Below are 115,074 nucleotides of genomic sequence, written 5' to 3'. Positions count from 1 at the left end.
CAGGGCATCCTGGACATGTTCAAGGAGCTGCGCGCTGAGGCCGACCTGCCGGAGGAGAAGAGCGCGTTGGACGGCGCCGAGGCGGGCTTGCGGGACTACATCGCCATCTTTGAACAGGAGATGCTGCCGGCGCTGGAAAAAAGCGACGTGCTGACGACGGCCATGCGGGAACTGGACGGGAAGGTGGACGCCGCGCGTGAGCGGATGACCCAGAGCCTGGAGAAGATGGCCGCCCTGAACCTGAAGCAGTCGGACGAGGCGGACAGGGCGTTCGACGCTATTTCCAACCGGGGGCACGCCACGGGCCTCGCCTTCGCCGGTATCGCCACCGTCCTGACCTTGGCCCTGTCTTGGGTCATGGGCCGGTCCATCACCCGGCCTGTCGACCTGTTGCGGGGGGTGATGGAAACCATGGCCGGCGGGGCGCGGCGGGTGGAGGTGCCGGGCACGACCCGTGGGGATGAGATCGGTGCCATGGCCCGCGCGGTCGAGGTGTTCAAGGAGAGCCTGATCCAGGGCGATGCCCTGGTGGCCGAGCAGGAAACGCTGAAGGCGCAGGCGGAGGCCCACCGTAAGGCGGCCATGGCCAGTGCCGCCGACACCTTCGAGGCGACGGTGCGGGGCGTGGTGGACAAGGTGGCGGTCGCCGCCAACGGCATTCAGGCCACGGCGCGCGAGTTGGGCGTGGCGGCGAAGGAAAGCCTGCAACAGACCACCACCGTATCGGCCGCCGCCAGCCAGTCCGCCGGCAATGTGCGCAGCGTGGCGACGGCCAGCGAGGAACTGTCGTCCTCCATCGGCGAGATCAGCCGCCAGGTGGAGAATTCCGCCGTCATCGCCCGCGAGGCCGTGACCCAGGTGGACGCGACCCGGGGCACGGTCGATGGCTTGTCGGAGGTGGCCAAGCGTATCGGCGCTGTCGTGCAACTGATCAGCGATATCGCCGGCCAGACCAACCTGTTGGCACTGAACGCCACCATCGAGGCGGCACGGGCGGGGGAGGCGGGCAAGGGCTTCGCCGTCGTGGCGTCGGAGGTGAAGGCCCTGGCCAGCCAGACATCCAAGGCCACGGATGAGATCGCGGCCCATGTCGCCGCCATCCAGGGGGCCAGCGGCGAGGCGGTCGCGGCCATCGGCGACATCGGCGGCACCATCCGCCGCATTGACGAGATCGCCTCCATCATCGCCGCCGCCGTGCAGGAGCAAGGCGCTGCCACCCAGGCCATCGTCACCAATGTGGGCGAGACGGCGCGGGCGACGGAGGAGATCACCGAGAACATCTTTGGCGTCAATGAACGGGCGCAGAAGACCGCCAACGCGTCGGCGCAGGTGGAGGACTCCTCCGCCGAGCTGTCAGCCGAGGCCGAGGTGCTGCGTGCCCAGGTGGATGCTTTTTTGGCTCGGTTGCGAGCGGCGTAAAGGGGGGGCAGCCGCCGGGACGGGCGAACCTGCCCGCCCTTGAGGCGGGATGTGAGCGGTAACATCAAGCGAGCCGTGCCTGGCTTGCCCAGCCCCGATGATAGCGTTATCATCCTACTAATTCGCGGCCCGGATAATTCGCCCGACAGGATAGGCGACGGGCGGCGGGTTTCCTGTCCGGCTTTAGGGAGGCCCGGGTGGGATAGGCGCCCGTGTCCAAGAAGACCCAATGATAAGAACAAGGGAATCCATGAAGCACCGTCTGGCCCTTCTGGCGTCCGTGGCGCCGGCCATTCTTTTCGCCGTCCTGGCGCCGATGTTCGCGGCTCCGATATCCGCGTCCGCGCAGCAGGCCGCACCCCAACCGACGTCCCCGCAAAAGGCATCCTCCACCGTGACAGACAGCGCCCGCGGCGTCGCCCACCCCGAGCTGTGGCCGGCCGCCAAGAGCAAAGGGCTGGTGGATGCCAAGACAGAAGCCTTCGTGACCAGCCTGATGGCGAAGATGAGCCTGGAGGACAAGGTCGGCCAGATGATCCAGGCGGACATCTCCACCGTCACGCCGGCGGACCTCAAGGATTATCCGCTGGGCTCCATCCTGGCGGGTGGTGATAGCGCGCCCGCCGGTGGCGACGACCGGGCCGGGCCGGAGCGCTGGGCGGAGACGGCGCGCGCCTTCCGCGTGGCGTCGTTGGCCGAGCGGCCGGGACATTTGGCCATCCCCATCCTGTTTGGGATCGATGCCGTCCACGGCAACAACAACGTGGTGGGCGCCACGCTGTTTCCGCACAATTCCGGTCTGGGCGCCGCCCATGAGCCTGCCCTGATGCGGCGCATTGGCGTGGCCACGGCGCAGGAGACGGCGGCGGCGGGCATTGACTGGGCCTTCGGGCCCACCCTGGCCGTGCCGCAGGACTACCGCTGGGGACGCACTTACGAGGGCTATTCCGAGGATCCGGAGATCGTGCGCCAGTATGCGGGCGATATGGTCCTGGGCCTGCAAGGGCAGGCGGGGGCCGGACAAGCGCTGCAGCATGGCCATGTCGCTGCCTCTGCCAAACATTTCCTGGGCGATGGCGGCACCACCAACGGCATCGATCAAGGCGATACGGCGGTCAGCGAGGCCGACCTGATCCGCATTCACGCGGCGGGTTATCCGGCGGCGATCAATGCCGGGGTCATGACGGTCATGGCCAGCTTCTCCAGCTGGCAGGGCGTCAAGATGCACGGCAACAAATCGCTGCTGACCGATGTGCTGAAGGGGCGCATGGGCTTTGACGGCTTCGTCGTTGGCGATTGGAACGGCCATGGGCAGGTGCCAGGCTGCACGGCGGACTCCTGCCCGGCCGCCATCCAGGCCGGTATCGACATGATCATGGCCCCCAACGATTGGAAGGCCCTGTTCACCAACACCGTGGCCCAGGTGAAGGCGGGGACCATCCCTATGGCGCGCATCGACGATGCCGTGCGTCGCATTCTGCGGGTGAAGGCCAAGCTGGGCCTGTTCGATGCCACCCGCCCGTTCGAGCTGAAGGACGGTGTGATCGGCAATACGGAGCACCGCGCCCTGGCGCGGGAGGCGGTGCGCAAGTCGCTGGTGCTGCTGAAGAACAACGGCAATGTGCTGCCGCTCAAGGCGAAGTCCCGCGTGCTGGTGGCGGGCGACGCCGCCAATGACATCGGCCGTCAGGCCGGCGGCTGGACCCTGTCCTGGCAGGGGACCGGCAATAAGAACGGCGACTTCCCCGGCGCCACCTCCCTCTATGAGGGCATCCGCCAGGCGGTGGCCGCCGGTGGCGGCACGGTGGACCTCAGCACCGACGGCAGTTTCACCACCAAGCCGGACGTGGCCGTGGTGGTGTTCGGCGAATTGCCCTATGCCGAGTTCCAGGGCGACATTCCCAGCCTGGAATTCCAGCCAGGCGACAAACAGGATCTGGCGCTGCTGAAAAAGCTGAAGGCCCAGGGCATCCCCGTCGTCGCCGTCTTCCTGTCCGGCCGGCCGCTGTGGGTCAATCCCGAGATCAACGCGTCGGACGCCTTCGTCGCCGCGTGGTTCCCCGGGTCGGAGGGCGGCGGCGTGGCCGACGTCCTGGTGGGCGATGCCCAGGGCCGGCCGCGGTACGACTTCACGGGCAAGCTCTCCTATTCCTGGCCCAAGACGGCGGCCCAGGCGACGCTGAACCATCTGCGCCAGCCCTACGACCCGTTGTTCCCCTTCGGCTACGGCCTGCGCTACGCCGATGCCAAGGCCACCCTTGTGCCGTCGTTGCCGGAGGTGCCCGGCGTGGATGCGGCGGCGGCCAACATCGACACCTATTTCGTGAAGGGCCGAAATCCCGCGCCCTGGGGCTTCGTCCTGCGCCAGGGCGCCTCCATTGTGCCCGTGCTGGGGGATGGCACGGCGACGGAGGTCGCGGGGGCGCTTGCGGTGAAGCCGGTGGACGCGGGCGGCATCCAGGGCGCCGGGCGGCAGGTGAGCTGGACCGGCAAGGGCGAGGCCGCCATCGCCGTGACCGGCAGCACGTTGGATCTGATGCGTCAGGCCAATGGCGCCCTGTCGCTGCAGGTGGATTACCGTGTTGATGAGGCGCCGGCGGGCACCGTGTGGCTGGCCTCCGGCACCGGTCCGGGCACCCCGGGAGCCCTGGATCTGACATCGGTCCTGAAGTCGGCGCCGGTGGGGCAGTGGCAGACCCTGAAGGTCAAGCTGTCCTGCTTCAAGCAGGCGGGGGCTGACCTGTCCAAGGTCACCACGCCCTTCGCGCTCAGCACCGGCGGCACCTTGCGCCTGTCGCTGGCCACTGTGCGGCTGTCCGCCGACCCGGCGGGTGCCATCTGTCCCGGCCATTGATTCTAGAATAAATTAAGATGATTTATGAAATCGAGCCCAGCCTTAGGGCTCATGTGGGAGGAACCTTGCAATGAAGAAACTGACCCTGGCAGCCGCCGTGATGCTGACGGGTTTGGCCGCCGCCCTTCCGGCCCTGGCCGAGGACAACAAGCCCCCGAGTGCCGAGCAGGTGGCCAAGTGGCATCAGGAGGAAGAGGATAGGCTGCACAACGACTTCGCCTACCTGAACCGTTATGCCGCGGATAATGAGAAGCTGAAGCCAGGTTCGGTCCAGGTAGTGTTCATGGGCGACAGCATCACACAGCTGTGGGTGGACAAGACGCCTGGCTTCTTCACGCCTGGCCGCGTGGGGCGGGGTATCAGCGGCCAGACCACGGCGCAGATGCTGCTGCGTTTCCGTCAGGACGTCATCGACCTGCACCCCAAGGTCGTGCACATCATGGCCGGCACGAACGACTTGGCCCAGAACTGGGGGCCGGTATCGCCGCAACAGCTGAAGAACAACATCATGAGCATGGTGGAGCTGGCGCAGAAGCACGGCATCACCGTGATCCTGGCCGGTATTCCCCCGGCGCTGGACTTCAAGTGGCGCCATGGACTGGACCCGGCGCCCAAGATCGCCGCGCACAATGCCTGGCTGAAGGAGTATGCAGCGCAGGTGGGCGCCCTGTTCGTCGACTACAAGGACGTGGTGGGCGACGGCAAGGGCGACTTCAAGCCCGGCCTGGCCTCCGACGGCGTGCACCCGACCGAGGCCGGCTACGTCGCCATGGCCCCGCTGGCCGACAAGGTGGTGAAGGAAGCGCTGGCCAAGGCCCAGTAGCCTGCAGAACTTTGCTGGAAAGATGGACGCCCGGGACTGGCTGGTCCCGGGCGTTTTGGTGTGCTTACGCCGCATCCGCCAGCGCCACCTTGGGGGCGTGGCGCAGGGGCAGGGACAGGGTGCGGAAGGTGGCGGCGCGCCAGACCCATTCCAGGGGGCCGTAGCGGTAGTGGCGCAGCCACCAATGGGCGAGGGCACATTGCAGGATGACGAAGGCGATGCCGCTGGCCACACTGTAGAACGGGCCCATGACGCGGTAGAGCCCCAGGCCGTAGCCGTAGAACAGCGGCACGAAGACCAGGGCTTGGGTGACGTAGCAGGTTAGGCTCATGCGCCCGAAGGAGGCGAGCGCCCGCACCGGCGCCAGGGCCTGGATGCGGGGATACAGCAGGACGAAGCCGCTGGCCCAAATGGCCATCTGCGCCAAGCCGCAATAGGCGTTGGCCAGGTTCGTCACCTCATAGGCCGTCATGGTGGGCAGGCTGGCGCCCTCGGCCAGGCGCTTCAGGGGATAGAGCACGGCGAAGGCCAGCGCGCCGCTGGCCAGGATGCCCTGCAGCAGGCGGCGATGCTCCGCGGCCCGCTCCAGGACGTGGTTACGCCCCACCACCAGGCCCACCAGGAACAGGCCCATCATCTGCAGGTAGCGGCCGGTTTCGATGGTCCAGAAGGTGCGGGCCAGCACGCCCTGCCACAGGTTGGCCTTCACCACGTCCCAGAAGCCGCCGTTGGCGTAGATGGGCATCAGCCCCTCATACACCGTCCAGTGGAAGGGGATGGCCGGTGTGGGGGCGGTGCCGCTCAGCAGGCCCGCCATCTGCCACAGGGTGGGCGGCTGGATCAGCAGCACGGCCGCCAGGGCCAATAGGGCCCGGTCGCCCAGGCGGTGCAGCAGCACCAGCGGCGCGCCCATGACCGCCAGGATGGTCAAGATGTCGCCGCAGTAGATCAGGCCGTGCAGGTAGCCGATGGCGAACAACACGGCCAGCCGCCACAGGAAGCGAGCCGACGCGCTGCCCTCCCGCCGCGACCAGCGACCCAGGATTAGGGAGAAACTGATGCCGAACATCAGCGCGAAGATGCCGTAGGCCTTGCCGGCGAACAGGAAGAAGGCCGCGTCGTGGGCCGCCGTGTCGAACGGCTTCAACCAGGCCGGCGGTACCGCCGCGTCGCTCAGGAAGTCGAAATGCTCGATGGTGTGCAGTAGGAACAGACCCACCAGGGCCGTTCCCCGTAAGGCGTCAATGACGGTGATGCGGTCATTCAACCCGGCCACGGCCGATCCCCGTGCGCTCCCCGATGCACTCATATCAGGCCATCCTGTTGTTCTTTTATCCCCTGGCCGGGCATCCTCCCGGGAAATGCCAGCGTTGTCATGCTGCCACCGGCCGGCCGGCGCGGCAATGCCGGTTGATGAAGTCGCGGATCTGCCCGTATTCAATGTTGGTCGGTCGGTTGCCCCATCCACCGCCGTTTGCCCGAACCCGTCAGCAGGGTGGCCGCCACCCCGTAGGCGTTGTGCGCCGGGCATATTGGGCAGGCCAGGAAGAGGGGGCCGCGACCCACACGGCAGCGGGAGGCAGATCCGTTGGTAGGATCACGAGGACGGGATGGACGTCAGCGTGATAGGCCAGCCATGCCAGCCGACAGGGCTGATTGACCGGCTTGCGCGGTGCCGAAAGATGGACGCGGCCGCAGCCCGTGCCGGTAAATCTGCTGGATCAGGTCGCGGTGGCGGGGAAGGGCGGCCAGGGCTTGCGCCGTACCCGCGCGGATGGCCGCGAAATGCCGGCGGGCCTCATCCTTATGGCGGAAGGCGCCCGCCTGGGCGGCGAGGTCGGTGCCATATTCCATGCCATACAACACGAAGCGCCAACTGGCCTCGCTGAAGGTGTCGAGGTTGAGGTCGAAGTCCAGCCCTTCCGGTGGGCGATGGCGCCAGCGGTCGAGCAGGTCACGCAGCGTGTCCGGCGTTGTGGCGGCGTCGGCGTTGTCGCGCCAAAAGGCGGTGTCGGTGCGCCGGGTCAGGCAATAGTGCAGCTTCAGGAAGTCCGCCGCCCGTTCATAGCGCTGCCGCATGATGCGGTTGAACTGCCGCGCTGCCGTGACCATGTCGCCCGCCCAGGGGAACAGGCTGCTCAGCAGCACGGCAGCCACTTCGATCATGACGATGCCGGTTGATTCCAGGGGTTCGAAAAAGCCGCCGGATAGGCCGATGGCCACGCAATTCCCCACCCAGGGCTGCGGGCGGAAGCCCGCCTCGAAACGGAAGGTGCGGGCCGCCTTGTCGGCCGCGGCCGGTCCGATATAGTCGCGCAGCACCTGTTCGGCCCGCGTGTCGTCGGTATGGTCGGAGGAATAGACGTGGCCGGTCCCGCGCCGGCTCTCCAGCCCGATGTCCCAGGTCCAGCCTGCTTCTTGCGCTGTGGAGATGGTGTAGCTGGGGATGGGGGCGTCCGGCCGGTCGTAGGGGACCTGCAAGGCCACCGCGCGATCGCAGAACAGCCATTGCCGGCAGGACTGATAGGGGGATTTCAGCGCCTGCCCGATCAGTTGGGCGCTGAACCCGGTGCAGTCGATGTAAAGGTCGGCGGTGAGGCGACCGTTCCGGTGCGTCAGCACGCCGGCGATGGTGCCATCCTCCGCCAGGGGAACGGCGTCCACGGTATCGACGACATGACGCACGCCCAGGTCGATGGCCACGGTGCGCAACAGCCGCGCGAACTTCACGGCGTCGAAATGATAGGCGTAGTTCAGGGCCCCGGCGTAGTCCGCCTCGCCAGGGCGTTTGGGGGCTAGGCTGGCATCGGCCACGCCCTTCTGCACCGTCACCGCCGTGTCGATCCCGATGCCGTCATCGGCACAACCCAGAAGCCAGTACGGCAGCAGGTCCATCCCCTCGGGGGTGATGGCGGATTCGAAGGGGTGGAAATAGTGGCTGCGGCCGGGGGTGTCGGGGGGGCGGACCCAATGGTCGAAGCGGATGCCTTGCTTGAAGGTCGCCTCGCTCTCGCGCATGAACACCGACTCATCGATGCCGATGCGGCGCAGCGTCCGCTGGATACTGGGGAAGGTGCCTTCGCCCACGCCCAGGATGCCGATATCGGGGGATTCCACCAGGCTGATGCGGGCACCGCCGGGCTGGGAAATGGCCAGCGTGCGGGCAAGGTAGGCGGCCGCCAGCCAGCCGGCGGTGCCGCCGCCGACGATCAGCACGTCGCGGACGGGCGGTGACCCGGCGTCCTTCGAACCCATGCTCTGCGTCGTCATTCCGCCCTCCCCATGATGGCCGAAACCCCCGGCCCATGACAGGCCGGGGGTTCGGTTACCAACGAACGATCATCCGCAGGCGGAGGATCAGTAGTTGAAGCGCAGCACGGCGCTGTAGCGGCGGTCTGCCACGAACCAGCTGCGACCGTATTGCTGGTCACCATAACCCATCAGCGTCTTGGTCACGCTGTTGGTCAGGTTCTGCGCTTCGAGCGTCAGGGTGATGTGATCATCGAAGCTGTACGCGATCGAGGCGTCCAGCGTGCCGTAGTCATCCGCGAAGATGGGCAGGTTGTAGGTGACCGTCTGGCCGGCGGCGTTGGTGTAGGTGCCGTTGGTGCCATTGGCGGTCGGGGTCAGCAGGTACTTGCTGCGCCAGGTGTAGGCGAGGCGGGCCGAGATCGGGCCTTTCTCGTACATGCCGGTGATGTTGTAGTTGTAGCGCGACAGCAGATCCACCGGCAGGCCGGTGATGCGGTTGCCCAGCATGTCGTAGGACAGGTCGCCGGGGCTCTTGCTGTAGATGTAGGTGAAGTTGGTGTCGATGCCCAGGCCGTCGAACGGGGCCGGCAGGAAGTCGAAGAACTTCTGCAGACCGATTTCGGCGCCCTTCACATAGGCGGGTTGGGCGTTGAAGTAGCCGCTGACCGCCGCCGTCATGGTCTGGGTCGCGCCGCCCGGCAGGGCGAAGGGCACATTCACCGACGTCACGCCGTAGGAGATGTAGTCCTTGATCTGCTTGTAGAAGCCGGCGACGTGAACCTGGCCGCCGTCGGGCATGTACCACTCGGCGGAAACGTCCAGGTTGTTGGCCAGCTGCGGCTTCAGGTTCGGGTTACCCGAGGTCGCGGTGGCACCGGTGATGACGTGATTGGTGTCGGTGGTCAGGCTCAACGAACCCGAGGCGTTCAGGTTGTTGAAGCTGGGGTTGGTCATGTTCTGGTAGGCGGCGAAGCGCAGGTGCACTTCGTCGTTCGGCATGAACTGCACGTTGAACGAGGGCAGGGCCATCAGGCTGTTATGGCCGCCATTGTTGGCGGTATAGCCGCCGGGCAGGTCCGCGGTCGCCCCGTTGTACAGGATCTGGCCGGTGGGCTGCTGGATATAACCCTGGCTGCTGTTCTCGTTGTTGACGATGCGAACGCCGAAATTGCCGTTCATCTTCCAGCCGCTGCCGAAGAGATTGTCTTCGCCGAAGCGGGCCATGGCGTAGGCGGATTCGGTACGGGTCTTGGTATGCGACAGGTTGGCGATGGTGTAGGTCACCGGGGCCGTGTTGTCACCCGCCAGGCCGTACAGCTGGTGGATCTTGGTCAGGCTTTCGGGATAGCTCTCCAGCAGCGACCAGGCCGGGAACACCGTGGTACCGGGCAGGGTGGTGGCCCCCCGGAAGAAGTTGCTGAAGCCCGAGACGTTGATGTCGCTGGCCGCCGCCGTGTTCAGGTACTTCCAGGAGGAGGAGGGGTTCCAGGTCGGGGTCAGGCCGGTCCAGTTGTAGCCGGTGACATCGTCTTTTTCCGTCCGGTCGGCGAAGCGGGCGCCCACCTTGAACGAACGCAGGAAGCCGCTGTCGGAGACGTGATAATCGGCGTCGCCCGACCACGCCAGCTCACGGCCGATGTGGTTTTCCAGGTGGTCCATCGTCGCGTACCAGATGTAGCGCGACGGATCGGCCAGCTGCGACGGGTTACTGACGCTGATGACCGGCAGGTCGCCCGTCAGGTTGATGCCGTAACTGGGCACCGAGGTCTGCGAGAACAGGTCGATGCGCTGCTGCTGCGACTGGGAAATCGCGTACTGGAAGTCGGAAGTGATGGTCCAGTTCTTCGTCGGCGTCCACTTCATGCCCTGCGACAGGTCGGTGGTGACGTTGTGCTGGTTGGTCAGGCCGGGGTTGGCCAACGCCGTGCTGCCGCCCGACTCACCGGGAAGCTGCAGCGGGTCGGAGGCGGTGGAACTCAACTGGTTGGAGCTGAGCAGGCCGCCGTTGGAACCGAAGACGCTGTTGCTGCCGGCGGTGACGTTGACGGAGTTGCTGCCCTGGTTGTAGACGCCGGCTTCCTTCGACTTGCTCCAGTAATCGGAGCGGAAGCCCGTCTGGTAGAAGGTCAGGTCGTTGTTGGGCGACCACTCCAGGGATTCGTAAGCGCCCAGCCGCTTGCGGTCGAACGTGCCCGAGCGCCAATCGAAGCCGCCGGGAACGTAGACGTTCTTGCCGTTGTAGGTCTGGGGGAAATAGGGCTCGACCTGGATGGTGTCGTGGCGGGTGCTGATGTCGCTGTAGGCGACGCTCGCCATGGCGCCGATCTCGCCGATGCTGGTCATCCAGCGGTTGGCGTACAGCAGCGAGCCGCCCGGCTTGGTCTGCTTGATGAAGTCGCCATAGTCCGCCGACACGGAGCCACTGAAGGTCTGGTGATCATAGTCGAACGGCATCTTGGTGCGCAGGTTTACCGACCCGCCGATACCACCCTCGATGACATCGGGCGAGCCGCTCTTCAGCACGTCGACGCCAGCCAGCAGTTCCGGCGGCACGTCCTCGAACAGCAGCGCGCGGCCGCCATTGGCGCTGAAGGCTTCGCGGCCGTTCAGGGTGCTGCTGACCTGGGACAGGCCGCGCACGGTCACGCCGGAGCCTTCGACCGAGTAGTGGTCGGGGTCGCCGACGGCGGCGAAATGGGTGATGGAAACGCCAGGGACGCGCTGCAGCACCTCGGTGACGCTGTTGTCCGGCAGCTTGCCGGCGTCATCGGCCGAAATGCTGTCCAGGATCATGTCGGCGGCGGCCTTGCGCTTGGCGGCGTCGGACACGGCGAAACGCTGCCCGCTCACGACGATTTCCTGCAGCTCGTCATCCGCCGCAGCCGCGGTCTGGGCTTGGGCGAAGGAAGCGGCAGACAAAGCGCCGAGAACCAGCACGGACGCACCGGCCAGCACAAAGGAACGATAGGAATTCTGGGGCCAACTCATGGCGTTTCCCTTCCCTGGGTATCTTATTTATCGCGGGTCGAAGGGCCCGCGCGCTTCACCCCGGCCGCCGCGTTTGGTGCGTCACGCCGTAGTCATATAAATGCATATGGAGATTCATGCGGGCCTGCAATGGGAGAATGGTAGCGCTCACATGAAAAATGGTACCGGTCCCTTTCTTGTCGCGGTGGATTTTAAAAAAACCAAATAAAAACAAAGGGTTCAATTTTAAGTTGGTGTTGCGCTTGAGGCACAGGTTGCCCATTCCGGCCCCTTTTGAGCCGCTGTCGCTTTATTGCGCGGGGCTGTGAAGCTGCGGCGTATTTGACCGTCCGGGCAGGAAAATGAAGTATGCTATTTCATTGAATCTTCGTGAATATTTCAGCCCGTCGCCCTCTGATTGCTTCAAATTTCCGGGCGAGGGGCGGGGCTTGGTGGCTTCGCTGTTGATGGAGCTGCGGGCCATCGCCAGAAGGCTGAAATGCCGGAAGTGCGCACTCAGAGGTAGCAAAAGCCATTGCTCAATAATTGTGCATTTTTGCGAGGATCATAATTGGCTGATAAATAGGGGAATTGCTGATGCTGTGGCGGCACCCGCCATCGTCTCCGCGGGGGCGGATCTAACGGATCAGGGGGGCGCCCCATCACTTGATCAATGCGATGACGTCGCGGAAGCGGGGGTGGGAGGCACTTTCCAGCCATTCGAACAGGGCCATCTCGGTGGTGATGATGTCAGCCCCGTGTCGTTCCAGGCGGCGCAAGCCAGCCGCCTTGTTTCCGGCTGTGCGGGAACCCACGGCATCCTCCGCCACATGAACCTGCCGCCCCGTGGCCATCAGCCCCAATGCCGTCTGCAGCACGCAGACATGGGCCTCGCATCCCGCCAGGATGACGGCGTGATCGGCGGGCAGATGCTCCGCCAGGACGCTGGTGGCGTCGAAAGCCATCTTCGTCGCCACCGATGCGGACTCCGGCGCGAGATCCGGGACCGTCGGTCCCAGGCCCTTGGGGTTCTGCTCCGTGAACACAACCGGCACGCCCATCATGCCGGCGGCGCTCACCAGGCGGCGGGTGTTGGACAGCACGACATCGGCATCCAGGATGGCCGGGATCAGGCGGGCCTGCAAATCGATCACCGCCAGCGTACTGCGGGTTGGAATGAGACGGGGCACGGGCGACGCTTCTCGCTCAGATGACAGGCGGCTCCACTATGGCGGCGGCCGCAGTCCTCAGGCAAGGAGACGGTCGGTTGATAACGGTAACAGCGATAGTGGATTGATTTGATACTGTTGACGCGTATGATCCGCGCGTATCGTCTTGATCATATAAATATGCTCGTTGTAACGCTTCTGGCCATGTGCCACAGGATCGTTCCGACCGGGACGGCAAGCGCGCCGATCTTCAATAATCAGCTATGGGCTTGGGAGGGCCTGCCAATGACAAGCGTTCCGGATAACCGCGTTCTGAAAATGGCCCTGCGCTCCATGGCCCTCGCCGTTCCGCTGCTGGCGGGTTTCACCCCCATGACCCATGCGGCCGAGGGGCGGACCGAGATGCCGCGCCTGGTGCGGGAGGAGGGGCGGTACGCCCTGATGGTCGATGGCGCGCCTTACCTGGTGCTGGGCGCCCAGGCCAACAATTCCAGCAATTGGCCATCGGTGCTGCCGCAGGTTTGGCCGGCCGTGGAACAGGTGCAGGCCAACACCCTGTTCATGCCCATCGCCTGGCAGCAGATCGAGCCCAAGGAAGGCCAATTCGACTTCAGCTTCCTCGACACCCTGCTCGCCCAGGCGCGGGAGCATAAGAAGCATTTGGTGCTGCTGTGGTTCGGCACCTGGAAGAACAACAGTCCGTCCTACGCCCCGGATTGGGTGAAGCTGGACAACGACCGCTTCCCCCGCGTGGTCAGTGCCAAGGGCGTCATGCGGGGTTCGTTGTCGCCGCTCGCCCCCGCCACGCTGGAGGCCGACAAAAAGGCATTCGTCACCTTCATGCGCCATCTGAAGCAGGTGGACGGCCAGCAGCACACGGTGCTGATGGTGCAGGTGGAGAATGAGACCGGCACCTACGGCGCCGTCCGCGACTTCCGGCCGGAGGCGCAGAAGGTGTTCGAAGGCAAGGTTCCGGCCGATCTGGTCAAGGCGCTGAACAAGGGTCCCGGCACCTGGAAGGACGTCTTCGGCAAGGACGCGGATGAGTTCTTCCACGCCTACTTCACCGCCCGCTTCGTCGACCAGGTGGCCGCCGCCGGCAAGGCCGAATATCCCATCCCCCTTTATGTGAACGCGGCCTTGCGCGACCCGTTCAAGGACCAGGACCCGTACACCTATTCCAGTGGCGGCCCCACCTGGAACGTGCTGGATATCTGGAAGGCGGCGGCGCCCAGCATCGATCTGATCGGGCCCGACATCTATGACCGCGGCTATGATTTCTACGTCAAGACCCTGGAACAGTATAAGCGGCCGGACAACGCCCTGCTGGTCGCCGAAACCGGCAACGACGCCGTCTATGCCCGCTATGTCTTCGCCACGCTGGGGCACCAGGGCATCGGCTTCGCGCCCTTCGGCATCGACTATACCCGCTACGTGAACTACCCGCTGGGGGCGGCAAAGATCGACGCGGAGTCGCTGGAGCCCTTCGCCATGAACTTCAAGCTGCTGGGCGCGATCAACCGCCAGTTGGCGGCCCTCAGCCTCAAGGGCAAGGTTTGGGGGGCGTCCGAGCCGACGGCCGACCACAGCAACACCCTGGACCTTGGCCCCTACAAGGCCACGGTCAGCTATGGCTTGCCGCAGTTCGGTGACGCCAAGCCCACGGGCAATGAAAAGCCCTGTGGCGGCGTGGTCATCGCCGAGTTGGCGCCCAATGAATATCTGGTGGCCGGCTATCATGCCCGCGTCGACTTCTCCCAGGCCGTCAAGGCCGGCAAGAACGGCTACATGATGGCCAGCGTGGAGGAGGGGCACTTCGACGATAGCGGCAAGTGGGTGTTCGAGCGTCTTTGGAATGGCGACCAGACCGACTACGGCCTGAACTTCACGTCGACACCCCAGATATTGAAGGTGCGGTTCGCCACGTATTGACGGGCTGTCCCGGTCAAGACGGTCTCAAGGACAGGCCCCTGCCGCCGCCCAGACTTTGGCGCCGCGGCAGGGCGTCTTGCCGACTCGCCGCTTCGCGCTCGGGTCGATTTGCCGGCCTCCGCCCTTGTATTGGCGCCGCTTTAATCGGCGTTTACCATGTAAAGCTGCATCAAGTCGCCGTAGGCGCCATTGGCGATGCCCGTTTTACACAAAACGGTCAGCAGGCGATTGCGCAAGTCCCAATGGTACTGCTATCACCGATCCAAACCGGCAGTGTATGCGCGGGCCCGATAAGGCGGAGCAGGAAGCGTATGGAAAAGCGGCGTGGGCGGAGTTCGCAGGGAGTCACCATTCGTGAGGTGGCGGCGCGCGCCGGCGTTTCCCCGATGACGGTGTCCCGTGTCATCAATAATGAGAACAATGTCACGCCGGCCACCTCCGCCGCCGTGATGGCCGCCATCCAGGAATTGAAATACACGCCCAATCCAGCGGCGCGGCGCCTCGCGGGGTCCGAAACCTTCCGGATAGGCCTGCTCTACAGTAATCCCAGTGTCGCCTTCCTGAGCGAATTCCTGCTGGGCGCGCTGGATGAAAGCAGCAAGACTGGCCACCAATTGGTGGTCGAGAAATGCGGCGCCACCGCCGCCACCGAAAAGGCGGCGCTGCAGAAGCTGTTGCAGAGCGGGGTGGACGGCATCGTCCTGCCGCCGCCCTTGTGCGAGGCCAAGAGCATCCTGGCGGACATCGCCAAGTCCGGCGTCGCCGCCGTGGCCGTGGCCGCGGGGCAGCCGGGGCCGGATGTCGCCACCGTACGCATCGACAACTACAAGGCCGCCCACCGCATGACCCAGCACCTGCTGTCGCTGGGTCACCGCGCCATCGGCTTCATCAAGGGCCACCCCAACCAGACCGTCAGCGACCAGCGCCTGCACGGCTTCCTGGATGCCTTGAGCGAGGCGGGTCTGGACCCCAGGGCCGCCCCGATTGAGCAGGGCTATTTCAACTACCGCTCCGGCTTGGCGGCGGCGGACAAGCTGCTGGCCCTCGAGCCACGGCCGACGGCCATCTTCGCCGCCAACGACGATATGGCCGCCGCCGTGCTGGCCACGGCCCACCGCCTGGGGCTGAACGTCCCTGTCGACCTGTCCATCGCCGGTTTCGACGACACGCTGATCGCCGGCACCATCTGGCCGGCCCTGACCACCGTGCGCCAGCCCATCGCCGCCATGGGCCGCGCGGCGGTCAGCATGCTGCTGGACGAGATGAAGCGCCGCCGCGGCGGTGGAGGCGGGACGCCGGCGCAGCAGCTGTTGCGCCATACGCTGGTGGAACGGGAGTCGACCGCCGCGCCGTCCAAGCCGTGAGCCCTTGCGGCCGGTGCCCGGGACAGGTGGTTTCCGGCGGAGTCGGGGGCGAAACCTTCGTGCGTATGCCTTCGAAATCCGGACTGGTATGGTAACGTCGCCTTGACAGCGCTTCTCGCTGGCCTCTAATGTTAGCGTTAACAAGGGCCGCCTGGCGATAATGCACCTTGGGAGGAGTTCAAGAGATGGGGTACCCGGTCGACACGCCGGTGCAGACTGCGCACGACAGCATTTTTCCCGAGGACAGCGCCAACGCGGTTCTGCTGGGCCGTATCGATGCGGGCGAGGGCCCGACGCCGGTCCTGATCCGCAACGGTGAGATTTTCGACCTGTCGGGCGTGGCCCCGACCGTGTCCGACTTGATGAACCGGCTGGAACCGGGGCAGATCCCCGAAGGCAAGAGCATCGGCCGCGTCGCCGATTGGGACCTGAAGCCCACTTGGGCCGGCGGGCAGGCCGTTGCCCCCGGGCGTGCCAAGCTGCTGACCCCGATCGACCTGCAGTGCATCAAGGCCGCAGGCGTCACGTTCGCCGTGTCCGCGCTGGAACGCGTGATCGAGGAGCGGGCGCGTGGTGATGCGGGCAAGGCCCTGGAAATCCGCCAGGCCCTGTCTTCCCGCGTCGGCACCGACCTGCGCCTGGTGAAGCCCGGTTCCGAGAACGCCGCCCGCCTGAAGGAGGCGCTGATCGCCGACGGGCTGTGGTCGCAGTACCTGGAGGTCGCCATCGGCCCGGACGCCGAGGTGTTCACCAAGGGCCCGACGCTGTCGGCCATGGGCTGGGGTGTGGAGATCGGCGTGCGCGCCGACAGCCATTGGAACAACCCGGAGCCGGAAGTGGTGATCCTGTGCGACGGCCAGGGCCGCGCGCGTGGCGCCACGCTGGGCAATGACGTGAACCTGCGCGACTTCGAAGGCCGCAGCGCCCTGCTGTTGTCCAAGGCCAAGGACAACAACGCGTCCTGCGCCATCGGTCCCTTCGTCCGCCTGTTCGATGAGACGTTCACCATGGACCACGTGCGCGAGGCCGTGGTGCACCTGAACGTCACCGGCGAGGATGGCTTCGTGCTGGACGGCAAGAGCACCATGTCCGAGATCAGCCGCGACCCCCTGGACCTGGTCGGCCAGACCCTGAACAAGAACCATCAATATCCCGACGGTTTCGCCCTGTTCCTGGGCACGCTGTTCGCCCCGGTTGAGGATCGCGACGCTCCGGGTCGTGGCTTCACCCACAAGACGGGTGACATCGTCACCGTGTCCAGCCCGCGTCTCGGCAGCCTGGTCAACAAGGTGGTGCCGTGCCATGAGGCGGCGCCCTGGACCTTCGGCCTGACCGAGTTGATGCGCAATCTGGCTCGCCGTGGCCTGCTGAACGGGTGATGCCGCGCGCGTCACCCATCCAAACCAATTCTTTTAGGCCTGAAATACATCATGACGCACGCCATCTATCCTAGCCTGCGGGGCAAGCGGGTCGTTGTCACCGGCGGCGGCTCCGGCATCGGCGCCGCCATCACCGAGGCGTTCGTCCGCCAGGGGGCCCAGGTTTCCTTCCTGGACATCGCGGAAGCTGACAGCCGCGCGCTGGAACAGACCCTGGCCGAAAGCGCTGACCATGCGCCCAAGTTCTACAAGTGTGATCTGACCAACCTGGATCAGTTGAAGGCGACGCTGGCGGAAGTGCAGAACGCCGGCGCGGTGGACGTGCTGGTGAACAATGCCGCCAACGACGACCGCCACACCATCGAGCAGATCACGCCGGAATACTGGGACAACCGCATGGCGGTGAACCTGCGGCACATGTTCTTCGCGTCCCAGGCCGTCGTGCCGGGCATGAAGGCGCAGCGCAGCGGCGCCATCATCAACTTCGGTTCCATCTCCTGGCATGTGGCCCTGCCGGAACTGCTGATGTACCAGACCGCCAAGGCCGGCATCGAGGGGCTGACCCGCTCGCTGGCCCGCGACCTGGGCGAGCACAACATCCGCGTCACCTGCGTGGTGCCGGGCGGCGTGCGCACGGAGCGCCAGATGCGCCTGTGGCACAATCCGGAGGAAGAGGCCCGCATCCTGTCGCAGCAGTGCCTGAAGGAGCGTGTGGACCCGCCGCACGTCGCCGCCATGGTGCTGTTCCTGGCCTCTGACGATGGCCGCATGTGCACCAGCCACGAATACTTCGTCGACGCCGGCTGGCGCTGAGGAGGTTGCCCCGTGACCGTGGAACCCCGCTGCATCTGGGCTTTGGGCGCCACCTTGGGGGAGGGGCCGGTATGGTCCCCCCGTGATCAGGCCCTGTGGTTCGTCGATATCAAAAAGCGGCATATCCACCGTTTCCGCGCCGCTGACGGCAGTACCCGCAGCTTCGACGCGCCGGATCAGCCGGGCTTCGCCCTGCCGCGCGCCGGGGGCGGCCTGATCGTGGGCCTGCCGGGGAAGCTAACCCGTTTCGATACCGAAACAGGTGTGTTCGAGCCCCTGGTGGCGGTGGAGTGGGATCGGGCGGGCAACCGCCTGAACGACGGTTTCGTCGATGCCCAGGGCCGGCTGTGGTTCGGTTCCATGGATGACGCGGAAGAAGCGGCGACCGGCGCCCTCTATTCCTGGACCGGGGCACTGAAGCGCCATGTCGATGGCATCGTCATCACCAACGGGCCCTGCACCAGCCCGGACGGGACCACCTTCTACCATACCGACACCCTGGCCAAGACCATCACCGCCTATGACCTGTCCGCCGGCGGTGCGCTGGCCAACGGTCGCCTGCTGATCACCATCGAGGACGGCGCCGGCTGGCCCGACGGAACGGTGGTGGACGCTGACGGTTGCCTTTGGGTCGGTCTGTTCGGTGGCTGGGCCGCCCGGCGCTATTCCCCGGCGGGGGAGTTGTTGCAGGTGGTGCGCTTCCCCTGCGCCAACATCACCAAGCTTGCCTTTGGCGGGGATGACCGCCTGGATGTTTACGCCACCACCGCCGCCAAGGGCCTGAGCGACCAGGATCGCGCCGCGCAACCACTGGCTGGCGGCTTGTTCCACTTCAGGGCCACCGTGCCGGGCCTGCCCCCGGCGGAGATCGCGTATGGTTGACCGTTCCTCCCAAGACCGACCGGCTGTTCGTTTCCGTTCCCGTGACTGGTTCGACGCGCCGGACCGGATCGACATGACCGCGCTCTATCTTGAGCGCTTCATGAACTACGGCATCACCCCGCAGGAACTGCGCTCGGGCAAGCCCATCATCGGCATCGCCCAGACGGGCAGCGACATCTCCCCCTGCAATCGTATTCACCTGGATTTAGCCAAGCGCGTCCGCGACGGTATCCGCGACGCGGGCGGCATTCCCATGGAATTTCCCGTCCATCCCATCTTCGAGAATTGCCGCCGGCCCACGGCGGCCATGGACCGGAATCTCGCGTACATGGGCCTGGTGGAAATCCTGTATGGCTATCCCATCGACGCCGTGGTGCTGACCACCGGCTGCGACAAGACCACGCCGGCCGGCATCATGGCCGCCAGCACGGTCGACATCCCGGCCATCGTCCTGTCCGGCGGTCCCATGCTGGACGGCTGGCATGAGGGCGACCTGGTGGGTTCCGGCACCGTCATCTGGCGCAGCCGCCGCAAGTTGGCCGCCGGTTTGATCGATGAGGAGGAGTTTCTGGACGCGGCCGCGTCGTCGGCGCCGTCCGCCGGCCACTGCAACACCATGGGCACGGCCAGCACCATGAACGCCGTGGCCGAGGGCCTGGGCCTGTCGCTCACCGGGTGCTCCGCCATTCCGGCCCCGTACCGCGAGCGCGGGCAGATGGCGTACGAGACGGGCCGCCGCATCGTCGACATGGCCTATGAGGACCTGCGCCCCTCCAAGATCCTGTCGCGTGAGAGCTTCCTGAACGCCATCAAGCTGGTCGGCGCGCTGGGTGGCTCCAGCAACGCGCAGCCGCACATCAACGCCATGGCCCGCCATGCCGGTGTGGAGCTGACGGCCGACGATTGGCGCATCCATGGTTATGACGTGCCGCTGCTGGTCAACATGCAGCCAGCCGGCAAGTACCTGGGTGAACGCTTCCACCGCGCCGGTGGCGTGCCCGCCGTGATGTGGGAGCTGCAGCAGGCGGGCAAGCTGTTCGACAAGGCCATGTCGGTCACCGGCCGCCCCATCGGCGAGAACCTGGAAGGCCGGGAAAGCCACGACCGGGAGATGATCACGCCCTACAGCCAGCCGCTGAAGGAACGCGCCGGCTTCCTGGTGCTGAAGGGCAACCTGTTCGACTTCGCCATCATGAAGACCAGCGTGATCTCGGAGGAGTTCCGCCAGCGTTACCTGAGCGAGCCGGGCCGGGAAGGCGTGTATGAGGGCCGGGCCATCGTCTTCGACGGGCCGGACGATTATCACGAGCGCATCAACGACCCGGCGCTCAACATCGACGAACGCTGCATCCTGGTGGTGCGCGGCGCCGGCCCGCTGGGCTTCCCCGGCTCGGCCGAGGTGGTGAACATGCAGCCGCCGGATGCGCTGTTGAAGGCGGGCATCACCAGCCTGCCCACCATCGGCGACGGCCGCCAGTCCGGCACCTCGGACAGCCCGTCCATCCTGAACGCCTCGCCGGAGAGTGCCGTGGGCGGTGGGCTGGCGTGGCTGCGCACCGGCGACACCATCCGCATCGACCTGAACCAGGGCACCTGCGACATGCTGGTGGACGATGCCGAGATCCAGAAGCGCAAGGCCGATGGCATTCCGGCCACCCCGCCCAGCTATACGCCGTGGCAGGAGATGTACCGCCAGACGGTGGGCCAGTTGGACAGCGGCGGCTGCATGGAGCCGGCGTTGAAGTATCGGGGTGTCGTGGCCCATCCGCCGCGGCACAACCATTGATGTGAAGCTTCCTGGCGCCCGCTGCCGAGAAGTCGGGCGCCGGAGGTGATCTGAGGTGCAGGGGCGTCCCCGTTCCAGGTGGAGTGGGGGCGCCTCGCTTTAAGACAAACGGCGGGCCGGCGTGGCCCGTCTGGGGAGGAATGAATGGGCAACAAGCAAGGCGCACTGTCGCTGACGACGGGCCTGACACTGATCGCCACCCTGGGCGGTCTGTTGTTCGGGTATGACACCGCCGTCATCTCCGGCGCGATGGCCAGCATCGACATCAATTTCATCAAGCCGTTGAACCTCACGGAAACGGCGCATGACAGCCTGAAGGGCCTGACCATTTCCAGCGCCCTGGCCGGTTGCGTCGTCGGCGGCCTGATCGCCGGCAAGATGGCCGACCGTTTCGGCCGCAAGCCGACGCTGATCGTCGCCGCCCTGATGTTCCTCATCTGCTCCCTGGGGTCGGCCTGGCCGGAATTCGGCCTGGGCACGATCGGCCAGATGGGGCCGGACGCGCTGACGCCCTTCAACATCTACCGCATCATCGGCGGCGTCGGCGTGGGCATCGCCTCGCTGGTTTCCCCGCTGTACATCGCGGAGATCGCGCCGGCCGAATCCCGCGGCCGTCTCATCTCCTTCAACCAGATCGCCATCGTGGGCGGTATGGTGGGCGTGTACTTCGTGAACTGGGCCATCGCCGGCCTGGGTGACGAAGCCTGGCTGCACAGCACCGGCTGGCGCTGGATGTTCGCCTCCGAAGGCATCCCATCGCTGCTGTTCGCCCTGCTGCTGCTGCTGGCGCCCGATACACCGCGCTATCTGGTCATGCAGCGCCGTGACAACGAGGCCTTGGCCGTGCTGAAGCGCCTGGGTGGCGCCACCGATCCCAAGGTCACCTTGGTTGAGATCGAGGAAAGTCTGGTCGTGACCAACGAACGCCTGTTCGCGTTCGGTGGCCTGGTGGTGTTCGTCGGTATCCTGCTGTCGGTCTTCCAGCAGTTTGTGGGCATCAACGCCGTGCTCTACTATGCCCCTCAAATGTTTCAGAACATGGGCATGGATACCAACGCCTCCCTTTGGCAGACGGTCATCGTCGGCATCGCCAACGTCGCCTTTACCCTGGTCGCCACCGTCTCGGTGGATCGCCTGGGGCGGAAGCCGTTGCTGATCGCGGGCGGCTTGGTCATGACCGTTTCCATGCTGGCGCTGGGCACGATCTTCGCCACTGGTCAGGCGGGTCTCGCGGCGCTGGTCGCGATGCTGGTCTATATCGCCGGCTTCGCCTTCTCGTGGGGTCCGGTGGTCTGGATCCTGCTGGCTGAGATGTTCCCGAACGCCATCAAGGGCAAGGCTTTGGGCATCGCGGTCGCGGCGCAGTGGATCGCCAACCTGGTGGTCACCTGGTCCTTCAACGTCATGGACGGCAATTCGGTGCTGAACGCCCATTTCCACCACGGCTTCGCCTACTGGATTTATGGCGTGTTCAGCCTGCTGTCCGCCCTGTTCGTGTGGCGCTTCGTACCGGAAACCAAGGGCCGCAGCCTGGAGGCCATTCAGGAGCTGTGGACCCACAAGCCGCTGCATGACGTCGCACAACAGGTGAAGGCTGCCCGGTCATGATCCGATCCTTCGGGACGACCAGGGATGGTGCGCCGGTCCGGGCGGTAACGCTCGGGCCGGCGGACGGCCTGCAGGCGGAGGTGCTGACCTTCGGCGGTATCCTGCGACGCTTGTCCGTTCCCGGCCCCAAGGGCCGGCGCGATCTGGTGCTGGGTCTGCCGGACGTGGCGGCCTATGAGAATGACCCGGCCTACCTGGGCTGCCTGGTGGGGCGTTACGGCAATCGCATCGCCAACGCCCGTTACACCTACCAGGGCCGGACCGTGGAATTGGCGCCCAACGAGGGCGCCAACCAGCTTCATGGCGGTCCCAGGGCCTTCAGCCGTAGGGTCTGGCGCCTGCAGGACTATCAGGTCGGGGCGGAGTCCCGCCTGGTGCTGGGGCTGACGTCGCCGGACGGCGACAACGGCTTCCCCGGCACCCTGGAGGTGACGGCGGAAATCATCGTCGCCGGTGGCGACCTGACCCTGCGCTTCACCGCCATCGGTGACGCCGACACGCCGGTCAGCCTGACGTGGCATCCCTATTTCAACTTGGCGGGCGATGCGCAGGTGGCGGCGGACCGCCAGATGCTGCGCCTGCGCTCGCAACATTTCCTGCCCGTCGGGCCCGGCCTCATCCCCACGGGTGCGTTGGAGCCGGTAGCGGGCACGGCCTTCGATTTCCGCCGGCCGCGCCTGTTGACGCCCCGTCATAACCACCCGCAGATCTTCCAGGCCGGTGGTTACGACCATTGCTTCGTCCTGGATGGGGAGCCGGCGCCGGACGAGGCGGCGGACTGGGCGGCGACGCTGTCCTCCCCCGACAGCGGCGTCAGCATGCGCCTTCACACCGACCAGCCATCGGTGCAGTTCTATGGCGGCCAGGGATTGGCGTCGCAATATCCGGGCCTGGGCACCGGCGTCTGCCTGGAGCCCCAGGCCTTCCCGGACGCGCCCAACCAGCCGGGTTTTCCCGACGCCATCCTGAAGGCGGGCGACCGCTACAGCCGGGTGATGCGCTTCAGCCTCAGCTGGTAGCGACATGTTGACAAGGGGCGTCCGTCACGGGAGTCATCGACCGTGATGGACACCCTTTTTCTTTGCGCGGGCGCCGCCACGGTGTTCGCCGCCACCAACATCGATGATCTGTTCGTGCTGGTCGCGCTGTTCGCCGGTGAGCGATGGCGCCATCGCGACATCGTGGTCGGCCAGTTCCTGGGCATCGCCATTCTGGTGGCGGCCGGACTGATGGGCGCCCTGGCCGCGTTGGTGGTGCGGCCGGCATGGTTGGGCCTGTTGGGCTTGGTGCCCTTGGCCTTGGGCATTCGCCTGTTGTGGCCCGCGCTGCCCGACGACGACGATGGGGCCGCCCCCGCCACGGGTGGGGCCTGGACCGTCGCCGCCGTCACCGTGGCCGGCGGCGGGGACAATATCGGCGTTTACGTGCCGCTGTTTTCCACCCAAAGCGCCGGCGAGATCGTGGTGACCGTTGCGGTGTTCGCGGTTCTGACAGGGGGCTGGCTCGCCTTCGCCCGATGGCTGGCCACCCATCCCGCCGCCGGGCCCCCCATCCGGCGCTGGGGCCGGTTGCTGTTGCCCTGGGTGCTGATCGGCGTGGGGGCCTGGGTCATCGCCGACGCGGGGACGGTTCCGCTGGTCCGATCCTGGCTCGGACTATAGGGGACCCAGTCGGCCCAGGTTGGCGGCCGCCTTGTCATAGTTGGGGTTGAGACGCAGGGCGGTGCGCCAGGCGTCCGCCGCCTCAGTTCGCCGGCCCAGCGCCAGCAACACGGCGCCCAGGCTGTTCCATGCCTCGAAGAAGGCGGGCTCCGCCGCCAGTGCCTGGCGCAGCAGCGGTTCCGCCTCCGCCGGCCGGCCATCCTGGTGCAGCAGCAGGGCCAGCAGGTGCTGCGCGTCCCCTTTGGCTTGACCGTCCGGGGGGAGGGCCGCCAGCACCTGACGATAGACCGTCTCCGCCTCCATCAGGCGGCCCGCCTGGTGCAGCGCCAGGGCGTCGTTCAGGCTCGGGGGCATGGCCGGCGCCGTGGGCCGTGCCAGGGCGCCCAGGGCGTGGGCCATGCGCTGGATGACATCGGCCATGGTTTCCCCCTCCCTGGCGGCGGGGAAGATGCGCATCGCGGGGTACCAGGGGCGTATGGGGGTGCCAAGGCCGCTCCAGTCCTGGCTGGGGGTGGAGATGCGCCAGGTGGGCACGCCCAGGCCGGCGGCGATCTCGCCAACGGAGGTCGGGGCGGTCAGCACCAGATCCAGGGTGGAGATCAACGCGGCCGTTTCGTCCAGGTCGTTGCGCTGGTCGAGGTCTGGCCAGTCGGTGATGTCCAGGCCGTGGGCGCGGGCGTTCGGCAGCTCCGCCGCCACGATGTCGCGGTTGTATTGCAGGCTGACAAGATGGATGCCCGGCACCGACGCCAGGGGCAGCCAGTCGGCCAGGGTGGTGTAGCTGATGGCCCGCTCCGCCGTCAGCAGGCCGCTGGTCCAGCACAGGCCCACCTTCAGGCCAGGGCCGAGTGCCGCGACCCGCCTGGCCCAAAAGGCCGTGCGCCCGGCATCCGGCTTCAGGAAAGGGCGCGTCCCCTTGAAGCTGGCCAGCGTCGGGCGGCAATAGCGGGGCAGGCTGCCGGTGGGCAACTGCACCGTGGCCGTGGCCGCGCGCGGATCGGCGGAGGTGTCGCGAGAGCCGCTGAGCACCACCTCGGGCGGGCGGGGGATCACTGTCACGGGCGGGAAAGACCGGGCGAACAGCGGCACCAGGCGGTGGTCGCATTCCAGCAGCACATCGGTACCGGCGGCCCGTACCGAGTCCGTCAGGCCGCCCGCGAGGTCGGGGACCAGGCTGGCGAACAGGATTTCATCCCCCAGCCCCTGCTCACCCCACAGCAGCAGCCGGCGGCCCATCAGGCTCTCCCCCTGCCAGACCGGCACCGGAAAGGCCCGGCGGACGGAGGGGAAGTGGCTCACCTTCCACCGGCTTTCATACAGGGACCAGGCTTCGGCGCTGGGCCCCCTGAGGAGAAGCAGACGGGCCAGGTTGAAGCGCGCGTCATGGGCCAACTGCTCACTTGTGCCGGGCTGGTCCAGCAGGCGCCGTAGCTCCTCCACCGCTGTCGCCTGCCGTTCCAGGGCCTTGTGGACAAGGGCCAGGTTCATGCGGGCGCCGCCGTTGGCGGGATCCAGCGTGACAGCGCGGGTCAGCGCTTGCCGGGCCGCGTGCATGGCCTGCTGGTCGAACAGCATCTTGCCCAGGTTGGCATAGGCGCCGGCGAAGCCGGGGTCCAGGGCAATGGCGCGGCGCCAGTGCGCCTCCGCCACCTCCATTTGGCCGCTGTCGCGGGCCACCAGGGCCAGCCCGTTCTCCGCATCGGCCCGCAGCGGTGCGGGCACTGCCGGCAGGGCGGCAAGGCGCGCGTAGGCGGCGCCCGCATCGGCCATGCGGCCGGCCTGGCGCCGCCGCTCCGCCACGTTGGCCCAAGCCGGGGCGTGGCTCGGCAGGAGCGCGACGGCCCTTTCCGCCGCGGCCAGCGCTTCGTCCGGCGCGCCCAGGGCAGCGGCGGCGAGGCTCAAGCCCAGCCAGCCGGTGCCGTCATGTGGCGCGTGGGCCAGCGCGGCGCGGTAGAGGTCCGCCGCTTCCGCCATGCGACCGGCGGTCACGGCGGCATGGGCCCGGGCCAGGATGTTCATACCCGGCCATCCCGTTTCCGCAGCAGGTCGCGCAGGGCCTCCAGGAACCGCTCCGCCGCCAGGTCGGCGGGCCAAGGTTCCCACGGTGTGCCGGCATAGATCGCCCCCAAGGGATCGTCATCCAAAGGCAGGTAGGGAATTTTCAGCGTCCGGCGGATTTCCTCCCGCGACCAACCAACCACGTGCAGGGCCTCGCTGGCGGCGGCGACGCGGTCTGCCCGCTTGTGGTTCTTCTTCGTGGTCTGGTTCCAGGCGGGGATCTGGTACCGCAAGGTGATGGCCCCTTCCAGCCGTGCGGCCAGGGCCTTGTATTCCGGGCCCAGGAAGGGCTTCAGCGGTGAAATGGCGTCGAAGCCCAACAGGCCCTCATCGGCGTCATGCAGCAGCTCACGCAGTTCCGCGGCCGGGCTCAAGGGCTTTTCGGCCTGGGCGCGGGACAGGGCCAGAACGGTGAGGGAGTGCTGTGCCACCGACAAGGGCAGGGGCCAGCGGGAGTGCCCGCCCCAGCGATAGGTGCGGGCCAGGCCCATGGCCAGGTCCTCGTCATCCCAGTCCAGGGGCGTGGGCGCCAGCAGGTTCAGATGCCGCCGTGAGGGCAATCTGACCCAGGCCCGTGCCTCACCCGTCATGCCCATCGCCTCCGTCCGTCGCCATCCTGCAACAGATAGCGCGTCCGGCGGGGTGCCGGCTAGGGGGCCTGTCCGTCAGGTGCGGATCAGGCCCCGTACCGCGGCGGGGGAGCCGTCACCGGGGAAGACGGCCTTGTTCAGCGCGCCGCCGTCCAGGCCCAGGTGCTCCCGCAGAATACCCTTCATCAGGGCGCGCAAATCCTGGGTCGGCGCCAGGTCGCGCCCCTGGTACAGGCGATCATCGGCCAGGCCCGGCCAATCGGCCAGTACCCGGCCCCCCTGCACGGCGCCACCGGCCAGGAAGGCGGCCGTCGCCGTGCCGTGGTCGGTGCCGCCGGTGCCGTTCGGCCGGGCGGTGCGCCCAAACTCCGTCACCACCGCCACCACGGTCTGGCGCCAGGCCGGGCCCAGGCCGGCGCGCAGGGCGACCAGCACTTTGGACAGGTTGCCCAGCGCGCCCGCCAGGCGGCCGGCCGTTGTTCCCTGCTGCGTGTGGGTGTCCCAGCCTTGCAGGTCCAGCGCCGCGATGCGCGGGCCGTTGGCGTCGGCCAGCAGCCGTCCCGTGGTTTCGCCCAGCTGTGCCGGATCCAGGCGCACGCCCTTGGCCTTGGGGGCACCATCCGCCATGGCGCCGTCCATGGACATGTCGGCATCGGCATTCAGCGCGTGGTCGGCCATGCTGGCGGACTCCAGGCCGGCCTTGAGCGCGTTCGCCAGCAGCGGGTCGCTGGCATAGAGGGCGGCCACGCGGTCCAGGAAGTCACCGTCGGCCTCCTTAAGGGGCGATGGCGCCCAGGAGGCGACGGGTGCTGCGCCGCGCAGCACCAGGGGCACGCCTTGGCCCACCGCCAAGCCCAGGCGCCGCCCGGCGGTACTTCCGTCCAAGGGGCTCCCACCCAACAGGCCGATAGCGCGGTTCAGCCAGCCGGTTTCCGTGCCATGCGGCGTCACCGTGCCGTTTTCCAGCAGGTCCTGGGCGTCGAAATGGCTGCGATCGCGATAGGGAGTGGCCACGGCATGGGCCACCAGCAGTTGCCCCTCCGCGTACCAGGGGTGGATGTCGGCCAGGGCGGGGTTCAGGCCGAAGAAGCCGTTGAGGTCCAGCACGCCGCCTTGGGCGTTGGGATCGGCCAGAGCCAGGCGGCCGCGCAGGGACCCATAGTCGCGGTCGGCGTAGGGCGCCACGGCGGCCAGGCCATCCATCCCGCCCCGCAGGACGATCAGGACAAAGCGCTGGTCACCCACGGTACGGGCGAAGCTGACGCGGGGAAGGGCGCCCATGGCGGCGGCCGTGCCCAGGCTGGCCAGCAGGTGGCGACGGTTCATATCAAGGAAGGCGGTCATGATGGGGCACTCCTTCAGCGCCGCTGGAATTCGGGCGCGGAGATCAGCAGGGCAAGGCCGTCGGCGGCGCTGGGTGCGCGGCTCACGGCCTGGCGGGTCGCCTCGCTGGCGAGGGGGCCCAACGCCTGCTCCGCGATTTGGCGGGGGTCGATGCCGTCGCCCAGCTTCTCCCCCACCGTCAGGGCCCAGTCGACCCGTTGCACCACGGCCTCGGGCCCGGCCCAATCCGCCGCCTGGTCCGGCCAGCCGGCGGGGGAGGGGGCCGCGAAGGGCGACTGCCCCAGCAGGCCCAAGGAGCGAAAGACAGGGTCGACATGGCCCACCGGCTGCCCGCCGCCACCCGCCGTTTCCGGTTCATGGACAGCGCCGTGTAGGGCGCGGGCGGTGGAGATCACCAGTTCCGTGGGGGTCTTCACCTTGCGCAGCTCCGGCGCCCAGGCGGCATCCTGGCGCAGCAGTGTGCGGGTGACCTCCCCCAGGTCGCCGTCGCTGTCGCGGTAGCTTTTCTCCAGCGCGGCGACGACGGTGCCGGGGGGATCATCGGCGACGAAGTGGCGGGCCAGCTTGGTGGCGATGTGCCGTGCCGTGGCCGGATGTCGTGCCAGGCGTTGCAGCGCCAGCAGGCCCTCGCCCATGCCATCCTCGCCATAGCGCTGCCCCAGCAGCACCTTGTCCCCCGGTTCGTGCAGGTTGGCGCGGAACAGGAAGGTGCCGGTGTCCCGGTCCCGCTCCGCCGCGACGCTCCAGCCGGTCAGGATACGGGCCAGTTCGCGCACGTCCGTCTGGCTGTAGCCGCCATCCACCCCCAGGGTGTGCAGTTCCAGCAATTCGCGGCCCAGGTTCTCGTTCAGGCCGCGCTGGCGCCGGATGGCGGCGGGGCTGTCGGGTCCGGCGGACACCGCATTGTCCAGGTAGTTCAGCATGACCGGATGGCGGGTCACGGCCAGCAGCAGGTCGGCGAAGCGCCCGGTGACGTGCGGCCGGATGGCCTCTGTCTCATATGGCACGACGGCTGCGGCGACGATGGGCCGGCTGACGGACACGGTGAAATGGTTGGACCAGAAGTGTACCAGCCGTTCCCGAAGGGGCGTATCGGTGGCGATGGCCGCCCGGGTGCGGCGCGCGGCGTCGTCGCGGTAGGCGTCCCGCAATGCTTCCCGTAGTGGTTTGCGGGTGTTTTCGTCCTTTTCTTTGCGGGCGGCGTAGGTCGCGGCCAGGCGGGTGGCGCTGCTGTCCAGGCTACGCAGTTCCGGGGGCGTCTCGGTCTGCGCCAGTTGCGCTTCCAGCCAGCCGCGGGGGTCGGATTGCGCCGCCGCGATGTCGCCGGGGCGAGCGCCCAAACCGAATCGGTTGGTGGCAATGGCCGCTTGCAGGGTCGCCGCTTCCAGGGTCATGGGGGATGTCCTCGTACAGGCCGGTTCCACGCCGGCACCCAAGCGTTTCCGCGCCTTCGGGGCCTTCCGGCGACATCAGGCGAGGGGGAAACGTCCGCATCGGCCCTGGTACGGAGCATGGCGCGGGGACCCTGCGGACCCGGTAAAAGTGCGAGGCGGGCGACGCCTTTGCTCTTTTATCGGGCGGCGCGCGATGTCAGCATGCGAAGCAGTGACGTGGGGGCTTGTATGGCTTTGGGGAAAGGCCGGCGCTGGGCGTGGGGGCTGGGGGGCTTTCTCGCTGTGACCGGGATGATGGCTTATCCAGAGGTGGCGCGGCCGGACACGTGGGTGTCCGTTGCCAGCGATGGCCGCACCGCGCCCTATGTTCCCCTCGTGCGCGCCAGCCATCCCTGGCGCATCTGCGCCCTGCTGCCAGGGACTCAGGACAAGTTCTGGTGGGGTGTTTCCTGGGGTTTGGTTCGCGAGGCGGAGCGCCAGGGCGTCGTCATTGGTGTTTACCAGGCGGGCGGCTATGACCGGCTGGATGTGCAGAAGGCGCAAGTCGACGCCTGTCGTGAGTTGAAACCTGACGCCTATATCATCGCTGCGATATCCAGCAATGGCCTGGATGCCCAGGCTGCCGCCATCGCCGATAGCGGACGGCCGTTGATCGACCTGATCAACGGCATGGCCTCGCCCTACGTCACCGCCCATATCGTGTCGAATTTTCGGGAAGACGCCCGTGTCGGCGCCGATTACATCGTGGCCCATCGCGCGGAATGGGAAAGGTCGGCCGGGCGTCCCTTGAAGGTCGGGTGGCTACCGGGCCCCAAGGGGGCGGAATGGTCGGAGGCTATGGAAACCGCGGCCTTGGCGATCCTGGGTCGCGCGGGGGTGGAGGTGATCCACGGCGGCTACGGCGCGACCGCGTTGCCGACGCAGATGGATCTGGTGAGGGACCTGTTCGACCGGGTGTCGGATATCGACGTGGTTTTCGGGAACGCCGTGGCCATCCAGGCGGCCGCCAGCTATCTGCGGTCACGCCACGACGCCTCCACCCACCTGGTGGCGACCTACGCCACCGATGCCGTCGCGGACCTGATCAAGAGCGGCATCGTGGACTTGGCCGCCGCCGATTCCCCCATCGTGCAGGCGCGCATCGCCGTTGATCTGGCGGTGCGCGCGGTGGAAGGTCGGCCGCATGGCGTCTGGAATGTCATGACGGTGGAGCGATTGGATATGGCGGGCATGCCTGGTTATGACCTGTCACGCATCGCGGTGCCGCAGGGCGAAAGATTCCAGCTGCGCCCCCTGGCGCCGCCGGCAGCCGTTTCGCCCTCCGCCTCTCCCCCCGTGCTCAGCACCCCCATACCCGGTGCGCCGATTCCGGAAGCGCCGGGTGGGGCGTCCCCGCATTTGGGCGCGCCTTGAACGCGCCCTGAGGAGGGCTCAAATGAAAAAGGCGGGCACAAGGCCCGCCTTATCCAGATCGATACTGTCAGCAACGCAGGAATTACTCAGCGGCGGCGCTGCTGCGGCGACGCTTGCCGCTGGGCTTGCCCTCGGTGCGGGAGCGCTGGCCCAGCCCGATGGCCTTGGCCAGGCCCGACCGCTGCTCGGCATAGTTCGGCGCGACCATGGGATAGTCGGACGGCAGGCCCCATTTCACCCGGTATTCTTCCGGCGACAGGCCGTAGGCGGTGCGCAGGTGGCGCTTCAGCATCTTCAGCTTGCGCCCGTCTTCCAGGCACACGATGTAGTCCGGCGTCACCGACTTGCGGATTGGAACGGCCGGGGTCAACGGCTCCGCCGGGGTGGCGACCACTTCCTCAGGCGTGACCAGACGACGCAGCGTGTCGTGCACCTGCTTGATCAGATCAGGCAGGGCGGCGGGCGCCAGCGTGTTACCGGCAACATAGCTCGTGACGATCTTTCCGGTCAGGGCGATGATCTGCAGGTCGTCATTGGAATCGGATATCGGTTGTGTCATGTCCAGCCCTGGCGTTGTTTGTCACTTGTTGCAGGTTTTGTTGGACGGACTATAACCGAATTTATCTTGTTTGTATTGAAAAGAAGTGTCTCCCCCCTTGGAATTGTCAAAATCGCGGAAAACTTGGGGGGACAGAGTAATGGGGAATCGAGTTACGTACCCTCTCTAGGCGAAAACCGCCGAGAATCGGAAGCTGTAACCCGTTACATGGGTAGGACGAAGAGTCGCCTTTGAGGCGACTCCCAATCCGTTTTGAACGTTTCGTCGTCGGCCGGTGGTGGCAAGCAGGCGAGAAGTTTTATGAGTCGCTCTCGCGGGCCGCGACTCAGAGGTCCGGCGCATGGTCCCGGCTACCGCCCGCCTGCCCCGCCATATCCTGGATGAATTGCCATGCCACGCGCCCGGACCGGTTGCCGCGTGTGACCGCCCATTCCACGGCGCGGGCATGCAACTCCTCCACCGGCACGGTCAGGCCCAGGGCCGCCGCGTAACCGTCCACCATGGCGAAGTAGGTGTCCTGATCGCAGTTGTGGAAGCCCAGCCATAGGCCGAAGCGGTCCGACAGGCTCACCTTCTCTTCCACCGCCTCGGACGGGTTGATGGCGGTCGACCGCTCGTTATCGATCATGTCGCGGGGCATGAGGTGGCGACGGTTGGAGGTGGCGTAGAACACGACGTTGGCCGGCCGGCCTTCCACCCCGCCCTCCAGCACCGCCTTCAGCGACTTGTAATGGGCGTCGTCATTGGTGAAGGACAGGTCGTCGCAGAACAGGACGAAGCGGCGACCGCTGTCGCGCACGGCGGCGAGCAGGCGGGGCAGCGAGGGGATGTCCTCGCGGTGGATTTCCACCAGCGCCAGGGGCCCATGCCCAAGGGGCTGGCCGGCGGCCTCGTTCACGGCGGCATGCACCGACTTCACCAGCGAGCTCTTGCCCATACCGCGGGCGCCCCACAGCAGGGCGTTGTTGGCCGGCAGGCCCTGGGCGAAGCGGCGGGTGTTCTCCAGCAGGATGTCGCGCTGGTTCTGCACCCCTTGCAACAGGCTGATGTCCACCTTGGATACATCCGGCACTGGGGACAGACGGTCGCCATCGGCCTGCCAGACGAAGGCGTCGGCCGCATGAAAGTCGATCGGAGCGGGCGGCGGCGGGGCCAGCCGGTCCAGCGCGTCCGCGATGCGGGTCAGCAGCGGCAGCAGGGTGGACTCGAGGGTCACGGGGCTTGCTTCCTTCTTGATTGCAATGGCGCCGGGAGGGGGCGCCCTTAGGGCCGCGCGCGGTATGCCGGTGGCCCGCCTGTTCAACCTGCGAACGGTACGGGCACCACCGCCGGGCGGCAACCCGCGCCGGCCGGGGGTCTGAGATTGGGTTGCAACATGGCCGGCGGTCGGTATAGTCGCGGCCAAACGCGGGCATGTCCGCCCCGTTGGCCCCTGATGGCCGCCGTTGGCCATTGTATTGTTATAGTCCCGCACGCTGGAGCAACCGTCCCATGTTCGTGTCCACTGCCCAGGCTCAGACCACCGGCGGCGCCGGCCCCGTCGATTCAAACCAGTTGATGGGTATCCTGCCCTTCGTGGCGGTGTTCATCGTCATGTACTTCTTCCTGATGCGCCCGCAGCAAAAGAAGATGAAGGAACACAAGAACATGCTGGAGGCCCTGCGCCGTGGCGACAAGGTCGTCACCGGCGGCGGCATCATCGGCACGGTGGTCAAGGTCGGCGACAATGACGAGGTCACCATTGATGCCGGTGAGGGCGTGAAGTTCCGCGTCCTGCGCAGCACCATCACCACCGTCCTGGCCAAGACCGAGCCCGCCAAGGCCGATACCGACTCCAAGTGAGCTGCGGCGGGCGGCGGGTTTGAAACCGCTGCCGCCACACGCCAGTTAAAAGGCCTGCGCCCGTATCTTCCAAGGTGCCGAGCGCGGGCCTTTTTCATTCTCGGGAGGGCTGGAAGCCCATGGATATCACCCCCCTCATACCTGCCGACCGCCAGGTCATCGACGCCTATGGCCCCGGCCGCTTCCGCGTCAGCAACGTGGTCTATGAGACGCCCATCATCGTCTTCCCCAACCGCACCATCTCCTGGACGGTCGATGGGTTCGCCGGCCTGTTGCCAGAGGATTTCGCGGTTTTGATCGCGGAAGAGCCGGCGCTGGAGATCGTGCTGCTGGGCACCGGACCCACCATGCAGCTGTTCCCCTCCACCCTGCGCCGCGCGGTCAAGGAGCGCGGCCTGGGCGGTATCGACGCCATGGACACGGGGGCCGCCTGCCGTACCTATAATGTGCTGCTGGCCGAGGGGCGGCGCGTGGCCGCCGCTTTGCTGCCGGCCTGATATTTAGGGCAAAGAAAACCCCGGCCTCCGCGAGAAGGCCGGGGTTTGCATGTCGGGCTTCCGCCCCTGGGCGGTTTAGCCCAGGTTCTGGGCCGCGAATTCCCAGTTGGCCAGCGTGTCGACGAAGGTCTTCAGGAAGTCGGGGCGACGGTTGCGGTAGTCGATGTAGTAGGCGTGTTCCCACACGTCGGCGGTGATCAGCGGCTTCAGGCCGTGAGCCAGCGGCGTGTCGGCGTTGGCCGACTTCGTGATCTTCAGCTTGCCTTCGGTGGTGTCTTCCACCAGCCAGGCCCAGCCGCTGCCGAACTGGCCGATACCGGCGTCGACGAAGGCCTTCTTGAAAGCTTCGACGCTGCCGAAGTCGGCGATGATGCGCTTCTCCAGCTCACCCGGGATGGCCGAGGCCTTCGGGGTCAGGCTGTTCCAGAAGAAGGTGTGGTTCCAATGCTGGCCGGCATTGTTGAAGATGGCCTGGGATTCGGCCTTGCCTGCGGTCGCCTTGACGATGTCCTCCAGGCTCTGGCCCTCGAACGCGGTACCGGCGATCAGCTCGTTCAGCTTGGTCACGTAGGCGTTGTGGTGCTTACCGTGGTGGTAATCCAGCGTCTCGGACGACATGTAGGGCTGCAGGGCGTCCTTGGCGTAGGGCAGAGGGGCAAGTTCGAAAGCCATGGTTTTCCTCGTCTTCTACGGGGGTTATTCGGGAGTGGCCGGCACGGCCGTGATGCGGGGCCGCCCGTCCACCGGGACCGTTATTCTTCAACGAAATCATGCCCTGGCCTGGTGGCCCCGGCATGTGGGCATGGTCACAGGACAGCCGCCCGCGTCCTGGTTTCCCTACCCGGAGCAAGGGGGTAACATGAACATTCCCATCCCGTGAAGCGAATAGAACCGGTTCGGGGCCGGAAAGGTTAACCCTTTTGCCGGGGCGGCTGTTCCAGGTCCGTCTCGCCGTTGACGTCGGCGTCGGGGTCGGGCGGCGGGCCCGAGGGTGGGGTGGGGGCCATGCCGGCCATGCTGCGGGCCAGAACCAGCCGGGCGCGAAGGGCGACCCAGGCGCGGGCCAGGGGGCCCAGGCTGATACCCTGGGCCAGCGGATCGCGGCGGCGCAGGCGCCCGGCCATCAAACGGGCGGCGTGCAGCAGCACGGCCGTTTCCATGCGCAGGCCCGGGTCCCGCAGGGCGCCGGGAAGGGCGCGGGCGTGGTCCAGCTGGCGGTCGATGCGGTCCAGCATACGGTCCAGCACCATGCGGATCGCTGGCGTCGCCCGATGTTCCACAAGATGTTCCGGGCTGGCGCCAACGGCATCGAACCAGTCCAGTGGGAAGTAGCAGCGGCCCAGCCGCACCCAGTCGTCCCGGCACTCCTGCACCACGCGCAGCAGGCGGATGGCGGTGCATAGGGCGTCGGTCGCGGCCAGCGCGTCGGCGCTTTCGCCATACAGCTCCAGCAGGTGGTGGCCCACCGGGTTGGCTGCCAGGCGGCAGGCCGCCAGCACGTCGCCCCAGGTACGGGTGCGATACCCCTCGGCGTCGCGGCGGAAGGCTTGCAGCAACTGGCGGGCGTGTAGGGAGGAACCGCCGGTGATCGCCAGGCTGGCCTTCAGTTCCAGGGCCGGCCCCAGCCAGGAGGGCACGTTGCCGCCGCTGACCAACGCGCGCTCCAACGCGTCCAGCTGGGCGATCTTGGCCTCCGGCTCCAGGTTGGCGTCGCCGGTGATGTCGTGCGCCAGCTTCAGGAAAGAGGCGAAGGCCGCCGCGTGGCGCCGCATGGCCTTGGGCACCCGCCGCAGGGCCGACGCGTAACCGCCCTGGACGGGCGGACGGCGCTGGGCCGGGCGTGCGCGTCCGATGAGGGGCGGCTGGATACGGAAATCGGCCATGGTCGGTCCTCCGTCTCGGTAGCGATTGGCCCGGTGGCAGATGGAAGCACAGAGTGCCAGAGCTTGAACGCCGGATGAAGGGAAAGCAGCACGATACCCACCGGCAATTCCGGGCAGGGCGTCCCTGCCGGCGACACGACGCGCTGGTCAGGCACCCGCCCGCCGGTCCATAAAGGCGCGCCTTTTCACCCGCCGGATGCCTCGCGCCATGGCCCCCTCTGCCCAGCCTACCCTGTCCTATTGCCTGGAAACCGTCCGCCGGCAGGACCCGGACCGCTTCCTGACCCTGTTGTTCGCCCCAGCCGACCGGCGGGAGGATTTGGCGGCGCTCTACGCCTTCAACCATGAGGTGGCGAAGACGCGCGAGGTGGTGACGGAGCCCATGCTGGGGCAAATCCGCCTGCAATGGTGGCGTGACAGCATCGCCGGTGTCTATGAGGGCGAACCCCGCCGGCATGAGGTGGTGCAGCCTTTGGCCCAGGCGGTACGTCGCCACGGCTTGGACCGCGCCCAGTTCGACCTGCTGGTGGACGCGCGCGAAGCCGACATGGATGACGAGGCGCCGGCCGATCTGTCGTGCCTGGTCAGCTATGCCGAGGTGACGTCCGCTCCGCTGGTGCGCTTGGCCCTTCAGGTTCTGGGCGTGGCCCCGCAAGGGGCCGCCGCAACCGTGGCCGCGCATGTCGGTCGGGGCTGGGCCCTGGCCGGCATCCTGCGCGCCGTGCCCTTTCTGGCCCGCGCCCACCGCTCCCGTATGCCGGCGGATTTGATGCGCGCGCACGGCGCCGACGAGGCGGCGCTGTTCGAGCTGAAGCCGCAGCCGGGCCTGACCGCCGTGGCGAAGGAGATCGCGGACGCGGCCCGGCACGAACTGGCCGCCGCGCGGGGCCTGCGTGGCCAGCTGCCGCGCGCCGCCGTGCCCGCCCTGCTGCCGGCCCGCCTGGCCAGCCTCTCTCTGGAGCGCCTAGCGAGGGCCGGCCACGACCCCCTGGCGCCGGAGCTGCTGCGCCCCGATGGCCTGCGCGCCGCCCGCCTGGCCTGGGCCGCGTTCAGTGGCCGGTGGTAGGGATCAAAGCAGCCAGCGCCTGAGGCGACCAATAACTGCCTACCCCAGCCACGCGGCCAGATCGGCCAGAGCGCGCCGGGTATAAGCCAGCTTCCGCTCCTTGCCACGCAGCTCCCGGCCGCGGGCATCGCGCTCGGTGGGCGGGGGGAACAGGCCGAAGTTCACGTTCATGGGCTGGAAGGTCTCAGCCTCCGCCCCGCCGGTGATGTGGCCCAGCAGGGCGCCCAGGGCGGTGGTGACGGGCGGGGGAACCGCGGAGCGGCCCAGACGCTCGGCGGCGGCAAGGCGGCCGGCCATCAGCCCGACCGAGGCGCTTTCCACATAGCCTTCGCAGCCGGTGATCTGCCCGGCGAAGCGCAGACGGGGTGCCGCCTTCAGCCTCAGGGTCGGGTCCAGCAGGCGGGGGCTGTTAAGGAAGGTGTTGCGGTGCAGGCCGCCCAGGCGCGCGAACTCCGCGTTCTCCAGCCCCGGTATCATGCGGAACACCCGCGTCTGGTCGGCATACTTCATCTTGGTCTGGAAGCCGACCAGATTGTAAAGCGTGCCCAGGGCGTTGTCCTGGCGCAGCTGGACGACGGCATAGGGCCGGCGCTCGTCATGCGGGTTGGTCAGGCCCACCGGCTTCATGGGACCATAGCGCAGGGTGTCCAGGCCCCGCTCAGCCATGACCTCGATGGGCAGGCAGCCCTCGAAATACGGCGTGTCCTTCTCCCATTCCTTGAACTCGGTCTTGGGCGCGTCGATCAGGGCCTGGATGAAGGCCTCGTACTGCGCCTTGTCCATGGCGCAGTTGATATAATCCTTGCCCGTGCCGCCGGGTCCCACCTTGTCATAGCGCGACTGGAACCAGGCGCGGCTCAGATCGATGCTGTCGAAATGGACGATGGGGGCGATGGCGTCGAAGAACGACAGCTGCGCCTCGCCCGTCAGTTCGAGGACGGCGGCGGCCAGCGCGGGCGAGGTGAGGGGGCCGGTGGCGACGATGACGCTGTCCCACTCCTCCGGCGGAAGGCCCGCGACCTCGTCCCGCACCACGGTCACCAGCGGGTGGGCGGTCAGCCTGGCCGTCACCGCCTGGGCGAAGGCGTCGCGGTCCACGGCCAGCGCGCCGCCGGCCGGCACCTTATGCTCATCCGCGCATGCCAGGATGAGGGAACCGCAGCGCCGCATCTCTTCGTGCAGCAGCCCCACGGCGTTGTACTCATGATCATCGGAACGGAAGGAGTTGGAGCAGACCAGCTCGGCGAAATGCTCGGTCTGGTGTGCCTCCGTCCCCCGCACGGGCCGCATCTCATGCACCACCACCGGCACCCCCGCCTGGACCAGCTGCCAGGCGGCCTCGCTGCCGGCCATGCCGCCGCCGATGACATGCACAGGGCCGTTGGCGTTCGTGGATATGGGGGTGTCGCTCATGACCAAACCTTGTTTTCAACAAAACCGAAACCGCGTGGGGCCAAAGACGCCAGCCGGCGCCATCCGTCAAGCCCCTGGGGAAACCTCTTGCAATTTCCTGACACATGTCAGATTTTACTGACACATGATCGATGGGGCTTGCGCTTGTCCATTTCCGGAGACGACCTGCTGACGATGCTGTCGGCGCTGGCCAACCCGCACCGGCTGCGGATCATGGCCACGCTCAAAGCGGAGGGGCGCAGCTATGTCAGCCAACTGGCGCGACAGGTCGGCATCAGTCGCCCCCTGCTGCACCTGCACCTGCAGAAGCTGGAAGAGGCCGGGCTGGTCACCAGCCAGATGGAACTGTCGCCGGACGGCAAGGCGCTGAACTTCTTCGCGGTGGCGGATTTCGCGGTGGAACTCACGCCTGACCTGCTGGTCCAGGCGGCGGCGACGCTCAGCGCCAGGTCCGAGTAGTGTTTTGAATCAGAGGGGTTAGAGAATGTCGCCCAGCATCTATCTGCTCACCTTGCTGCTGTTCTTCGGCACCTTCGTGCTGATCTTCGGTTTCAAGTACTTCTCGGCCGCCGTGGCGGCCCGCGCCAAGCTGGAGACAGAGGCCGGCTACCGCGCCCTGGCCGAGCGGGCGATCGCGGCGCAAACCGAAACGCAGGCCGCCTTGGCGGCGCTGAAGGGCGACATGGCCAAGCTGGCCACCAGCCTGGCGGCGGTGGAGCGCATCCTGAAGCAAGTGGAATAGGGCCGCTCGTCGGACGTATCAAAACGGGGTGGGGAAATGACGATATCGGTGTTTCGGCTTTATCTGTTACGGGCGGGCTATCTGTTGATCGCGGTGGGCATGGGGGGCTTGACCTGGCCCGAGATCCTGGACCCGTCGGTGGACTGGAGCTTCAACCAGGGCGTGGTCCGTTGCATGTTGGGGGCGTTGACGGTGCTGTGCCTGCTGGGCGTGCGCTATCCGCTGCAGATGCTGCCCCTGCTGATGTTCGAACTGACATGGAAGATGATCTGGCTGGCGCGGGTGGCGCTGCCGGCCTGGATGTCCGGTCCCATCGACGATGGCATGGCGGCAAACATCTTTGCGGTGGGCCTTGGTGCCATTTACTGGGTCATCATTCCCTGGCGTTATGTCGTTGATCGCTATGTGACTCAATCCGGTGACCGCTGGGCCTGGCGCTGATGCGACGGTATGACCGGTTCCGCGGCGGCATCTTACATCCAGCACTCCTTATCCCTATGTATGGGGCAGGCATTGCGGCGGGCGGCGCCGCCATGCCATAGTGCCGCGCCTTAACGGGCGTCGGTATCGACCTCACACCTTATTCAGGACACGGGACCCACCCATGGGCTCTTTCAGCATTTGGCATTGGCTGATCGTTCTTTTCATCGCTCTGCTGCTGTTCGGCAACCGTCTGCCCCGCATGATGGGCGACTTCGGCAAGGGCATTAAGAACTTCAAGGCCGGCCTGAACGAACAGGAAGAAGGCGGCGCCTCTGCGCCCCGCTCGATCGATGGCCACACGGACGCCTCGACGACCGCCGCGCCCAAGGATACCGTTTCCAAGGGCTGAGCCGGCGGCGGCCGGGCCTGGACCCGGTCGCGCGTAAGCGGATGCGTCGTGCCGAACGACCGGGGTGCGTCAGCGCCCTGGGACGTGTTCGGCCGATCTGGGGAATTGTCGGGAATAAGGCTCGCCGTCCATGTTCGACATCGCATGGTCCGAACTCGCGCTCATCGGGGTGGTGGCGCTGGTCGTCATCGGGCCCAAGGACCTGCCGGTCGCGCTTTACACGGCGGGCAAATGGATGCGCAAGGCGCGCCTGCTGGCCCGTGACTTCCAGTCCCACCTGGATGACATGGTGCGTCAGGCGGAGCTGGAGGATCTGCGCAAGCAGGCCCAGAAGGTGGCGCAGTTCGACCTGACGGCCGAGGTCACCAAGATGGTGGACCCCACCGACAGCGTGCGCCAGGCGTTGGAGATCAACCCCACGGCGTCGCTGACGGCGACCGAAGTCTCGCCCGCGCCGACCACGGCGCCGGAGTCTGGCACGGTCGAGGACCATCCTGAGGTCAAGCCTGCCGAATCCGGACTGCCGGCCCCTGAATTGCCGGCCATTGGCTCCCCCGCCATGCCCCTGATCCTGCCGGAAACGACGCCCGAGGCGGCGGCCGAGCCCGTGCCGGTGACGCCGCTCCCGGTGACGCATGCCGATCCCGCTGGCGCTGAGGCGCCGGTCCCGACCAAACCCTGATAGGGCCAGCGCCCCATGGCCGACCCCACCCAAGACGAAATCGACGCCTCGCGCATGCCGCTGCTGGATCATTTGATCGAGCTGCGCAACCGCCTGATCATCTCCATATCGGCGCTGCTGGTCGCGTTCCTGGTCTGCTACCAGTTCGCCGCCCGCATCTACGGCTGGCTGCTGGTCCCCATGGTCAAGGCGTGGGGTGAACATGCGCCAGAGCATAAGCTGATCTTCACCGCGCCCACCGAGGCCTTCTTCACCTACGTGAAGGTGTCCTTGTGGGCGGCGGCGCTGATCGCCTTCCCCATCATTGCCCAGCAGATCTGGAAGTTCGTGGCACCCGGCCTGTACAAGCATGAGCGCAAGGCTTTCCTGCCCTTCCTATTGGCGACGCCGGTGCTGTTTCTGCTCGGCACCTGCATGGTTTATTTCTTCGTGATGCCCACGGCGCTCAGCTTCTTCCTCAGCTTTGAGCAGAGGGGCGGGGCAGGGGTTGTTCCCATCGTGGCCGAGACGCGGGTGGAACAATACCTGTCGTTCGCCATGTCACTGATCTTCGCCTTCGGAATCGCCTTCCAGATGCCGGTGCTGCTCAGCCTGCTGGTGCGCGTCGGTATTCTCACCGCCGACCAGCTGGCGTCCAAGCGCCGCTATGCCATCGTGCTGATCTTCGTGCTGGCCGCTATTTTGACGCCGCCCGACCCCATCAGCCAGACCACGCTGGCGGCCCCCATGATCGTGCTTTACGAGGTGTCCGTATTCGCCGCCCGGCGCATCGAACGCAGCCGGGCGCGGGAGCTGGCGAAGGCGGAGGCGGCGGAGAAGGCCGCGAACGGCGAGGGCACGCCCGGCTGATGCCGGGCGTGACGCCGGGGTGGGGCTAAAATGGCGGGGCGGGCTGGACCCCGGTAGGGCTTCCCGCTTATAAGTCGGTGACCAACGTCTAACCGTCTTCCAAGAAGCCTGCCATGCATGACCTCCGCGTTCTCCGCGACAATCCCGAAGCCTTTGACGGCGGCCTGGCCCGCCGCGGGTTGCCGCCCCAGTCCGCCGTCGTGCTGGACCTGGACGCCCGCCGCCGCGCGGCCCAGACGGCGCTTCAGGACATGCAGGCCCGCCGTAACGAGGCGTCGAAGCTGATCGGCGCCTATAAGAAGGACGGCAAGGACGCCCAGCCGCTGATGGACGAGGTTGCCGGCCTGAAGGACCGCATGGCGGAGGCCGAGGCGATCGAAAAGGCGCTGTCGGAGGAGCTGGACCGCCTGCTGTCGACCATCCCCAACCTGCCGGCCGCTGACGTGCCGCAGGGCAAGGACGAGCACGACAATGTGGAGCGCCACCGCGTCGGCACGCCGCCGGTGATCGAAAACGCCAAGGAGCATTTCGACCTGGGCGAGGCGCTGGGCTTCATGGACTTTGGGGGCGCCGCCAAGCTGTCGGGCGCCCGTTTCACCGTCCTGAAAGGTCCGCTGGCCCGGCTGGAGCGCGCGCTGGGCGACTTTATGCTGGACACCCATACGCGCGAGTTCGGCTATACCGAGGTGTCGCCGCCGCTGATGGTGCGGGACGAGGCCGCCTTCGGCACCGGGCAGCTGCCCAAGTTCGCCGAGGATCTGTTCCAGACCAACACCGGGCATTGGCTGATTCCCACGGCCGAGGTGCCGCTGACCAACCTGGTGGCCGACAGCATCCTGGATGCCGAGGAGCTGCCGCTGCGCATGACAGCGCGCACGCCCTGCTTCCGCGCCGAGGCGGGTGCCGCCGGTCGCGACACGCGCGGCATGATACGCCAGCACCAGTTCTACAAGGTGGAAATGGTCAGCGTGACCACGCCCGACCAGTCGGCCGCGGAGCATGAGCGCATGACCGAGGCGGCGGAGACGGTGCTGAAGCGCCTGGGCCTGCCGTTCCGCACGGTCACCCTGTGCACCGGCGACATGGGCTTCAGCGCCTCCAAGACCTACGACATTGAGGTGTGGCTGCCGGGCCAAAACATGTACCGGGAAATCAGCAGCTGCTCCAACTGCGGGGACTTCCAGGCCCGTCGCATGAAGGCCCGTTGGCGCCACAAGGGCGACAAGAACACCCAGTTCGTCCACACCTTGAACGGCTCGGGCGTGGCCGTGGGCCGCGCCCTGCTGGCGGTGATGGAGAACTACCAGGAGGCCGATGGGTCCATCCGCGTGCCGGATGTCCTGGTGCCCTACATGAACGGGCTGGAGCGTATCGTCCGTGGCTGAGGGCGCGCCGATGCGGGCCCCGGGGGCGGAAGGCCGCCCCTTGCGCATCCTCATCAGCAACGATGATGGTATCCACGCCCCCGGTCTGGCGGCGCTGGAACGCATCGCGCGACAGCTGACCGACGATGTCTGGGTGGTGGCGCCGGATGCGGAGCAGTCCGCCGCCAGCCATTCGCTGACCATCCACCGTCCCCTGCGGATGAAGCGCCTGGCCGACCGGCGCTACACCGTGGACGGCACGCCCACCGACTGCGTCCTGCTGGCCGTGAACCACCTTATGGCGGATCATCGGCCGGATGTGGTGCTGTCCGGCGTCAACCATGGGCAGAACCTGGGCGAGGACGTGACCTATTCCGGCACCGTCGCCGCCGCCATGGAGGCGACCTTGCTGGGCGTTCGCGCCTTCGCCTTCAGCCTGCGCCTGCGCGATGGCCGGGACCCGGACTGGGCGACGGCTGAGCGGTGGGGGCCGGAGGTGGTGCGCAAGGGGTTGGCGGTCGCCTGGCCCCGCCATGTGCTGCTGAACGTGAACTTCCCGGCCGTGGAGCCAGATACGGTGGCCGGCATCCATGTCGTCCGCCATGCCAACCGCAAGGCCGGGGACGATTTGTTCGAGCGCACGGACCCGCGCGGCCGGCCCTATTTCTGGATCGGCGCCGCCCGGGGACTGGACCAGGTGCCGGAAGACACGGACGTCCATGTGGTCGAGGCGCTGGGCGGCATTTCCGTCACGCCGATCCATCTCGACCTGACGCACTACGAGACCTTGAAGCGGCTGGAGGGGGTATTCGGGTGAGCAGCGCCGCGCGCAAGATCCGTCTGTTGATGCTGTTGCGCCGCAATGGCGTGAACAGCACAGATGTTTTGCGCGCCATGGAGCTGATCCCGCGGGAGGTGTTCGTGCCCCCGACCTTCCACGACCAGGCCTATGAGGACACGGCGTTGCCCATCGGTCACGGCCAGACCATCAGCCAGCCCATGGTGGTCGGCCTGATGACCCAGGCCCTGCACCTGAACGATCGCCTGAAGGTGCTGGAGATCGGCACCGGATCCGGCTACCAGGCGGCGGTGCTGGCAAAGATGGCCCGCCGGGTTTACACCATCGAACGTCACCGCCCCCTGTTGGCGGAGGCGGAGTCGCGGTTCCAGGCCCTGCGCCTGCATAATATCACCGCGCGCCATGCCGACGGCATGCGCGGGTGGCCCCAGGCGGCACCCTTCGAGCGCATCCTGGTCACGGCGGGCGGCGGCATGGACCCGCCGCCGGACCTGATGGACCAGCTTGCGGTGGGGGGCATCATGGTCATACCCTTGGGGCCCGACCGGCGCAGCCTGCATGTCGTGCGCCTGCGTAAGACGGAGGCCGGGGTGGAGCGGGAGCAGCTGTGGCCGGTTCGGTTCGTTCCGCTGTTGCCGGAGGTTCCGGCCGAACCGGGTGCCGCGGTGTCGACCGGGGGGATGCCAGGGACTATGCCGCCGGCCCTAATTCCGCCCGACTTTTCCGACGTAATCCATCAGCGGGCGTGATGCCTTACCTCGAACGAAAAAGTGCGATGGCCTTGACGATTTTCCGCCCGACGACAGTCGCCGCCTTCGCGGCCGAGGCCGTTGATGCTCCGGTTTCCGCCGCCGCGCCGGGCCTGTCCCGGCTGATGATGCGGGGCGCCCTCGTGGGTGCCCTGGCGCTCGGCTTGTCCGCCTGCGCTACCCGGTCTGAGCCGCCGGCGCCCGTGGTCACGCCGCCGCCCACACCATCCAACGTCATCTTCGTCTCCAAGGGCGAGACGATCTATGACGTCGCCAAGCGCTATAACGTGCCCCTGCGCGACCTGATCGATGAGAACCACCTTCAACCGCCCTATACCGTGACGCCGGGGCAGCGGCTGGTGGTGCCCACGCCGCATACCTACGTGATCAAGCCGGGCGACACCCTTTATGGCATCGCCCGCACCTTCAACGTGGACAGCAACGAGTTGGCGCGGCTCAACAATCTGGGGCCTCCCTACCTGCTGCGCGTGGGGCAGACGCTGAACCTGCCGCATTCCGGGGCCACGCCAGGCTGGACGCCACCGGGGAATGCACCGGTGGTGGCCGAAGCGCCGCCGCCGGTGGCGGCCCCCCGGCCGGGTGTGACGACGGCGGGCCGCGCGCCGGTGACGGTGGCGCCCCCGTCGGCAACGGCGCCTCCCCCGGTCACCGCCGCCCCCCGGCGGACGGTGGAAAGCCAGGTCTTGTCCTCCCCACAGGCTTCGGCGCCGTCATCGGCACCGCTTCCCACCGGCAGCACGGGGGCGGCTATTCCGCCTGGCGCGACAGCGGCGCCGGCCGCCCGCTGGGCGCCTGTCACCCCGGGCGCTTCGTCCGAGCCCACGGACACGCCGTCGGCCGCCGCTCCACCAGCCACCCCCCCGGCGCCGACCCGTGCCCCGGGGGCTGCGGCCCCGCCGGCCGTGGTTGCGGCGGTGCCGGCGGTACCGTCCGCCCCCGAGGCGCCAGCGCCCACGCCCAAGTCGGGTGCGCGGTTCCTGTGGCCGGTGACGGGTCAGGTCATCTCCACCCATGGGCCCAAGCCGGGCGGCCAGTACAACGATGGCATCAATATCGCGGCCCCCACCGGTACGCCGGTGGTGGCGGCCGATGCCGGTGTCGTCAAATACGCCGGCAACCAGTTGCGCGGCTTCGGCAACCTGGTCCTGATCCAGCACGCCGATGGCCTGGTCACCGCCTACGCCCAGCTGGACCAGATCATGGTGGAGGCGGGGGCCAAGGTGGCGCGGGGGCAGCGCATCGGCACCGTGGGGGCGACCGGAAACGTGACCAGCCCGCAGTTGCACTTCGAGGTGCGGGCGCCCGGCAATAAGGTGTTGGATCCCATGGAGGTTTTGGACTCGGGGAAGGGGGGGCGCTGACCCGGTCATCCCTGCCTAGCGGGGCCCGGCATAAAAAGGGGGCGGCAGATTTTGCCGCCCCTGCCATTTTCAGCAGTTTGCAAAAATACGAATGATTCCAGCGGTATAGTCCGCTGCTCCGGTTGGCCCGGGCTTTGCGTAGTGGGAGGCGGATCGGCCATGGGGGTCGGTCCCCTGCGCGGAAGTCCCCGCCACCGAGGCCCGGTCCCATGAGTTTGTTCAGCGCGCTGAATACGGCCGCCAACAGCCTGAATGTCATTCAGGCCGGCATCCAGGTCGTTTCAGAGAACATGAACAACGCCACGAACGCGGATCGTACGAAACACACCGTTTCGCAAACGACCGATCCGTTGAGCGGAGTCAGCATCTCGCAGTATTCGCGTTCGGTGGACGCGGCCCTGCAGGCGCAGTTGCACGGGACCACGTCCGAGAACGGGATGCAGCAGGTGCTGTCCCAATATATGGGGCAGATCGGGAACCTGCTGGGCAGCACCCTCTCGAACTCCGCCAGTGATACGGCAACGCCCAAGCTGACCCAGGCGTTCCAGGATTTCACCTCCTCCCTGCAGGCCCTGTCGGCCGCGCCCGAAAGCGCCGTGGCGCAGAACCAGGTGGTGCAGAAGGCCCAGGCCCTGGTCCAGACCATCCACACCCTCTCGGCGGGTGTCGACCAGATGGCGACCCAGGCCAAGAGCGACATCACCCAGACCGTGACGTCGATCAACACCGATCTCACCCAGATCGACCAGTTCAACGCCACCATCACCGCTCTGAAATCCAGCAACCAGCCGACGGCCGATTTCGAGGACCAGCGCGACGCGACGCTGCGCGACCTGGCCTCCAAGATCAATATCCGCACCACCCTGCGCGATGACGGCTCCATCGCCGTGTTCACGCCCACGGGCGCCACCCTGGTGGATGGCACCACCACGCAGCTGAGCTATGACAAGGGTGTGATCTCCGGCGCCGGCGGTGCCGACATCACCGCCGCCGTCAGCAGCGGCAAGCTGGGCGGCCTTCTGGATCTGGTCGCGGACAACTCCCCGGCACCGGCCAGCGGTGACCCGACGACCGAGGTGTTCCGTAAGCTGAAGTCGCAGCTGAATGCCATCGCGGGTGCTTTGACCGGCTCCACCCAGGCAGGGCAGCCGACCAGCATCACCGACGCCTATAACAACGCGGGCCCCACCAACGACGGTGAGCTGGATACCGGTCTGTTCACCGGCAGCGATGCCGGCACCCTGGCGGTGAACAAGTCCCTGCTGAACGGTACCAAGACCATCAAGCAATCGGCGGTCAACGCCATGGTCAGCGCCATGACGGCGACAGGCCGCACCCTGACGGCCGACGGCTTGACCCTGACCAACGTCAGTTATGGCGGCATGGCTGACCAGGTGGGCAGCAACTGGTCCACCATCCAATCCAATGTCAACACCCAAGCCACCACCACCTCATCCTTCATGAACACCCTGCAGACGCGCTACGCCAGCTCGACCGGGGTCAACATGGATGAGGAGGTCGCGAACCTTCAGGTCCTTCAGCGCAACTACTCGGCAACCGCCCGGGTGATCTCGGTCATCGGGCAGATGTTCGACGCTCTTTCGCAGGCTGTGACATGACCATCTCCCGTGTGAGCTCTTACGGCAATTACCTGTCGCTGCTGAACGGCATCAACGGGTCTTCGACGACCCTGGCCGACCTGCAGCAACAGTTCAATTCCGGCATCAAGTCGCAGGACCTCTCCGCCTATGGCTCGCAGGCCAACCGGCTGCTCGACCTGAAGACCCAATATGCCCAGCACACCGGCTACGCCAACGCCATCACGACGGCCACCACCCAGGTGAACGCCACGGAAACGGCGCTGTCGTCGATGCAGACCATCGTCTCCAACTTGCTGAGCTCGGCCAATATACCGGCGGGGGCGGGGTCGCCTTCGGTATCCGCGGTCACCTCATCCAGCAACGGCAACTTGGGCCTGTCGGTCGATAGCAGCAAATCGGTGTTCGCCGCTGCCGCCACCTACACGGTCACCGCCGTGCCGTCGAACGGCGGCAAGGCCGGCAGCTATGACGTCACCGTCAACGACGGTATGGGCGGCATATCCACCAAGACCATCAACCTGACCGCCGTGCCGCCTGATGATGGCCAGCAGACCTTCCAGATGACAGGTGGCCCCGGTGATGGCGCGTCCATCAGTCTGAACATCAACCAGTTGAAGGGGCCCGGCAGCGCCACCTTCAGTGTCGCCTACCCGGATCTGGCGGCGCCCAAGGCGTTGTTGCAGGGGGCGCTGACGCAGCTGTCCAGCTTGCTGAACACCAAGGCCGGCGACCGCTACATTTTCGCCGGTAGCCGCTATGACACCGCCCCGGTGGGCAATCTGTCGGCCACCAAGCAGGTGAGCCAGGTCACCCTGACCGGCAATACGCTGGGTACGGCGGGCGACATCTATACGATGTCCGTGGCAGGCAAGCAGTTGACCTACACGACGACCGGGTCGGAAACGAGCATGTCCGACATCCTCAATGCCTTCGCGTCACAGATCAACGACCCGAATCAGCTGGCCATCGCCAACGGGCAGACGCCGCCACTGCCGCTGACGGCCTCTGTCATCGGTAATCAACTGACCCTGATTGGCAATTCGGCAGGCTATTCGTTCGACGTCTCCTCGAACGTCTACCCCGTGGCCGGCTATCAGAATACGGTCACGCCGGCCGGTGATCCGACGCTGCTGGGCTATCCCGGCTACACCAGCCACACAGACCAGGACAACGTCTATTCCCAATACACGTCGCAATTGGCGGTCGCCGCGGACCCAACCGCCGTGCCGCCGACGACCGCCGTGCCGCAGATCGACAACGTCACCCTGAATGGTCCCAGCGTCGACGTTGGGGACGTGTTCACCATCAACATGGGGAACCGCAACACCATCAATGTCACCAGCGACGATGCCAACGCGGCGAACAACATCAGCTACGACAAGGTCGAGGGTCCAACGGCCTACACCTACGTGATGACCACCGCCGATCTCGCGGCCATGAAGAGCACGGGCCTGCCCACGGCCAATCCGCCGGTGGCCGCCGGCGATGCGATGGGATACGTGGCGGCCAAGCTGGCGGCTCAAATCAATGCGGATCCCCACCGCTCGGCCGACGCCACCGTTACCCTAAACCCACCGGGTTCCGCTCAGGTCACCTTGACCGGCATGGGGTCGCAGCGCTTCGCCACCACATCGACGGTGCAGAACAATACTAACCAGAACCAGATGACGGCCGTGACGTTGGCGCCCTACCAGGCCCCGGGTTCTTTCAGCACCACGGTGACCACGCCGCCCAACCTGGCCCCCTACGACAGCCAGTATCAGTCCGCTATCCAGAACGCGTCGGCTTTCGCCAGCAGCTCGCTGAACGTGGATGACAGCACCAGCGTTACGTACGGCATCAGCTCCAATGATCCTGCCATTCAGAGCCTGGTCATCAGCATCAAGCAGATGCTGTCCGCCGTGAACAATCCGGGGAACTACACGGCGCTGATGAGCAGCGCGCGCTCCAGCATCGTGTCGGCTCAGAGTCAGATCCGGCAACTGGACGCCAGCACCGTGAATGCGCAAAGCCTTCTGGGCACAGCCGCGACCAATCACAAGAACGCCTTGGCCGACATCGAAAACCAGATCGGCAGCATCCAGAACGTCGACCCCACGACTGTGGCAGCACAATTGCAAGCGGCATTGAACCAGCAGCAGGGTGCCTACACCGTCGCCGGCAAAATCGCTTCCCTTTCCCTTGTCAACTTCCTGAGCTGAGGAGATCCACCATGAACGCCTACACGCCTGCCCAAGCCTTCGCCGCCGCCCCGGTGAATGACGAGGCCCAGCGCGCCCGCCTGTTCGACCAATTCAACGCCTATTGGGTGAACGCCGCCAGCGAGGGCGTGCCCTATGACACCATCGGCACCATGTCCGTGATGGCCTCCATCTACGGCATCCTGGCCAAGTACGGTAAGACCACCACCGCGGAATACCTGGAAATCCTGGCTGAAAGCGTTCGCTCCGGCGAGTTCTCGGTGACGCAGGGCGCCTGATCCCGCATCTCCGACGCGACAGGTCCAAAAGGGACCGCGGGTTCAAAAGGAACCCACAGGAACGGACCAGGAAAAGGCCGGGCCGGTCTCCCCAAAAGGGGGAGGACCAGTCCGGCCTTCCTTGTTTGTGGGCCCTTGTTCACGGCCCCCCCCCACGCTTGTGGCCCTCCGATCGGCCGATGCCCGTGACCCGGAAGAAACGGCCGGGTGGCGCCGGCGGTAGGAAAAAATGCCCCGGTGCCCTGGCTTCGCGGCACTTGCTGCCGGGCGGCAATCAAGCGCCGATAGCCGTAGGGCGGATGGGGCGGTGCCGAAAAAATCCTTCCTGATTAGGGGTTTATTTGGGGCGGTGCTCGATGTCGCGTCTCTGCTGAGCGATGTTGGGTGCTTTGGCGACATTCTTCGCAATCTGGCATCCATCTTGCTTTCCTGGAGTGTCAGATACGCAACCGCTCTTTCCTGGGAGCCAGCACCATGAGCATTTTCGGCTCGATGTCCGTCGGTATTTCCGGTTTGCAGGCGCAGTCCACCGCGCTCAGCAACATTTCCGACAACATCGCTAACGCCCAGACGACGGGCTTCAAGCGCATCGACACATCGTTCGAATCCCTGGTCATCTCGGCCAGCAGCACGCAATACCAGGCGGGCGGCGTCCAGGCCCGGCCCGACTACGTCAACAGCGTGTCGGGTACGGTGTCGTCATCGGACACGCCGACCAATCTCGCCATCCGCGGCAACGGCTTCTTCAGCGTCAGCAAGCTGACGACCGTCAACGGGCAGACCGTCGCGTCGGGTGAGCGCTACTACACCCGTGACGGCAGTTTCGCGCTGGACAGCACGCGCACCCTGGTCAACAACTCCGGTTACGCCCTGAACGGCTTCGCCTACGACAGCACCACGGGCCTGTTCGCCACCTCCGCCAGCCCGGTGCAGGTGACGTCGGACATCGATAGCCCGGTGCCGACCAAGGAAATTGACGTCAAGGCCAACCTGCCGACCAACCCCAGTGGTTCCATCACCCCGACCCAGGTGCAGGTCTATGACAGCGCGGGTACCGCGCATAACGTGAACCTGACATGGCGCCAGGGCGCCACCGCGGGTACTTGGCAGCTGGGCGTCACCGCCGACGGCGCGCAGGGCACGGCGTCGTCCATGCCCGTGCAGGGCCTTCTGTCCACGGGCTTCCCCGCTGCCAGCAGCGAATCCAGCCTGACGCCAAACACCCTCGACCGCGCCGGCGTGAAGGATGTCACCTTCTCGACCGCGGCCACATCGCCAGCGTTTGGCTTCAACATCGGCGACGTGTACTCGGTCATCATCAACGGTACGACTTACAACCAGACCATCACAAAGACCAACGCCGCCCAGTTCAACTCGATGAAGGATATTGCGCAGGCGCTGGCCGACCAGATCAACGGCTCGGACACCTCCAGTGGTGCCACCGCCTCGGTGAGCTCCACCGGCGCGCTGCGCTTGACCGCCCGTACCCCGGGGACTGACTTCACCGCGGTGGGCACCGTCTCCAACGGCGCCATCACCAGCCATACCGTTGGTACCGCGACGACCATCGCGGCGGGCAATGTCAGCACGGGCGTCAAAGGTTCGGTATCCCAGACGGTGGTGGGCGACTCAATCAACATCGATGACAAGTACACGGCCACCGTCAGCGGCACCGACAACGCCGGCAACCCCATCGGCCCTGTGACCGTCTCCGTCACCGTGACTCCGCAGAACATCAATTCGTTGGTCAACCTCAGCGGTGTCATGTCCAAGTTGGCGAGCCTGGTCAATACCGATACCAGCACCACCCCCAGCCTCAAGGGCAACATTGCGGCCTCGGCCACCAACGGCACGCTGACCTTGACCAGCACGAATCCGGGGCCGGTGTCGGTGTCAATGACCGCCGTCGACTCTCCCGATTTGCTCAATTCCGCCAACACGTCGATCTACACCGGCAACGTGACGGGCAAGAAAGAGACGGAAAAGCTGACCATCACCGGCCAGCCGGGCGACGTCGGGACCAAATACTCCTTCGACATCTCGCCGCCCCTGGCGCAGACGGCCACAGTGACGGCTTCGACGACGTCGGGCACGGTGCCTGACCCCACCTTGCCGACCGATTACACATTCGACTTCACCAACGGCAATTCTTCCGTCACGGCCACGACGGCCACCAGCGTCGGGCAAGTCTATACCCTTACTTTAGGGGCCACGACCTACAATCTGCAGATCAAGGCGGACAACATTGCCCAGTATCCGGATCTGCAGTCGGCGGTGGCGGGACTGGCGTCCCAGGTTAATAACGACACCTCATCGCCCTTCGTTCTCAACACGGGCGCGTCTACTGCGACTTCCTTGGTGCTGTCGACCAGGGACCTGGGCGCCACCTTGGCGACCAAGCAGGTGACGCCGCCGGGCAAGGCCATCCATGTCTCGTATACCACCGACGGCACGGAGGCCAGCCTGAGCGACATCAGCGGCAAGATCGCGGCACTGATCAACACCCAGGCGTCGCAGCAGGGGCTGGGCGTACAGGCGCTGTCGTCCGGTGGCACGATTACCCTTACCGGCAACACCAACAGCGACAGCTTCTTCACGACCTTGCCGCCGGTCATCGCCGGCCAGACGCCTGGTCACATCAATTTGACCTTTGGCGGCGTGCTGTCGGATGGCACAACGGCCGCGGCCGGTACGTTGAGCCACATGGACTCCACATCGGTTGGCACCGGTAATGCCACCGTCACCGCCGATCAAAGCAACGGTGCCGCGGCCACCGTCGGCTTTGACATCGACTTCGGCTTTGGTCTGCAACACTTCACGCTGAACCTGGGGAACTTCGGCCAGCCTTCCGGCCTGACCCAGTTTGACGGCACCAGCATCAATGTCACCTCCAAGGTGCAGGACGGCAGCCCGGCCGGTACCTTCAAGGATGTGCAGATCAACGCCGACGGCACCGTGCTGGCCAACTACGACAACGGCCGCCAGCGCACCATCGCCAAGGTTCCGATCGTGCTGTTCAACAACCCGGACGCCCTGTCGCGTTCCACCGGCAACGTCTTCACCGAGACGGTGGACAGCGGCAAGGCCCGCTTCAACGACACGGGCGTCAACGGTGCCGGCGACATCGCCTCCAGCAGCCTGGAAGGCTCCAACGTCGATATCGCGTCGGAGTTCACCCAGCTGATCGTGGCGCAGCGCTCCTACACCGCCAACACCAAGGTCATCACCACCGCCGACGACCTGCTGCAGGACACCATCAACCTGAAGCGCTAAGGCCTGATGGCCCAGGTGCGGCCCATCGCCGCCGTCCTGGGCCTGGTGGTCTTCTGCGTCAAGCACTTGGCATTGCGCCGTCCGCCCCTGGCCTGGGGGCGGACGGCTTTGTCTTGCGCGCTCGCGCCTGTAGTGTTGAAATGGTTGCATTATTAAAACCAATGCGACCGCATCGGCATGTCCGCCCTTGGTGGCATTTCTGCGTCGCCCGTCTGGGCGCGCGCCTTGACCGGCCCGGCGCCCGCCGCCCCTGCGGCGGGGCAGGGTACGCCTGTATCCAACACCAGCTCGTCCGGTCACATAGCCAGCCCCTACAGCGTCAGGGGCCAAGCATCAGCGGGGGCAGGGGGTGGCGGCGCGGCCGGTGCCAGCACCAGGCTGACGGATGCACAACAGCAGCAGGTGGACAAGCTGAAGGCTGTCGACCGATCCGTACGGGCGCATGAGGCGGCCCACAAGGCGGCTGGCGGCCCCTATGCCGGGTCGGAAACCTTCACCTTCACCACCGGGCCCGATGGCCAGCATTATGCCACCGCGGGCGAGGTGGCCATCGACATCGGTTCGGTTCAGGGCGATCCCCAGGCCACCATCGCCAAGCTGGAAACGGTACGCCGCGCCGCCCTGGCGCCGGCCGACCCGTCCGGGCAAGACCGCGCCGTGGCCGCCCAGGCGGAGGCGGGAATTGTCGCCGCGCAAGGAGAGGCGGCCAAGCAGAAGACACAGCCAAAGGACGGGCAGGGCGACGCCCCGTCCGGAGGTGGCCTGACCGCGGAGGGCGATGCGGCATCGACGGGTATACAGGGGGGCGGGGCCGGGGGCGTTACCAGCCGTCAGGGGGCTGCCGCTTATCGCAAGACCCAAGGGGCGGTCGATGCTGGGATCGTGCAGGCCGCACAGGCCGCAGCGGCACAGCCCCTGGCCCTGTTCGCTTAGGAGAGCGGCATTCGCCCCCCCCCCCGCGGTGGTGGCGACCAGCGACGATACTCGCTGGTCGGGCCCACTCTACTCAGCCTTATAACGCAGGACGCAAATCTTGGTCGCCATGTCGGCCATCACAACACCGCCCTGCTCTTTGGCCAGCGCGGTAGCCTCGTCGCACTTGTGCTGATCGATCAAGCTATCAACCCGCTGCGCGACGTTGGTCAGGCGAGCTTTGGTCGCAGCGGTCATTCCCGTCGGTTCGGGTCCGCGGGGAATAATAGGGCCATGATACAGGTTGAGGTCCGGTTTGGCCGGTACCTGACGCGCCTCATTGCTGACCGTGGGCCAGGAGCCACCGCCGGAAGCCGCAAAGGCGGGTGCTGCCAAGGCGATCATCGCTGTCATCAACACGCAGGTCAGGGTCTTCATCCGTAGCCTCCCAGGTTGCTGTGTGGATCAGTCATGGCTTTATTGCAACCCATAGGATGTCCCCTTGACAACTCTTCTGTCAAAAACTTCTGTTGAGACATCGCACGCCCAGGTGCCGCAGGGAGGAATCAAAAAGGCCGGCCACAACGGTGGCCGGCCTCGTACCCGTCATTATATGACACCTGCCCGCCTAAGCGAACAGGTTGATCATCGTACCCATCAGCTTCTGCGTGCCCGTCTGGCCAATGGTCCAGTTCTTCATGGTGGTGAGCTGGTCGCTCAAAGCCGATGAGATGCCGGCGGCGCTGGCGGAAATGCTGGCGTTGTTCGAGGGCGCGGTGATCGTCGTGGTGTAGTCCTTTGAATAATCGCCTGCGGCGACCTGGACACCGTAATTCACCTTCTGCGTCAGCTTGACACCATCGGCCCTGGACACCTTCAGCACATAGGTGCCGGCGTCCAGCGTCTTCTGTCCATTGACCATGGCCGTGTAGGCGTCGTAGGCACTGCCGGATTTGCTGCTGCTGTCGGCCAGAACCACACCAGTCTTGGTCATCACCTGTAGCCGGGTCTGGCCCATGTCCAGCTGGCCCAGGTTGATGATGCCCTTACGGGACATCTTGAAGCTGAGGTAGTCGGCGGGATCCCCGGCGCTGAGGCTGCCGAAGGCGTTGACGCGCGTCTGGCCGTTGGTGACGGTGCCGATGTCGGTGGCGGAGGCCACATTGTTGTACTGCGACTTCGCCGTCGACTTGGTGAAGTTCTGTGGGGTGCCGATGGCGCTGGAGCTTTGCGCCGACGCCTTGTTCGAGAGCGCGTCGTTCTGCGCCGCCAGCTGCGCCTGGATCTGTGCCAGCTGGGCGAACACCGAGGCGTTCGCCGCCGCGCCGGCGGAGGTGGTGCTGCTGACAGCGGATGTGGCGACGTTGCTCACGGGAGTGATCCCTATGGTCAGGCCCCTGCCAATACGCGGGGGCAATAAGCCTAACTACCTTGCACAAGTCTGCGGAATGAAAACATAAAATGCAAGATATTTCCGGTCCGACTTGGGCGGCGCGACATTTTTCGCGCCCGCTTTGGCGCCGTCCTCCGTTTAGATCGATATGTTGAACTTGCCCGCACCACCAGACGTCATGCCCGCAGGCGCCATGCCTGGACGCTGTGCCCCCGGATTGGCCGGTGGCGTCATTGTGGGCGCGCGCGGCGGCGCCGCGGGCGAGGCGGCCATCCCGGCGGGCAGGCCCGCGGCGGCGGCGTCCGGGCGTTGCGAGAGCCCGGCGGCGATGTTGCGGTTGATGTCGATCAACTGCTGCAGCTTGGTGACGTCCAGATCGCCCAACCGTTCGAAGGTCTGGCGGTCAACGATCAGGGACAACACCAGGATCTTTTCGCGCAGGTCCTTGGGCAGGGGACAATCCTCCTCCGCCATGGACGATTGGAAGATGGTCCACAAGCGCTGGTTCAGCGACAACGCTTGGCGCAAGGGCTCGGGGTTTTCGGGCGTCTGCGCCGCCAGCATCAACCGGCGCGCGGCTTCCGTCAGGCCCCAGGCTTCGATATCGCGGGGATTGTCCGACGCGGGACGGTTGGTATATCCGGCCGAAGGCTTCATCAGATCACGTGATCCCTGGCTAACGCGTTTCCGGGCGGCGGGTCCGTTGTCCCTTCCAGTGGACATGCCATGAGGGGCAGCCCAAGCCTGGACGGGTGCGGTGCCGATGCCGCCCTTTTACCTGTACCGGCCTGCTACGTCACATGACATAACCCCGCCGGGCCACACCTTCCCTCATCCCCGAGGCCCCATCCTCGGGGTGTTGGCATCACCGCCATCCCCATTCTGCCTAACCCAACAGGGGCAGGAAACGCCTGGGGGCGGTCAATAATGCCGACCTGGGAAGTATCCCATACTCATTTAGGGCCATCAACCCGGCAGCAACTGCCGGTTCAGGCTCACGCTTAGGGGCTGCGCCGTCGCATATATGCAAGCGGCGGACCACCGAACCCGGGCTAAGGCGCGCAATGACGCCCAGGGCCCGGAGCCGGTACCCAGTATCTAGGGCAAAAAGGTAAAGATATTTTGAAGGCGTCCCCGAAATGCGCCGTGGGGGCGATCGGGGACGGCGGCTTCAGGGGCTGCCGTAGGCCTCGGCGATCGGCACCCGCGCCGCACGCCAAGCGGGGAACACGCCGCCGACCAATCCGACAATCAGCGCCATGATGATCCCTTGCAGGGCCACCGCCGGCGTCAGGTGGAAGGTGAAGACCACCTGCGAAAACGTGCTGCCCGCCAGGGTGGAACCGGTGAGGCCGTCAACAGCGACCCAGGTGATCAGAGTTCCGACGATGCCGCCCACCAGCGCCAGCACCAGGCTTTCCAGCAGGGTGCCGATGAAGGAGGAGGTTCCGCTGAACCCGATGCAGCGCAGGGTCGCTATTTCCTGCGCCCGCGCCGCGACGGAGCTGTACATGGTGTTCAGCGCGCCCGCCAGGGCGCCGAAGGCCATGGCGATGGCCAGCGGCCATCCCAGTTTCTGGATCAGGTCGGAGGTGCGGCTGGCCTGCTGCGCGTAGTATTCGGCCTCCGTCGTCACGTCCAGCTTCAACTGGGGATCATTGGTGGCGTAGTCCGACAGGGCCTTCAGGGCGTCGGGACCTGTCAGGCGGGCGCGGATGGACTGAAAGACGTTCTGGCGGTGGAACAGATCCTGTACCTCGGGCGTGTCAGCCCACAATTCCGATTCAAAGACGCTGCCCCCCAATTCGAAGGCACCCACCACCAGCCAATCGCTGTTGCCCAGCTTGACGGTGTCCCCGACGTTCAGGCCCGCGAAATCCTTCTGCAGGGCCCGGCCCACCATCAACTCGTTGGTGCCGGGATTGAACGCGCGGCCTTCCACGATCTTCAGGCCGGGTCGCACGGCGATGCCGACGGGGCCCAGGCCGCGCAGGGTGAGGTTGGAGCGGGGGGCTTTCTTCAGGTTGCCGTCGGCTGGCACGGCTGTCTTCTTGACGCCATCGACGATGACGTAGAGTTCGGGCGACACCAGGGGCTTGCCGTCCGCGTCCTTCATGACGCCCGGCGCTTCCTCGATCAGGCGCGCCTGGTCGCGGGTGACGCCGCTGTTCAATTCCGCCTGGGAACCGGCCCGCATCAGGATGGCCATGTCCTTGGTTCCCGTGCCGCGCAGGGTCTGCTGGAAGCCGGCGGCCATGGCCAGGAAGGCCAACAGCACGGTCACCACCAGCCCCACCGCCACCACCGTGGAGAGCGAGGCCCAGAAGCGTTGCGGAATGCTTTTTATGCAGATGGTGGTGACCACCGCGATCTCGTTGAACACACGCATGACGTTGTTTCCTGCGAAGAGAAGCAGCGGGGCGAAGAGAACCAGCGGAGCGAAGTGAGCAGGCGGGACTGACGGATCACAGGCGGCCGAGGGCCGTGACGATGTTCAGGCGTAGAGCGTTCCAAGCCGGCAGGAAGCCCGTCACCACCCCGAGAAGCAGCATGAAGGCCACCCCAAGGCCCGCCACGGGCAGGGTCAGCGCCAATCCTGGAATGGCGCCCGACGCGCCCTTGGACAGCACCATCACCAGCAGTCCGGCCACAGCCAACCCGGGCAGGCCGCCCAGCAGCGCCAGCAGCACCGACTCCCCCAGCACCTGGCGCCAGATGCGCCAGGAGGGAAAGCCGAGGGTCTTCAGCACGGCGATCTCCTTCGTGCGCTCGCGCACGGCCATCACCATGGTGTTGCCGACGATCATCAGGATGGTGGCGAAGGCCGCCCCCACCACCAGGGTGATGATCAGGGCGATGTTGCCCAACTGGGCCAGGAAGGCCTTGCCGAACGCCTTTTCCGACTGGGTGTTGGTTTCCGCCGTGGAATTGGCGAACAGGTCGTCGATGGTGGCGGCCACCGTGTCGTTCACCGCAGCGCTGTCCGTCTCCAGGGTGATCCAGCCCACCGTATCCTTGCCGAACGTCTTGCTTTCATTAAAGTTTTCGTACTGGAAGATGATGAAGCTGGTGTTGAAGGATTCCTTCGCCGCATAGGCGATGCCGGCAACGGTCAGCTCCCAGGTATGGCTGCCGTTGGCCTTGTTGGTGAAGATGTTGGAATTGATGGGAATCCGGTCGCCGACCTTCCAGCCGTACTTCGTGGCGATGGCCTCGCCTACCACCATGCTGGTGCGGTCGTGGATGAAGGCGTCCCTCTGGGCGGGATCGATGCGCAGGTCGTCGCGATAGATCCGCAGATAGCTTTCGGGGTCGACGGCGAAGGTGCCGATCTGGTTGCGGGCGTCCTGGTAATAGCCGCCGAACCAGTTGGCGAAGGTGACGTTTTTCACGCCCTTGATGGCCGCGATCTTGCCGACGTAGGCATAGGGGAGGGGCTGGATGAAGGTGATCTTGTTCACCACCACCAGCCGGTTGTCGGCCGACGAGTCCACCCCATGCTCGAAGGCGTAGTTGATGCTGCCCAGCACGCCATAGATGACGAAGGCCACGAAGATGGCCAGAATCATGAGGAAGGTGCGCAGCTTGCGGCGGAACAGGTTGCGCCAGAGCAGGTAGAAGTCGCTCATGCCACCAGCTCCCGCTCGGTGAAGCGGCCCTTGTCCAGGTGCAGGGTGCGCCGGGCGTACTTGGCCGCCTCCGGGTCATGGGTGACCATGACGATGGTCTTGCCCATCTCCTGGTTCAGCAGCCGCAGCATGGAAAGGATCTCATCCGCTGTGGTGCGGTCCAGGTCGCCGGTGGGCTCGTCGCACAACAGCAGCTTGGGGTCGGAGATCAGGGCGCGGGCGATGGCCACGCGCTGCTGCTGGCCGCCCGACATTTCGCGGGGATAGTGGTTGGCGCGTTCGGCCAGGCCCACCAGGCTCAAGGCCGCCTCCACCCGCCGCTTGCGCTCCGCCCGCCCGAACGACGTGAGCAGCAAGGGTAGTTCCACGTTCCGCGCCGCCGTCAGGGTGGGCATCAGGTTGTAGAACTGGAAGATGAAGCCGACATTGTGGGCGCGCCAGCGGGCCAGCTGCCCTTCAGTCAGGGTATCCACCCGCCCACCGTCGAAGGTGATGCTGCCCCCTGTCGGCTGGTCGATGCCGCCCAGCAGGTTCAGCAGGGTGGTCTTGCCCGACCCGCTGGGCCCCATCACCGCCACGAAATCGCCGGCCGGGATGGTCAGGCCCAGATGATCGAAAATGGTGATGGTGTCCCGGCCTTTCACGAACCGCTTGGACACATCCTGCAGGTGGATCAAGGTCTGGCCCGTCATGGACTTCGGCTCCCAAGTGAGGGTCGTGCGGGGAAGGGGTGAGCGCGGGCGGGGTCAACCGCCCTTGCCCTCGTTCAGGAAGGTCACCTTGGCGGCCATGTTGGGCAGGATGCGCGGATCCTTGGCGGCGATGGCCACGCGCACCTTGATGGTGGCCTTTTCCCGGCTGGCGGTGGGGATGATGGCCAGGACGGAGGCGGGCACCTTCCAGTCGGGGTAGGCGTCCAATGTCGCCTCCACCTTCTGGCCGGGACGGACGCGGGCGATATTCGCCTCGTTCACCTCCACCTCGAACTCCAGGCTGTCCATGTCCACCAGCGTGCAGACACCGGTGCGGGTGAAGCCGCCCGAGGACATGGGCGAGATGATCTCGCCCGGCTGGGCGTTCTTTTCCGTCACCACGCCCGTGAAGGGCGCGCGGACTTGGTAACGGTCCACCATCTCCGCGTCATAGGCGACGGTGGCCCGGGCGGCGTTCACATCGGCCTTGGACTTCACCAGCTGGGCGCGCAGCGAGGCGGCGCGGGCATCGGCCTTGATCAGGTCCGCCTCGCTGGAGAATTGACGGCCGGTCAGGGCGCGCGTGCGCTCCAGCGTCTTTTCCGCGTCCACCAAATCGGCCTGGTTGGCGACCACCGCGGCCTCCGCCGACGCCAGGCGGGCCTTGGCCAGATCCAGGTCGCTGCGGGCCAGCACATCGTCCAGCGTGGCCAGCACCTGGCCCTTCTGCACAAACATGCCCTCCTGCACCAGCACCTCGCGCACCCGGCCGGTGACATCGGCCGACACCGTCGCCACCCGGCGGGCCACGACATAGCCGGAGCCAATGAGGTTGCCGCTGCGCACCTCTGACACCGGGGGCGCGGGGGTGGGCTGGGTAGAGCTGCCCGATGCCGCTGGGGCCGGCTTCACGGAGCTGGCCCCAGGGGCCGCATCGGAGGCATTTGAGCGGGTGAGCAGGCCAGCGGCCCAGGCGATACCCAACGCGATGACGACCACGCTGACGCCCGCCGTCACTCCCAGGGCCAAGCCCCGGCCGCCGCCGCCATCCCGCGCCGCCCCCGGCGTCCGGTCGATGGTGATGGACCGCAACAATTCCGCCTTGTCCCGCTGCACCTTAGCCCCCCGACTGGCACATTCCCCGGTGGCATCATACCGCGTGGCGCGGAATGTCGCACCACAAATGGTTGATCTATAAGACGGGTTGGCGACCAGTGCCAGTTGCGCGCCGCCGGCTGGGGCCAGATAGGCGAAAGGGCCGGCGGATCGCTCCGGCCGGCCCTTCTTACAGAAGCAAGCGGTGGTCGTCAGATGGCGGCGTCAGATGGCGGCGCCGTCCACAAGGTCGGCATCTTCATCGAAGCGGGACAGCAGTGTGAAGATGTGGTTGGCCGCCTGCTCGGCGGTCATGGCCTGGGTGTCGATGCGCACGTCGGGTGACTCCGGTGGCTCATAGGGGCTGTCGATGCCAGTGAAGTTCGGGATCTTGCCGGCGCGGGCCTTGGCATAGAGGCCCTTGACGTCGCGTCCCTCCGCGACCGTCAGGGGCGTGTCCACGAACACCTCCAGGAATTCTCCCGGGCCCAGCAGTTCCCGCGCCATGCGCCGTTCCGCCCGGTAGGGGGAGATGAAGGACACCAGCACGATCAGCCCGGCATCGACCATCAGCTTCGACACCTCCGCCACACGGCGGATGTTCTCCACCCGGTCGGCGTCGGTGAAGCTCAGGTCGCGGTTCAGGCCATGGCGGACGTTGTCGCCGTCCAGCAGCATGGTGTGCCGGCCATGGGCATGCAGCTTCTTTTCCACCAGGTTGGCGATGGTGGACTTGCCGGCGCCGGACAGGCCGGTGAACCACAGCACGCGCGGACGCTGGCCCTTCATCTGGGACCGGGCGCGCTTGTCCACGTCCAGGACCTGCCAGGGCACGGTGCGCACGATGGCGGAGCGGATGAGGCCCGCCGCCACCGTCTCGTTGGTCAGGCGGTCGATGAGGATGAAGCCGCCGGTGTCGCGGTTGCGGCGATAGACGTCGAAGGCCACCGGCTGGTCCAGGCTGAGTGTCGCCAGACCGACCTCGTTCAGGGCCAGGGTCTTAGTCGCCAGCTGCTCCAGGGTGTTGACGTTGATCTTGTGCTTCAGCGTCGCCACGCTGGCCGGAACCGACTTGGTGCCCACCTTCAGGATGTAGGGGCGGCCGGGCAGCAGCGGCGCCTCCGCCATCCACACCAGCGTCGCCTCCATCTGGTCGGCCACCTCGGCCGGCTCATCCAGGGCGGAGATGATGTCGCCCCGGCTGATGTCGATCTCATCCGTCAGGGACAGCGTGACCGACTGGCCGGCGACGGCCACGCTTAGGTCGCCATCGTGGGTGACGATACGGGCCACGCGGCTTTCCTGGCCGGAGGGCAGGACGCGGATGCGGTCGCCCGGTCGCACGGTGCCGGCGGCTATGGTGCCGGCATAGCCGCGGAAGTCCAGGTTGGGACGGTTCACCCATTGGACCGGCAGGCGGAAGGACGCGGCCGCGCGCAGATCCGCGACCTCCACCGTTTCCAGGTGCCCGATCAGGGTGGGCCCCTGGTACCAGGGCATGGCGTCGGTGAGCGTGGTGACGTTGTCGCCCTTCAGCGCGGACAGGGGGATGGCCTGGATGTCGGTCAGGTCCAACTGCCGGGCGAAGGCGCGGTATTCCGCGACCACCCGGTCGAAGACGGCCTGGTCGTAGGCCATCAGATCCATCTTGTTGACCGCCAGGACGATCTTGCGAATGCCCAGCAGCGACACCAGGAAGCTGTGGCGCCGCGTCTGGGGCAGCACGCCCTTGCGCGCGTCGATCAGGATGATGGCCAGGTCGGCGGTGGACGCGCCGGTGACCATGTTGCGCGTGTACTGTTCATGGCCGGGGGTGTCGGCCACGATGAACTTGCGCCGATCGGTATTGAAGAAGCGATAGGCGACGTCGATGGTGATGCCTTGCTCGCGTTCCGCTGATAGGCCGTCGACCAGCAGGGCGAAGTCCAGATCGCCACCCTGGGTGCCCACCTTGCGGCTGTCCGCCTCCAGGGCCGCCAACTGATCCTCGAACAGCATCTTGCTGTCGTACAGCAGCCGGCCGATCAGGGTGCTCTTGCCGTCGTCCACGCTGCCGCAGGTGATGAAACGGAGCAGGCCCTTGGACTGCTGGGCGGCGAGATAGCGCTCGATCTCGGTCGCGCCCGCTTCCAGCGCGTCGGGCAGAGGGGTATCGGGGGCCATCAGAAGTACCCTTCCTGCTTCTTCTGTTCCATCGAGGCACCGCCGTCACGATCGATGACCCGGCCCTGGCGCTCCGACGTGCGGGCCAGCAGCATTTCGCGGATGATGCCCGGCAGCGTGTCAGCGTCGCTGTCGATGGCGCCGGTCAGCGGATAGCACCCCAACGTGCGGAAGCGCACGCGTCGCATCTCCGGCACTTCCCCCGGCTTCAGGGGCAGACGGTCGTCATCCACCATGATCAGGGCGCCGTCACGCTCCACCACCGGGCGTTCGGCGGCAAAGTAGAGCGGCACGATGGGGATGTTTTCCAGGTAGATGTATTCCCAAATGTCCAGCTCCGTCCAATTGGACAGGGGGAAGACACGGATGCTCTCGCCTTTGTTCTTGCGGGCGTTATACAGCTGCCACAGCTCGGGGCGCTGGTTCTTGGGATCCCAGCGGTGCTGCTCGGTGCGGAAGCTGAAGATGCGCTCCTTGGCGCGGCTCTTCTCCTCGTCGCGGCGGGCGCCGCCGAAGGCCGCGTCGAAACCGTAACGGTCCAGCGCCTGCTTAAGCGCCTCCGTCTTCATCACCTGGGTGTGGATGGCGGAGCCATGGGTGAAGGGGCCGATGCCCCGCGCCAAACCTTCCGGATTGGTGTGAACCAGCAGATCCAGGCCCAGGTCGGCCGCCCGCTGGTTCCGGAAGGCGATCATCTCGCGGAACTTCCAGGTGGTATCGACGTGCAGCAGCGGGAACGGTGGCTTGGCTGGATAGAATGCTTTCATCGCCAGGTGCAGCATCACCGCGCTGTCCTTGCCGATGGAATAAAGCATTACCGGATTCTGCGTCTCGGCCACCACCTCCCGCAGGATGTGGATGCTTTCCGCCTCAAGCCGCTGCAAATGCGTCAACCGCGGGGGGGCGAGGGTGCCTGCAAGCGCGGCGGGAAGGGGGGAGGGGGGCTGTATGATGCTGTCCAACACTGCCGCGTCTTTCACGTCAATCACTCTGTCATCACGCCAAGGCTGCCGTCCTATACGGCTCACTATCCCAGAAGCCTGCGATTGCACGCCTAACGATCACGCTGGTGGTCGTCGCATACTCAATACCCGTTTGCGAGAGGTATAAAGGAAACTTTCACACATGGCATTGCGAATATGGAATTCCTGCGCCCCTGAAAAATACTTGGGAGGAAGGTGAATAAATAACAAATTAACAGTGTATTTTTCGTTAACGCCAGAAGGAAGACAGCCAGGCCTGGTGTCAATCGACAGGCGCGAGAAAATGTTCGCCCAGCGCCCGCCAGGATGAGGGCCCCAAGGTCGCGATCAGCGCCGCCAAGGCCCGCGCGCGATCCCCATTCTCATCATCGCAGGCGGACTGAAGCTGGCGCGCTGTCTCCTCCAAACGTTTTAATCCACAATTGCCGGCCGTTGAAACAAGATCATGCGCGTGGCGCCCTAGGGCGCGCAGGTCGGGTGTTGGGCTGTCGGTAGCTGTTCGCACCACCTGGGTCACCCGATTCTGACCATTATCGATGAAGTCTTGAACCAGTCGGGCGAAAGCGGCCGGCCCGGCGATGGGCTTTAGGCGGGCCAGCACCGACTCATCCAGCAGGGGGGCGTCCGCCGCCGGGGCCGCCGGCGATTTGTCCGTTTCTTGCGGCGCAGGGGCCGATGAGGGCGCCGCGGATGCCTGGGCGCCGAACTCCCCGTCGCCCGACCAATGGTCGACAACGCGCAGCATCTGGTCCTGGCGGAAGGGCTTATAGACACAGTCGTCCATGCCGGCAGCGGCATAATCGGCGCTCATGCCCGCCATGGCGTTGGCCGTCATGGCAAGAATGGGGGTGCGCGGCCAGCCGCCCGCCAGTTCCGCGGCGCGGATACGGCGGGTGGCCTCCATCCCGTCCATGACCGGCATCTGCACGTCCATCAGCACGATGTCGAAGCGGTCGCGGGCATAGGCGGCCACCGCCTGGGCGCCATCCTCCGCCATCGTGACGGCGTAGCCCGCCTTGCGCAGCATCAGGGTGGCCACCGCCTGGTTGGTGGGATTGTCCTCCACCACAAGCACACGGCGACCGCCGCCGGCCGGTAGAGGCCCGGCCCCTTCGGCTTCAGGTGTTTCCCGTGCGGCGCAGGGCGGCATGACGCAGCCGAAGGCGCGCGCCACCGCCTCGTTCAGGGGCAAGCGACGCACGGGCTTCGCCAGTATCGCGTCGTACCGCGCGTCCAGGGTCGCTTGATCCGGCTCGATGGAACTCACCAAGATGATCCGCAGATCCTTGAGCCGGGCGTCGGCCCGCACCCGCGCCACCACCTCCGGTCCAGACAGTCCCGGCATGCGGTTGTCGATGAGCAGGATGTCATACGGGTCGTCCCCGCCGGCGGCCATTCCCAGCATCGCCAGCGCCGTCTCCCCCTCCTGCGCCTCATCCACCCGCAGCCCCAGGTCGAAGCTCAGATTATGCGTCAGGATCAGGCGATTCATGGCCAGGTCGTCGACCACCAGGGCGTGGCGCCCGCGGATGCTTTCCAAGGAGGCCAGGGGGGCGTCCGCCGGTTCGGCTGGCGCCAACGGCAATTCGAACCAGAAGAGGGAGCCTTGGCCGGGCGCGCTCTCCACCCCGATGTCGCCCTCCATCAACTCGACCAACTGCTTGCAGATAGCCAGACCCAGGCCGGTACCGCCGAAGCGGCGGGTCACACTGGCGTCCGCCTGGGTGAACTTCTGGAACAAGCGCTTGGCCTGGTCCTCGCTGAGGCCGATGCCGGTGTCCTGCACCGTGAAGCGCAGGCGCCGTGGGCCCGGCGCCGCGTCGGCCACACAGGTGACGACGATGCTGACCCAGCCCCGGTCGGTGAATTTCACGGCGTTGCCGGCCAGGTTCAGCAATAGCTGGCGCAGCCGGGTGGGATCGCCGCGCCAGTGCCGCCGCGCCTCCTCCACCACCAGGACGCCCAGCTCGACGCCCTTGTCGCGGGCCCGGGGCGCCAGGATCGCGGCAACCCCCTCGACCAGGTCTCCCAGATCGAAGGACAGGTCTTCCAGATCGACCTTTCCGGCCTCCAGCTTGGAGATGTCCAGGATGTCGTTGATGACGCCCAGGAGGGCATCGGCGCTGTCGCGGATGGTTTCCGCATAGCCACGCTGTTCGGGGGTCAGGCCCGTGGTGTCCAGCAACAGCTGAACCATCCCCACCACCCCGTTCATGGGGGTGCGGACCTCATGGCTCATGTTGGCCAGGAAGTCGTTCTTGGCGCGATTGGCCTCTTCCGCGCGCCGCTTCTCCGCCGCCAGCGCCCGGGCGCTTTCCCGTGCCGCCGTGACGTCCCAGTTCACGCCCACGATCTTGGTCGCCTGGCCGTTCGCGTCACGCTCGACCTTGCCGCTGGTCTGGATGTGGCGGACGGTGCCGTCGGGCAGGCGGATGCGGAACTCCGTGTCCAGCGGGGTCTCACCGCGCAGGGCGGCCTGCACCTCCGCCTGCATGCGCCCCAAATCCTCGGCATGGCAGCGCGACTGCCACAGGGCATAGGTCAGGGGCTGCTCCGCGTTGGGATCGACGCCGTAGAGCTGGAACATGCGCTCGTCCCAGACCAGGGCCTGCGTGGCCAAGTCCCATTCCCAAACCCCGATTCCGCCGGCCTGTGTCGCCAGGGCCAGCCGGTTGCCGGTGGTCATCAGCTTGGCGTTGATGGCGCTCAATTCGCGCGTCATCCCCTCCGCGATGGCCGTGGCGCGGGCGCGCACCAGGTGGAGGTTTGCGGTCAGCGCCGCCAGCATCAGGGTGATGAAGGCCAGGCTGGCCGCCGCCAGCGCCGCCCCCGCCTGTCCCGCCGTGGCGAAGCTGCCCGACCGCGACCAGGCCAGGGTCAGGGCGTGCCCCCCCTCATCCACCCGGCTGATCTGGTCGGGCATCGCCAGGGTGGGGGACTTCAGGCCCAGCCGCGCGGCAAGCTGGCCGCCCAGGCCGGCCGGGGTGATCTTGCGGTACAGCAGGGCGTCGGGACGCACCACGCCGCCGTCGTACACGGCCACGTCAACCTCATCCACCATGTCCCGCAGGGCCTCGCGGAAGAACACCTCCGAGATGAAGGGCGCGTAGATCCAGCAGCGCAGGGCCCGGCGCCGCTGCGCCACCGTGTCCAGCGGTTGCCCGGGAGTGTAGACCGGGATGAAGTAGAGGAAGCCCGCGCGCCGCTGCGCGTCCTGGACCAGGGAAATGCGCTTGGTCATCGCGGGCTGGCCGGTGTCGCGGGCGCGGAGGATGGCGTCGCGGCGATTGGCTTCGCTGGCAAGGTTCAAGCCCATGGCCGGGGCGTTCGATGCCAATGGCTCGATATAGGTGATGATGTCGTATTCAAGGGAGTCGGCGAAATCATCCAGCACCGCCTCCGCCGACGCGGCCCGCAGCGTGAATTCCGGCGCGCCATCCGCCCGTACCCGCGCCAGGAAGGCATCCAGCCCGTCGACCGGCACGGGATAGATGACGCCGATGCCGTTGATGCCAGGATAGCGGCCATCGATGTTCAGCGTGGCGGCGAACGCCTTCCATTGGGCACGCCCCACCGGCAATTCGGTGGCGTACAGCGCCGCCCCCGCTTGCAGGGCGTTGGAATAGACCAACAGGCGCTCATGGATGCGGGCCATGGCGTTGTCGACGATCTTGCCCATATGGGCGTCGTCGCGGGACCGGGCGATGTCCGTGCGGTCCATGAAAACGCCGCTCGCGATCAGGCAACCCGCCAGGAAGACGATGGACGCCAGGCGGATCGATTGGCGGGGAATGTCGGAAAAGACGATGGCCGTCAGAGCGAAGGTCGCCAGCATGGCCTGCATGTTCAGCAGGCTTTGGTTCAGCGTGGCGTCGATGAAGGGGCCGATGCCCGCCGCCGTCCCCAGCACATAGGCCGTCGCCGCCGCCAGGACCACCAGATGGGCCGCCACCGGACCATAACGCCGCGCGGCGAGCAGGATGGCGGGGTATAGCAGGAAGATGCCCAGCGCCGCCGCCGGGCCCAGCAACGTGCGGGCCACCGGCAGGAAGGGCAGCAGCAGACCCGTCGCGGTCAGGCCCAGCATCGGCAGCAGGCCACTGAACAAGGTGGCCCACAGGTAGGACGGGCGATAGCGGGCGGCCGTGGCCTCGCCCACGGCGACCATCAGGGAGGTCACGATCAGGATACCCAGCGCGTCGCCCGTCCACCAGGTGACCCAGACGGCGCCCAGGTTGACGTCCCAGGACAGGTTGCCGGCCACCAGCAGGGCGCTGATGCCGATGGTGGCGCTGCAAACCGGCGCGATGACGGATGCCAGGCCGAAGGCGGCGGCGCGTGAAACCTGCAGCCGTTCCCGGTCGATGCGATCGACCCGCTTGAACAGCAGGGCGCCCAGCATCGCCTCGCCCGTGTTGCCGACGGAGATGAAGGCGGCCGTCACCAGGCCCACGCCGGGGGTCACCGCATTGGCGACGAAGGCGCCGATCAGGACGAAGGGCCACGTGGCTCTGCCGAAGATAAGCAATCCCGCCACTGCCAGGCCCGAGGCGGGCCAGACCGGGCTGGCGCTTTCGCTTAGGCTGGCCAGGCCCAGGCCCAGGCGCGCCATGGCGAAATAGGCCGCCGCAAGGGCCAGGATCCTCAACGAAGTCGCCAGGGCGTGCCCCGGGGTTGGACGCATGACGCCGCCTGTTGCTCAGCTTGCGCGCGTCACGACGCGCCTTTCGAACTGAAGTTTAGCGCATGCCGCCGGGGATTGAAGCCGTGCAATCGGAGGTGATGGTAAAAAGGCCGGGCGGTTGTCCGCCCGGCCTCTGACGGCCCAGCTTGGGCGAAATGGCTTCGGTTCCGCCTCAGTCGGCGGGCACCACCGGCAGGTCGATGAAGCTGGCCTGTGCCCCCTGGTGGAACACCCGCTGCGTCGCCTTGCGATAGTCGCCCGGCTTGGCCAGGAAAATGTTGTCCACGAAGGTTTGCGGATTGCGGTCGTAGAGCGGGAACCAGCTGGACTGGACCTGCACCATGACACGGTGGCCGGGCAGGAAGACGTGGTTGGCGTTGGGCAGCTCAAACCGATAGCGCTGCACCTTGTCCGCCGGTATGGCGGTCGGGTGTTCCAGGCTGTCGCGATAGCGGCCCCGGAAGATGTCCATGCCCACCGCCAACTGGTAGCCCCCCATCTCGGGCTGGGACGGCACCTCGTCGGGATAAACGTCGATCAGCTTCACCACCCAGTCGCTGTCGGTGCCGGAGGTGGAGGCGTAAAGATTCACCACCGGCGCGCCGCTGATCTTCATCGGCGCCGTCAGCACCTCGCTGGTGTAGACGAGAACGTCGGTGCGGTCGGCCACGGCGCGCTGGTCGGTGACCAGCCAGCGTTTCCAGGCGTCACCATCGGAGAAGCGCACCGGGCGCGGCACGTAGGGCACGGGCTTGGCCGGATCGGAGACGTACTCGTCATAAGCGGGGGCGCCCTTGGCCGGCGCGCTGAAGCCCAGCCCACCGTTAGCCTGCAGGTACAGCGGCTTGAGGTTGGCGACGCAGCCGCTGGCGCACGCCGTCGGCCACTTCTGCAGACGGCGCCAGACGTTGGTGCCGCTCTCGAACACCAGCACCGGCGCCGTATCGGCCTTGGGCGCGCCGTTCTTCAGGTGCTCATCCAGGAAGGGCAGCATGGTGTTGCGCCGGAAATCCAGCGCGGTGTCGCCCTCGAACTTCAGCGGTCCCAGGGTGGAGCCGTCGTAGTTCACGCCGCTATGACGCCAGGGACCCAGCACCAGGTAATTGAGGTCGTTGCGGGTGTCCTTGGGCTCGATCGCCTCATAGGTGTGGACGGCGCCGTACATGTCCTCCTGGTCCCACAGGCTGGCCACGATCATGGTGGGCACCGTGGGCGTACGGGCGCCCAGGATGGTGTCCAGCGCCTGGTTCTGCCAATAGGCGTCGTAGGCGGGGTGTTCCGTCAGCTTGCGCCAGAAGGGCAATTGCGCCAGGCCGTACTGCCGGGCGAAGCCATCGGCCGATCCTGCCCGCAGGAAGGCGTCGTAATCGTCGTAGATGCCGCGCGGGATGTCATCGCCCTGGCCCCGCACCGTGGTCTGGTGCTGGAAGTAATCGAAATTGGTTTGGCGGAAGGCGCCGTTGTGGAACCAGTCGTCGCCCTTCCAGCCATCCACCATGGGGCTCATGGGCACGGCGGCCTTCAGGGCGGGATGCGGATTCACCAGGGCCATCAGCACGGTGAACCCTTCGTAGGAGGAGCCCACCATGCCGACTTTGCCGTTGCTTTCCGGCACGTTCTTCACCAGCCAGTCGATGGTGTCGTAGGCGTCAGTGGCGTGGTCGACCTCGCTGTCGTTCAGGGGGCCGCGCAGCGGTCGGGTCATGACATAGTCCCCCTCCGACCCGTATTTGCCGCGGATGTCCTGGAAAACGCGGATGTAGCCTTCGGCCACGAAGCTCTCATCCCCCTGGGCCAGAGTCGCCAGCATGTGCGGGCTGACGGACCGCTTGGCGCGCTTGGTGGCGTTGTAGGGGGTGCGGGTCAGCATGATGGGGGCGCCCTGGGCGCCCTTGGGGATGACGATGACGGTGTGCAGCTTCACCCCATCGCGCATGGGGATCATGACGTCGCGCTTGATGTAGTCCGCGCCCTCGATGGCGGTGTCGACCTTGGCCGGGATGTCGGGTGCCATGGGGGACAGGGGGGATGCCGTCTGCGCCCAGGCCGTGCTGCTCAACGGCGACGTGCTGGCCAACAAGGCGAGAAGTCCAAATCCCGCGGTGCCCAAGCCGACACGCAGGCGCCCCAGATGCGGACACGCCTGCCGTCCATGGCGAGCCTGTCCGGCCGCCTGCCCCGATTTCAACCTAGCCATAGACCCTTGCCCCTTTTTATCCAATATCCCACGCGTCAGCGCGGGCGGGGATGAACGATACCGGGGTAGGCGGTCGGGTCAAATGGCGTTCGGTAACGGAATGGTTACAGACCGTCGCGCTGATTCTTTAGGTGGAAATATTCCATGTCGCCACTCGCCATGATAGTGTTGCGGCGCACAAAGGAGGTGCCCGCCATGCTACTCAACCCCTTCCTCGCCGATCCGACTAAAACCCTGTCGCAGGATCTGCTGACGGAGTTTGAAACCATCCTGGGCAAGGGCGTCCTGGGTACGCCGGTGGAGATACCCGGCGGCCTCATCGTTCCTGTCAACATCACCACCTTCGGTGTCGGCGTTTATGGCGGCAGCGTGTGGGGCGAGGCGGTGGGCGGCGGCGGCGGCGGCGGCGTCATTCCCTGCGCGGTCCTGGTGGTTCAGGACGGGAAGGTGACCTTCCATCCCATCGCGCCGGAAACCACCAAGGCGGCGGCCGAGCATGTCACGGCCATGGTCACCCGGATGCGCGGCCCCCGCGTTCCGCAGGATGAGGCGGCGGCACCATCGACCGTGGATGCCTGATCTCAGGCATCCAACGGCATGACCGCGTCCTGCGGCAGGTAGTAGGCCGCCAGGAAGGACCAAAAGGCGTTATCCATCAGCGATCGCGCCCGATCCGGAAGGGTCTTGTACTTGCCCACCGCGCCATCGCCGATGTGGGTTTTGTGCCAGTGGGTGACAGGGTCGTACAGGTTGGGCTTGGCGTCGGTGCCGGCGTTCACGGCGAAGCGGCCCGAATTTTCCATTTCCGCCAGGGTGCGCTTGACGGTCTGGGTCAGCAGGCCTTCATGAATGGCCCTGAGAACCGCATCGGGCACGCTGACGCCGATGAAATCCGCGACGCGGGCCACCGAGTCCAGCTTGTTATGGAAATCTTCCTCGTACCGGAACACCAGCGTGCGCCGGCCATGGACCAGACAGGCCTGCACCCGCCGCACGCTGCGCAGCACATAGGCGAAGGCCTCATTGAACGGCAGGTCGAAGCGCTGCATCAGCGAGGCGACGCAATCGCGGGGGTCGCGCAGGGTGATGATGGCGGGGATGTCCTCATGCGCGATCCGCACTTGGGTCATGTTGTCTGGGTGGTGGGTCTTCAGCACCAAGGGAACCTTGGGCCTATCACCGATACCGACGTGGTGGTCCAACTCATTACGGTAGTCCGACTTGAAGCCATCTTCCCCATAGGCATGGGACAATAGCTCGCGCACCACGTTAAACGACCAGGTTGAGGCGCTTCCCGGCAGTCCGACACAAACAATAATGTCATTATTGTCAATATCAGTGAGATCTTTATCTTTTTGCATGATTGCAATCATTTGTGATGAATATTGCGGACGGAATCATATCCACGGTGATTACACGGGGCGCGTGGGCCATTTCGTCGCACTCATATGGTGCCAGCCCACCATGACCCGGTGGCCAGCCAATCTTTTTGATCAGCCGATAAGATGAGAGATTGAACTAAGTCACTTCACTTCCTATGTAGCGCGGGCATGGCTTCGGGGGGCGGGTCGCCCGCGCCGGGGGGGACACCGGGAAGCCGCGCCTTATCGAGAGATCAAGCCATCAGAGAGGGGCTGACGTGATCAAGACCTTGGGATATGCGGCCTACAAGGCCAAGGAGGCCCTGGCGCCGTTCACCTTCGAGCGCCGTGACCCCCGCGACCACGATGTGGTCATCGATATCCAGTACTGCGGCATCTGCCATTCCGACGTCCACCAGGCGCGGGATGAATGGGGCGGCAGCCTGTTCCCCATGGTGCCGGGGCATGAGATCGCCGGCGTCGTCACCCAGGTCGGCCCGGCCGTCACCAAGTACAAGGTGGGGGACCGGGTGGGCGTCGGCTGCTTCGTCGACAGCTGCCGCACCTGTGAATACTGCCTCCAGGGCCTGGAGCAGTACTGCACCCAGGGGATGACCGGCACCTACAACGCGATGGAGCGTGACGGAAAGACCCTGAGCCAGGGCGGCTATTCCACCACCATCGTGGTGGATGAGAACTATGTGCTGCGCATTCCCGACGCCCTGCCGCTGGACGCCGCGGCGCCGTTGCTGTGCGCCGGCATCACGCTCTATTCCCCGCTGTCCCATTGGAAGGCCGGGCCAGGCAAGAAGGTGGCCATCATCGGCATGGGCGGCCTGGGCCACATGGGGGTGAAGCTGGCCCACGCCATGGGGGCCGAGGTCACGGTGCTCAGCCAGTCGCTGCGCAAGGAGGCTGATAGCCGGCGCCTGGGCGCCGACCATTTCTACGCCACGTCGGATGAGACGACTTTCACCAAGCTGGCGGGCACCTTCGACCTGGTCATCAACACCGTGTCGGCGCCCATCGACTGGAACGCCTATCTGGGCCTGTTGAAGGTTGATGGCGCGCTGGTCGTGCTGGGCGTGCCGGAGGAACAGGTGCCCGTCGGCGCCTTCTCCCTGATCATGGGGCGCCGCAGCCTAGCCGGTTCCCTGATCGGCGGCATCAAGGAGACGCAGGAGATGTTGGACTTCTGTGGCAAGCACGCCATCACCAGCGACATCGAAACCATCGCCATCCAGGGTGTGAATGAGGCGTATGACCGCGTCGTCGCCAGCGATGTGCGGTATCGTTTCGTTATCGACATGGCATCGCTGAAGAGCGACGAAGCCGCGTTCTGATCGCCTTTTTCCACTATAATGAACGGGTGGCGATGGTGGTATCGCCGCCCGTTCATTATAGTGAAATTGAATTTATTTAGTCGGCATCGCGTTTTGGTTGGCGGTCGGTCGGGCGTGGACTACGCTTTTGACCATCCCTCGGCCTAGAAGCGGTGACATCATGCGTCGTTCTGTGCTGATCCTTGCCAGCGTTGCCCTGACCGGCGTGGCCGTCCTCCTGTCGCCTGGGGCAGAGGCCCAGGATACGGGCAATTCGACCGATAGTCCGGTCGCCGGCCCTGCCGTCCCACCGGCTTTAACCGACGAGCTTCCGCGCGAAATCATCATCACCCCGCGCGTGTTGCCGACACCGGAGGAGGAGAAGGCTTACCACGATACCGAATATGCCCGCCTGAAGGTCATGTTCGGACCGCTGGAACTGCCGCCGCCATCACGCGGCGATAGTCTCAGCCGCGATGGCACCCAGAATACCGGCACGCTGGCGGGGCCCAAGGCAGTGAATTGCGCCGACATCGTCGCCTGCTACGCCCCGCCCAAATAGGCCCCGGCTAGGTCCTTCAATGCGGCATGTTGCGCCGCAGCCAGCGGGCGGCGATGGCGACGACGCCGGCGCACACCGGCACGGCGATGGCCACGATGCGGCTGGTGGAGGGCCAGCCCTCCGTTTCCGGCAGGCCGTGCATCACCTTTTCCACCAGCGACACCAGGTAATAGGTGATGCCCACGATGGACAGCGCCTCAACCGCCTCCTGGATGCGGACATGCATGCTGGAATTGCGGTCCAGCGATGTCAGGAGGGTGGCGCTCTGGCTGGACAGGCCGACATCGACGCGGGTGCGCAGGCTGGCCTGGGCACGTTCCATGCCGGCGGCCAGTTCGCCTTGAAGGCGCGCGGCGGCCTCCACCGTCCGGATACCGGGGCGCAGGCGGCGCTTCAGGAACAGGCCGACGCGCTGCAGGCCGGGGATGCGTTCTTCCCGCAGTTCCTCCAGCCGCTCGTTCACGATCTCGCCATACGCCAGGCTGGCGCCAAAACGCCAGCGGTTGCGGGTGACCAAGTGGCCCAGGTCGACGGCCAGGTTGGTCAGGCTGTCCAGGATGGCGCGGTCCTCCGCCGGGGTCTTGCTGTCGCGGATGCGGCCCACGGTTTCTTCCAGCCGCCGTTCCATGTCGGTCAGGGCCGCCATGGTTTCCCGCGCCTGGGGGAAGGCCAGGAAGGCGGCGGCGCGGTAGGTCTCGATCTCCAGGATGCGCTGGACCAGCCGGCCGAGGCGGTCGTTGGTCAAACCCCAATTCTGGATCAAGGCCCGGCTGTAGCCGTCGTCATCGATGTGGAAATCCAGGGCCACCAGGGCCTCGCCGCCATTGACCACGGCGCCGGCGCACGTCCCGGTGGGGAAGCGGGCTTTCAGGGCCTGGGGCGCCGGCGCGCCGTCGGCCGGCTCCACCCGGATATGCACGGCCGCCAGCCGGCGCGGCCCCATGGGCGCGAACACACCGTCCAGCAAGGTTTCCACAGCCAGACGGGTCGCGTCCCCATCGGTACCGCTGACGGCCACGCTGGTGCTGAGGAACTCGGTATGATGCTCCCACTTCACCTGCGCGGGCCGGCCGGCGATGGTGGTGGCGATGACGCCGTAGCGCGGCGCCTCGGCATCGGTCGCGGGCGGGGAACCCAGGACCGTCAGCAGCCGGGCGGCGCCGGCCGTCCCTTCCGCCGGGGTGCAGAGATAGGTGACGTGGAAGACCTCCGCCGGCGCCGCCAGGGGCAGGGCCATGCGGGAGTGCAACTCCTGCATCAGAACGCCACGCAGCGGGTGATCCGACTCCATACCCATGATGCCCTGTCCCCTACGCCGCCCGTGGTGCCACGCCCTGGGCCTGAATGCTTACACGGGGGGGATGCTAACACAGGGGACGTGCGGGGGCAGGGCGGACCGCTGTGCGCCCCGTGCACGCGGTCCTTCGCTGCCTGCATGGCTGTGACGGTGACGGGTCAAGCGGCGGCCGGCCGGCGCTTGCGCAGGATGTCCAGGATTTCGGCGGCAGCGGTGGGGATGTTGGTGCCGGGGCCATAGATGGCGGCGGCGCCCGCCTGGTACAGCATGTCATAGTCCTGCGGCGGGATGACGCCGCCGCACACCACCAGGATGTCGCCGGCGCCTTGCGCCTTCAGGCTGTCGATCAGGGCCGGCACCAGGGTCTTGTGCCCGGCGGCCTGCGACGACACGCCGATGACGTGCACGTCGTTCTCCACCGCCTGGCGGGCCGCTTCCTCCGGCGTCTGGAACAGCGGGCCCACGTCGACGTCGAAGCCGATGTCGGCGAAGGCCGTGGCGATGACCTTGGCGCCCCGGTCGTGGCCGTCTTGGCCCATCTTCACCACCAGCATACGCGGACGGCGGCCCTCGGCCTCCGCGAAGGCCTCCACATCCTTGCGGATGCGGGCGAAGCCCTCATCTCCGTCGTACGCCGAGCCGTAGACACCGCTGACGGAGCGGATGACGGCGCGGTGGCGGGTGAACACCTTCTCCAGCGCGTCGGAGATTTCGCCCACGGTGGCGCGGGCGCGCGTCGCTTTGATGGCCAGGTCCAGCAAGTTGCCGGTGCCGGCCGCGGCCCCTTGCGACAGGGCCGCCAACGCGGCGGTGACGGCGGCCTCGTCGCGGCCGGCGCGGATGGCGTTGAGGCGGGCGATCTGAGCCTCGCGCACGGCGGTGTTGTCGATGTCCAGCACCTCCACCCGCTCCGGGTTCTGGGGCCGGTACTTGTTGACGCCGACCACCACTTCCTCGCCCCGGTCGATGCGGGCCTGGCGGCGGGCCGCCGCCTCCTCGATCATCAGCTTGGGCAGGCCGCTGTCCACGGCCTTGGTCATGCCGCCCATACCCTCCACCTGGTCGATCAGCTTCTCCGCCTCGGCCGCGAGGCTGTGGGTCAGGCTCTCGACGTAATAGCTGCCGCCCAGCGGGTCGACGACATGGGGCACGCCGGTCTCCTCCGCGATGATCAGCTGGGTGTTACGGGCGATGCGGGCGGAGAAGGGTGTGGGCAGGCCCAGCGCCTCGTCAAAGCTGTTGGTGTGCAGCGACTGCGTGCCGCCCAACACGGCGGCCATGGCCTCGATGGTGGTGCGCACCACGTTGTTGTAGGGGTCCTGCTCCGTCAGGCTGACGCCCGAGGTCTGGCAATGGGTGCGCAGGGCCAGCGACCGCGCATCCTGCGGGTCGAAATGCTTCTTCATCAGCTTGGCCCACAGCAGGCGGGCGGCGCGCAGCTTGGCCACCTCCATGAAGAAGTTCATGCCGATGGCGAAGAAGAAGGACAGGCGCGGGGCGAACTGGTCGACCTTCAGGCCCTTTGACGCCGCCGCTCGCACATACTCCAACCCGTCCGCCAGGGTGAAGGCCAGCTCCTGCACCGCCGTGGCCCCGGCTTCCTGCATGTGGTAGCCGCTGATGGAGATGGAGTTGAACTTGGGCATGTTCAGCGCCGTGTACTCGATAATGTCGGCCACGATGCGCATGCTGGGGGTGGGCGGGTAGATGTAGGTGTTGCGGACCATGAACTCCTTCAGGATGTCGTTCTGGATGGTCCCGGACAGCTTGTCCTGGCCCACACCCTGTTCCTCCGCCGCCACGATGTAGCCGGCAAGCACCGGCAGCACGGCGCCGTTCATGGTCATGGACACGCTCATCTTGTCCAACGGGATGCCGTCGAACAGGATCTTCATGTCCTCCACGCTGTCGATGGCGACACCGGCTTTGCCCACGTCGCCCACCACGCGGGGGTGGTCGCTGTCATAGCCGCGATGGGTGGCCAGGTCGAAGGCCACCGACAGGCCCATCTGGCCTGCCGCCAGGTTGGCCTTGTAGAAGCGGTTGCTTTCCTCCGCCGTGGAGAAGCCGGCGTATTGCCGGATGGTCCAGGGCCGGTGGCTGTACATGGTGGCCCGGGGACCCCGGGTGTAGGGCACGAAGCCGGGCAGGGTCTGAAGCTCCAGCCCCTCCAGGTCCGCCGCGGTGTAGAGCGGCTTCACCGCGATGCCCTCGGGCGTGGTGCGCACCAGGCCTTCGGGGTCGGCGCCGAATTCCTTGGCGGCCAGGCGCTGCCAATCGGCCAGTGTCTTCTCGGGGAAGTCGCTCATGATGGTCACTCGAACTCGATGATGATCTGGTCGACGGCCAGGGACGTGCCCTTTTGGGCCGCGATCTTCTTGACCTTGCCGTCGGATTCGGCGCGCAGGATGTTTTCCATCTTCATGGCCTCCACCACCGCCAGTTCCTGGCCGGCCTTGACCTCGTCACCCACGGCCACCGCCACGGTGACCAGCAGGCCCGGCATGGGCGACAGCAGGAACTTGGACATGTCCGGCTTGGCCTTGATAGGCATCAGGGCCGCGAACTCCGCCGCCCTGGCGGTCAGCACCTGCACCTCCAGCTCCGCCCCGCCATGGAACAGGCGGTAGCCGATGCCGGTGCCGTCCACCTGCACAGCCAGGGCGTGACCGTCCACTCTGCCGGCCCACAGCGATTGGCCGGGGTGCCAGTCGCTGTTGCGCACCGCATAGGTCCGGCCGTCCAGCGTCACGTCATGGCCGTCCTCCACGGCGACGATCTCCGCCGGGTGGTTGTCCCGGCCGCAGCGCACCACCCAGGTGGCGGGCACCACGCGGTGGTGGCCGGCCATCTGGCCGGAGATGGTCGCGTCCCGTTCCACCCGGCTGCGGTGGATGCTGGCGGCCATGGCCAGCAGACGGGTCAGCCCCTCGGCCGGCAGTTCGCGGCCATGGAATCCGTCCGGGAATTCCTCGGCGATGAAGTTGGTGGTCAGGCGGCCCTCACCGAAGCGGCGGGATTCCACCAGGGCGGCCAGGAAGCTGATGTTGTGGCCCACGCCGCGGATCTGGAAGCGGTCCAGCGCGTCGCCCATGGCGGTGATGGCCGTGGCGCGGTCGGGGCCGTAGGTAATCAGCTTGGCGATCATCGGATCGTAGAACATGCTGATCTCGCCGCCCTCATGGATGCCGGTATCCACGCGGACGATGCTGCCCTCTTGCGCGCCCGGCCCTTCCGACGGGGGACGGTAGCGGGTGACGCGGCCGATGGAGGGCAGGAAGTTGCGCGTCGGCTCCTCCGCGTACACGCGGGCTTCCAGCGCCCAGCCGGTCAGCTTTACGTCGGCCTGGGTCAGGGGCAGCTTCTCGCCCGCCGCCACACGGATCATCAGTTCCACCAGATCCAGGCCGGTGATCATCTCCGTCACTGGATGTTCCACCTGCAGGCGGGTGTTCATCTCCAGGAAGTAGAAGTTACGGTCCTTGTCGACGATGAACTCAACCGTGCCGGCGCTGCGGTATTGCACCGCCTGCGCCAGGGCCACGGCCTGCTCACCCATGGCCTTGCGCGTGGCCTCATCCAGGAAGGGGCTGGGCGCCTCCTCGATCACCTTCTGGTGGCGGCGCTGGATGCTGCATTCACGCTCGCCCAGATAGACGCAGTTCCCGAAGGCGTCGGCCATGACCTGGATTTCGATGTGCCGGGGCTCGGTCACGTACTTTTCGATGAACACCCGGTCGTCGGCGAAGCTGGACCGCGCCTCGTTGCTGGCGCTGCGGAAGCCTTCGCGCGTCTGGGCGTCGTCCCAGGCCACACGCATGCCCTTGCCGCCACCACCGGCCGACGCCTTGATCATCACCGGATAGCCGATGTCGTGGGCGATGCGCACCGCCTCCTCATCGTCCTTGATGACGCCCAGATAACCAGGGACGGTGGAGACGCCGGCGGCCTTGGCCAGCTTCTTGGACTCGATCTTGTCGCCCATGGCGCCGATGGCGTGGACGTCCGGGCCGATGAAGGCGATGCCGGCGGCCTTCAAGGCCTCGCAGAACGCGGCCTTTTCCGACAGGAAGCCATAGCCGGGGTGCACGGCCTCGGCCCCCGTCTCCAGGCAGGCCTGGATGATGCGGTCGGCCACCAGGTAGCTTTGGGCCGACGGCGCCGGGCCGATGGCCACGGCCTCATCCGCCATCTGCACATGCAAGGCGCCGGCGTCGGCCTCGGAATAGACGGCGACGGTCTTGATGCCCATGCGGCGTGCCGTCTTGATGACCCGGCAGGCGATCTCGCCCCGGTTGGCGATCAGGATTTTCGAGAACATCGGGGGAGGCCTCAGAGCGGCAGGTTGTCGTGCTTCTTCCAGGGGTTCTCCAGCTTCTTGTTCTTGAGCATGGAGAACGCCTTGATCAGGCGGCGGCGGGTGTTTTGCGGCTTGATGATGTCGTCGATGTACCCGCGTGAGGCGGCAACGAAGGGGTTGGCGAACTTCTGCCGGTATTCCTCCGTCCGGGCGTCGATCTTGGCCGGGTCGCCGATGTCGGCGCGGAAGATGATCTCGACGGCGCCCTTGGGCCCCATCACCGCGATCTCGGCGGACGGCCAGGCGTAGTTGACGTCGCCGCGCAGGTGCTTGGACGCCATCACGTCATAGGCGCCGCCATAGGCCTTGCGGGTGATCAGCGTGACCTTGGGCACCGTGGCCTCGCCATAGGCGAACAGCAGCTTGGCGCCGTGCTTGATGATGCCGTTGTATTCCTGTGACGTGCCGGGCAGGAAGCCGGGCACATCCACCAGGGTGCAGAGCGGGATGTTGAAGGCGTCGCAGAAGCGCACGAAACGCGCCGCCTTGACGGAGCTGTCGATATCCAGGCAACCCGCCAGAACCAGCGGCTGGTTGGCGACGAAGCCCACGGTGGACCCGTTCAACCGGCCGAAGCCGATGATGATGTTCTTGGCGTAATCCGGCTGCAGCTCGAAGAAGTCGCCCTCATCCACGACCTTCAGGATCAGTTCCTTCATGTCATAGGGCTTGTTGGGATTGGCCGGCACCAGGGTGCCCAGCGATGGCTCCGGCCGGTCCACCGGGTCGGCGGTGACGCGCACGGGGGCCGGCTCCCGGTTGGACAGGGGCAGGAAGTCGAAGAAGCGGCGGGTGTGCAGCAGCGCCTCGACATCGTTATTGAAGGCGAGGTCGGCCACGCCGGACTTGGCGGTGTGGGTCACGGCCCCACCCAGCTCCTCCGCCGTCACCACCTCATGCGTCACCGTCTTCACCACGTCGGGGCCGGTGACGAACATATAGCTGCTGTCCTTCACCATGAAGATGAAGTCGGTCATGGCCGGGCTGTAGACGGCGCCGCCGGCGCAGGGGCCCATAATCAGCGACAGCTGCGGCACGACGCCGGAGGCCAGCACGTTGCGCTGGAACACCTCGGCATAGCCGCCCAGGCTGGCCACACCCTCCTGGATGCGGGCGCCGCCGCTGTCATTCAGGCCGATGACGGGGGCGCCCACCTTCATCGCCTGGTCCATGATCTTGCAGATCTTCTCGGCGTGCGCCTCGGAGAGGGAGCCGCCAAAGACCGTGAAGTCCTGGCTGAAGACGAAGACCAAGCGGCCGTTGATGGTGCCGTGGCCGGTCACCACGCCATCGCCCGGCACCTTTTGCTCCGCCATGCCGAAGTCGGCGCAGCGGTGCTCCACGAACATGTCCCATTCCTCGAAGGAACCGGCGTCCAGCAGCAGTTCCAGCCGCTCGCGGGCCGTCAGCTTGCCCTTGGCATGCTGGGCCGCCACGCGCTTTTCGCCGCCGCCCGCGCGGGCGCCCTGGCGTTTGGCTTCAAGGGTTTCAATGACCGTGAGCGTCAACGCCCGTCTCCTGACCGGTTATCGCTGCGCCGGGTGGCGGCGGCTTGGTGGCTATGGCCGGGTGGGACTCACGCAAAGGTTGGTCCCGTGGCCTTGATTGACAGCTGCGATGTTTGCAAACAGTGTGATCCCAGTTCAAGTCAATGCCACGCGAAATCGTGCGACGCCGGGGCCGATATTTTGTAAACTTTGTGAAACGGAGGAAAGGTGCGGCGGCCATGGCGGGCAAGATCTTCGCAGGCGAACGGGTGCGGCAGTTGCGGCAGCAGCGGGGCATGGCGCTGTCCGCCCTGGCCCAGGCCAGCCACCTGTCCATGAGTTATCTGAGCCAGATCGAGAACAACCAGCGGCCGCTCAGCGCGGCGGCACTGGCCGCCATTTCCGCCGTCTTCGGGGTGGAACCGCGCCATTTCGCCGACGACAGCGACCTGCGCCTGGGCAGCGAGCTGCGCGAGGTGCTGGGCGATCCGCTGTTCGCCGACGACGGGTCCAGCCTCAGCGCCATCAGCGACGCGGTGCGCGCCGCCCCCGGCATCGCCGGCCAATTCATCAAGCTCTACCGCGCCTACCAGCATCTGATGGAGGAGGGGGCCCGTCATCGCCTGGATCAGGATTTGGAGGCGGAGACCAGCGGCACGGCCCCGTTCCCCTATGACGACGTGCGCGACTTCGTGCAGAGCAAGCGCAACCACTTCGCCAGCCTGGACGTAGCGGCGGAGACCCTGTTCGAAAGCCAGGGCTTCGCGCCCACCCGCCTATTGGAGGATTTGATCGATTACCTGCGCGACCGGCATGGCGTCGCCTGCGCCGTGTCCCCCGCGCTGGGAACGGAGGGGGTGCTGTGGCGCTATGATCCGGCGCTGCGCCAGTTGCACCTGGCGGAAAGCGCGCCGCGCGAAAGCCGCGCCTTCTTCCTGGCGCAGCAGATCGGCCGCATGCAGTTCGCCCCCCTGATCGAGGAGGAGGTGCGCAAGGCCCCGCTCAGCAGCCCGGAGGCGCGGGCCCTGGCCTATACCGGCCTGGCCAATTATTTCGCCGGCGCCCTGATCCTGCCCTATGGCCGCTTCCTGACCCAGGCGCGGGCGGTGCGCCATGATATCGAGCGGCTGCAGAACCATTTCGGCACCAGTTTCGAGCAGGTGTGCCACCGGCTCAGCACCATGCAGCGGCCGGGCAACGCCGGCATCCCTTTCTATTTCCTGAAGGTCGACCGGGCGGGCAACATCTTCAAACGCAGCAGCGCCACGCGGTTCCAGTTCGCCCGCTTCGGCGGCGCCTGTCCTTTGTGGAATGTGCACGAGGCGTTCGCCCAGCCGGGCCGCATCCTGGTGCAGGTGGCGCGCACGCCCGACGGCGTCACCTATCTCTGCATCGCCCGCACCGTCACCCTGACCGGCGGCGGCCACCTGTCCCGCCCGCGCGAGGCGGCGCTGGGCCTGGGCTGTGAGATCAGCCATGCCGCCGAGCTGGTCTATTCCGCCGGCCTGGATTTGCAGAACCAGGAAACGGCGGTGCCCATCGGCTCCAGTTGCAAGGTCTGCGACCGCGACGACTGCCGCCACCGCGCCTTCCCCTCCATCGGCCGGGGCTTGGCCATCGCCGGGCATGAACGCCATGTGGTGCCGTTCAGCATGACGCCGGCGGGGGTGAAGTAGCCCTCAGCCCTCCGGCTCGGCCCGTTCCACTTCCCAGCTGACGGCGTAGACGTAGGGTTCCAGGCTCAGGCGGCCCACCATCTGTTCCATCGCCGCGTCGTTGCGGGTGGGGGAGACGGCCTTGGCGGTCACGTCCACCTTGGTGGTGTCCGGCACGTCCTGGCTGTCGATGCGGCGCAGGCCCAGGCCGCCGTGGCTGAGCGCGTGCATGAGCAGGGAGCGGATGTGCGCCTCCTCCGCCCCCTTGCAGGTGACGGAAACGGTGTAGTGCGTCTCCACATCCGTGGCCACCAGGATGCGGCGGTTCATGCGGCGCACCAGGGGGCGCAGGATCAGGTTGGTGACCACGACGAAGCCGGCCGCCGCCACGCTGGGCAGCCAATAGCCGCCGCCGGCGAAGGTGCCGACCATGGCCGAACACCAGAGGGTGGCGGCGGTGTTCAGCCCATGGACGTTCACGCCCTCGCGCAGGATGACGCCAGCCCCCAGGAAGCCGATGCCCGACACCACCTGGGCGGCGACGCGGGTGGGATCGCCCTGGCCCACCATGGCGGAGAAGATGACGAAACCGGCGGAGCCCAGGGCCACCAGGGCGTTGGTGCGCAGCCCCGCCATCTTCTGGTGCAACTGGCGCTCAAAGCCGATGCCGGAGCCCAGGGTCAACGCCATGGCCAGGCGCAACACCACTTCCAAGGGGTTGGTCAGGTCGCCGGTTATCATCCTGTATTCCTTGGTCTTCGGGCGCCGCGCCGATCAGCGCCGTTTATGACCTCCACCGCGATGGAAGGCAAGCCGCCGCAACTGTGGCAATTGGCGTGGGTAAGGCCCATATCGGGAAGCGATCTGGCATAAAGGAGCCTTGAGCATGAATGGCGAATACGAGGTCGTGCGCACGGATGAGGAATGGCGCCAGGTGCTGACGCCGGAGCAATACGCCGTCATGCGCGGCCATGGCACCGAGCGGCCCGGCAGTTGCGCCCTGAACCATGAGAAGCGGCCGGGCACCTTTTCCTGCGCCGGCTGCGGCCAGCCGCTGTTCCAGTCCGCCCGCAAGTTCGAAAGCGGCACCGGTTGGCCCAGCTTCAACGATCCGGTCGAGGGTTCCGTCGCCACCACGGTGGACCGCAGCCACGGCATGGTGCGGACGGAGGTGCACTGCGCCCGGTGCGGCAGCCACCTGGGGCACGTTTTCCCCGACGGCCCGCCGCCCACCTACCAGCGCTATTGCATCAACGGCGTGGCGATGACTTTCGAGCCCGACTGAAACCGGGTGGCCCCAGCGCTCAGTGCCGGCCCAGCTTGTTGGCGGCGGGGCCGGCCGCCGCCACCGTCTGATTGGCGCATTTGTTCAGGGTGTTTTCCTGGCAGGTGACCTGGGTGAATCCCAGGGTTTGGCCTTGCGCCGACAGGAAGCGGATGGGGAAGGCCAACTTGTAATGGATGCCGGCGCGCGCCGCCGCCGTGGGCGCCTGCACCACGACGATCAGGGAATTGGCGCGGCGCCCCTGGCTGAGGGCGAAGCCGTCGTCATTGCCGAAGGCCTGCATCACGGCGGCGGCCAGGGCGGTGGTGACATCATCGTCGGCGCCCCGCGTCACCTCCACCTCCACCGGTGCGCCGGCATGGGCCTGTCCCGCCGCGGCCAGGGCGCACAGCGCCGCCACCACGCTCGCTATCCGCCCCAGGGCGTTCTTGGTTCCCGTCATTTTTCGGCCCCTCTATTCCTCTGTCCGCGCCGACCCGCCTGCCGTATAGCCTATGGCATTACGTCGATTGCCGAGGCAAGCGCGGCGCCTGTAAAACCAGATCCGGCGCCGCAAGGGTCTTGGCGGCACAGGGGGCCGCTGGTCAGGGGCCGATTTGGGGGCACACATGGCATTGGTAAAAACCTCCCGGCTGGCCGGCGCCAAGGGGCGCTCCCGCGCATTGGCCGCAGAAGCGGCCGCGGCACCGGCGGGGCCTTCCAAGGCGGCCACGGCCCAGCCCAACGCGCCGGCCAAGCGCCCGCGCCGCGCCGCGCCGCCGACAACCCGCCAGACGGCGTCGGAACGCATCGCCGCCGCCACGGCGGAACTGGCCAGCGGCGTGGCGGAAGCGGCCGCCGCGGCGGAGGAACTGGGCCGGTCGCTGGAACAGATCGCCAGCGCGGCGGAGGAGGCGGCCTCCGCCAGCCATGAATCCTTGGCCGCCGTGGCCGGCATGGCGACCTCTTTCCAGCAGGCGCGGGAGCGGGCGGAGCGGGCGCAGGTGCGCACCGTGGCCTTGCAGACCCAGCTGACGGAGGCGGCCGCCCTGATCGAGGCGTCGGTGAGTGCGGTCACCGCAAACGCCGCTCGCCAGCTCAAGTCGGTTGATATCGTCGTGGGCCTGGAGTTGCACGCCGCCCATATTGGCGAGATCACCCGCACGGTGGCCGACATCGCCGACCAGACCGGTTTGCTGGCCCTGAACGCCGCCATCGAGGCGGCGCGGGCGGGGGACCTGGGCCGGGGATTCGCTGTTGTGGCGGACGAGGTGCGGGCCCTGTCTGAAACATCGGAGAAACGGTCCCGCGACGTGCAGTCCCTGGCCGACGGCATCACCGAGGAGGTGCGCGCCATCGCCGCCCGCATCCGCGCCGCCGCCGCGACGGCCACGGCCGAAGCGGCGGAAGGCCGGGCTGTTTCCATCTTGCTGGAGGATATCCGCGCCGGACTGGCGGCGCTGGTCTCGGGCGCCCAAGCCATCCTGCTGGCGGCGGTGGAGGCGGATACCGCCGCGCGTGAGGCGCAGAAGGGGGCCGAAAGCGTCTCCAGCGCGGCGGAGGAGCAGTCGGCCGCGGCGGCCGAGGCCCAACGCTCTGTGGCGCAGCAAAGCCAGGCGCTGGACCAGAGCCGGGAGGCGGCGGAGGCCCTGGCCGCCCTTTCGGACGGCCTGGGCGACGCCCGCCAGCGCGCCAGCCTGGCGGAGGAGGTTGGGGCCGCGGCGGAACAGTTGTCGGCGGCGGTGCAACAGTTATCCGGCGCCGCCGGTGAAATCCTGATCACCATCAACCAGATCAGCCGCGGCGCCCAGATCCAGGCGGCGTCCACCCAGCAATCCAGCAGTGCCATGGGGCAGATTCACCAGGCGGCCCAGGCCACCAGCGCCAACGCCACCCAGGTGGTGGAGCGCATGGCGCGGTCGCAGGTCTTGCTGGCCGAAGGGCGGGTGGGTGTTGGCAAACTCACCGCCGGGGTCGGGGCCGCGCTGGCGGAGACCCGCGCCGTGGTGGATCTGGTGGACACGCTGGAAGAGTCCGGCCGGCGTATGGAAAAGATCGTCGACGGCATCGCCATCGTGGCCGTGCAGACCACGATGCTGGCCGTCAGCGGCTCGGTCGAGGCAGCGCGCGTGGGCGACCAGGGGGCGGGCTTCGCCGTCGTCTCCACCGACATCCGCGCCCTGGCTCGCGACTCCGGGGAGAACGCCGACCGCGCCAAGGATCTGATCCGCCAGTTTCAGCTTCAGGTCGCCACAGTGCGGCGCGATCTGGAGCACATCGCCGCCGTGGCGGAGGCGGAGGTGCATAAGAACAAGGATATCGATGTGCGGCTGGGGGGAATCGCCGGTTCCGCCCAGGAGCTTCACGCGCTGGGCACCGAGATCGCCCAGGGCGCCGACGCCATCGGCGCGACGGTGGGCCAGGTGCTGAGTGGAGTGCAACAGATCGCAGCCGCGGCGGAACTGGCCGGCGGGGCTGCGATGCAGGCCGCCACCGCCGCGCGGCAGCAGTCGCGCGGGGCCGAGGATCTGGCCGCCGCCATTGAGGAGATCGCGTCGCTGGCAGATGAACTCCAGAAGGGCGAACTCCAGAAGGTCGGGGGATGAGCACACCATCCTCCCGGGGGAGGGCCACTCAGGCAGGGGGACCGCCGCGGGTTCTCACCTTTCGCGTGGGCGCCACCCGGCTGGCGGCCCCCGCCGGTGCGGTGACGGAGGTGCTGCGCCCGCCGCCCATCACCCGCGTGCCGCATGCCCCCGCCTGCCTGATGGGGATAGCGACCGTGCGCGGAGCCGTTGTGCCGGTGATTTCCCTGGCCCGCCTGCTGGAGGGGGATGAGGGGGCGGCCCCCGAGGGCGGCCGTATCCTGCTGTTCGACGCTGGTGAACCTGTGGCCTTGGCGGTCGATGAGGTTGGCACGCTGGCCGACCTGGATACCGCCGGCCCCGGCCCTGATGGCGCCCTGTATACCGACGGGGACGGCGCTGCGCGCCTGATCGACCTGAAAGAGCTGCTGCGGCGGGCCTTTGCCGGTTTGGCCGCGCGGACGCGCCGGGGCAATAGCGGCGCGCGATCCGTTGGGCACCAGGACCGCGCCGCCGTCGATGAACGGGCCTTCTTGGCCTTCGCCCTGGCGGGGCAGAGCTACGCCCTGCCGCTGGCGGAGGTGGCGGAGGCCATCACCGTGCCGGACCATCTGGCCTACCTGCCCGGCAGTGACGCGGCGATGGTCGGGACCGTTTCGCATCGCGGGCGCCTTCTGCCCATCGTCAGCGCCCGCGTCCTTCTTGGCCTGGAAGGTGGTGCGGATGAAGGCCGTGGCGCCCGTGTGGTCGTGGCCCATGGTCCTGGGGGCCACTTGGGCTTGCTGGTGGACCGCCTGACCACCATCTTGCGGGTCCCCGCCGACAGCGTCGCCGCCGTGCCGGCCGTCTTGAACCGTGGCCGGGGCGAGGCGCAGATCCAGTCCCTCTGCCGCCTGCCCGACGGTCGCGGCCTGGTTTCCATCCTGTCCGCCGCACGGCTGTTCCGGCATGAGACGGTGGCCCATCTTCTGGCACAGGGGGCCGCCGAGGATGGCGAGGAAGGGAGTTCCGTCATGGACGCAGTCAACCCCGATGCGGCGGCTGACCGCGTCGTCGTCTTCCACGTAGGGGGCGAGGAATATGGCTTGCCCGTCGACGCGGTGGCGGAAGTTGTGCGCCTGCCCGACACCCTGACCCGCGTTCCCAAGGCGCCCCCTTTCATTGAGGGGGCCATGACCCTTCGCGGTCAGGTCCTGCCCATCATCGACCAGCGCCGCCGCTTCGGTGTGGCCGGGGCTGCCGGGTCGCGGCGCCGGGTGATGGTCACGCGCATCGACGGCACGCTGGCGGGCTTCGCCGTCGATGGCGTGTCGGAGATACTGACCCTGTCCGCCGATCAGACGCGTGAAACGCCGGATCTGGCCCGCGCGGCGGACGGGGGGGAGACACTCTTCACCCGCGTCGCCACCCTGCGCACCCCCGACGGCGCTGACCGCATGATCCTGCTGATCGAGCCGCGGGCCTTGCTCAGCCGGACGGAGCGTGACCTGTTGGCGGCACTGGGCAGGGCGCCGCAGGGGGGCGTTGGCGACCCCGGATCGGCGCCGCCGTGACCCGCGTCCTGATCGTCGATGACAGCGCCCTGATGCGCCGGCTGTTGGGCGACCTGTTCGCCGCCGCGGGCGACTTCGAGGTCGCCACCGCCCGCGACGGCCTGGAGGCTTTGGCGCGGCTGCGCGACTTCGACCCGGAGGTCATCACTCTGGACGTTCACATGCCGCAGATGGACGGCCTCTCCTGCCTGGACCAGATCATGGTGGAGCGGCCCCGGCCGGTGGTGATGGTTTCATCCCTCACCGAAGCCGGCGCGGAGGTGACACTGGAGGCCATGACGCTGGGGGCGGTGGACTTCATCCAGAAGCCCGATGGCGCGATTTCGCTGAAGATGGACCGGTTGGGGCCGGAACTGCTGGACAAGGTGCGGGGGGCGGCGCGCGCGCGGTTGCGCCGGTCCCACCGCCTGGTGGAACGCCTGCGCCGCCAAGCGCAGGGGTGGGATACCCCGGCTGTCGAGGCTGCCAGGCGCCCTCCCGTGCTGGAGGAGGCCGATCCGCTGGACGACCCGCGTCCAGCCGGCAAGCCGGGGGATCCGCCGGGCTTGGTCCTGGTCGGCTGTTCCACCGGTGGGCCGCCCGCCCTGGATGCTTTGCTGGACGGGCTGCCGGCCGATTTCCCGTGGCCGGTGGTGGTGGCGCAGCACATGCCGGCCACCTTCACCGGCGCGCTGGCCCGCCGACTGGACCGGCTATGCCCGCTCACGGTGCGGGAGGTGACGCGGCCTGTCCCTCTGGCTCCTGGCCATGTCTACATCGGCAAGGGCGACGCCGACGTGATCCTGAGCCGGCGCTCCTCGGGCCTGGTGGTGATGCCCACCCCATCCAAGGAGGAATACCGCTGGCATCCCAGCGTCGACCGGCTGGTCGACAGCGCCCTGGATCATGTCGACGCGCGCCGGCTGGTTGGCGTGCTCATGACCGGCATGGGCTATGACGGCGCGGCGGCGATGACCCGGCTGCGCGCGCGGCGGGGACGCACCATCGCCGAGGCCGAGGAGACGGCCGTGGTCTGGGGCATGCCGGGGGAACTGGTCAAGGCGGGCGGCGCCGATGTCGTGGCGCCGCTGGACAAGATCGCGTTCCATCTGCGCGACCTGGTGGGACCATGACCGTCCGCCGCGCCGACGATGGAGAAACGCCGCCGCTGAGCGCGCCGGATCTCGCCCGCTTCTGCGAGTTCCTGTACCTGCGCACCGGTATGCAGTTCGGGGAAAGCAAGCGGTACTACATCGATCGGCGGGTGGCGCAGCGCATGGCCGAGATGGGGGCCGCGACCTTCGAGGATTATTTCACCCGGCTGCGCGCCGATCCGGTGGAATTGGAACACCTGATCAACAGCTTCACCGTCAACGAGACCTATTTCTACCGCGAAGACCATCAGTTGAAGTGCCTCAGCCGCGACATGCTGCCGGACATCGTATCCCGGCGGGGGCCGGGTGACCGGCTGCGTCTCTGGTCCATGCCCTGCGCCACGGGGGAGGAGCCCTATTCCATCGCCATCTGGTTGCTGGAGAACTGGGCCATGGTCGACGCCTATCATGTGGAGATCGTGGCGTCGGACATCGACACCCGCGCCCTGGCGGAGGCGAGGGCGGGCCGCTATGCCGCCAAATCGCTGGCGCGTCTGCCGGTGGAGCTGCGCCAGGATTATTTCCTGCCGGTCGAGGGGAGCGGGGCGGAGCGTTTTCAGATCATCCAGGATCTGCGGGAATCCGTGACCTTCACCAGCGCCAACCTGGTGGATGGGGCGACATTGACGGCGCAAGGCCGCTTCGACGTCATTTTTTGCCGCAACCTGCTGATTTATTTCGACGATCTGTCCCGCCGCCTGGCGGTGGACAACCTTTATGACCGGCTGCTGCCGGGCGGTTACCTCTGCTTGGGGCATTCGGAATCCCTGGCGCGGTTGAGCGACCGCTTCGCCGTCTGCCGCTTCGAGGACGCGGTGGTCTATCAGCGGCCCCGGGAAGGCGTGCAACCGAACCGCGCGCAGGGAACCGCCGCCCATGGATGAACTGCTGGAGCAATTCCTCATCGAGGGGCCGGAACAGGTGCAGCAGGCGGGTGAGGCCCTGCTGGCGCTGGAGGCGCGGCCAGAAGATGCCGCCCTGGTCGACCAGGCCTTCCGCGCCATCCATACCCTGAAGGGGTCGGTGGGCCTGTTCGACCTGCCGGCGATGGCCGAGGTGCTGCATGTCGCCGAGGACCTGCTGGGCGCGCGGCGGGACGGCCGCCTGACCTTATCCCGGGCGGCCACGGATGTCCTGATTGCCGCCACCGGCCAGACGGAACGCTGGCTGGACGCCCTGAGGGTGACAGGGGGGGCGCTTCCCGACGACGCGGGCGACGTGGCGCGTGCCCTGTCGCAGCGCTTACGCGGCTTCCTGGTCCCGGGGACGCCAGTTGCCGGGGCCGACAACGGCCGGGTCGAGGCCGCCCTCTCGGACACTCATTGGGTCGAGAGCCTCTTTCGGGAACAGGCGTCGGATGCGGCGCGCCATTCTGTCGTGACGGCGTTGCGCTACACGCCGGATGCGGGGTGTTATTTCCGCGGAGAGGATCCCATCGCCCTGGCCCGCGCGGTGCCCGATCTGCTGGCCTTTCGGGTTTTCCGCCGGCCCGATGCCCCACCGGCGTCGGACGCCTACGATCCCTATGCCTGCGATTTGGTGGTTGAGCTGCTGTCCGCCGCCCCTGTGGAGGCGGTCAAGGTCCCCTTCCGCTTCATGCCCGACCAGATCCAGGTGCTGAGTTGGTCGCCCCCCTCCCCAGGACCGTCCATCGGCCCGTCCCCGACAGGATTGGAAGGCCCACGCGGGCTGCGCGTGGACGCCAGCCGCGTCGACACCCTGGTGGCGTTGGTGGACGAGTTGGTGGTCGCCAAGAACGCCTTGGCGGACCTGGCGGCCCGTATGGCGGATGGCCTGGCCCCGGACGTGGCGGCCCGGATCATGGGCGATCGCCAGGCGATGCTTGACCGGCTGATCGGCCGGCTGCATCGCACTGTCACGGACATCCGCCTCGTGCCCGTCCTGCCCCTTTTGCGCCGTTTCCCCCGCATGGTGCGTGAGATGGCCGCCGCCATCGGCAAGGAGGCCGACCTGGTTGTGGATGGCCAGGAGGTGCAGGCCGACAAGGGGATCGTGGAGGGGTTGTTCGAACCGCTGACCCATCTGCTGCGCAATGCCGTCGACCACGGCGTCGAGCCGGCGGCGGAGCGGGTCGCGGCGGGTAAGCCCGAACGGGCCCGCATTGGCCTGACCGTGGGGCGGGAAGGCGACCGCATGGTCATCGAGGTCACGGACGACGGGCGTGGCATGGATCCGGACCGTATCCGGCGGACCGCGGCGGCCCGGGGCGTGGTGCCAGCGGCCACGCTGGCCGAACTGCCCGATGACCAGGTGCTGGACCTGGTGTTCCGCCCAGGCTTTTCCACAGCGGAGGCGGTGACCGTCCTGTCGGGGCGCGGGGTGGGAATGGACGCCGTCCGCGCCGCTGTGGGCCGCCTAGGCGGCGGCGTGGGACTGCGGAGCACAGTAGGCGCGGGAACGACGGTGCGGCTGACCCTGCCCATGAATTTGGTGCTGACCAAGGTGCTGGTCGTTTCCGTAGGCGATGATCGCTACGGCCTGCCCTTGGACGGCGTGATCGAGACCGTGCGCGTCACCCGCGACCGCGTCCTGCCCATCCGTGCGGGGCGCGCCTTCGTTCTGCGCGACACGGCGGTTCCCCTCCTGGCGCTGTCCGATCTGCTCGACCAGCCGGCCGACGATGTCAGGGAAGGGGAGGCCGTGCGGGCGGTCATCGTGCGGGTGGATGGTGCGTTGCTGGCGGTGGAGGTTGGTACCTTCCTGGGGCGGCATGACGTGGTGCTGCGTCCCATGGCCGGGTTGTTGGCCGCCATGCCGGGGTTGTTGGGCACCACCCTCCTGGGGGACGGCGGGCTGCTGATGGTGTTGGACCTGCCGGGCCTGATCGCCGCCTTGCACCGTGACGGGGACAGGCTGGGTGGGGGACGGCCATGACGATCATCGTGGACGGCCCCCTCATACGCTTGGCGGGGAACTGCGGCGCGGAGGACGCGGAAATTTTGCTCTCCCGGCTGCAGGAGGCGCCCGAGTCCCAAATCGACGTCAGCGCCAGCCGCCATCTGCATGGTGCCGTGGTGCAAGTTTTTCTCGCTTTGCGGCCAACTGTACGGGGTATGGCCGAGGATGTATTTCTCCGCGACTGGGTCATACCCTGTTTGGCTGCACCGCCATAGTCTTTCGCAGACAAGATTATTGAGGCCGCGATATACATACTGAACCACCGGCGTCCAACGAAAAGACCGATATCTGCCGGGGGGCATAAAATGGCGGATTGGATGAGTTTGGCAGGATGGTTGACATGGGTACTACGGTCTTAATCGTCGATGACAGCAAACTAGCGCGCATCGTTGTCGGTAAGGCTTTGGCGGCGCTGCAACCCACATGGACCAAGGTAGAGGCGGGCAATGCCGACGAGGCCTTGGCCACCCTACAGGACAGGCGGGTGGATCTGGCCGTCCTGGACTTCAACATGCCGGGCCGTAACGGTCTGGAATTGGCTGAACAGCTGCGGCACCGTTATCCAGACATGCCGATCGCGTTGGCCACCGCCAATGTTCAGGATGAAGTGGTGGCCCGTGCCCGCGCGGCCAACGCCACCTTCGTCAGCAAACCCATCACCGAGGACGGCATTCGCGATTTCGTTGCCGGCGCAGCGCTGAAGCTGCGCGCGGTGCATGGATGACCCATAATCCCCAAGCCCTGGATGAGTTGGAAAATGACGCGCTGACCGAACTGGTCAATATCGGGGTCAGCCGCGCGGCAGTCGCCTTGCGCAAGATGGTGGGCAGTCCGGTCATCCTATCGGTGCCGTCGGTGGAAGTGGTGGGGCGCCGGGTGGCGGCCACCCTGATCCGGGAGCGGGAAAGCGACCCGTTGATCGCCGTGCGTCAGGACTTCGCGGGGGCGTTCAGCGGCCGCGCGCTGCTGATTTTCCCCGAGACCAACAGCCTGGAACTGGTCCGCGCCGTCACCCATGACGAGCTGTCGGGGACCGAGATGTTGGACATCGAGGAGGAGGCGCTGGCCGAAACGGGTAACGTCGTTCTCAACGGCTGCCTGGCCACCATGGCCAACATGCTGCAACGGCCCCTGGCCATGTCGCTGCCCCAGGTCTTGCGCGGCGATGGTCAGATTCTGTTCGAACTGTCCGACAGGCCGGACGACAATGGCGTTGTCCTGTTCCTGTACATAAATTTCGCCATCAGCGGCCGTGACATTCGCGGCTACATTGCCATGCTGATGGACCTGCCATCGCTGCAGTCCCTGAAAGAATTGATTAGTGAATTCATCACGCGGGTGGTGGGAACGGATGGCAATGCCGGCTGAGGTTTTCGCCCACGGCTTTAAGGCAGGGGGGCATGCATGAGTGGCCGAGCGGAGGCATTGGTCATGATGGAGCGTGAGGGCAGCGTGCCAACGGAACTGCGCGCCTTATGCGGCCCGCTGCTGGACACGCTGGTGCAATCCGGCATGGCCCTGACCATCACCGACCATCGCCGTCCGGGCGAGCCCCTGGTTTTCGCCAACCCGGCGTTCGAGCGTCTGACCGGCCATGCGGCCGGTGATCTGGCCGGCCGCCCCTTCGGTTTCCTTGCCGCCGCCGATGCCGATCCCGCCGTCCTGTCGGGCATCGAACAGGCCTTGGCCGCCTGCCGGGCCTTGACCGCGGACCTGAGGGTGGTGCGCCGGGACGGCAGCGTGTTCTGGGATCGCGTACGTCTGACTCCAGTGCTGGACGCGCAGGGTATCGCGCCTTACGTCCTTTGGACCCATTCCGACCAGACCCTGGAACTGGCCCGGCTGGAGGTGGAGGCGGAACTTACGGCCAGCCGGCAGGCCCTGGCCGACGCCAAGGAACGGGCGCGCCTGGCCCAGGTGGTCGGGGGCACAGCCGGGGCCTGGGAATGGGACGTGGCCAGCGGGCGATTGTATGCGGATGCCCGTTTCGCCGAGTTGTACGGTTTGGATCCGGTGGAGGCCGGCAACGGGCTGCCCACCGACGCCTTTTTCGATTCCATCCACACCGATGACCGCATGCGCATCCGCATCGCCGTGGCCGGGGTGATGCATGGCGCCGACGTTTTCGCCAAGGATTATCGCGTGGTGGGCCGCGATGGCGCGGTCCACTGGGTTTCCGCCCGCGGCAGCGCCGACCGTCTGGCCGATGGGACGGCTTGCCGGTTCCGCGGCGTGCTGGCTGATGTCACCGAGCAGAAGCGGGTCGAAGAGCAGTTGCGCGTCGCGCAAACCGCCGGCGGTGTGGGAACGTTCGAGTACATCAGCGGCTTCGGCACCGTTTCGGTATCGGAACAGTTCTGTCTTTTGCTGGGCCTGCACCCCACCACGGCGTTGCCGGTGCGCACCGTCAACGCCGTGGTCCATCCCGACGATGCCCCGCTGATCACCAGCATGGACAGCGGGGAGACGGCGCCGCCGTATCGTGAATTCCGCGTCCGGCGCCCCGATACCGGGGAGGTCCGTTGGCTGGCCCAGCGGGGTGAGCACCGGCGCGATGGCCAGCGGGATCGCGATGGCCGCCAAGGCCCAGGTAGCCGATTCATCGGCGTCATTTACGACATCACCGCGTCCAAGGATGCGGAGGAGAAGCTGCGCCAGTTCGCGGAGACGCTGGAGGCGCGGGTGGAGGAGCGGACGCGGGAACGCGACCGCGTCTGGAACAACTCCCGCGACCTGCTGGTGATCATCGGCGCCGATGGCGTCTGCCGGTCGGCCAGCCCCTCCTGGACGGCCATCCTGGGATACGACGTGGATGAGGTGAAGGGCCGGCAGGTGCAGGGCTTCGTTCATCCCGAGGATCTTGCCGTCACGGAGGACGCGCTGAGCGGCGCCATCCATGACCAGAACCTGACCAATTTCGAGAACCGCCTGCTGCACAAGGACGGCAGCTTACGGTGGGTTTCCTGGAACACCTCGAAGGAGGGCGACCTGGTTTACGCCTATGGTCGCGACATCACCGAGGACAAGCAGCGCGCCGACACCTTGCGCCAGACCGAGGAACAGCTGCGCCAGGCCCAGAAGATGGAGGCCGTGGGCCAACTGACAGGCGGCTTGGCCCACGACTTCAACAACATGCTGATGGGGGTCATCGGCGGCCTGGATATCGTGCGCCGCCGCATTTCCCAAGGGCGGCTGAGCGACCTGGACCGGTTCATGGACGCGTCCATGGCCTCCGCCCAGCGGGCGGCGGCCTTGACCCATCGCCTGCTGGCGTTCTCCCGCCAGCAATCGCTGGACCCGAAGCCCATCGACGTCAATGGCCTGGTGCGATCCATGGAGGATCTGCTGCGCCGCACCTTGGGCGAACAGATTGAGCTGCGCGTCGGCATGGCGGAAAACCTGGTGGCGGCGCGCAGTGACGCGAACCAGTTGGAAAGCGCCATCCTGAACCTGGCCATCAACGCCCGCGATGCCATGCCGGACGGCGGCATCCTGACCATAGAGACGGGGAGGGCCACGCTGGACCGGGCCTACGCCGCCCGCCATGACGGGCTGACGGCAGGGGACTACATCATGATCCGGGTCAGCGACACCGGCATGGGCATGCCCCCGGATGTGGTCGCCAAGGCCTTCGATCCCTTCTTCACCACCAAGCCCATCGGCCAGGGAACCGGCCTGGGGCTCTCCATGATCTACGGCTTCGTCAAGCAGACGGGCGGCCACGTGCGCATCGACAGTGAGATGTGGCGCGGCACGGCCATCACCCTGTACCTGCCCTGTGATGGCGGGGACGACGCCCATGAGGCCGGCATGGCCGGCATGGGGGAGACGCCGGAAGGGGCGGGGGAGATCGTGCTGGTGGTGGAGGACGACGAGTCCGTCCGCCTGCTGGTCCTGGATGTGTTGCAGGAGCTGGGCTACACGGCGCTTCACGCCGCCGATGGACGCGGCGCCTTGAGCGTCATCGAATCGTCCAGCCAGATCGACCTGCTGATCACCGATGTGGGCCTGCCCGGCCTGAACGGACGGCAGCTGGCGGAGATCGCGCGGCGGCGGCGGCCGGATCTGCCGGTGTTGTTCGTTACCGGCTATGCCGCCAATGCCGCCGTACGCGGCGATTTCCTGGATGAGGGCATGGACATGGTGATGAAGCCGTTCGCCATGGACGAGCTGGCGGCCAAGATCCGCGGCATCCTGGAGGTGCGGCAGCGTACTTTCTGAGCCCTCCCATTATAGCGCGCATAAACTGATTTAATGTTGCGCGCAGGTTGCAAACTCGGCCTCTTTCCGCCATACCTTTGACGGATAACGCGGGTATGGGGGACGAGATGCGCGGGAACGGGGTGGTTTGGGCGACGGCCTTGATGATGCTGGCGGGCTGCGCCGCGACCGGGCAGGGCCCTGCTGTTTCGCAGTCCGGGGCCAACACCACACCGACGCAGTTGTTCGCCCGCTCCCTGAACGCGGCGGCGGTTGCCCGGCCCGACCTGATCGGACCCGATCTGGTGCGCCTGGTCCCCGACAATACCCGGCTGACGTGGCGTGACGGCCCCCATGGCCGCCAGGTGCTGGTGGCGTCGACCATGGCGACGGCGGCCTATGAGAAATATTACGCCGGCAAGACGGGCGGTACGTCGCCTGCGAGCTGGGGGACCATGTGGGTCACGGCCGTGCCGCAGTTGCACGACTTTTGCGCGGGCGTCGCCGGTGATGCCACCGCCAAGGCGGACCGGGTGAAGCAGTATCTGGGCCTGGATCCCACCCGGGACTATTCGGAGGTGGTGGAGATGTGGGTGGCGCCGGAGGACTTGGCGCGTCCCTGTCCCGACATGGACGTCACGGCCGCCCACTGCACCCTCGATTCCTCATCCACCGTGGCCCGGCCCGAGTGTGCGGCGGGGGACGCCACCTGCCTGGAAAAGCAAGGCTACTGGGACTGGTTCGCCCGCAACATGCGCGTGAACTATGTGGAGGGCGGCGCCCCCTGGACCCGCCTGGGCTATACCTATGACTGGCATCCCCAGGCCGGCGCGCCGGATGGCGCCGTGCGGTATGGCGCCAGCGAGTTTATCCTGAAGCCCAGCCGCGCCTATGAGATCCGCGCGGCCTATACGCTGGGCGACTATTGCCGTAAACCCGGCACGTGACGCGCGGCCGCGAACCTCATTCCGGTAGCAAGGGGGGCGCGGAGCGGCGGGCGGTGAGCGTCGCGCCGATGGAGGCCGCCATGATGATGGCGATGGCCGCCCAATGGGCGGGCGACAGCGCCTCCCCCAGCAGCAGCATGGCCATCAGCGCGCCCACCGCCGGTTCAGCGCTGGTCAGCGTACCGAAGGTGGGCGCCGGCAGGCGCCGCATGGCGAACATCTCCAGCGTGTAGGGCAGGGCGCTGGACAGCGCCCCGACCATGACGGCGCTGCCCAGGATGGCGGGCTGGAACAGGGTGGCGGCGCCGGTCTTGACCAGGCCAACCGGCAACACCAGCGAAGCCGCGACCAGGGTGCCGATGGCCGTCACCTGGGTGCCATGGGCGGTCCCGACCTTCTTGCCGGTCACGATATAGAGCGCCCAGAACAGGCCCGCGCCCAGCGCGTAGGCAATACCGCCCGGGTCCAGTTCGGCTGTCGCCCGCTCCATCGGCAACAGTAGCATCAGGCCCAGGATGGCAAGCCCGATCCACAGGAAGTCGGCTCTGCGGCGGGATGAGAGCATCGCCAGGCCCAGCGGTCCCGTGAACTCCAGCGCGATGGCCACCCCGACCGGGATGGTTTGCAAGGACTGGTAGAACAGGGAATTCATAAAGGCCATGGCGCCGCCATAGGCCAGCAGCGGCCCCCAGTCGGCCCGCGTCAGGCGCAGCCGCCAGGGCCGCAGCAGCAGCGTCAGCATGATGGCGGCCGTGGTCAAGCGCAGCGCCGTGGTGCCCTGCGCGCCGGTCACCGGGAACAACGTCTTGGCGATGGAGGCGCCGGTGGTGACCGACACCATGGCGGCGAACAAGGCGGCCATGGGCAGGAAGGAGGACAGGCGGCTCAATCCCGTGGGCGGGGGCAGGACGGCATCGTGGGACATGGGGGAAACCGACGGACGAGGGGCGACGCGAGGACAATTTTGCGCCATAGTTTAGCGGTCGGCAGCGCCCAAACGTGTCATTTATTGGCGTATGGCGATAATATTTATCGCTCAATGCCTTCTTCGGCGCCCCAGCAAGCGGATGCCCATGCCAGACCACGACCTGGACGCCATCGACCATAAACTGTTGGAGCAGTTGCAGGCCGACAGCCGCGTGCCCATGCCGGTTCTGGCGGAACGGGTTGGGCTGTCGGGGCCCGCCTGCTATCGCCGTATTCGCCGCCTGCGCGAGGTTGGCGCCATTGAGCGCGAGATCGCCATCGTCCGCCCGCGCACCTTGGGCTGGCCCCTGACCATGGTGGTGCTGGTGACCTTGGAGCGGGATAGCGGCCGCGCCAGCGATGCCGGCGGCGGCCACGCCATCGATCAGTTCATGCGCAAGATCGCCACCGTACCGGAGGTGGTGGAGGCCTGGTACGTCACGGGCGACCATGACTTCGCCTTGCGCATCGTCGCCCGCGATATGGAAGGATACGATGAACTGACGCGGCGCATCCTGTTGGATGATGAGAATGTGAGGAATTTCAAAACTTTGGTCGTAATGCGGCAAGCCAAGGCGCTGAGCCCGGTACCGGCCGAGAGCACTGTCCGATAATTTTCCATAAGATAGATTATCGGTCTATGGTTTGTAGGCGGGGTGGGTCAATCCCGAAGTGCGACATTCCAATGCTACTGGCCGGAGCTGCGGCCCCGCTTGCGCAAGCGTCGCGCGGACGGTTGCATGGTGTCGCCCGTTCCACTGGACGCACTATAATTCTGCAACGGTCGCAATTATTTAATCATTTTTAAAAAATAATTTATCGCCCGCCGCTTATACGTCCCGCGCATCGCCTACCCCTCCTGACAGGATGAATTTGACGATGTCCCGGAGCGTTCTGCTGCGCCGCACCGCCGTGCCGCTGATTTTCTGCCTTGTTCCCTTCATCGCCCGCGCGGATGAGACGCCGGCAGCGGTGGATCAGATTCAGGAGGTGGTCGTCACCGGCTATGGCCATAGCCTGCAGACGGCCAGCGAGGTCAAGCGCGAGGCGGACCAGGTGGTGGACTCGGTGTCGGCCGAGGACATCGGCAAGTTCCCCAACCAGAACGTGGCGGAGGCGCTGCAGCTGGTCACCGGCATCACCATGACCCGCAGCCGCAGCGAGGGCTTGGACATCGCCGTCCGGGGCTTCGCCTCCAACTTCCAGACCACGCAGCTGAATGGCCGCAGCATCGCGGTGAACGAAAACGTGGAGAACGGCGGCGTGAACGGCCGCCAGTTCCGCTATGACGTCCTGCCGTCCGAACTGGTGTCCCGCATCGACGTGCAGAAGTCGCCCACCGCCGACATGAACGAGGGCGCCATCGGCGGCAACATCAACGTCCTGACCTTCCACCCCTTCGACCTGGGCACCACCGCCAGCGTCAACGCCCAGGGCAGCTATTCCGACCTGCGCGACCGCATCGACCCGTCCGTGTCCGGCATCGCCTCGTGGGTGAACGCCAACCGGGACCTGGGCGTGCTGCTGGCCGCCTCCTATATGGAGCGGTCGGTGCGGCAGGATCGCGAGTACAGCACGGGCTGGCAGATCACCAAGGCCTGGGACCCCTACTTCGGCGGCGACACCTGGACCCCCACCCGCATCCGCCCGACCATCGAGCAGGAGGATCGCCGCCGCTACACGGTCGATGGCGCCTTGCAGTGGCAGCCCAATGACCATTGGGAAACCAATGTCGACGTGCTGTTCTCCCGTCTCAAGGACAATTACGACGAATATGGCATCGACTTCTATCCGGGCGACAGCGCGGTGAAGCCGGCGGCGGGCACCTTCACCGTCGCTGACGGCACCATGGTGCGCGGTACCTTCAATAACGTCTTCACCATGGCGTCCCGCGAGACGTCCGGCCAGCGGCACGACCTGTTCGTCGCCGGCCTGAACCAGAAATGGACCGACGGTCCCTGGACGGTGGACGGCGATTTCTCCTACTCCTCCGCGCACAGCGTCACCGATGACCCCATCCACCGCAGCCGTTTGCAGGTCTACCTGCCGCTGACCATGGATTTCACCCGGGGGTACGAGGCCGCCTATGACCTGGTCACCCCGGTCAACCTCAACAGCCCGTCCAGCTTTGTCGGCCGCCGCCTGGAATACCGGGATGAGGACAGCAAGGATTACGATTGGGGTGGCCGCCTGGACGTCACCCGCGACCTGAACGTGGGCCCCCTGTCCAGCCTCGTGCTGGGTGGGGAATACCGGGAGCGGGAGCGTGACTATTTTCGCCGCGACCTGGTGAGCGAGGCGGGGGTCAAGGGTGTCGCCGGCGGGGCCTTCCCCTCCTCCTTGTTCGAATCCTTCCCCTATTCCGACTTCATGAGCGGCTTCAGCGGCAACTTCCCGCGCACCTGGCTGGTGCCCAACGGCCGCGCCTTCTTCGCCAACTACTTCGACAATTCGCTACTGAACGCGCCGCTGACGGCCGCCGACCTGGCCAACGGCTTCAAGGTCACGGAAGAGACCCTGGCGGGCTATGGCCGGCTGAACATGAAGACGTTCCTGGCGGGCATTCCGCTGACCGGCAACGCCGGCCTGCGCGTGGTGGACACCAAGCAGGTTTCCAGCGGCTACGCCACCAACGGCGTCACCGCGACGCCAGTGCGCTATGAGAAGAACTACACCGACCTGCTGCCCAGCATGAACCTTAAGGCCGACCTGACCGACGATCTGGTCTCGCGCTTCAGCGTGGCGCGGGTGCTGACCCGGCCGAACCTGGGCGACATCGCGCCCCGCCTCAGCATCTCCAACGACGCGCCGACCGGCAGCGGCGGCAACCCCAACCTGTCCCCGTACATGGCGACCCAGTACGACGCCACGCTGGAATGGTACTTCCGCAAGGACGCGTCGCTGACCGGCGGCGTGTTCTACAAGCAGCTGGACAGCTACATCACCGCCAAGAACACCGAGATCAACATCCCCGGCCGGGGTGACATCCGCATCACCACCCTGGCCAATGGTGGCAACGCGGAGGTCCGGGGCTTCGAACTGGCCTATCAGCAGGTCATGACCTTCCTGCCCGCCCCCTTTGATGGCCTGGGGCTGCAGGCGAACTTCACCCACGCCGACGTGACAACCCTGTTCGTCACCGGGACCCGCACCGTCCGGGACCAGCTGCCCGGCCTGTCCAACAACAGCTACAACCTCGTGGGCTTCTACGACTACGGCCCCTTCGGCGCCCGCCTCAGCTATTCCTGGCGCAGCGCGTACATGAGCGGGTTCGGCAACGAGGTCAGCTCCGACACCAATGTCGACGCCTACGGCACGCTGGACGCCAGCCTCAGCTATGCCGTGACGGACAACATCACGCTGACCCTGGAGGGTACCAACCTGTTGGGTGCCGCCCTGTACAACTATGGCAACACCCCCACCCAGGCGCGGGAAATCTACTACTACGGCCGGCGCTATACCGCCGGCGTCCGCGCCAAGTTTTAATCGCGCCGAGTTCTGACCGGCTGGCATCCGGTCACGCCGCCCCCGTCATCGGGGGCGGCGCCCTGCCCTCGGCATAGGTGTCAGGTGGCCTTCACGGCGTCAATCAGCATGGCGACAAAGGCGGTCACCTTGGCCGGCCTGTAGCGTGCCGGGGGATAGACGGCGTAAATGCCGCCGGCGGGCAAGTCCCACTCCGGCAGAAGCCGCACCAGGCTGCCAGCCTTGAGATCATCGGCGACTAGGTAGTCGGGCAATATGGACATGCCCCCGCCGGCCCGGGTCGCTGCCAGAACGGCGGGCGTGACGTTCATGCTCACCGCGGCCCTCATGGGGACGGCACGCCGCTCCAGGTCGTTGCGTGAAAAATGCCACAGCAACGGATCGCGAAGCGCGGTGTTGGCGATGAATGGCCAGGAGGGCAGCGCGTCCGGATCCGTCGCGGTGACCTTGTCGGCCAAGGCCGGCGCGGCCACCAGGACTTGGCGGAACGCCCCGATGCGCCGGGCCTGCAGGCTGGAACCATCCAGCCACCCCACCCGGATCGACAGGTCGATCTGTTCCTGGACAAGGTCCAGTTTCGCATCGGCGATGATCAAGTCTACGGCGCAGGTTGGATAACGGGCGGTGAAGCGGCCCACCAGCGGGGCAACGACGTTGCACCCGTAATCGTTGGGCGCCGTGACGCGGAGCGTGCCGCTGGGGATGCTGTTCGACTGCGCCAGTTCGCTGAACGCGATGTCGGCCTCCCGCAGGATCATGACGCAGCGGGCATGCAGGGTGCGGCCCGCCTCTGTCGGCTCCACCCGCCGCGTCGTGCGGATCAGCAGGCTGGTCCCGACCTCGGCCTCTAGTCGGGCGACCTGCTGGCTGACCACCGTTTTCGTCACACCCAGCCGCTCCGCCGCCCGGGTGAAGGACCCAGTGTCGACCACCGCCGCGAAGTAGGCCAGGCGGTTGAGGTTGACCGCTTCCGGCATGAACTGAACCCATATTGTAAGCTAGTGACATACACTCTGTATCATTATCTCGACTTTCCGTTTCAATCAATCCTCCTATCCTGGACGGAAGGAGACTTAGATTGCCCCCTCGAATCCCCCTTACCTATTTGTTCGATCCCTTGTGCGGCTGGTGCTACGGCGCCTCGGCGGCGTTGGACCAGATACGCGCGCGGCCCGATATCGCGCTGGTGCTGGCCCCCACCGGCCTGTTCGCGGGCGAGGGTGCCCGCCCGCTGGACGACGGGTTCGCCACCTATGCCTGGGCCAACGACCAGCGCATCGCCCGCCTGACCGGGTTGCCGTTCAGCGACCGCTATCGGACCAAGGTATTGGGTGACCGTCGTGCCCTGCTGGACTCCGCCCCGGCGACCTTGGCCTTGACCGCCGTGCATCTCACGCGGCCGGACCAGGAATTTGACGCGCTCAAGGCGATGCAACAGGCGCGCTATGTCGATGGCCGGGACAATACCGACCTGCCGATCTTGGCCAACATTCTGGCGGACCTCGGGCTGCATGAGGCGGCACGACGCCTGACGGCGCCCGATGAGGCGCTGGTGTCGGCCTATCACCAGCGTATCGCCGCCAGTCGCGCCGACATGCACGCCTTCAACCTTGAGGGGGTTCCCGCCCTGCTTGTCGGCGAAGGCTCCACCCGGCGACGTCTGAAGGCGGACGCCCTGTTCGGCCTTGTCGAAGCCCTGATCGCCGACATCCGCGCCCAATGATGCGGATGGGCTTCAGTCGCCGCACGATCCTTGCCGCCACCGCGGCGGCCGCGGGTCTTACCGCCGCGGGGCGAAGCCCCGCCCATTCAGGGATCGCATCCATGGCAAAGATTAAAAACGTCGTCCTGGTTCATGGCGCCTTCGCCGATGGATCGAGTTGGGCGGAGGTCATCGTCCGCCTTCAAGCCCTGGGCTATACGGTCACGGCGGTCCAAAACCCCCTCACCTCCCTGGCCGACGACGTCGCCGCCACCCGCCGTGTGTTGAAGCGGCAGGATGGCCCGGTCGTCCTGGTTGGACACAGCTGGGGGGGCGCGGTCATTACCGAGGCGGGCACCGACCCGAATGTCGCCGCCTTGGTTTATGTTTCAGCGCTGGCGCCCGATCAGGGCGAGGCGGTGATGGACCTGCAACGCCATGGCCCTCCCTCCCCAGGGATGCAGGGGGCGAAGCCGGACGCGGACGGTCTGCTTTGGTTCGATCCCGGCGCCTATCATGACGCGCTGGCGGCTGACGTGCATCCTGAAAGGGCGCAGTTGCTGGCCGCCACGCAGCAGCCCGTGGCAGGGCGCTGCTTCGCGGAAAAATTATCAGGGGCGGCTTGGCGTGATAAACCGTCCTGGTATCTGCTGTCCCAGGATGATCGCGCCCTGGCGCCTGAACTGCAGTCGTGGATGGCCCAGCGCATGAAGGCGTCGGTGGTGACTGTCACCTCCAGCCATATGTCGCTGATTTCGCATGCCGACGACGTGGTGCGGCTGGTGGAAAGGGCCGCACAGGCGGGTTAGTTTGGCGCACGCGCCCCATCATCAAAGACGGCCCCCTCCATCATCGCCGGCATCTCCTCAGCCAGGAAATCGAGGAAGGCCCGCACCGCCGGCACCATGCCCCGGCGGGACGGAAAGACGGCATGAAGCTCATGAGGCGCCATTCGGTGGTCCGGCAGGAGCACCGCCAAGCGCCCGTCGGCCAGCGCGGGCCCGCAAAGATGGGCAGGCAGCTGGGCCACGCCCAAACCCGCCGTCGTGGCTTGTTCCAATATCTGGACGTCGTCGGTGATAAGGGCAGGCACATATTCCACCTCCACCCCCATCCCGTTGGGCGCCTTGAGGTGCCAGAAGTTGCGCTCCCCCCTCACGCCGGCGGGGCCTAGACCGGTGACGCCGCTCAGGGCCGCCGGGGCGTCGAAGGGGCCGTTCCGTTGAATGAAGGACGGACTTGCCACCAGCAGCTGGGGGCTGGAGCCCAGGCGACGCATCACGAGATGGGAATCCTCAAGGCTGGACCGGATGCGCAGGGCGATGTCGACGCCTTCGCCGATGACATCGACCCGGCGGTTGGTCAGGTCCAGTTCCACCTGGACCGCGGGATGCATCCGCATGAACTTGGCCAGCACCGGCGCCAGGAACAAATGCGCCACCCCGATGGGGCTGCTTATCCGCAGGCGCCCGGAGGGCTGTTCATTGGCCTGCTCCGCCAGTTCCAGCGCCGCCCGTGCCGCCTGGGTCATCGCAAGGCAATGCGTATGAAAGGCTAGCCCCACGGCCGTCATTTGCACCGCGCGTGTCGATCGCTGCAGCAACCTCACCCCCAGCCGCGCCTCCAGCTCAGCCACCCGCCGGCTGACCTTCGACTTCGGAACGCCCAGGGCCAGTGCCGCGGCGGAAAAGCTGCCGTGTGACGCCACGGCGGCGAAAAAGGCCAGATCGTTCAGGTCCTCCACAACCGCCTCCCATACCCGGAAACTGTCCTATCTATAGGACAATATATCCTGACATAAGCGGCTAATGGAACGGTGAGGAGGACGCTATTTTCAGCGCATGCCCAATCCACTGGAGAGCACCATGCGCATCCTGCACATCGATTCCAGCTTCATGAACGACACGTCGGGATCCCGCGACCTGTCGGCGGCCCTGGTCACGGCGCTGCGGGACCGGCATCCCGGCGCCGACGTGGTTCGCCGCGATCTTGTCCGGCACGCGATCCCGCATCTGGATGCCCCCATCGCCGCTGGCTTCCGCGAGATCGGCCTTGCCACCTTCGATACCGCCACGCTGGCGGAACACAAGCGTTCCGCCGACCTTGTGCAGGAACTGCTGACCAGCGACATCATCGTCATTGGCGCGCCGATGTATAATTTCTCGATCCCGACACAGTTGAAGGCCTGGATCGACCGCGTCGTTCAACCCGCGCGCACCTTCAAATACACAGCCACGGGGCCCATCGGCCTGGGCGGCGGGCGGCGTGTCATCGTCGTTTCCACCCGGGGCGGGTTCTATGAGAACACCCCTCTTGCCGCCCTGGACTTCCAGGAAAGTTACCTGAAGGCGGTTTTCGGCTTCATGGGCATCCACGACGTTGAAATCCTGCGAGCCGAGGGGATGAGCCGGGGACCGGAGGCCCGCACCCGGGCCATGAGCGCGGCGCGTGCCGGCATCGCCAATATCGTCGCCGCCGCCTGACCTTCCCGTTCCATCGCGAGGAAACATCATGATTTACGCGGTCACCCTGACCTATCGCCGCCCCGTCGAGGACATCAACCCGCACCTCGACACCCACCGCGACTGGCTGGTCGCCTTGGGCCATGCCGGCCACCTCATCGCCGCGGGACCACTGGAAGACGGCAGCGGGGGCGTCGTCCTGCTCCACTGCCGGGATCAGGAAGAAGTGGCCGACCTCCTCAGCCGGGATTCCTTCCATGTCCATCGGCTGGTCGACTATGACACCCGGGCCTTCCTACCCAAACTGCGGGCCGATGATTTCCCGGAACGCTGGGCCGTAGGTGCCAAGCCGATAGCGTCGCGCCCGTGATGACCTTGGACGCCCCCAAACGCTCCTGGCGTTCAGGGGGGCGATAACACCAGGTCATCATAACCCAAGGCGTTCCGCAGACGGGCTACGGCGACACGGGCCCCGGTGATGACGACATCGGGGCCCTCGACGCGCAGTTCCACCGCATTTTCCCCAGAATCCGGCCATCTCATATACCAGGGTACCGACAGACGATAGAGGGTGCGGCCAGCGGTGTGTTCGGTGGCCTGATACCGGATGCCTGCCAGGATGTCGGGAGCCCTGTTGAAAATGATGCCGGGACGTGCGGCGGCTAGCCGCCATTGGCAGGGCATGACCCGGTACGCCAGTCGCAAGGAGCCGATGAGCGAGCCTATAACTGTCCAGGCGATGATATCCACGGGCAGAGGATCATGGCCGCGAAGCTGCGTCAGACCGTTGAGGATCAGCATGCCGGCCAGGGTGGAGGCGGACACGCAGGCGACATAGCTCAGGAATTGGCGGAATGACTGGAAGAGCAGGACCCGCCGCCACGGCGGCATGAGACAGTGTATGGTGGTCGGGGCTTCCATAATGGCCAGACGATCCGTCCTGTGCGATCGCGTCCCTGAACTTTCCACAACTGTGGCGTGGGGACGGCGCGGAGACAAGCACTCAAACGTCTCAACCCCATGCGGCGAAATGGCGCTTGCTTGAGCGGCAGCCGCCCGCCGGCCCTCACGCCTGTCGCAACGCCCGTTGCACATGGCGTACGGCGATGCGGGCACCGGTGATCGTGATGTCACCACCCTGGACGCGCACCTCGACCGCGCACTCCCGCCACCGCAGCCAGGCCAGCGACCGGGGCAAGGCCAAGCGGTAGAGGGTCCTCCCCTGCGACCGGTCGTCCGGCAGGTAGTCGATCCCGGCCAGGATGCGGGCGATGCGGTCCGCCATCAGGTCGGGGAAGGCGACGGTGACGCGCCAGCGGAGGGGCTGCACCTCGTACGGCACCCGCAGCGACACGGCGAGGCAGAAGGCCAGCGTCCCCGCCAGGATGTCAGGCGGAATGGTCTGTTGCCCCAGCAGCCGGGGCAGGCCCACGAACAGGAAAAGCCCGGCGGCGATGCTCGCCCCGGTACCCGCCGTGTAGGACAGCAGCTGGTGCGGAGACTGGAAGATCAGGAATTGGCGCCAGGCCGGCAGAACGTTCTGCATGGTCGGATTCCCCAAGGTCGCCATCCCCCGCCCGCAAAAAGGCGCGCGGGGGATGGCGAAGAATGTGGAAGATGCGGGTGAGCCTTAGGCCGGCAGGATGTCCCAACGGGCCTTGTTGAACTGCCGGATCAGGTTGGGGTCCATGTTGGTATGCTGGGCCACCAGTTCCGGCGGCGTGCAGGCCAGCCATTGCGCCAGCGACACCTCCTGGAAGCGGTCGGCCTTGAAGATCTCCAGGAACACAAGGTCTTCGGTGCCGGTGTTCTGGACGTAATGGCCAAAGCTTTTCTTGACGTAGCCCAGGTCACCGGGGCGGAAGTCGGCCGTCTGGGCGCGCGGGCCGGTGTTGAACACCGTCATGCGGCCCTGCCCCTTCAGGTAATACTGCCACTCGTCGGCGTTGGGGTGCCAATGCAGCTCGCGCAGCCCGCCCGGCTTGATGGTGACCAGCGCGGCGGCGATGGTCTTGCTGACGGGGAAGTTGCGGGTGTCCACCACCTTGACCGAGCCGCCCTTGGTGACGCGGGTGGGCTTCATGGAACCCATGGAGAAGGTGAACTCGAACTCCGGCTCACCATCCGGCGAACGCACGGCCTTCTGCACCTCTTCCAGCGGCGGGATCGGGTCCTTGGCCTGGTAGATCCAGAGGTCATCAACGGGGATGTTCTTGAAGGCGCTCTGCGGCAGACCGAAATTATCGGCCAGGACCTCGGGCGGGGTGTGGGCCATCCATTCCGTCAGCAGCAGGGTGTTGAACTCCGACGCGCGGCCGTTGTCGAACACCAGGGTGAACTCGCCGCCGCTGGTCCCGATCCCTTGCAGGGAGTGCGGCAGGCCCGGCGGGAAGTACCACAGGTCCCCCTCCTTCACGTCGCGCACGGCCGGCCGGCCGTCGGCGTCAATGACGGTGATGCGGCACTTGCCATCGGTCATCACCGCCCATTCGGCCTGCTGGTGCCAGTGCAGCTCACGCACGCCCCCCGGCCCCAGACGCATGTTCACGCCCGACACCGCCTCGGAAATGGCGAAGTCGGCTTGCGTCACCTCGCGCGCCCAACCGCCATCCTGGATGCGCTTGTGCGCGTTGTTGAAGGAGGCCCAGAACAGGTCCATGCCGGCCACATCGGTGGCGGGCGGGTCCTGGAAAGAGGGGAACTGGTTGGCCAGGGCCGGATTTTGCGGCCCCGGTTCCTGACCGGCGATGGGGTTGCTGAGGTTGACGCGGCCCTGGGCCGGGCGGTCGGGGTTGCCGAAGGTGGCGGCGCCGGCGGAATTTGCCGCCGCTGCTGCGGCGGCGACGGCGCCGGCCGCGATGATGTTGCGCCTGGTGAAATCTGTCATGAGGGATACCTCGGGCAAGGCAGGGCAGTGCCCTTCCGCCGAACCCAGAGCAGGGGCGCGGGCGGGTTAAGGGCCGCCATGTTCTTCTGGGACGATTTGTCGCCGGGCCAGCGGTCATCAATTCCAATGACTTGCTGCCGACACGCCCAATATGGATAGGTCTGCGGACGATGTGCAGAAATAACAGTTATTACTGAGCGGAATGATCGGTGTTCGACATCAACCAGTTACGCACCTTCCTGGCCGTCGCGGACACGCGGCACTTCACGGCGGCGGGGACCGCGCTGGGTATCAGCCAGTCCACCGTCAGCCAGCATATCCGCCGGCTGGAGGCCGCCTGCGGCCGCCAACTGTTCGAGCGTGACACCCACACCGTGGAACTGACGGCGGACGGCACGGTCCTGGCCGAACTGGCGCGCGACATCGTGGGACTCAGCCGCCAGGCGGCGGATTATTTCGCCGATAGCGCGCCGCGCGGCCGGGTGCGGCTGGGCGTATCGGACGACCTGACCCTGACGCGCCTGGCCGACCTGTTGCGCGACGTCGGCCGTGCCAATCCTAATCTAAGCGTCGAGCTGACGGTGGGGCTGACCAGCCTGCTGTATCAGAAGCTGGATGCCGGCCGCCTTGACCTGGTGTTCGCCAAGCGCCAACCGGGGGATGATCGCGGCACGCTGATCCACCGGGAACGTCTGGCCTGGCTGGCCCACCGGGAGTTCGCGCTGGGCGGCGAGGAAGCGGTGCCCCTGGTGCTTTACCCCAACGCCTCCATCACCAGCACATTGGCGATGGAGGCGTTGAACGGCGCGCGGCGGTCCTGGTTCGTCGCCTGCTCCAGCGAGACGCTGGCGGGCTTGCGCGCCGGCGCCCAGGCTGGCCTGGGGGTCATGGCGCAATCGCCGCTTTTGATGCGGGCGCCCGGTTCCGACCTGGTGGACATGGGGACCAGCGGCGCCCTGCCCCTGTTGGCGGAGGTGGAGTTCGTCGTGCTGGGCCGCAGCCGCCGGCTGCAAGGGGCACCGGCGGCCCTGGCCGACCTGATCGTGGAAAAGGGACCTGGCCTTTGGGCCTGATCAGGTCCGCGCGGTGACGCGCAGGCGCCCAGCCTCCACCACGGCGGCCAGATGCTCGTAGGTCGGCACCGTGGGATGGGGGGTGTCCAGCGGGGCGTGATGGGTGGCGGTAATGACGGCCACGGCGGCGCCGGCCGCCTCCCCCGCCGCGATGCCGGCCGGCGCATCCTCCCACACCAGGCAATCCTGCGGTGCGACCTCCAACCGCCGCGCGGCCAGCAGGAAGGGATCGGGGGCGGGTTTGCCCCGGCTGACGTCGTCGGCGGTGATGATCACCGGCGGCGGCGCCAGGCCGGCCGCCCCCAGCCGCGCCAGGGCCAGGTCGCGCGGGGCCGAGGTGACGATGGCCCAGCGCGTCGGTGGCAGGGTTGCCAGGAAAGCGGGCGCGCCGGGTATGGCGACCGTCCCCTCCACATCCTCGATCTCCGCCAGCGTCAGCAGTGCCGCCTCCGCCTCCACATCCGTGCCGGGGGGACTCCAGCGCCGGATGGTTTCCACCGCCCGCACGCCGTGCATGGTGGCCAGCACCGGTGCCGGGTCCAGACCATGACGCGCCGCCCAGCGGGACCAGGCGCGATTGGCGGCGGCGATGCTGTCCACCAAGGTGCCGTCCATGTCGAACAGGAAGGCGGCGAAGCGGCGGTCGGCGTGGGGTACGCTGGGGGGAACGGCGGGCATGCAGGGCTTTCTTCGGATCATCCGGGCGGATGCCATCCTGCGGTGCCCGCCGCCCCACTGTCGACGCCCATGCTTGCTGGGCACCGGTTCGTTCCCAGGGGCTTGCTTTTCGGGATCGGGATCACACCGGCAGCGGGTTCGCCCCCGACAGACGCTCCCGCCCATGGGGGGCGGTGAGGTCCTGCACCGGGCCCGCGGGGACGATCCCGGTGGGATTGATGGTGCGGTGGCTTTCGTAATAGTGGCCCTTGATGTGCTGGAAGTTCACGGTCCCGGACACGCCCGGCAGTTGGTAGAGATCCCGCAGATAGGCCGACAGGTTCGGGTAGTCGGCGATGCGGCGGATGTTGCATTTGAAATGGCCGACATAGACCGGATCGAACCGCACCAGGGTGGTGAACAGGCGGATGTCCGCCTCCGTCACGTGGTCGCCGGTCAGGAAACGGCGGCTGGACAGGCGGTCGTCCAGCCAGTCCAGCGTGTCGAACAGCGGCGTGATGGCCTCCTCGTAGGCCGCCTGGCTGGTGGCGAAGCCCGCCTTGTAGACGCCGTTGTTGACGGTGTCGTAGATGCGCGCGTTCAGCGCGTCGATCTCCGGCCGCAGCGCAGCGGGGTAATAGTCGCCCGGCTGGGCGCCCACGGTGTCGAAGGCGCTGTTGAACATGCGCAGGATTTCGGAGGATTCGTTGTTCACGATGGTCCGGCGCTGTTTGTCCCATAACACCGGAACTGTGACCCGCCCGCTGTAGTGTGCGTCGGCGGCCTGGTAGACTTGGTACAGCGCATCAGCGCCGTTCACCGCATCCGGGACGGTGCCCGGGCCCTCCTCAAAGGTCCATCCCCGTTCCAACATGCGCCAATGGACGACGGAGACGCTGATGGCATCCTCCAGCCCCTTCAGCGCGCGCAGGATCAGGGTCCGGTGCGCCCAAGGGCAGGCGAGGCTGACATAAAGATGATAGCGGCCGGGCTCCGCCGCGAAGCCGCCCTCGCCGCCCGGTCCAGGGGCGCCGTCAGCGGTGACCCAATGGCGGAACGCGCTGTCCTTGCGCACGAAGCGGCCGCCGGTCGATTTCGTTTCGTACCAGACGTCGCGCCATTCTCCGTCAACCAGCAAACCCATGGTCTTCTCCGTGATCCCGGGCTGGCGCCTGTGGGCCGCCCTTGGGTTAAGCAATACCGCCCGGCAGGGTTGGCGAGGAGGTCCGTAATCCGGAAATGATTGTTCAGGAACTGGAACGACGGACGCCGGTTCCAGGCCCAGTTCAGGTGCGGCTGGTTGAGTATGTGCGTTTTTGCCGTTGGCAAAGGGGAAGCCCCGATTGAATCATCGGTTCGCTTCCTCCAGCGGGCCGAATGTGGCATGCGACGGTGACTCTGTTTCGAGGGGTGTCATGGACCAGGCGCAGATACTTCCGCTGATTCTGTCCGGCGGTTCCGGCACGCGGCTTTGGCCCCTGTCCCGGGAGCTCTATCCCAAGCAATTCCTGCCCCTGGTTGATGAGGTGTCGCTGTTGCAGCGGACCTTGCGCCGCTGTCATGAGGCGGGCCTGGACCCGGCGATAGTCATCGCCAGCCACGAGCACCGCTTTGTGGTGGCGGAGCAGGCCCGCCACCTGGGGATCGGGCTGGACAGCCTGTTCCTGGAGCCGGTGGCCCGCAACACGGCGCCAGCCATCGCCGCCGCGGCCCTGGTGGCGGCCACGACCAAGCCTGAGCGGCTGTTGCTTGTGCTGCCGGCCGACCATTGGATCGTGGATGAGGCGGCATGGCGGGACGCCCTGCGAAAGGCGATCCCCGCCGCGCTCGATGGCGCTTTCGTCACGTTCGGCATCGAGGCGACGCGGGCTGAAACCGGCTACGGCTATATCCGCAAGGGCGACGCGCTGGATGGCGCGCAAGGCGCCTTCACGGTGGCGGAGTTCGTGGAAAAGCCCGACCGGGCCGTCGCAGAAGGTTATCTGGCGGGCGGCCAGCACCTCTGGAACAGCGGCATGTTCCTCTTTCGCGCCGACCGCCTGATCGAAGAGTTGGGCGAGTTTGAGCCCGCGCTGATCGACGCGGTGCGCCAAGCCGTGGACAAGCGGGCGAAGGATCTGGATTTCCAGCGCCTGGACCCGGACAGTTTCGCCAAGGCGCCGTCCATCTCCATCGACGACGCCCTGTTCGCCCGGACCCGCCGTGCCGCGGTCGTGCCGTGCAGCATCGGGTGGAGCGACGTCGGCTCCTGGAAGTCGCTGATGGAGGTTCTGCCCGTGGACGACAGGGGCAATTGCCTGCACGGCGACGTGGTGCTGCACGATACCCAAGGCAGCTACGTGCGTACCGATGGCGTCCTGACCACCGTGCTGGGCATGGAGAACGTCATCGTGGTCACCACGCCGGATGCGGTGCTGGTGGCCAACAAGGACCGTCTGGATGGGCTGAAAGGCATCGTCGCCACCCTGAAGAAGGACAACCGCCGCGAAGCGCTGACCCGCCCGCGCGTCTATCGCCCCTGGGGCTTTTATCAGACCCTGCATGAAGGGGAGCGGTTCCAGGTGAAGCGGCTGACCGTGAACCCGGGCCACAAGCTGTCCCTGCAAAAGCATTTCCACCGATCGGAACATTGGGTCGTGGTGAACGGTACCGCCACGGTCACCCGCGATGGCGAAACCCAACTCGTCCGGGAAAATGAATCCATCTACCTGCCGCTGGGATGCACCCACCGGCTGGAGAACGCGGGCAAGATCCCCCTGAACCTGATCGAGGTCCAGTCCGGACCCTATCTGGGCGAGGATGACATCGTCCGCCTGGAAGACAGCTATGGCCGCAGCTGACGGCGGCCACGTCGTGGGGTGATCCGTCTCAGCGCGCGGCAGCCGTGGCTTCCGGCGCCACGGCGCGGATGACGGCCCGCGTGTCCCGGCCCGCCTGGCGCATGCGGTCAGCGACCAGGTCCGCCAGTTTGGCTTGGTCGGCCGCCGGCGCCTGGCGCGACAGGATATAGAGGTTCGCGGCCTTGCCATCCAGATTGGTGGCGGCGTCGGAGACATAGCGGGGCGGAAAGGTGCGCTCCAATTGGGCGTCCAGCGTGTCGGCCACGGCCACCGATTGCGTGCTGATGGCGCCCAGCAGATCCGCCGCTTGCACCTTTTCCAAGCTGGCGTCGCCACGGGTGTCGCGCAGCGCCGCCAGCAGGGGATCAGCCTTGTCACCCTGCTCATACGCCGCTGTCATGCGGTTCTTTTGGTAATTCTCCAGCGCGGTGTGGCGGTTGGTCACCCGGTTCAGGGCGGCTATCTTGGGACCGTGGATGCCCGCCATGTCCAGCACGCTGGTCCACAGCATGGACGGTACGCTCACGCCCGGCAGGACACGGGCGTGATAGGGCTGCGCCATGTCCTGGACGTAATGGATGGCCCAGCCGGCGAAACGCCAGCCCCAATAGGGGTGGCCCGACGAGAAGGCGAAGCGCGACAGGGTCATGTAGAGGTGGACCCGCGCCTCCGGATAGGTGTGCTGCAGGTAGGGCGCCGCCTTATAGAGGATGCCGGCCTCATGATAGAAACCCATGTGGAAGGGCGCCTGACTACCATAGTCCAGCAACGGGTTGCCGAAGGGCTGCGTCCCGAAGGCGTAGAGCTTGCCCTGGTTCTGGCCGTTGTCCTGGAACAGGCCGATGTCCAGGCCGAAGTCTGGCTCGTTCGACGCCGTGGCGATGACATCGGCAATCGGCACCGCCTCCCCCTCCTCCACCCGCTCCATCTGCCTCAGATCCGCGTCCTCCGGGTCCTTCAGAATGCTGAGATCCGGCCAGGTCATCTCGCGCCCCACGGTCGCGCTGGTGCCGGGCTGGCGTTGCAGGTACAGCGCGAAGGGCACGTCCTCGTTCACGCGGATGGCATGGACGAAGGCCCGCTTCAGCGCCGCCGCGTCCGCATCCGCCGCCACCGCGAAGGCCAGCGCGTCCGGCCGGGAGGCATAGAAGGGAACATTGGCCTGGGCCCAGCGCTCCTCCTCCGCCAGCACCGCCGGCAGGGCCGCCGTCTCCTTGGCCAGGAAGCCGGTCAGCGACTCCGCCGGCACGCTGTGGCCGGCCACTTGGGGCATGGCCTCCACCGCCGGCCAGGTGCAAAGTGTGTGGTTGCTCCACGCCCAGGCGGCCGGCTGGACCGCGAAAACAAAGACGGCGGCCAGGGACAAACGGCGGCGGAGGGAATGGGAGTGTCGCATCTAAGACCCTGCTTTTTCGGGACCATCAAGGATGGGCGGACCATACCCGGGTTAGAAGTCATTTCCGCGACACCCGGCCCAATTTGCGGGCATGGCCAATTCGCAGGGGTGGAAAGTGCCGCACCCCGGGGATTGGCAAGCGGATGACCCTGCACTCTGCATAGGTGGTCCTGGACAGGGCGTCTTCCCGCCATAGCTTGATGGAGACGCCGCCGGTAATGGCGGTATACCTAGCAGCTTTTCGGGTTCTGGCCATGCCCCTGATGCCGCCCCGCCCCTGTCCCGCATGCCATAAGCATACGGTCCCACCCATGGCGAACATGACAAAGTCCAAGCCCTTCGTCTGCCCGAACTGCGGGGCGGAGGTTTATTCCAAGTGGACTTTCCTGGCGTGGATTTTCTATTTCGAGCCCCTGATGTGGCTGATCCTGTTGGCGGTGTTGTATATGGCCTTCACGCTCCTGCGCTACATGCCGCCCTTCGCGGTATTCT

96 protein-coding genes (2 of these 96 running past the window's edge) are annotated in these 115,074 nt (G+C 66.7%); 55 read left to right on the top strand and 41 right to left on the bottom strand.

Going from position 1 to position 115,074, the window contains the following annotated elements; all coding sequences use genetic code 11:
- From FBZ90_RS08465 to FBZ90_RS08455, 3 genes are all read left to right on the top strand, one after another.
- On the top strand, positions 1 to 1,419 hold the 3' portion of the coding sequence (locus FBZ90_RS08465) for a methyl-accepting chemotaxis protein (RefSeq protein WP_145730959.1). Its footprint begins 249 nt before the window's first position; only the last 1,419 of its 1,668 coding nucleotides appear in the window; its start codon lies beyond the left edge, outside the window; the stop codon is at positions 1,417 to 1,419.
- A 250-nt stretch (positions 1,420 to 1,669) separates the two neighbouring features.
- The gene (locus FBZ90_RS08460) at positions 1,670 to 4,273 is read left to right on the top strand and encodes a glycoside hydrolase family 3 protein (protein ID WP_145730957.1); all 2,604 of its coding nucleotides are present in this window, start codon (positions 1,670 to 1,672) and stop codon (positions 4,271 to 4,273) included.
- Between the two features lie 70 nt (positions 4,274 to 4,343).
- A complete protein-coding gene (locus FBZ90_RS08455) occupies positions 4,344 to 5,096 on the top strand; it encodes an SGNH/GDSL hydrolase family protein (protein ID WP_145730955.1) in 753 nt (250 codons plus the stop codon).
- Positions 5,097 to 5,160: 64 nt separating this feature from the next.
- On the opposite strand, the gene FBZ90_RS08450 is transcribed toward FBZ90_RS08455, so the two are convergent.
- The 5 genes from FBZ90_RS08450 to FBZ90_RS08430 all read right to left on the bottom strand — a co-directional run bounded on the left by FBZ90_RS08450 (position 5,161) and on the right by FBZ90_RS08430 (position 12,505).
- Entirely contained in the window at positions 5,161 to 6,372 is a 1,212-nt protein-coding gene (locus tag FBZ90_RS08450) for a DUF418 domain-containing protein (RefSeq protein ID WP_186455670.1), read from the bottom strand.
- Between the two features lie 341 nt (positions 6,373 to 6,713).
- Positions 6,714 to 8,366 carry a tryptophan halogenase family protein gene (locus tag FBZ90_RS08445; protein WP_211101949.1) on the bottom strand — a complete coding sequence of 551 codons (1,653 nt, stop codon included), beginning with the start codon at positions 8,364 to 8,366 and terminating at the stop codon, positions 6,714 to 6,716.
- Between the two features lie 87 nt (positions 8,367 to 8,453).
- A complete protein-coding gene (locus tag FBZ90_RS08440) occupies positions 8,454 to 11,336 on the bottom strand; it encodes a TonB-dependent receptor (protein WP_145730950.1) in 2,883 nt (960 codons plus the stop codon).
- Positions 11,337 to 11,391: 55 nt separating this feature from the next.
- Entirely contained in the window at positions 11,392 to 11,598 is a 207-nt protein-coding gene (locus FBZ90_RS08435; protein ID WP_145730948.1) for a hypothetical protein, read from the bottom strand.
- A 379-nt stretch (positions 11,599 to 11,977) separates the two neighbouring features.
- Entirely contained in the window at positions 11,978 to 12,505 is a 528-nt protein-coding gene (locus tag FBZ90_RS08430) for an isochorismatase family protein (protein ID WP_145730946.1), read from the bottom strand.
- 264 nt (positions 12,506 to 12,769) lie between these two features.
- On the opposite strand from FBZ90_RS08430, the gene FBZ90_RS08425 reads away from it, so the two are divergent.
- From FBZ90_RS08425 to FBZ90_RS08385, 9 genes are all read left to right on the top strand, one after another.
- Entirely contained in the window at positions 12,770 to 14,416 is a 1,647-nt protein-coding gene (locus FBZ90_RS08425) for a DUF5597 domain-containing protein (protein ID WP_186455669.1), read from the top strand.
- Positions 14,417 to 14,727: 311 nt separating this feature from the next.
- Positions 14,728 to 15,780 (top strand): LacI family DNA-binding transcriptional regulator, encoded by a 1,053-nt coding sequence (locus FBZ90_RS08420; RefSeq protein WP_145730944.1) that lies wholly within the window; start codon positions 14,728 to 14,730, stop codon positions 15,778 to 15,780.
- Between the two features lie 185 nt (positions 15,781 to 15,965).
- The gene (locus FBZ90_RS08415; RefSeq protein WP_145730942.1) at positions 15,966 to 17,159 is read left to right on the top strand and encodes a fumarylacetoacetate hydrolase family protein; all 1,194 of its coding nucleotides are present in this window, start codon (positions 15,966 to 15,968) and stop codon (positions 17,157 to 17,159) included.
- A gap of 51 nt (positions 17,160 to 17,210) precedes the next feature.
- Positions 17,211 to 17,972, top strand: a complete 762-nt coding sequence (xylB, locus tag FBZ90_RS08410) for a D-xylose 1-dehydrogenase (RefSeq protein ID WP_145730940.1) — start codon at positions 17,211 to 17,213, stop codon at positions 17,970 to 17,972.
- 12 nt (positions 17,973 to 17,984) lie between these two features.
- A complete protein-coding gene (locus FBZ90_RS08405; RefSeq protein ID WP_145730937.1) occupies positions 17,985 to 18,854 on the top strand; it encodes an SMP-30/gluconolactonase/LRE family protein in 870 nt (289 codons plus the stop codon).
- A complete protein-coding gene (locus FBZ90_RS08400; protein ID WP_145730935.1) occupies positions 18,847 to 20,640 on the top strand; it encodes an IlvD/Edd family dehydratase in 1,794 nt (597 codons plus the stop codon). The genes FBZ90_RS08405 and FBZ90_RS08400 overlap by 8 nt, the downstream gene beginning before the upstream one ends.
- 144 nt (positions 20,641 to 20,784) lie before the next feature.
- A complete protein-coding gene (gene xylE, locus FBZ90_RS08395; RefSeq protein WP_145730933.1) occupies positions 20,785 to 22,248 on the top strand; it encodes a D-xylose transporter XylE in 1,464 nt (487 codons plus the stop codon).
- A complete protein-coding gene (locus tag FBZ90_RS08390) occupies positions 22,245 to 23,267 on the top strand; it encodes an aldose epimerase family protein (protein ID WP_145730931.1) in 1,023 nt (340 codons plus the stop codon). The genes xylE and FBZ90_RS08390 overlap by 4 nt, the downstream gene beginning before the upstream one ends.
- Positions 23,268 to 23,312: 45 nt before the next feature.
- Positions 23,313 to 23,909 carry a cadmium resistance transporter gene (locus FBZ90_RS08385; RefSeq protein ID WP_145730929.1) on the top strand — a complete coding sequence of 199 codons (597 nt, stop codon included), beginning with the start codon at positions 23,313 to 23,315 and terminating at the stop codon, positions 23,907 to 23,909.
- Here the strand turns inward: FBZ90_RS08385 and FBZ90_RS08380 are convergent.
- The 4 genes from FBZ90_RS08380 to FBZ90_RS08365 all read right to left on the bottom strand — a co-directional run bounded on the left by FBZ90_RS08380 (position 23,904) and on the right by FBZ90_RS08365 (position 29,295).
- On the bottom strand, positions 23,904 to 25,928 hold the full coding sequence (locus tag FBZ90_RS08380) for a tetratricopeptide repeat protein (RefSeq protein ID WP_145730927.1): 2,025 nt from the start codon (positions 25,926 to 25,928) through the stop codon (positions 23,904 to 23,906). The two genes, FBZ90_RS08385 and FBZ90_RS08380, sit on opposite strands and share 6 nt — an antisense overlap.
- The gene (locus tag FBZ90_RS08375) at positions 25,925 to 26,557 is read right to left on the bottom strand and encodes a phosphohydrolase (RefSeq protein ID WP_145730925.1); all 633 of its coding nucleotides are present in this window, start codon (positions 26,555 to 26,557) and stop codon (positions 25,925 to 25,927) included. Before FBZ90_RS08375 ends, FBZ90_RS08380 begins: the two co-directional genes overlap by 4 nt.
- A gap of 75 nt (positions 26,558 to 26,632) precedes the next feature.
- Entirely contained in the window at positions 26,633 to 27,901 is a 1,269-nt protein-coding gene (locus tag FBZ90_RS08370; RefSeq protein ID WP_145730922.1) for a DUF1501 domain-containing protein, read from the bottom strand.
- Between the two features lie 14 nt (positions 27,902 to 27,915).
- Positions 27,916 to 29,295 (bottom strand): DUF1800 domain-containing protein, encoded by a 1,380-nt coding sequence (locus FBZ90_RS08365; protein ID WP_145730920.1) that lies wholly within the window; start codon positions 29,293 to 29,295, stop codon positions 27,916 to 27,918.
- Between the two features lie 330 nt (positions 29,296 to 29,625).
- Here FBZ90_RS08365 and torT point away from each other — a divergent pair, with 330 nt between their 5' ends.
- Complete coding sequence (gene torT / locus FBZ90_RS08360; protein WP_186455668.1) at positions 29,626 to 30,708, top strand: TMAO reductase system periplasmic protein TorT; 1,083 nt, start codon at positions 29,626 to 29,628, stop codon at positions 30,706 to 30,708.
- Between the two features lie 82 nt (positions 30,709 to 30,790).
- Here torT and FBZ90_RS08355 read toward each other — a convergent pair whose 3' ends face one another.
- Entirely contained in the window at positions 30,791 to 31,267 is a 477-nt protein-coding gene (locus FBZ90_RS08355; protein WP_145614927.1) for a Ros/MucR family transcriptional regulator, read from the bottom strand.
- 325 nt (positions 31,268 to 31,592) lie between these two features.
- Positions 31,593 to 32,483: an ATP-binding protein gene (locus tag FBZ90_RS08350; protein ID WP_246130221.1), complete on the bottom strand. Its 891-nt coding sequence runs from the start codon at positions 32,481 to 32,483 to the stop codon at positions 31,593 to 31,595.
- Positions 32,484 to 32,758: 275 nt separating this feature from the next.
- Between FBZ90_RS08350 and yajC the strand changes: the two genes are divergently transcribed.
- Together yajC and FBZ90_RS08340 are read left to right on the top strand one after the other, a co-directional pair.
- Complete coding sequence (gene yajC, locus FBZ90_RS08345; RefSeq protein ID WP_145730915.1) at positions 32,759 to 33,109, top strand: preprotein translocase subunit YajC; 351 nt, start codon at positions 32,759 to 32,761, stop codon at positions 33,107 to 33,109.
- A gap of 119 nt (positions 33,110 to 33,228) precedes the next feature.
- On the top strand, positions 33,229 to 33,606 hold the full coding sequence (locus tag FBZ90_RS08340) for an Mth938-like domain-containing protein (protein WP_145730913.1): 378 nt from the start codon (positions 33,229 to 33,231) through the stop codon (positions 33,604 to 33,606).
- Positions 33,607 to 33,681: 75 nt separating this feature from the next.
- On the opposite strand, the gene FBZ90_RS08335 is transcribed toward FBZ90_RS08340, so the two are convergent.
- Positions 33,682 to 34,278, bottom strand: a complete 597-nt coding sequence (locus FBZ90_RS08335) for a superoxide dismutase (protein ID WP_145730911.1) — start codon at positions 34,276 to 34,278, stop codon at positions 33,682 to 33,684.
- Between the two features lie 239 nt (positions 34,279 to 34,517).
- Positions 34,518 to 35,489, bottom strand: coding sequence for a squalene/phytoene synthase family protein (locus FBZ90_RS08330; RefSeq protein WP_145730909.1), 972 nt, complete (start codon positions 35,487 to 35,489; stop codon positions 34,518 to 34,520).
- A gap of 208 nt (positions 35,490 to 35,697) precedes the next feature.
- Here FBZ90_RS08330 and FBZ90_RS08325 point away from each other — a divergent pair, with 208 nt between their 5' ends.
- Positions 35,698 to 36,555 carry a phytoene/squalene synthase family protein gene (locus FBZ90_RS08325; protein ID WP_145730907.1) on the top strand — a complete coding sequence of 286 codons (858 nt, stop codon included), beginning with the start codon at positions 35,698 to 35,700 and terminating at the stop codon, positions 36,553 to 36,555.
- Between the two features lie 39 nt (positions 36,556 to 36,594).
- Here the strand turns inward: FBZ90_RS08325 and trmFO are convergent, their stop codons facing one another.
- Positions 36,595 to 37,968 (bottom strand): methylenetetrahydrofolate--tRNA-(uracil(54)-C(5))-methyltransferase (FADH(2)-oxidizing) TrmFO, encoded by a 1,374-nt coding sequence (trmFO, locus tag FBZ90_RS08320; protein WP_145730905.1) that lies wholly within the window; start codon positions 37,966 to 37,968, stop codon positions 36,595 to 36,597.
- Positions 37,969 to 38,112: 144 nt separating this feature from the next.
- Here trmFO and FBZ90_RS08315 point away from each other — a divergent pair, with 144 nt between their 5' ends.
- The 15 genes from FBZ90_RS08315 (at position 38,113) to FBZ90_RS08245 (ending at position 53,653) form a co-directional block, all read left to right on the top strand.
- Entirely contained in the window at positions 38,113 to 38,427 is a 315-nt protein-coding gene (locus FBZ90_RS08315) for an ArsR/SmtB family transcription factor (RefSeq protein WP_211101948.1), read from the top strand.
- Between the two features lie 25 nt (positions 38,428 to 38,452).
- Entirely contained in the window at positions 38,453 to 38,710 is a 258-nt protein-coding gene (locus FBZ90_RS08310; protein WP_186455667.1) for a hypothetical protein, read from the top strand.
- 36 nt (positions 38,711 to 38,746) lie between these two features.
- Positions 38,747 to 39,151, top strand: a complete 405-nt coding sequence (locus FBZ90_RS08305; protein ID WP_145730903.1) for a hypothetical protein — start codon at positions 38,747 to 38,749, stop codon at positions 39,149 to 39,151.
- A gap of 163 nt (positions 39,152 to 39,314) precedes the next feature.
- A complete protein-coding gene (locus tag FBZ90_RS08300) occupies positions 39,315 to 39,542 on the top strand; it encodes a Sec-independent protein translocase subunit TatA (RefSeq protein WP_145730901.1) in 228 nt (75 codons plus the stop codon).
- A 130-nt stretch (positions 39,543 to 39,672) separates the two neighbouring features.
- Positions 39,673 to 40,224 carry a Sec-independent protein translocase protein TatB gene (tatB, locus tag FBZ90_RS08295; protein ID WP_145730899.1) on the top strand — a complete coding sequence of 184 codons (552 nt, stop codon included), beginning with the start codon at positions 39,673 to 39,675 and terminating at the stop codon, positions 40,222 to 40,224.
- Positions 40,225 to 40,239: 15 nt separating this feature from the next.
- Positions 40,240 to 41,073, top strand: coding sequence for a twin-arginine translocase subunit TatC (tatC, locus tag FBZ90_RS08290; protein ID WP_145730897.1), 834 nt, complete (start codon positions 40,240 to 40,242; stop codon positions 41,071 to 41,073).
- 113 nt (positions 41,074 to 41,186) lie between these two features.
- A complete protein-coding gene (gene serS / locus FBZ90_RS08285) occupies positions 41,187 to 42,458 on the top strand; it encodes a serine--tRNA ligase (protein WP_145730895.1) in 1,272 nt (423 codons plus the stop codon).
- A gap of 10 nt (positions 42,459 to 42,468) precedes the next feature.
- Positions 42,469 to 43,254: a 5'/3'-nucleotidase SurE gene (gene surE, locus FBZ90_RS08280; protein WP_145731248.1), complete on the top strand. Its 786-nt coding sequence runs from the start codon at positions 42,469 to 42,471 to the stop codon at positions 43,252 to 43,254.
- Complete coding sequence (locus FBZ90_RS08275; protein ID WP_145730893.1) at positions 43,251 to 43,985, top strand: protein-L-isoaspartate(D-aspartate) O-methyltransferase; 735 nt, start codon at positions 43,251 to 43,253, stop codon at positions 43,983 to 43,985. Before surE ends, FBZ90_RS08275 begins: the two co-directional genes overlap by 4 nt.
- 26 nt (positions 43,986 to 44,011) lie before the next feature.
- Entirely contained in the window at positions 44,012 to 45,367 is a 1,356-nt protein-coding gene (locus tag FBZ90_RS08270) for a LysM peptidoglycan-binding domain-containing M23 family metallopeptidase (protein WP_246130220.1), read from the top strand.
- Between the two features lie 209 nt (positions 45,368 to 45,576).
- Positions 45,577 to 46,986, top strand: a complete 1,410-nt coding sequence (gene flgK, locus FBZ90_RS08265; RefSeq protein WP_145730891.1) for a flagellar hook-associated protein FlgK — start codon at positions 45,577 to 45,579, stop codon at positions 46,984 to 46,986.
- A complete protein-coding gene (locus FBZ90_RS08260) occupies positions 46,983 to 49,169 on the top strand; it encodes a hypothetical protein (protein WP_145730889.1) in 2,187 nt (728 codons plus the stop codon). Before flgK ends, FBZ90_RS08260 begins: the two co-directional genes overlap by 4 nt.
- An 11-nt stretch (positions 49,170 to 49,180) precedes the next feature.
- Positions 49,181 to 49,447 (top strand): hypothetical protein, encoded by a 267-nt coding sequence (locus tag FBZ90_RS08255; protein WP_145730887.1) that lies wholly within the window; start codon positions 49,181 to 49,183, stop codon positions 49,445 to 49,447.
- 474 nt (positions 49,448 to 49,921) lie between these two features.
- Positions 49,922 to 52,720, top strand: coding sequence for a flagellar hook-basal body complex protein (locus tag FBZ90_RS08250; protein ID WP_145730885.1), 2,799 nt, complete (start codon positions 49,922 to 49,924; stop codon positions 52,718 to 52,720).
- A 177-nt stretch (positions 52,721 to 52,897) separates the two neighbouring features.
- Positions 52,898 to 53,653 carry a putative metalloprotease CJM1_0395 family protein gene (locus FBZ90_RS08245; RefSeq protein WP_211101947.1) on the top strand — a complete coding sequence of 252 codons (756 nt, stop codon included), beginning with the start codon at positions 52,898 to 52,900 and terminating at the stop codon, positions 53,651 to 53,653.
- Between the two features lie 69 nt (positions 53,654 to 53,722).
- On the opposite strand, the gene FBZ90_RS08240 is transcribed toward FBZ90_RS08245, so the two are convergent.
- The 11 genes from FBZ90_RS08240 to FBZ90_RS08190 all read right to left on the bottom strand — a co-directional run bounded on the left by FBZ90_RS08240 (position 53,723) and on the right by FBZ90_RS08190 (position 70,351).
- On the bottom strand, positions 53,723 to 54,070 hold the full coding sequence (locus FBZ90_RS08240; protein ID WP_145730883.1) for a hypothetical protein: 348 nt from the start codon (positions 54,068 to 54,070) through the stop codon (positions 53,723 to 53,725).
- A gap of 190 nt (positions 54,071 to 54,260) precedes the next feature.
- Entirely contained in the window at positions 54,261 to 55,004 is a 744-nt protein-coding gene (locus tag FBZ90_RS08235; RefSeq protein ID WP_145730880.1) for a hypothetical protein, read from the bottom strand.
- Positions 55,005 to 55,163: 159 nt separating this feature from the next.
- Positions 55,164 to 55,682, bottom strand: a complete 519-nt coding sequence (gene flaF / locus FBZ90_RS08230; protein ID WP_145730878.1) for a flagellar biosynthesis regulator FlaF — start codon at positions 55,680 to 55,682, stop codon at positions 55,164 to 55,166.
- 514 nt (positions 55,683 to 56,196) lie between these two features.
- On the bottom strand, positions 56,197 to 57,414 hold the full coding sequence (locus FBZ90_RS08225; RefSeq protein WP_145730876.1) for an ABC transporter permease: 1,218 nt from the start codon (positions 57,412 to 57,414) through the stop codon (positions 56,197 to 56,199).
- A gap of 76 nt (positions 57,415 to 57,490) precedes the next feature.
- The gene (locus tag FBZ90_RS08220) at positions 57,491 to 58,654 is read right to left on the bottom strand and encodes an ABC transporter permease (protein ID WP_145730874.1); all 1,164 of its coding nucleotides are present in this window, start codon (positions 58,652 to 58,654) and stop codon (positions 57,491 to 57,493) included.
- Positions 58,651 to 59,346, bottom strand: a complete 696-nt coding sequence (locus FBZ90_RS08215) for an ABC transporter ATP-binding protein (RefSeq protein WP_145730872.1) — start codon at positions 59,344 to 59,346, stop codon at positions 58,651 to 58,653. Before FBZ90_RS08215 ends, FBZ90_RS08220 begins: the two co-directional genes overlap by 4 nt.
- Before the next feature lie 54 nt (positions 59,347 to 59,400).
- Entirely contained in the window at positions 59,401 to 60,462 is a 1,062-nt protein-coding gene (locus tag FBZ90_RS08210) for an efflux RND transporter periplasmic adaptor subunit (protein ID WP_145730870.1), read from the bottom strand.
- Between the two features lie 204 nt (positions 60,463 to 60,666).
- Entirely contained in the window at positions 60,667 to 62,604 is a 1,938-nt protein-coding gene (gene cysN / locus FBZ90_RS08205) for a sulfate adenylyltransferase subunit CysN (RefSeq protein WP_145730868.1), read from the bottom strand.
- Positions 62,604 to 63,497: a sulfate adenylyltransferase subunit CysD gene (gene cysD, locus FBZ90_RS08200; RefSeq protein WP_145731245.1), complete on the bottom strand. Its 894-nt coding sequence runs from the start codon at positions 63,495 to 63,497 to the stop codon at positions 62,604 to 62,606. Before cysD ends, cysN begins: the two co-directional genes overlap by 1 nt.
- A gap of 352 nt (positions 63,498 to 63,849) precedes the next feature.
- Complete coding sequence (locus FBZ90_RS08195) at positions 63,850 to 68,235, bottom strand: CHASE domain-containing protein (protein ID WP_186455666.1); 4,386 nt, start codon at positions 68,233 to 68,235, stop codon at positions 63,850 to 63,852.
- A gap of 208 nt (positions 68,236 to 68,443) precedes the next feature.
- Complete coding sequence (locus tag FBZ90_RS08190; RefSeq protein WP_420872589.1) at positions 68,444 to 70,351, bottom strand: CocE/NonD family hydrolase; 1,908 nt, start codon at positions 70,349 to 70,351, stop codon at positions 68,444 to 68,446.
- Between the two features lie 312 nt (positions 70,352 to 70,663).
- On the opposite strand from FBZ90_RS08190, the gene FBZ90_RS08185 reads away from it, so the two are divergent.
- Positions 70,664 to 71,047, top strand: coding sequence for a spore germination protein GerW family protein (locus FBZ90_RS08185; protein WP_186455665.1), 384 nt, complete (start codon positions 70,664 to 70,666; stop codon positions 71,045 to 71,047).
- A 2-nt stretch (positions 71,048 to 71,049) separates the two neighbouring features.
- Here FBZ90_RS08185 and FBZ90_RS08180 read toward each other — a convergent pair whose 3' ends face one another.
- Positions 71,050 to 71,733 (bottom strand): sulfotransferase domain-containing protein, encoded by a 684-nt coding sequence (locus FBZ90_RS08180; protein WP_186455664.1) that lies wholly within the window; start codon positions 71,731 to 71,733, stop codon positions 71,050 to 71,052.
- Between the two features lie 374 nt (positions 71,734 to 72,107).
- On the opposite strand from FBZ90_RS08180, the gene FBZ90_RS08175 reads away from it, so the two are divergent.
- Together FBZ90_RS08175 and FBZ90_RS08170 are read left to right on the top strand one after the other, a co-directional pair.
- Complete coding sequence (locus FBZ90_RS08175) at positions 72,108 to 73,172, top strand: NAD(P)-dependent alcohol dehydrogenase (RefSeq protein WP_145730861.1); 1,065 nt, start codon at positions 72,108 to 72,110, stop codon at positions 73,170 to 73,172.
- Positions 73,173 to 73,332: 160 nt separating this feature from the next.
- A complete protein-coding gene (locus tag FBZ90_RS08170; protein WP_145730858.1) occupies positions 73,333 to 73,713 on the top strand; it encodes a hypothetical protein in 381 nt (126 codons plus the stop codon).
- A 16-nt stretch (positions 73,714 to 73,729) separates the two neighbouring features.
- Here the strand turns inward: FBZ90_RS08170 and FBZ90_RS08165 are convergent, their stop codons facing one another.
- From FBZ90_RS08165 to FBZ90_RS08150, 4 genes are all read right to left on the bottom strand, one after another.
- Positions 73,730 to 75,010 (bottom strand): DUF3422 domain-containing protein, encoded by a 1,281-nt coding sequence (locus FBZ90_RS08165; RefSeq protein WP_145730856.1) that lies wholly within the window; start codon positions 75,008 to 75,010, stop codon positions 73,730 to 73,732.
- Between the two features lie 158 nt (positions 75,011 to 75,168).
- Entirely contained in the window at positions 75,169 to 77,319 is a 2,151-nt protein-coding gene (gene scpA, locus FBZ90_RS08160; RefSeq protein WP_145730854.1) for a methylmalonyl-CoA mutase, read from the bottom strand.
- A 5-nt stretch (positions 77,320 to 77,324) separates the two neighbouring features.
- Positions 77,325 to 79,331, bottom strand: a complete 2,007-nt coding sequence (locus FBZ90_RS08155; RefSeq protein WP_145730852.1) for an acetyl-CoA carboxylase biotin carboxylase subunit — start codon at positions 79,329 to 79,331, stop codon at positions 77,325 to 77,327.
- Between the two features lie 11 nt (positions 79,332 to 79,342).
- Positions 79,343 to 80,878, bottom strand: a complete 1,536-nt coding sequence (locus FBZ90_RS08150) for an acyl-CoA carboxylase subunit beta (RefSeq protein ID WP_145730850.1) — start codon at positions 80,876 to 80,878, stop codon at positions 79,343 to 79,345.
- 218 nt (positions 80,879 to 81,096) lie between these two features.
- Between FBZ90_RS08150 and FBZ90_RS08145 the strand changes: the two genes are divergently transcribed.
- Positions 81,097 to 82,533 (top strand): helix-turn-helix domain-containing protein, encoded by a 1,437-nt coding sequence (locus tag FBZ90_RS08145; protein ID WP_145730848.1) that lies wholly within the window; start codon positions 81,097 to 81,099, stop codon positions 82,531 to 82,533.
- 3 nt (positions 82,534 to 82,536) lie between these two features.
- Here the strand turns inward: FBZ90_RS08145 and FBZ90_RS08140 are convergent, their stop codons facing one another.
- A complete protein-coding gene (locus tag FBZ90_RS08140; protein ID WP_145730846.1) occupies positions 82,537 to 83,253 on the bottom strand; it encodes an MgtC/SapB family protein in 717 nt (238 codons plus the stop codon).
- Positions 83,254 to 83,398: 145 nt separating this feature from the next.
- Between FBZ90_RS08140 and msrB the strand changes: the two genes are divergently transcribed.
- The gene (msrB, locus tag FBZ90_RS08135) at positions 83,399 to 83,797 is read left to right on the top strand and encodes a peptide-methionine (R)-S-oxide reductase MsrB (RefSeq protein WP_145730844.1); all 399 of its coding nucleotides are present in this window, start codon (positions 83,399 to 83,401) and stop codon (positions 83,795 to 83,797) included.
- Positions 83,798 to 83,816: 19 nt separating this feature from the next.
- Here msrB and FBZ90_RS08130 read toward each other — a convergent pair whose 3' ends face one another.
- Positions 83,817 to 84,239: a hypothetical protein gene (locus FBZ90_RS08130; RefSeq protein WP_145730842.1), complete on the bottom strand. Its 423-nt coding sequence runs from the start codon at positions 84,237 to 84,239 to the stop codon at positions 83,817 to 83,819.
- A 166-nt stretch (positions 84,240 to 84,405) separates the two neighbouring features.
- Here FBZ90_RS08130 and FBZ90_RS08125 point away from each other — a divergent pair, with 166 nt between their 5' ends.
- The 10 genes from FBZ90_RS08125 to FBZ90_RS08080 all read left to right on the top strand — a co-directional run bounded on the left by FBZ90_RS08125 (position 84,406) and on the right by FBZ90_RS08080 (position 97,113).
- Complete coding sequence (locus FBZ90_RS08125; RefSeq protein WP_145730840.1) at positions 84,406 to 86,382, top strand: methyl-accepting chemotaxis protein; 1,977 nt, start codon at positions 84,406 to 84,408, stop codon at positions 86,380 to 86,382.
- Entirely contained in the window at positions 86,379 to 87,914 is a 1,536-nt protein-coding gene (locus FBZ90_RS08120; protein ID WP_145730837.1) for a chemotaxis protein CheW, read from the top strand. Before FBZ90_RS08125 ends, FBZ90_RS08120 begins: the two co-directional genes overlap by 4 nt.
- Positions 87,911 to 89,026 (top strand): chemotaxis-specific protein-glutamate methyltransferase CheB, encoded by a 1,116-nt coding sequence (gene cheB / locus FBZ90_RS08115; RefSeq protein ID WP_145730835.1) that lies wholly within the window; start codon positions 87,911 to 87,913, stop codon positions 89,024 to 89,026. Before FBZ90_RS08120 ends, cheB begins: the two co-directional genes overlap by 4 nt.
- The gene (locus FBZ90_RS08110) at positions 89,023 to 89,931 is read left to right on the top strand and encodes a CheR family methyltransferase (protein WP_145730833.1); all 909 of its coding nucleotides are present in this window, start codon (positions 89,023 to 89,025) and stop codon (positions 89,929 to 89,931) included. Before cheB ends, FBZ90_RS08110 begins: the two co-directional genes overlap by 4 nt.
- A complete protein-coding gene (locus FBZ90_RS08105; protein WP_145730831.1) occupies positions 89,924 to 91,942 on the top strand; it encodes a chemotaxis protein CheA in 2,019 nt (672 codons plus the stop codon). Before FBZ90_RS08110 ends, FBZ90_RS08105 begins: the two co-directional genes overlap by 8 nt.
- The gene (locus FBZ90_RS08100; RefSeq protein WP_145730829.1) at positions 91,939 to 92,181 is read left to right on the top strand and encodes a hypothetical protein; all 243 of its coding nucleotides are present in this window, start codon (positions 91,939 to 91,941) and stop codon (positions 92,179 to 92,181) included. The genes FBZ90_RS08105 and FBZ90_RS08100 overlap by 4 nt, the downstream gene beginning before the upstream one ends.
- Before the next feature lie 125 nt (positions 92,182 to 92,306).
- Complete coding sequence (locus tag FBZ90_RS08095) at positions 92,307 to 92,690, top strand: response regulator transcription factor (protein WP_145730827.1); 384 nt, start codon at positions 92,307 to 92,309, stop codon at positions 92,688 to 92,690.
- On the top strand, positions 92,687 to 93,334 hold the full coding sequence (locus tag FBZ90_RS08090; protein ID WP_145730824.1) for a chemotaxis protein CheX: 648 nt from the start codon (positions 92,687 to 92,689) through the stop codon (positions 93,332 to 93,334). The genes FBZ90_RS08095 and FBZ90_RS08090 overlap by 4 nt, the downstream gene beginning before the upstream one ends.
- Positions 93,335 to 93,370: 36 nt before the next feature.
- Positions 93,371 to 96,187, top strand: coding sequence for a hybrid sensor histidine kinase/response regulator (locus FBZ90_RS08085; RefSeq protein WP_145730822.1), 2,817 nt, complete (start codon positions 93,371 to 93,373; stop codon positions 96,185 to 96,187).
- Positions 96,188 to 96,294: 107 nt separating this feature from the next.
- On the top strand, positions 96,295 to 97,113 hold the full coding sequence (locus FBZ90_RS08080) for a hypothetical protein (RefSeq protein ID WP_145730821.1): 819 nt from the start codon (positions 96,295 to 96,297) through the stop codon (positions 97,111 to 97,113).
- A 16-nt stretch (positions 97,114 to 97,129) separates the two neighbouring features.
- On the opposite strand, the gene FBZ90_RS08075 is transcribed toward FBZ90_RS08080, so the two are convergent.
- A complete protein-coding gene (locus FBZ90_RS08075; protein WP_211101946.1) occupies positions 97,130 to 98,038 on the bottom strand; it encodes an EamA family transporter in 909 nt (302 codons plus the stop codon).
- Positions 98,039 to 98,186: 148 nt separating this feature from the next.
- On the opposite strand from FBZ90_RS08075, the gene FBZ90_RS08070 reads away from it, so the two are divergent.
- Both FBZ90_RS08070 and FBZ90_RS08065 read left to right on the top strand, forming a co-directional pair.
- Positions 98,187 to 98,693 carry an Lrp/AsnC family transcriptional regulator gene (locus tag FBZ90_RS08070; protein WP_145730820.1) on the top strand — a complete coding sequence of 169 codons (507 nt, stop codon included), beginning with the start codon at positions 98,187 to 98,189 and terminating at the stop codon, positions 98,691 to 98,693.
- 265 nt (positions 98,694 to 98,958) lie between these two features.
- Positions 98,959 to 101,565, top strand: a complete 2,607-nt coding sequence (locus tag FBZ90_RS08065; protein ID WP_186455662.1) for a TonB-dependent receptor — start codon at positions 98,959 to 98,961, stop codon at positions 101,563 to 101,565.
- Positions 101,566 to 101,645: 80 nt separating this feature from the next.
- Here FBZ90_RS08065 and FBZ90_RS08060 read toward each other — a convergent pair whose 3' ends face one another.
- A complete protein-coding gene (locus FBZ90_RS08060) occupies positions 101,646 to 102,542 on the bottom strand; it encodes a LysR family transcriptional regulator (protein WP_145730816.1) in 897 nt (298 codons plus the stop codon).
- A 101-nt stretch (positions 102,543 to 102,643) separates the two neighbouring features.
- On the opposite strand from FBZ90_RS08060, the gene FBZ90_RS08055 reads away from it, so the two are divergent.
- Both FBZ90_RS08055 and FBZ90_RS08050 read left to right on the top strand, forming a co-directional pair.
- The gene (locus FBZ90_RS08055; RefSeq protein WP_246130219.1) at positions 102,644 to 103,288 is read left to right on the top strand and encodes a DsbA family protein; all 645 of its coding nucleotides are present in this window, start codon (positions 102,644 to 102,646) and stop codon (positions 103,286 to 103,288) included.
- Between the two features lie 101 nt (positions 103,289 to 103,389).
- Positions 103,390 to 104,076, top strand: coding sequence for an alpha/beta fold hydrolase (locus tag FBZ90_RS08050; protein WP_211101945.1), 687 nt, complete (start codon positions 103,390 to 103,392; stop codon positions 104,074 to 104,076).
- Here the strand turns inward: FBZ90_RS08050 and FBZ90_RS08045 are convergent.
- Positions 104,073 to 105,011, bottom strand: coding sequence for a LysR family transcriptional regulator (locus FBZ90_RS08045; RefSeq protein ID WP_145730812.1), 939 nt, complete (start codon positions 105,009 to 105,011; stop codon positions 104,073 to 104,075). The genes FBZ90_RS08050 and FBZ90_RS08045 overlap by 4 nt on opposite strands.
- Before the next feature lie 97 nt (positions 105,012 to 105,108).
- Here FBZ90_RS08045 and FBZ90_RS08040 point away from each other — a divergent pair, with 97 nt between their 5' ends.
- Together FBZ90_RS08040 and FBZ90_RS08035 are read left to right on the top strand one after the other, a co-directional pair.
- A complete protein-coding gene (locus FBZ90_RS08040; RefSeq protein ID WP_246130218.1) occupies positions 105,109 to 105,750 on the top strand; it encodes an FMN-dependent NADH-azoreductase in 642 nt (213 codons plus the stop codon).
- A gap of 28 nt (positions 105,751 to 105,778) precedes the next feature.
- Positions 105,779 to 106,099: a YciI family protein gene (locus FBZ90_RS08035; protein WP_145730810.1), complete on the top strand. Its 321-nt coding sequence runs from the start codon at positions 105,779 to 105,781 to the stop codon at positions 106,097 to 106,099.
- Positions 106,100 to 106,131: 32 nt separating this feature from the next.
- Here FBZ90_RS08035 and FBZ90_RS08030 read toward each other — a convergent pair whose 3' ends face one another.
- From FBZ90_RS08030 to FBZ90_RS08020, 3 genes are all read right to left on the bottom strand, one after another.
- Positions 106,132 to 106,650, bottom strand: a complete 519-nt coding sequence (locus FBZ90_RS08030) for a hypothetical protein (RefSeq protein WP_145730808.1) — start codon at positions 106,648 to 106,650, stop codon at positions 106,132 to 106,134.
- Positions 106,651 to 106,795: 145 nt separating this feature from the next.
- The gene (locus FBZ90_RS08025) at positions 106,796 to 107,275 is read right to left on the bottom strand and encodes a hypothetical protein (protein ID WP_145730806.1); all 480 of its coding nucleotides are present in this window, start codon (positions 107,273 to 107,275) and stop codon (positions 106,796 to 106,798) included.
- A gap of 84 nt (positions 107,276 to 107,359) precedes the next feature.
- Positions 107,360 to 108,616 (bottom strand): cupin domain-containing protein, encoded by a 1,257-nt coding sequence (locus FBZ90_RS08020; RefSeq protein WP_145730804.1) that lies wholly within the window; start codon positions 108,614 to 108,616, stop codon positions 107,360 to 107,362.
- Between the two features lie 209 nt (positions 108,617 to 108,825).
- On the opposite strand from FBZ90_RS08020, the gene FBZ90_RS08015 reads away from it, so the two are divergent.
- The gene (locus FBZ90_RS08015) at positions 108,826 to 109,689 is read left to right on the top strand and encodes a LysR family transcriptional regulator (RefSeq protein ID WP_145730802.1); all 864 of its coding nucleotides are present in this window, start codon (positions 108,826 to 108,828) and stop codon (positions 109,687 to 109,689) included.
- On the opposite strand, the gene FBZ90_RS08010 is transcribed toward FBZ90_RS08015, so the two are convergent.
- On the bottom strand, positions 109,690 to 110,367 hold the full coding sequence (locus tag FBZ90_RS08010) for an HAD-IA family hydrolase (RefSeq protein ID WP_145730800.1): 678 nt from the start codon (positions 110,365 to 110,367) through the stop codon (positions 109,690 to 109,692).
- 121 nt (positions 110,368 to 110,488) lie between these two features.
- Positions 110,489 to 111,490 carry a glutathione S-transferase family protein gene (locus FBZ90_RS08005; RefSeq protein ID WP_145730799.1) on the bottom strand — a complete coding sequence of 334 codons (1,002 nt, stop codon included), beginning with the start codon at positions 111,488 to 111,490 and terminating at the stop codon, positions 110,489 to 110,491.
- A 271-nt stretch (positions 111,491 to 111,761) separates the two neighbouring features.
- On the opposite strand from FBZ90_RS08005, the gene FBZ90_RS08000 reads away from it, so the two are divergent.
- Entirely contained in the window at positions 111,762 to 113,186 is a 1,425-nt protein-coding gene (locus tag FBZ90_RS08000) for a mannose-1-phosphate guanylyltransferase/mannose-6-phosphate isomerase (protein ID WP_145730797.1), read from the top strand.
- A gap of 28 nt (positions 113,187 to 113,214) precedes the next feature.
- Here FBZ90_RS08000 and FBZ90_RS07995 read toward each other — a convergent pair whose 3' ends face one another.
- Positions 113,215 to 114,582, bottom strand: coding sequence for a phospholipase C/P1 nuclease family protein (locus FBZ90_RS07995; protein ID WP_145730795.1), 1,368 nt, complete (start codon positions 114,580 to 114,582; stop codon positions 113,215 to 113,217).
- A 311-nt stretch (positions 114,583 to 114,893) separates the two neighbouring features.
- Here FBZ90_RS07995 and FBZ90_RS07990 point away from each other — a divergent pair, with 311 nt between their 5' ends.
- Positions 114,894 to 115,074, top strand: partial view of a hypothetical protein gene (locus tag FBZ90_RS07990; RefSeq protein ID WP_145730793.1) — the 5' portion only. It continues 167 nt past the right edge of the window; the window shows 181 of its 348 coding nt (coding positions 1-181); it begins with the start codon at positions 114,894 to 114,896; the stop codon falls past the right edge of the window.

Source organism: Nitrospirillum pindoramense, assembly GCF_007827955.1.
GTDB classification, from domain to species: Bacteria; Pseudomonadota; Alphaproteobacteria; order Azospirillales; family Azospirillaceae; genus Nitrospirillum; species Nitrospirillum amazonense_B.
This window is presented reverse-complemented; position numbering and strand designations above follow the sequence as displayed.

Excerpts from the sequence above, each read along its gene's own strand:
- FBZ90_RS08340 (WP_145730913.1), top strand. The coding sequence starts at position 33,229 with ATGGATATCACCCCCCTCATACCTGCCGACCGCCAGGTCATCGACGCC.
- FBZ90_RS08050 (WP_211101945.1), top strand. The coding sequence starts at position 103,390 with ATGGCAAAGATTAAAAACGTCGTCCTGGTTCATGGCGCCTTCGCCGAT.
- FBZ90_RS08355 (WP_145614927.1), bottom strand. The coding sequence starts at position 31,267 with ATGACACAACCGATATCCGATTCCAATGACGACCTGCAGATCATCGCC.
- FBZ90_RS08105 (WP_145730831.1), top strand. The coding sequence starts at position 89,924 with ATGGATGAACTGCTGGAGCAATTCCTCATCGAGGGGCCGGAACAGGTG.
- FBZ90_RS08335 (WP_145730911.1), bottom strand. The coding sequence starts at position 34,278 with ATGGCTTTCGAACTTGCCCCTCTGCCCTACGCCAAGGACGCCCTGCAG.
- FBZ90_RS08255 (WP_145730887.1), top strand. The coding sequence starts at position 49,181 with ATGAACGCCTACACGCCTGCCCAAGCCTTCGCCGCCGCCCCGGTGAAT.
- FBZ90_RS08250 (WP_145730885.1), top strand. The coding sequence starts at position 49,922 with ATGAGCATTTTCGGCTCGATGTCCGTCGGTATTTCCGGTTTGCAGGCG.
- FBZ90_RS08065 (WP_186455662.1), top strand. The coding sequence starts at position 98,959 with ATGTCCCGGAGCGTTCTGCTGCGCCGCACCGCCGTGCCGCTGATTTTC.
- surE (WP_145731248.1), top strand. The coding sequence starts at position 42,469 with ATGCGGGCCCCGGGGGCGGAAGGCCGCCCCTTGCGCATCCTCATCAGC.
- FBZ90_RS08100 (WP_145730829.1), top strand. The coding sequence starts at position 91,939 with ATGACGATCATCGTGGACGGCCCCCTCATACGCTTGGCGGGGAACTGC.
- FBZ90_RS08420 (WP_145730944.1), top strand. The coding sequence starts at position 14,728 with ATGGAAAAGCGGCGTGGGCGGAGTTCGCAGGGAGTCACCATTCGTGAG.
- FBZ90_RS08305 (WP_145730903.1), top strand. The coding sequence starts at position 38,747 with ATGACGATATCGGTGTTTCGGCTTTATCTGTTACGGGCGGGCTATCTG.
- FBZ90_RS08445 (WP_211101949.1), bottom strand. The coding sequence starts at position 8,366 with ATGACGACGCAGAGCATGGGTTCGAAGGACGCCGGGTCACCGCCCGTC.
- FBZ90_RS07995 (WP_145730795.1), bottom strand. The coding sequence starts at position 114,582 with ATGCGACACTCCCATTCCCTCCGCCGCCGTTTGTCCCTGGCCGCCGTC.
- trmFO (WP_145730905.1), bottom strand. The coding sequence starts at position 37,968 with ATGAGCGACACCCCCATATCCACGAACGCCAACGGCCCTGTGCATGTC.
- FBZ90_RS08310 (WP_186455667.1), top strand. The coding sequence starts at position 38,453 with ATGTCGCCCAGCATCTATCTGCTCACCTTGCTGCTGTTCTTCGGCACC.
- FBZ90_RS08155 (WP_145730852.1), bottom strand. The coding sequence starts at position 79,331 with ATGTTCTCGAAAATCCTGATCGCCAACCGGGGCGAGATCGCCTGCCGG.
- FBZ90_RS08240 (WP_145730883.1), bottom strand. The coding sequence starts at position 54,070 with ATGAAGACCCTGACCTGCGTGTTGATGACAGCGATGATCGCCTTGGCA.
- FBZ90_RS08120 (WP_145730837.1), top strand. The coding sequence starts at position 86,379 with ATGAGCACACCATCCTCCCGGGGGAGGGCCACTCAGGCAGGGGGACCG.
- yajC (WP_145730915.1), top strand. The coding sequence starts at position 32,759 with ATGTTCGTGTCCACTGCCCAGGCTCAGACCACCGGCGGCGCCGGCCCC.
- FBZ90_RS08380 (WP_145730927.1), bottom strand. The coding sequence starts at position 25,928 with ATGAACATCCTGGCCCGGGCCCATGCCGCCGTGACCGCCGGTCGCATG.
- FBZ90_RS08125 (WP_145730840.1), top strand. The coding sequence starts at position 84,406 with ATGGCATTGGTAAAAACCTCCCGGCTGGCCGGCGCCAAGGGGCGCTCC.
- xylE (WP_145730933.1), top strand. The coding sequence starts at position 20,785 with ATGGGCAACAAGCAAGGCGCACTGTCGCTGACGACGGGCCTGACACTG.
- tatB (WP_145730899.1), top strand. The coding sequence starts at position 39,673 with ATGTTCGACATCGCATGGTCCGAACTCGCGCTCATCGGGGTGGTGGCG.
- FBZ90_RS08145 (WP_145730848.1), top strand. The coding sequence starts at position 81,097 with ATGGCGGGCAAGATCTTCGCAGGCGAACGGGTGCGGCAGTTGCGGCAG.
- FBZ90_RS08415 (WP_145730942.1), top strand. The coding sequence starts at position 15,966 with ATGGGGTACCCGGTCGACACGCCGGTGCAGACTGCGCACGACAGCATT.
- FBZ90_RS08090 (WP_145730824.1), top strand. The coding sequence starts at position 92,687 with ATGACCCATAATCCCCAAGCCCTGGATGAGTTGGAAAATGACGCGCTG.
- FBZ90_RS08185 (WP_186455665.1), top strand. The coding sequence starts at position 70,664 with ATGCTACTCAACCCCTTCCTCGCCGATCCGACTAAAACCCTGTCGCAG.
- FBZ90_RS08325 (WP_145730907.1), top strand. The coding sequence starts at position 35,698 with ATGGCCCCCTCTGCCCAGCCTACCCTGTCCTATTGCCTGGAAACCGTC.
- FBZ90_RS08215 (WP_145730872.1), bottom strand. The coding sequence starts at position 59,346 with ATGACGGGCCAGACCTTGATCCACCTGCAGGATGTGTCCAAGCGGTTC.
- FBZ90_RS08140 (WP_145730846.1), bottom strand. The coding sequence starts at position 83,253 with ATGATAACCGGCGACCTGACCAACCCCTTGGAAGTGGTGTTGCGCCTG.
- FBZ90_RS08330 (WP_145730909.1), bottom strand. The coding sequence starts at position 35,489 with ATGGCCGATTTCCGTATCCAGCCGCCCCTCATCGGACGCGCACGCCCG.
- FBZ90_RS08460 (WP_145730957.1), top strand. The coding sequence starts at position 1,670 with ATGAAGCACCGTCTGGCCCTTCTGGCGTCCGTGGCGCCGGCCATTCTT.
- FBZ90_RS08270 (WP_246130220.1), top strand. The coding sequence starts at position 44,012 with ATGGCCTTGACGATTTTCCGCCCGACGACAGTCGCCGCCTTCGCGGCC.
- FBZ90_RS08165 (WP_145730856.1), bottom strand. The coding sequence starts at position 75,010 with ATGGGTATGGAGTCGGATCACCCGCTGCGTGGCGTTCTGATGCAGGAG.
- FBZ90_RS08110 (WP_145730833.1), top strand. The coding sequence starts at position 89,023 with ATGACCGTCCGCCGCGCCGACGATGGAGAAACGCCGCCGCTGAGCGCG.
- FBZ90_RS08425 (WP_186455669.1), top strand. The coding sequence starts at position 12,770 with ATGACAAGCGTTCCGGATAACCGCGTTCTGAAAATGGCCCTGCGCTCC.
- FBZ90_RS08260 (WP_145730889.1), top strand. The coding sequence starts at position 46,983 with ATGACCATCTCCCGTGTGAGCTCTTACGGCAATTACCTGTCGCTGCTG.
- FBZ90_RS08095 (WP_145730827.1), top strand. The coding sequence starts at position 92,307 with ATGGGTACTACGGTCTTAATCGTCGATGACAGCAAACTAGCGCGCATC.
- FBZ90_RS08080 (WP_145730821.1), top strand. The coding sequence starts at position 96,295 with ATGCGCGGGAACGGGGTGGTTTGGGCGACGGCCTTGATGATGCTGGCG.
- FBZ90_RS08070 (WP_145730820.1), top strand. The coding sequence starts at position 98,187 with ATGCCAGACCACGACCTGGACGCCATCGACCATAAACTGTTGGAGCAG.
- FBZ90_RS08170 (WP_145730858.1), top strand. The coding sequence starts at position 73,333 with ATGCGTCGTTCTGTGCTGATCCTTGCCAGCGTTGCCCTGACCGGCGTG.
- FBZ90_RS08025 (WP_145730806.1), bottom strand. The coding sequence starts at position 107,275 with ATGCAGAACGTTCTGCCGGCCTGGCGCCAATTCCTGATCTTCCAGTCT.
- FBZ90_RS08365 (WP_145730920.1), bottom strand. The coding sequence starts at position 29,295 with ATGACCCTGGAAGCGGCGACCCTGCAAGCGGCCATTGCCACCAACCGA.
- FBZ90_RS08440 (WP_145730950.1), bottom strand. The coding sequence starts at position 11,336 with ATGAGTTGGCCCCAGAATTCCTATCGTTCCTTTGTGCTGGCCGGTGCG.
- FBZ90_RS08455 (WP_145730955.1), top strand. The coding sequence starts at position 4,344 with ATGAAGAAACTGACCCTGGCAGCCGCCGTGATGCTGACGGGTTTGGCC.
- xylB (WP_145730940.1), top strand. The coding sequence starts at position 17,211 with ATGACGCACGCCATCTATCCTAGCCTGCGGGGCAAGCGGGTCGTTGTC.
- FBZ90_RS08385 (WP_145730929.1), top strand. The coding sequence starts at position 23,313 with ATGGACACCCTTTTTCTTTGCGCGGGCGCCGCCACGGTGTTCGCCGCC.
- FBZ90_RS08000 (WP_145730797.1), top strand. The coding sequence starts at position 111,762 with ATGGACCAGGCGCAGATACTTCCGCTGATTCTGTCCGGCGGTTCCGGC.
- flaF (WP_145730878.1), bottom strand. The coding sequence starts at position 55,682 with ATGAAGCCTTCGGCCGGATATACCAACCGTCCCGCGTCGGACAATCCC.
- FBZ90_RS08030 (WP_145730808.1), bottom strand. The coding sequence starts at position 106,650 with ATGGAAGCCCCGACCACCATACACTGTCTCATGCCGCCGTGGCGGCGG.
- tatC (WP_145730897.1), top strand. The coding sequence starts at position 40,240 with ATGGCCGACCCCACCCAAGACGAAATCGACGCCTCGCGCATGCCGCTG.
- FBZ90_RS08300 (WP_145730901.1), top strand. The coding sequence starts at position 39,315 with ATGGGCTCTTTCAGCATTTGGCATTGGCTGATCGTTCTTTTCATCGCT.
- FBZ90_RS08040 (WP_246130218.1), top strand. The coding sequence starts at position 105,109 with ATGCCCAATCCACTGGAGAGCACCATGCGCATCCTGCACATCGATTCC.
- cysN (WP_145730868.1), bottom strand. The coding sequence starts at position 62,604 with ATGGCCCCCGATACCCCTCTGCCCGACGCGCTGGAAGCGGGCGCGACC.
- FBZ90_RS08400 (WP_145730935.1), top strand. The coding sequence starts at position 18,847 with ATGGTTGACCGTTCCTCCCAAGACCGACCGGCTGTTCGTTTCCGTTCC.
- FBZ90_RS08225 (WP_145730876.1), bottom strand. The coding sequence starts at position 57,414 with ATGCGTGTGTTCAACGAGATCGCGGTGGTCACCACCATCTGCATAAAA.
- FBZ90_RS08020 (WP_145730804.1), bottom strand. The coding sequence starts at position 108,616 with ATGACAGATTTCACCAGGCGCAACATCATCGCGGCCGGCGCCGTCGCC.
- FBZ90_RS08245 (WP_211101947.1), top strand. The coding sequence starts at position 52,898 with ATGTCCGCCCTTGGTGGCATTTCTGCGTCGCCCGTCTGGGCGCGCGCC.
- flgK (WP_145730891.1), top strand. The coding sequence starts at position 45,577 with ATGAGTTTGTTCAGCGCGCTGAATACGGCCGCCAACAGCCTGAATGTC.
- msrB (WP_145730844.1), top strand. The coding sequence starts at position 83,399 with ATGAATGGCGAATACGAGGTCGTGCGCACGGATGAGGAATGGCGCCAG.
- FBZ90_RS08035 (WP_145730810.1), top strand. The coding sequence starts at position 105,779 with ATGATTTACGCGGTCACCCTGACCTATCGCCGCCCCGTCGAGGACATC.
- FBZ90_RS08010 (WP_145730800.1), bottom strand. The coding sequence starts at position 110,367 with ATGCCCGCCGTTCCCCCCAGCGTACCCCACGCCGACCGCCGCTTCGCC.
- FBZ90_RS08075 (WP_211101946.1), bottom strand. The coding sequence starts at position 98,038 with ATGTCCCACGATGCCGTCCTGCCCCCGCCCACGGGATTGAGCCGCCTG.
- FBZ90_RS08435 (WP_145730948.1), bottom strand. The coding sequence starts at position 11,598 with ATGGGCAACCTGTGCCTCAAGCGCAACACCAACTTAAAATTGAACCCT.
- FBZ90_RS08220 (WP_145730874.1), bottom strand. The coding sequence starts at position 58,654 with ATGAGCGACTTCTACCTGCTCTGGCGCAACCTGTTCCGCCGCAAGCTG.
- FBZ90_RS08390 (WP_145730931.1), top strand. The coding sequence starts at position 22,245 with ATGATCCGATCCTTCGGGACGACCAGGGATGGTGCGCCGGTCCGGGCG.
- FBZ90_RS08005 (WP_145730799.1), bottom strand. The coding sequence starts at position 111,490 with ATGGGTTTGCTGGTTGACGGAGAATGGCGCGACGTCTGGTACGAAACG.
- FBZ90_RS08130 (WP_145730842.1), bottom strand. The coding sequence starts at position 84,239 with ATGACGGGAACCAAGAACGCCCTGGGGCGGATAGCGAGCGTGGTGGCG.
- serS (WP_145730895.1), top strand. The coding sequence starts at position 41,187 with ATGCATGACCTCCGCGTTCTCCGCGACAATCCCGAAGCCTTTGACGGC.
- scpA (WP_145730854.1), bottom strand. The coding sequence starts at position 77,319 with ATGAGCGACTTCCCCGAGAAGACACTGGCCGATTGGCAGCGCCTGGCC.
- FBZ90_RS08060 (WP_145730816.1), bottom strand. The coding sequence starts at position 102,542 with ATGCCGGAAGCGGTCAACCTCAACCGCCTGGCCTACTTCGCGGCGGTG.
- FBZ90_RS08085 (WP_145730822.1), top strand. The coding sequence starts at position 93,371 with ATGAGTGGCCGAGCGGAGGCATTGGTCATGATGGAGCGTGAGGGCAGC.
- FBZ90_RS08375 (WP_145730925.1), bottom strand. The coding sequence starts at position 26,557 with ATGACGGGTGAGGCACGGGCCTGGGTCAGATTGCCCTCACGGCGGCAT.
- FBZ90_RS08370 (WP_145730922.1), bottom strand. The coding sequence starts at position 27,901 with ATGACCGCCTTCCTTGATATGAACCGTCGCCACCTGCTGGCCAGCCTG.